Here is a 115,343-nt window from a genome sequence, read left to right on the forward strand (position 1 = left end):
CCGACGATCGCCGTCGTGCTGCCCGGCTCCAGGGTGAAGCTCATCCCGTCGAGCACCGGCGCGCCGGCGCCGTCATAGCCGAAAGCGACGTCGTCGAACTCGATGCGGGGCGCCGCCGCAGAGCCGGGCAGCGTGGCGGTCCCGGCGTTCATCGGCGGCGCGGTGAGGACCACGCGGATGCGGTCGAGCGTGGCGCGGGTGCTCTCCAGCGCCGGTGCCAGTTCGCTGATCGAGCTGAACGGCTCCAGGTAGCGCACGATCACGACGATCAAGGCGATGGCCTCGGGGACGGTGACGGTTTTGTTCACCGTCATCGCCGCGGTCGCCCCCGCCAGCAGGATCAGGGACAGCTGGGTGACCAGGCTGAACAGCAGCTGACCGGGAACCTGCATGGACAGCAACCGCATGGTCGCGCCGTGCTGCGCGGTCAGCGCATCGCCGACCAGACTGCGCGCCGGCTCGACCCGCCGCGCGGCCCGCAACGCCGGCTGGGTGCGGGCGAATTCGATGATCCGCTCGGTCAGCGCGCTGTTGGCTTCTTCGGCCGCGGCGTCGGCACGCCGCGTCAGTCGCGCCGACGCCCACAGCGCGCCCAGCAGCAACGGGACACCTGCGAGCGCGGCCAGGCCGAGCTGCCACGCGATCGGGAGCAAGGCCAGCCCGATGGCCGCGGGCAGCAGGACGGCGGAGATCAGCGGCGTCAGCAGGTTCACCACGAGACCGACCAGTTCCGGCCCGGTGGCGGCGATCGCCTGCCGCGCCGTCGCGGTGCGTTCGGCGGTGAACCAGTCCAGCCGGACCGCGGGTAAGCGGTCCGCGACGTCGTGCTGGCTGTGGTCCAGCACGGCAAAACCGAGATCGAAGCCGATGCGCGCCGTCGTGGCATCGATCACCCAGCCGATCACCGTGGCGGCGGTGAGCCAGCCCAGCCACACCATCGCGCGATGCGGGGCGCCGCTGAACAACGCGCCCACCAGGGGCACCAGCAGCACGGTGGCCACCGCCCGGATCATCACGGAGACCAATGCGAGCACGGCGTAGGCGGTCACCCGGGCGCGGCGATCCGCCGGGACCAGGCCCAACCAGGTGCGGATCATCGCGCTCCCTCCCGAGCCGTGATGGCGGCCACCGGGTCCCGACGGCCGCCCTCCCACAGCCGTCGGTAGCGGCCGTCGGCGGCCAGCAACTCGTCGTGCGTGCCACGTTCGGCGATCCGGCCGTGGTCGAGCACGACGATCTGGTCGGCTCCGGTGACGGTGTGCAGTCGGTGGGCGATCACCAAAACGGTGCGGTCCCGTGTCAATCGGTTGAGCGCCTGCTGCACAAGGTATTCCGATTCGGGGTCGGCGAACGCGGTGGCCTCGTCGAGGATCAGCACCGGGGTGTCCGCGAGGATCGCGCGGGCGATGGTCAGCCGCTGCCGCTCCCCGCCCGACAGGCCCGTTCCCGCGCCGAGCACCGTGTCGTAGCCGTTCGGCAACCGCATGATCCGGTCGTGGATGTGTGCCTGGCGCGCCGCCTCCTCGATTTGCGCAGCGGTGGCGTCCGGGACGGCCAGGGCGATGTTGTCGGCGACGGTGCCGTGCACCAGCTGCGTCTCCTGCAGGACGAACCCGACCTTCGCATAGAGCTCGTCGGCGGACATCGACCGGATGTCCTGTCCCCCAATGCGTATCGTCCCGTGGTCGACGTCGTGGAAGCGGGCCAGCAGGGCGGCCAGCGTCGACTTGCCGGACCCGGACGGGCCGACGAGGGCGGTGACCGTGCCGGGACGCAGCGTCAGCGACACGCCGCGGATCACCGGGACGCCCGGCCGATAGCCGAAGCTGACGCCGTCGAACACCACCGTCGCCGACGAATCCGCGGACCGGTCCGGCTCCCGCACCTCGAGCTCGGGCTCGTCGAGGGTGTTCTGCAGGCGCCGCGCGGCGAGCATGCCGGCGCCGATACCGCCGACCCCGTACGCGATACCGAGTAGTCGCGCGCCGAACGTGGTGCCCAGCAACAAGAATGGCAAAAGATTCACTGGATCCATCCGCCCAGTGGTGGTGAGCAGCGTGCCCGTCAGCACGATGAGCCACAGGAAAGTCGAGGGCCGGGTGACCAGGTCCATGAGCGTCTTCTTGCCGGCCAATGGGCGCTGCCAGGAGACCAGAAAATCGATGTACTCGTCCAAGTTCCGCCGGAAGCTGGATGCCGCCGCGCCGCCGAACACGCGGATCACCGGCTGACCCTCGAGGTAGGCGCCCGCCTCCCCACTCATCTTTTCGGCCCAGCGCTGCGATTGCGGGATGCGCGGGCCGGACTGGATGGTGAGCGACGAGGTCAACACCAGGTACACCAGGACGGGCACGAACAGCACGAGCGCCACCCGCCAGTCCACCGCAAACAGATAAACCAGTACCGCCACCGGCGCGATGATCGCCGCGACCGCGTCGGGGATGGCGTGGGTGACCAGATAGTGCAGCGACAGCGCGTCGTCCTGCAGCAGTTGCTTGATCGAGCCCGATCCCCGCGCGGTGAACCAGCCCAGCGGCAAGCGAGATAGCTTGCGCAACAGGCGCGATCGCAGGCCGGCGGCAAACCGCGCGTCGACGACATGCAACCACAGTGTGAGGGCCGCTCCGAGGACGGTGCCCAGTCCCAGCAGCGCGACGGCCGCGAGCCCGACGTCCCAGAGTCGTACCGCGGGCGCCCCGGCTACCAGCAACCGGGCCAGCTCGACCAGCAGCACGAAGGGTGCCAGCTGCACCACCGTGATGACGGCCTGCAGCACACCGGACAGGATCAGCGCCGTGCGCAGCGGCGCGAGCAACCGGCCGGCGGCCTGAACGCGCCAACTGCCGCGCGCCGCCGGGGTGGACGTCTTGTCGGCGGGTTCTCGCGACGAGACCTGCTCTGCTGCAACGTTCTTGGTCGTCCCCCGGTCTTCACCACGGTGCGTGCCCATCGCACGCCCGGCACTCCAGTAGGCCTTGGCGTGTATTTCGGACTTGGGGAAGCCGAACTCGTCACGCAGCCGCGTCCGCACGTGCTTGAGCACGGTCGCCTCGGGCGTCGCCCACGCGTACCAGTTGGACCAATCTCGGCTCTCGATCGCCGCCGCAAGCGATCTCTCGTCACGCCGGGGCACCCAGTGCACTTGCAGCCGCGGATGCCGCGCGATCGGGATCAGGACGTCGTTGTCGTCGTGCTGCTCGAGATACGTCTCGATCGGCACGTCGTCGGGGACGACCCCGATGATCCCGTTCATGCCCGGGATCGACGCCGAATCCCCGATCAGCAGGTAGCCGGCCGGCTTCTCGTCGGGCACGTCAAAGCGCGACGAACCCATCAGGGCCATGACGGCGATCGTGGCGCCGGGCTGGGCGGTGCGCGCCCACTTCGATGCCGGGCCGGCGGGATCGTGCAGAACGATGTCGACGGCGAAGCGGCCGCTGGGAACGTCCGCCTCGGAAATCGTGTAAGCCCGCTGGAATTCGGTGGTCGATCCGTCCGGGTCCGGGAACCAGAACCGCAGCCAGGCGGCGGGTTCGGCATCCACGTCTTCGAACAACGTCGGTGACGTCATGCGTACGCGCACGAAATGCGGTGCGATCTGGACGGTTTCGACCACCGTCGCGGTGTGATCGCGGGCGCCGAAGCTGCGCAACATCACACCGGAGAATCCGCGTGCCATCAGCGGTCCCTTCCCGCGGCGCTCAACTCCGCGACGACTTCACCCGACGGCCCGGCGGACCCCTACTCGACAAGTTACCGCACAAACTAAGGGTTGCCTTACCAAAGGTCAAACCCGGGTCGTGAGCGCCGGCAAGTAGCCTGGTGGCGTGAGCGGTGAATCGGCGCCGCCCGTGTTGCTCTACGACGGGGTCTGCGGCGTCTGCAACTCGGTGGTGCAAACCATCCTTCGGTTCGACCCGGACGGATCCCTACGTTTCGCGGCGCTGGACAGCGACTTCTCCCGAGGGGTCGTCGATCGGCATCCCGCGATCGCGGGCGTCGATTCGATGGTCTTCGTCGACGAACCCGGCCAGCCCACCGAACGCGTCGCCGTGCGATCCGCCGCCGCGTTGCGGGTGGTGAATTACCTCGGCGGCCCCTGGAAGCTGCTGCGGGTGGCTCGCGTCATTCCCACTCCGCTGCGCGATTGGCTCTACGACCGGGTCGCCGACGTCCGCTATCGCATCTTCGGCAAGCACGACACGTGCCCGCTGCCGCCGCCGGAGGTTCGCGCGCGATTCTTGGACGCTTAGTCCACGGCGAGGTCGGCCTCGGACTCCTTGCGCTTGAGCTCGGCCAGCTTGCGGTCCTCGACCGCCGCATCGCGATTCGCGGTGTATGTCCACATCGGGCATGCCCTGTTCGAGGGTCCGGTCTTGCATCCGGGCGAATTCTGCGTGTTTGAGGGCCGATGCCTCCAAGCTGCGAGCGGCTGACAGCCCCGCGTGCGCGGCGCGTGCGCGGCGCGTGCGCGCGCCTCCGCGGCTGTGCGTTCGGCGAGCTCCGCATCTTTCGCAGTAACAACTTCTTCGCGTGACCGATTTCCGGTGGCCATGGCGTCTCCCTCGCGTCCCGTGCAGTTGAAGTACCCAGCAGGGCGGGGTGGACGCTTCCAGCAGCAAAATGACGGTGCGGGCGGAGGGACTCGAAGCCAAGTCATGTCAGGGGGTCCACGGGAGCTATTTGTAACCCGGCGGAAAGTGTCCCTTTCGGTGCTCCTGGTTGCTCCAGGTCGATGAACGCAGTCCGAACCTCGGACCGCGACGACCTCAAGGAATCACCATGAAGAACACCCGCAAGCCGACTCGCTTCCAGTACGCCGCCACGCTGTTTGGCGCGCTGGCGATCGTCACGTTGGCCCCTGCCACCGCCTACGCCGAGCCCAGCGGGCCCACCGGCTCGAGCGGCGGATGCCACTACACCGACCCTGACGGCTACGACATCCCGATCGACGAGGGCCAGGGCGTCATTGTCGGCGGCAAGCTTGTCACGTGCACCGGCGGGAAAACGGTCGTCACCGATGCCCCGGCACGCACGAACCCCCACCGGCCCATCGCACCGCCCAATCACGCGCCGGTACTGACCAGGAAAATGTAAGCCTCCCAGGCGCACTGAAAGCCGGTCATCTAGCCGTTGGGCCCGCCGCCGCGGAAACAGGGTGGTGGGCCCGACCCTCCTGCTTTATCGGCCGGCACTGGCCCCCACGCTTCACGCGCGTGAGCGTGGTTGACGTGAGCGGTGGCGTCGTCAGGATGTACCACTCGCCGCGGACTATCAAGGGCCGCAAGAGTTTTCGCGATGCACCGATACACGTAGCTCGACGCCTGACACCTACGCGGACCTGTTCGACGACGACTTGGACGCAGTAGAGGTGACACTGCACGCCCGATACTCACCGAAGGATGCGGGCACGCCGCCTCGTAGCAACCTCAGAAACTGGTTTACCAGCACTAACGGCCTTGGACCAGCAGTGCGGGCGGAGGGACTCGAACCCTCACGCTCTTTCGAGCACCGGCACCTAAAGCCGGCATGTCTGCCATTCCATCACGCCCGCAGCGTGCTGATCGTACAGCTCAGCTCGCCGCAGGACCTGTCGGCAGTCCCGCCTACTTTGGGTTCCGCACAGGGGGAAAGGTGCACAGCATGCGGTCGGCGGACGAGTTCGAAGTCGTGCGGCGCCTCGTCGCAGCCGGAGTAAACGACTGCGCAATTTCGCGACAAATCGGTGTGCCACGAACGACGGTTCGGGACTGGCGGCGACGGCCACAAATCCGGACGAGGCTGGTGAGCGGAGGGCCATGCGGCGTCGGTCATGATTTTCTGCTGTCCCGCCAGCGGCATACTGCTACCTGCTTGGCCTTTACTTGGGCGACGGCTGTGTTTCACGCTCCCAGCGGGTCTGGCACCTGAGAATCACGCTCGACAAGAAATACCCGGGAATTGTCGAGCGTTGTTGCGCCGCAATGGAAAGCGTGATGCCTGGGCAGCACGCAGCGGTCCATCCGCGAACGACTGGATTTGTCGTGGTCTCGCTGTACTCAAAGCACTGGCCGTGCCTGTCGCCCAACACGGCCCCGGCAAGAAGCACCTGAGGCCGATTCGGCTGGAGCCCTGGCAAGAGGCGCTGGTCAATCAAGCCACCGAGGAGTTCATCCGCGGCCTGATCGACAGCGACGGATGCCGCGTGGTGGCGAACGACCCGCGGTGTCAAAAGCGTGCGCTATCACTTCTCGAACCGGTCCGACGACATCCGCGGCCTGTTCACCGCGGCACTCGACCACATGGGTATCCCGTGGACGCGGCCGAGCACGTACGTCATCGCCGTGTACCGCAAGGCGGCGGTGGCGCGCCTCGAGGAATTCGTCGTACCCAAATCGTGAGCGGTACCGTCAAGGGGTGTCCACTACGCGTCGTCGCAGGCCGGCGTTGATCGCCTTGGTGATCGTCGCGGCCTGCGGCTGCCTGGCGCTGGGCTGGTGGCAGTGGACCAGGTTCCAGTCCGTATCGGGCACGTTCCAGAACCTCGGCTACGCGCTGCAGTGGCCGCTGTTCGCCTGGTTCTGCGTGTACGCGTACCGCAAATACGTGCGCTACGAAGAGATGCCGCCGGAGCCCCGGCACGACGCCGCCCTCACCGAGATACCCGCCGGCCTGCTGCCCGAGCGTCCCAAGCCGGTGCAGCAGCCGTCCGACGATCCCGCGCTGGCCGAGTACAACGCGTACCTGGCCGAGCTTGCCAAACAAGACACCGAAAAACAGAACAGGACCACCGCATGACCACACCGGAGACACCAGGGGCACCGACGTCCGCGTTCCCCGTCGAGAAGATCCGCACCGCGTTGCTCGGCTATCGGATCATGGCGTGGACGACGGGTCTCTGGCTGATCGCGCTGTGCTACGAGATCGTGTCGCACCTCGTCTTGCACCACGAGATCCGCTGGATCGAGGTGGTCCACGGCTGGGTGTACTTCATCTATGTCCTGACCGCGTTCAACCTGGCGGTCAAGGTGCGCTGGCCGATTCCCAAAACGATCGGTGTGCTGCTCGCCGGGACCATCCCGCTGCTGGGCATCATCGTCGAACACTTCCAGACCAGGGACGTCAAGACCCGCTTCGGCCTGTAGGACTCGACTCTGCCGGCCGGTTTCACACCCTGCGGGCCCTAATCCAGCTCCCGCAGCGCCGGCACCAGCAGCCTGAGGGCACGCCCGCGATGGGAAACCGCGTCCTTCTCCTCGGGGCTGAGTTCCGCCGCGGTGCGCTCCGAACCGTCCGGCACGAAGACCGGGTCATAGCCGAAGCCGCCGTCGCCCCGCGGTTCTCGGGCGATGCGGCCGGGCCACGCGCCGCGGACGACGACCTCGCCGGATGGCCCGGCCAGGGCGCAGGCGGACACGAACGCCGCGCCGCGCCGTTCGTCGGGCACGTCGCGCATCTGCGCCAACAGCAGCGCGGTGTTGGCGGCGTCGTCGCCGTGGTCGCCCGACCAGCGGGCCGACAGCACGCCGGGCATGCCGTTCAGAGCGGCCACCTCCAGGCCGGAGTCGTCGGCCACGGCGGCCAGGCCCGTCGCGGCGAACGAATCCCGCGCCTTGGCCAGCGCGTTGTCCTCGAAGGTCGCGCCCGTTTCGGGCGCCTCGTCGAACGGCGGGACGTCGCGCAAAGAGAGCAACGTCACCCCCGTCAACCCGGCCGCGTCGAGCACGCGGCGCAATTCGGCCAGCTTTTTGGGGTTGCGGCTGGCGACCAGCAACTCGGTCACCGGCTAATCCGATCCATGCCGCCACCTCCGCAAGAGCCACCCATGCACACGACAACAAGTTAGCCGGAATGCCGCGCCGCCTTGTCAACAAGAACGGGGCCGCGCCATTTGCGTCCCGCGCCTATGCGCGACTTTCCAAGTTGATTGCTGGACGTTCCTGGCTTATCGCGGGCCGGGGTGCTATTTCCCTGACGTAAGGGACCTCGCAGTCCTGACAACCCCAAATCAATTTGTGCATGTAGCAGCCCACGCAAAATCCCAGCGTGGCCTCCGACCATGTGAGAACAAAACAGACCGCCACAACGGCCGCCATCGCTACGGGCGACGCCCCTAACAGGCGCATGGCAAGGCACGTCGCTGCTAAACCGGCACCGAGCAACCACGCAAACCGTTTCGGCCGCGTTGGCTTCCATACCGGACGAATGCCCATTGTTAACGCCGTGCCGAGAATTCCAGTGGGGCTGAAGGGAGTTAGTCCGCTAACCGCCGCGGCCAACATGTCAAAAAGCACGAGCGGACCGACGATGATCACCGGATCGGTTTCCGGACGCAAAAGCAACAATGCGATCGTGATCGCCGAGATGATATTCAGCAAACCCGCCCTTGCGCGGGTCGCGACTTCGTTGATGCGCGGTTCCGCATGCGCGTGCGTGATCTGCCCCATTGCCCACCAGGGCGTATTGAGAAAAGCATGTTCAAGTGGGACTGGCCGACTGCCCATCAATTGATCCTAAAAACGTCACTAAACATTGGCTTGCCTAAATTCAATTGGATATCTATTAGTTTAGCATGACGGTATTGTGGGCGGCTCCGGCCAGCCACTCTGATTCGACTAAAGGCAACGCTGGGACCGACCTATGCCCCCCCTGACCTACACGACTGGCCCGCGCAGGCGAGCTGTCTGACCGGATCCGCTCTCGCCGAAGCACGACGCCCACGCTTGACGCCGGGATAGCTGCCAACCAGCTATCCGTCTGGCCAGGTTTTGTTCGGCCGCGGACTTGATGGGCATCGCTCGGCTCTGCATCGCCGCCCGCGCGGTCAGCTGCCGAACGCCTTCGGCGCCGGGCCCGCCTCGGGCAGCTCACCCGGGTACGGCAGGGCCAGCGCCTCGCGCTGGGCGGCGAACAACGTGTCGCAGGCGGCCAGCGCCACATCGAGCAGTTTGTCCAGCGTCGAGCGCGGGAACGTCGCCCCCTCGCCGGTCCCCTGCACCTCCACCAGCGTCCCGGTGTCGGTGGCGACGACGTTCATGTCGACCTCGGCCCGCGCGTCCTCCTCGTAGGGCAGGTCCACTCGGATCCTGCCGTCGACCACCCCGACGCTGACCGCCGCGATCGCGCACGACAACGGCCGGGGATCGGACAGCTTGCCCGCTGCCGCAAGGTAGGTCACGGCGTCGGCCAGCGCGACGAAGGCGCCCGTGATGGCGGCGGTCCGAGTGCCGCCGTCGGCCTGCAGCACGTCGCAGTCGACGGCAATGGTGTTCTCCCCCAGGGCCGCCAGATCGATGCAGGCCCGCAGCGACCGACCGATCAGCCGGCTGATCTCCTGGGTGCGCCCGGAGAGGCGCCCCTTCACGGATTCCCGGTCGGAACGCGAGTGGGTGGCCGACGGCAGCATCGCGTACTCCGCGGTCAACCACCCCAGACCCGACCCCTTGCGCCAGCGCGGCACCCCCTCGGTCACGCTGGCCGTGCACATGACCTTGGTGTGACCGAATTCGATCAGCACCGACCCCGCCGGATGATCGGTGAACCCGCGGGTGATGACCACGGGGCGAAGCTCGTCATCCAGGCGGCCGTCTTCTCGTCTCGTCACGACGCCAACCCTAACGTGGGGTGCTCAGACCCGTTCGGAGCGGCGGATATCGAAAGACTCGCCGCACACCACAGCATGCACGGGCCCGTCGAACTCGGCCTTGGCCTCGCTGATCACGTCCTCGCGCGAGGTCCACGGCGGGATGTGGGTCAGCAACAGCTCGCGCACGCCCGCCTGCGCGGCGGTCCTGCCGGCCTCGGTGCCCGACAGATGCAGGGCGGGCGGGCGGTCCGGTGAATGGGTCCAGGACGCTTCGCATAGGAAGACGTCGGCGTCGCGCGCCAGCTCGACGAGCTGGTCGCAGACGCCGGTGTCACCGCTATAGACGAGCGAGGCGCCGGTGGAATCGGTGATCCGCATGCCGTAAGACTCCGTCGGGTGAGCCACCACCCGCGGCGTCACCGTGAGCGACCCGAAGGTGACCGGTTCGCCGTCGACCCAGTGCCGGACGTCGAAAATGTCTGAGCAGTCGTCGATTTCACCGCCGTACGGTGACGACGCGGCGCCCAGCCGCGACCAGGTGTCGCCGGGACCGTACAACAGCGCCTTACCGTCCGGGCGCGACGGGTGATAACGCCGCCACACGAACAGGCCGGGCAGATCCAGGCAGTGGTCCGCGTGCAAATGAGATAACAGCACATGCACGGAGGCGGGGTCTGCGTAGCGCTGCAGCGCGCCCAGCACGCCGCCGCCGAAGTCGATGACCAACGGCGGAGTGTCCGGTGCCCGGAGCAGATAACCCGACGCGGGCGAATCCGGCCCCACCACGCTGCCCGAGCAGCCGAGCACGGTTATTCGCACGGACACTACTGTGCCATGCCCGATACGACCGTGACGAAAACATCGCCGCATTCGTGTGATGAGAATCTCGCCGCGTTCGCCACCATCAGCACTAGTCGATCCGCACGTGGTGAACGGGTTGCACGCCGCTGACCGCGGGACCCAGGAATCGCGATGCCAACTTGGTGAAAGCCTCGGGGTCGCCGGTCGCTTCGAAGACCCGCGTCGCGGGCGCCGCGTCGTGCGGACGCAGCAGGTCGCGCTCGGTGAGCACCCGAAGCACTTCCTTGGCGGTCTCCTCCGCGCTCGACACCAGCGTCACGTGCTCGCCCATGGCCAGCTGGATCAGCCCCGACAGCAGGGGGTAGTGCGTGCAGCCGAGCACCAGCGTGTCGACCTGGGCGCGCTGCAGCGGCTCGAGGTAGCCCTCGGCCAGTCCGAGCACCTGGCGCCCACTGGTCACCCCCCGCTCCACGAAGTCGACGAAGCGCGGACAGGCCACGGCGGTGATCTCGGTGTCGCGGGCGGCAGCGAACGCGTCCTGGTACGCGTGCGAGTTGATGGTGGCCCGGGTGCCGATGACGCCGATGCGACCGTTGCGGGTCGTGGCGACCGCGCGACGCACCGCCGGCAGGATCACCTCGACGACCGGTACGTCGTAACGCTCGCGAGCGTCCCGCAGGCACGCCGCCGACGCCGTGTTGCAGGCGATCACCAACGCCTTGACCCCGCGACCGACGAGGTCGTCGCCGATGGCCAGCGCGTGCGCGCGGACCTCGGGGATGGTGAGGGGACCGTACGGTCCGTTGCCGGTGTCACCGACGTAGACGATGTCCTCGTCGGGCAGCTGGTCGATGATCGCCCGCGCGACGGTCAGTCCCCCGACGCCGGAGTCGAAGATCCCGACGGGTGCCAAGGGCGAGTTCATGTCTTGGGACGCGGCACCGCGGCGCCGGCTTTTCTCTTCGCGCGGGCCTTACGTTCCGGCGCGGACAACCAGTACGCGGCAACGACGCCGGCGATCGCACCGCACAGGTGACCCTGCCAGGACACCCCGCCGCACCTGCCGAGCACCGGCATGGCGCCCAGCAGCACGCCGCCGTAGGCGAACAACACGACCAGCCCGATCGCGATGTCGGCGAACCTGCGCACGAAGATGCCGAACACGAGCAGGAAGGCCAGCCAGCCGAAGATCAGGCCGGAGGCCCCGATGTGATCCGTCGGCCCGCAGGAGCTGCCCACATTCCCGATAAGCCAGGTGCCGAAGCCGCCCAGGATCCACACGATCGCGGTGGCCCAGACGAACCGGCTCAGACCGGCCAGCGTCATCAGGAAACCCAACACCAAGAGCGGGATCGTGTTGGCCATCAGATGCTGCCAGTTGGCGTGCAGGGCCGGCGCGAAGACGATCCCCCACAGCCCGTCGGCTTCGAGCGGCCTGATGCCGTTCTCGTCCAGGGAATGCCCCGTCAGCTGGTCGACGAGCTCGACCAGGTAGAGCAGCGCGACGAAGGTGAGGATCGTCGCCCCGCCCACCATCCACCCGGGCCGCTTCGCGCGGTTCGCCGGCACGCCCGGGCCTCCCTTCGGGGTGGTCTTAGCCATGGCTGCAGGTTACCGGCGCGGACGGCGGTGAACTTCTCATCGGGCAAACGCCCCGGGCAACAGGTCGCGGTAGGTCGGTATCCCCGCCACCGAATCGGCGGCGAACACGCCGGCCAGCACCGCCCGCGCCACGCAGTCGGCCGCCGCGGCGCCCACCTCCGCGGCCAGCCGCATCTCCGGTGCAAACGAGGCGGGTGCGTCCGGCGCGGGCGGCACCTCCACCGCCCCGGTCGCCAGCGCGAACACCGTGTCCCCGTCGTACGGGGTGTGCGCGGGGCGAATCGTCCGGGCCAGGCCATCCTGGGCCGCGACGGCGACGCGCCGGCATGCGGCCGGGCTCAGCGCCGCGTCGGTGGCCACCACCCCGATGACGGTGTTCAGTGGGTTGTCCAGCGGGCCGGACGCGGTCGGCAGCTGCGCGAAAGCGTCGACCTGCGTCGCCGGCGGTGGCCGCAGCGCGAACTCCCGGATCACGTCCGCCGACCACGGCAGGCCGGTGACCCGGTCGGCGACGTCGCCGGCGGAGTTCACCACGACCATCGCGCCGACGGTCACCCCGCACGGCAGCGTCGTCGAGGCCGTCCCGACACCGCCCTTGAGCACCCCGGCCCGCGCCCCCACGCCGGCGCCGACGCTCCCGACGGCCGGCGCGCCCTCGCTGCCCTCGGCCGCTTCGCAGGCCAGGTAGCCGAACTCGGCCGTCGGGCGACAGTCCCAGCCACCGACCGGCAGATCGAAGATCACCGCGCCGGGCACGATGGGGACCACCCCGCCGTCCATCGCCACACCGCGGTCTCGTTCTTCCAGCCAGCGCATGACCCCGTCGGCGGCGGCCAGACCGTAGGCGCTGCCACCGGCGAGCAATACCGCGTCGACGTACCGGACGGTGTTGGCCGGGTCCAGCAGGTCGGTCTCCCGGGTGCCGGGAGCGCCGCCCCGGCAATCGACGGCACCCACGGTCCCGGGCGGGGTCAGCACGACGGTGACGCCGCAGGCCCATCCGGCGCCCAGCGTCGCGTCGGGGTCGAGTCGCTGATGGTGACCGACGCGGATGCCCCCCACGTCGGTGATGGCGTTCATCCGGCGGCCATCGGGCTCATCGGGGCCTCATGAGCACCAGGACCAGATATTCCTGCAGGACGGTCAACCACTGGTACACGTCGAAGTGCACGGCCAGCGGGTGGTCGGCGGGCAGGCGCTCCGGCCCCTCCGGGCCGACCTCGAGCATCACCCCCAGCGTCAGCCGAAGGTCGTTGACCGCCGCGACCCAGGCGTTTGCGTCCTCCTCCGTGAGGTCGAACCGGCCGCCGTCGTTCGGAACGGTGTCCAATAACCGCTGTGCGGCAAGGCGTTTGGCGTCGATGATCTCGGGCTCGTGCAGGCTCCGCAACGCGGCGTTGAGGCTGTCGGCGGTGTCGGGGGCCAGCGGGTCATCGGCGTCGTGACGGAAGAAATCCGGCAGCAGCCGGCGCAGGGTCGGATCCTTCGGCGGATCGCTGTTTCCAATCTTTATGCCAGTGATCTCCTCGAGTTCATCTGCGGGCGAGGATGATTCACGTTCGTCGAGTAACCCGACCATGGCCGTCGCGAGGTTTTTCAGCAGGGCGGCCTCGTGGGACGCCAAGGCGGACCGAAAACGGGGACCGTCCGCGGTCTCGACGCGCTTCCACTTGCGCACAGGTAATCGCCGAAGCCCTCGAAGATCACCGGTCCTGCTGCAGGGTCGCCCACAACCCGGCGGCATGCAGCTTGGACACGTCGACTTCCATGGACTCCCGGCTGCCGGCCGACACCACCGCCTTGCCTTCGTTGTGCACCTGCAACATCAGTTTGGTGGCGTGCGGCTCGCTGTAGCCGAACAACTTCTGGAACACATACGTCACGTAGGTCATCAAGTTGACCGGGTCATCCCACACGATCGTGACCCACGGACTCGCCGTGGCGTCTACCGGAGCGGACTCGCGTTGTCCTGTAGTACCCGGCTTAGCGGGCGCTGACATTACAACCATGGTTTACACGATACCGAGCGCCGGGTGAGGTTTCCGAGCCCCTGACGGCAGCCGATACCGTTATGGAATGAATCACCCGGTCGTAACTGGGCTGCTTACCGACAAATACGAGTTGACGATGCTGGCCGCGGCGCTGCGAGACGGCACCGCGAACCGCCCGACGACCTTCGAATTGTTCGCGCGCCGACTCCCGGAGGGCCGCCGCTACGGCGTGGTCTGCGGGACGGGCCGGCTGCTCGAAGCGTTGCCGCAGTTCGGCTTCGACGACGAGGCGTGCGGGTTGCTGGCGGAATTCCTCGATCCGGATACGTTGCGTTACTTGCGCGATTTCCGGTTCACCGGCGACATGGACGGCTACGCCGAAGGTGAGCTGTACTTCCCCGGCTCCCCCGTGCTGTCGGTGACCGGCACGTTCGCCGAATGTGTGGTGCTCGAGACGCTGGCGTTGTCGATCTTCAACCACGACACGGCGATCGCGTCCGCGGCCGCGCGCATGGTGAGTGCGGCCCGAGACCGGCCGCTGATCGAGATGGGCTCCCGGAGAACCCACGAACGCGCCGCGGTCGCCGCGGCGCGCGCCGCTTACATCGCCGGTTTCGCCGCGTCCTCCAACCTCGAGGCCCAGCGCCGATACGGGATCCCCGCGCAGGGCACCTCGGCGCACGCGTTCACGATGCTGCACGCGAGCGGGGAACCGGCCGAAGTGACCGAACTGGCCGCATTCCGCGCGCAGGTCGACGCGCTGGGCGTCGACACCACGCTGCTGGTGGACACCTACGACGTGACGACCGGTGTGGCCAATGCCGTGGCCGCCGCCGGGGAGTCGCTCGGCGCGGTCCGCATCGACTCGGGCGAGCTGGGCGTGCTCGCGCGCCAAGTCCGCGAGCAGCTCGACCGGTTGGGAGCCACCGGGACCCGCATCGTCGTCTCGGGTGACCTCGACGAGTTCTCCATCGCCGCCCTGGGTGCCGAACCGGTGGACAGTTACGGCGTCGGCACCTCGCTGGTGACCGGCTCGGGCGCACCGACGGCGAACATGGTCTACAAGCTGGTCGAGGTCGACGGGATTCCGGTGCAAAAGCGCAGCAGCCATAAGGAATCCCGCGGTGGCCGCAAAGAGGCGCTGCGCCTGACGCGCCCGTCCGGCACCATCACCGAGGAGATGGTGTATCCGGCGGGCCACCGCCCCGCGGTCACCGAACCGTCCCGGGTCCTGACCGTCCCGTTGGTCCGCGGCGGCGACACGGTGTCCAAACCGGATGTGGGCGCGGCGCGCGAGCTGGTAGCTTCCGGGCTGCGCAGTCTGCCGTGGGAGGGCTTGAACCTGTCGCAGGGCGAGCCCGCGATCCCGACGACGCAGATTCCCGCAGGCCGCCGATGACACCGCAGAGCAGGAGAGGCTGACCACGTCCGAAGTGTCCGTGCCCGAGTTGCTGGCCGTCGCCGTGGCAGCGCTGGGCGGCAGTGAGCGTAGCGGCCAGCTCGAGATGGCCAACGCCGTCGCGCGGGCATTCGAAACCGGCGAGCACCTCGTCGTGCAGGCCGGCACCGGGACCGGAAAATCGCTGGCGTACCTGGTGCCCGCGATCGTCCGCGCCATCGAGGACGACTCGCCCGTCGTCGTGTCCACGGCCACGATCGCACTGCAGCGGCAGCTCGTCGACCGCGACCTGCCCAGCCTGATCGACGCGATCGGCGATGAGCTTGCCCGCCGCCCGCAGTTCGCGCTGCTCAAAGGCCGTCGAAATTATCTGTGCCTGAACAAGATTCACAACGGTAGCGCCGAGGCGGAGGAAGATGGCGACGGGCCGCAGGAGGAGCTCTTCGATCCCATGGCGGCCACCGCCCTGGGGCGCGACGTCCAACGGCTCACGACCTGGGCGTCGACCACCGAATCCGGGGACCGCGACGACTTGAAACCCGGTGTGCCAGAACGATCCTGGTCGCAGGTCAGCGTTTCGGCGCGGGAATGCCTGGGCGTGGCCCGCTGCCCGTTCGGCTCGGAGTGCTTCTCGGAACGGGCGCGCGGCCGGGCCGGCGGTGCCGACATCGTGGTCACCAACCACGCGCTGCTGGCCATCGACGCCGTCGCGGACTCGGCGGTGTTGCCCGAACACGAGCTGCTGGTGGTGGACGAGGCCCACGAGTTGGTCGACCGGGTGACATCGGTGGCCACCGCGGAGCTGACGCCGGCCGCCCTGGGCGTCGCGGCGCGGCGGATCTCGCGATTGGTGGATCCCGAACTGACGCAGCGGCTGGAAGCGGCGACGGCCAACTTCGCCGCGGCGATCCACGACGCCACACCCGGTCGCATCGACCGCCTCGACGAGGAGCTGGCGACCTACCTGACCGTCCTGCGCGACGCGGCGGGTGCGGCCCGCTCGGCGATCGACACCACCAGCGACGCGAAAGCGGCCGCCGCGCGGGCCGAAGCGGTAGCGGCGCTGAGCGAAATATCCGATACCGCGTCGCGGGTTCTCACGTCGTTCGCCCCGGCGATTCCCGATCGCAGCGAGGTGGTGTGGCTCGATCACGAGGACAACAGGGGCTCGACGCGCCCGGTGTTGCGGGTGGCGCCACTGTCTGTTGCGGGTCTGCTGCGCGACCGGGTGTTCTCCCGGTCCACCACCGTGCTGACGTCGGCCACCCTGACCATCGGCGGATCCTTCGACGCGATGGCCGCGGCGTGGGGCCTCACCGCGGCGGAAACCGTGCAGGAGCCGAAGGATGCCCGCTGGCGCGGCGTCGACGTGGGGTCGCCGTTCCACCACGCCAAGGCCGGAATCCTTTACGTCGCCGCCCACCTCCCGCCACCCGGCCGGGACGGCACCGGTTCGGCTGAACAGCTGACCGAGATCGCCGAGCTCATCACCGCGGCGGGCGGGCGGACGCTGGGACTGTTCTCGTCGATGCGAGCCGCGCGGGCCGCCGCGGAGGCCATGCGCCAGCGGCTGTCGACGCCGGTCCTGTGCCAGGGCGACGACAGCACCTCCGCGCTGGTCGAACAGTTCAGCGCCGACACGCAGACGTCGTTGTTCGGCACGTTGTCGCTGTGGCAGGGCGTCGACGTGCCGGGGCCGTCGCTGTCCCTGGTGCTCATCGACCGCATCCCGTTCCCGCGACCCGACGACCCACTGCTGGGCGCGCGGCAACGCGCGGTGGCGGCGCACGGCGGCAATGGCTTCATGGCGGTCGCCGCCAGCCATGCCGCACTGCTGTTGGCCCAGGGCTCGGGTCGGCTGTTGCGTCGCGTCACCGACCGCGGGGTGGTTGCGGTGCTGGACTCGCGGATGGTCACCGCCGGTTACGGCGGCTACCTGTGTGCGTCGCTGCCGCCGTTCTGGCAGACCACCGACCCGGCCCAGGTCCGTGCGGCGCTGGAGCGGCTGCGCACCGCGTCGGAGGGACTGCCCGCTTGAGGTCAGCGGGCCAGGGTGACCAGGCCCAGTTCGGCGCTGCCGGCAAGCATCGGGTGATGGGGCAGCACGCGCACCGTGTACCCGACCGCCCCCGCCAGCGGTAACGACAGCGTCGTGGAGAACACCTGGTTGCCGCCCTCGGCGGTCCCGGTATACGACATCTCGACGGTGACCGGGTCCAGCAGCGCGTCGCTGGCGTCCACCCTGCCGACCACCCCTTGGACCGTGACCTCGTCGGGCGCGAGCCCGTCCAGCGCCACGGTGGCGGTCAGGGTCATCTTGGAGCCGAGCACCGGCGTGTCCGGCAGTCCGGTGCTGTCCACGTCCGTGATGGTGATCTTGGGCCACGCCTCCTCGGCGCGCCGCCGGTAGGCGGCCACCTCGCGCGCCGCGCCGAACTCGCGGCCGTCCTCACCGTCCTCGGCGGGCCCGACGGTCCGGCGCAGCGACTGCGCGGCGTGCGTGTAGTACCGCTCCACGTAGTCGCGCACCATCCGCGAGGCCAGCACCTTCGGGCCGAGCGTCTGCAGTGTGTGCCGCACCATCTCGATCCACCGCGGCGGGACCCCGTGTTCGTCGCGTTCGTAGAACTTGGGCGCCACGGCCTGCTCCAGCAGGTCATAGAGCGCGCTGGCCTCCAGGTCGTCGCGGCGGGACTCGTCGATCACGCCGTCGGCAGACGGTATCTCCCAACCGTTTTCGCCGTCGTACCACTCGTCCCACCAGCCGTCGCGGATGGACAGGTTCAGCCCACCGTTGAGCGCGCTCTTCATTCCGGAGGTGCCGCAGGCCTCCAGCGGCCGCAGCGGATTGTTCAGCCAGACGTCGCAACCCCAGTACAGCAGCCGCGCCATGGACATGTCGTAGTCGGGCAGGAACGCGATGCGGTGCCGCACCTCGGGCCGGTCGGCGAAGCGCACCACCTGCTGGATCAGCGCCTTGCCTCCGTCGTCGGCCGGGTGCGACTTCCCGGCCACGATCAGCTGAATCGGCCTGTCCTCGTCCAGCAGCAGGCGTTCGAGCCGCTCCGGGTCGCGCAGCATCAGCGTCAGCCGCTTGTACGTGGGCACCCGCCGGGCGAACCCGATGGTGAGTACATTTGGATCGAATGCCGTTGTAATCCAACCCAATTCGGCGTCGGATGCGCCACGCTCCAGCCATGACTTGCGCAGCCGCCGCCTGACGTCCTCGACCAGCAGCGAGCGCAGTTGCGAGCGGATCCACCAGAGGTGGCCCGCATCGACCTGGTTCAGCCGCAGCCAGACGCCGGGATCACCGAACGAATCGGATCCGGCCAGCTCACGCCCCAACTGCAACCACTGCGGCGCCGCCCAGGTGCGCGCGTGGACACCGTTGGTGATCGACCCGATCGGCACCTCATCGGTGTCGAACCCGGGCCACAGCTCGTTGAACATGGCCCGGCTCACCTCGCCGTGCAGCAGCGAGACGCCGTTGGCGCGCTGCGCCAGCCGCAGGCCCATGTGCGCCATGTTGAACTTGGTCGGGTCGTCCTCGGCGCCGAGCGCGAGGATTCGGGCGGTCGGAACGCCCGGCAACAGCACGGGTGCGCCCTTGCCGCCGCCTTTCTCGGCCTTCTTACCGGGCTCGCCCCCGGCATGCCCGTCGAAGTAGAGCCGCACCATGTCGATCGGGAATCGGTCGATGCCTGCCGGCACCGGGGTGTGCGTGGTGAACACGGTGCTGGAGCGCACGACGGCCAGCGCGGTGTCGAAGTCCAACCCCGCATCGGTCATCAACTCGCGAATGCGTTCCGCTCCCAGGAACCCGGCGTGGCCCTCGTTCATGTGGAAAACCTCGGGCGCGGGCAGGCCCTCGATGGCGGTGAACGCGCGAATCGCCCGCACCCCACCGATGCCGGCCAGCAGCTCCTGCCTCATGCGGTGTTCCTGGTCACCGCCGTAGAGCCGGTCGGTGATGTTGCGCAGCTCGTGCTCGTTCTCGGGGACGTCGGAATCGAGCAGCAGCAGCGGGACCCGGCCCACCTGCGCGACCCAGATCCGCGCGTGCAGCCGGGCGGAGTCCGGAAGCGTCAGCTCGACCAGGACGGGATCGCCGGTGGCATCGGTGAGCAGTCGCAGCGGCAGCCCTTGCGGGTCCAACGACGGATAGGTCTCGTTTTGCCAGCCGTCCGCCGTCAGCGACTGGCGGAAATACCCGGACCGGTAGTACAGGCCCACCGCCACCAGCGGCACGCCCAGGTCGGAGGCCGACTTCAGATGGTCCCCGGCGAGGATGCCCAACCCGCCCGAGTAGTTGGGCAGCACCTCGGCGACGCCGAACTCCATCGAGAAGTAGGCGACGGCCGCCGGCATCGCCACACCGTCGGCTTGCTGCTGCTGATACCACAGCGGACGGCTCAGATAATCGTCCAGGTCGGCGGCCAGTTGATCGAGCCGGCCCAGGAACGTCTCGTCGAGCGCCAGCTCGTCGAGCCGCGCCGGATTCACCGCGCCCAGCAGCGCCACCGGATCAGAGCCGCAGCGCTCCCACAGGTCCACGTCGACGGTCGCGAACAAGTCGTGGGTCGGTTTGTCCCATGACCATCGCAAGTTGGTCGACAGCTGGTCGAGCGCGGCCAGCCGCTCGGGAAGGTGAGCACGGACGGTAAAGCGGCGGAGGGCTTTCACGCGTCCTTACCTTACTGAGGATTTCGGCCCGCGCACGGCGGCAGACGCCGCTTTTCCCGCCGGGGGTGTGACCGGACACTAGGGTGGGTATCGGTTAGTTATTGGGGCCGCAACGGTGCTTCCCCGCAGAGGAAGTTCCCCACGACAGGAAGTTTCGCCAGACGAGAGGCATCCGCGACGAGCACACCGCGGTTGGCCGCACAATTCGGAACGGAGCTGTGGTGCCTGGTCGTGTCGAGATCGATAACGTCCAACCCGTCGTTTCCTGCGGCGCATATCCCGCCAAGGCCGTGGTCGGTGAGACCATTCCGGTCAGCGCGGCGGTATGGCGGGAAGGCCACGAGGCGGTCGCGGCGACCCTGGTGGTGCGCTACCTCGGCCCGCGCTATCCGCAGGTGACGGAGACCCGCCGGATCAAAGCGGTTCAGGCTCCCGTCAGGCCCGCGGCCGAAGTCGACGGAGGGGTGGACCAGCAACGGATCAAGCCGCTGCTGCTGCCGATGACGATGGGCCTCGAGCCCTACGTCTTCCACGGGCAGTTCACGCCCGACCGGGTGGGCCTGTGGACCTTCAGGGTCGACGGTTGGGGTGACCCCTTCGAATCCTGGCGGCACGGCCTGGTGGCCAAGCTGGACGCCGGGCAGGGAGAGACCGAACTGTCCAACGACCTCCTGGTCGGGGCCGCGCTGCTCGAGCGCGCCGCGACGGGGGTGCCGCGTGCGCGGCGTGACCCACTCCTGGCCGCCGCCGCGGCGCTGCGGAAACCGGGGGACCCGGTCACCCGCACCGCGCTGGCGCTGGCGCCGGAAATCGACGAACTCCTGGACGAATATCCGTTGCGCGATCTGGTCACCCGCGGTGATCAGTACGGCGTCTGGGTGGATCGGCCGCTGGCCCGCTTCGGCTCCTGGTATGAGATGTTCCCCCGCTCGACCGGGGGGTGGGACGCCGACGGCAAACCCGTGCACGGCACGTTCGCCACAGCGGCCGCCCAGCTTCCGCGTATCGCGGCAATGGGATTCGACGTGGTGTACCTGCCACCGATCCACCCGATCGGCAAGGTCCACCGCAAGGGCCGCAACAACTCTCCCACCGCCGCCCCTGGAGATGTGGGCTCCCCGTGGGCAATTGGCAGTGACGAGGGCGGCCATGACGCCGTCCACCCGGACCTGGGCACCATCGAGGACTTCGACGCCTTCGTCGCCGCGGCCCGCGAAATGGGCATGGAGGTCGCACTGGACCTGGCGTTGCAGTGCGCGCCGGATCACCCGTGGGCGCGCGATCATCGCGAGTGGTTCACCGAACTGCCCGACGGGACCATCGCCTACGCGGAGAATCCGCCCAAGAAGTACCAGGACATCTATCCGCTCAACTTCGACAACGACCCGGCGGGCCTGTATGACGAAGTCCTGCGCGTCGTCCGGTATTGGATGGACCACGGCGTCAAGTTCTTTCGGGTGGACAACCCGCACACCAAGCCGCCGAACTTCTGGGCGTGGCTGATCGCCCAGGCGAAGAGCATCGACCCCGACGTGCTCTTCCTCTCGGAAGCCTTCACGCCGCCGGCGCGGCAATACGGCCTGGCCAAGCTCGGGTTCACGCAGTCCTACAGCTACTTCACCTGGCGCACGGCGAAATGGGAACTCACCGAGTTCGGCAACGACATCGCCGCGCTCGCCGACTTTCGCCGGCCGAACCTGTTCGTGAACACGCCCGACATCCTGCACGCCATCCTGCAGCACAACGGGCCGGGGATGTTCGCCATCCGCGCGGTGCTGGCGGCGACCATGGGCCCGGCCTGGGGCGTGTACTCGGGCTACGAGCTCTTCGAACACCGCGCGGTGCGCGAGGGCAGCGAGGAATATCTGGACTCCGAAAAATACGAACTGCGGCCGCGCGATTTCGCGGGCGCCCTGGCCGAAGGACGGTCACTCGAACCCCTCATCACGCAGCTCAACTCGATCCGCCGGCTGCACCCGGCGCTGCAGCAGTTGCGCACCATCCACTTCCACGGCGTGGACAACGACGCCCTGCTCGCCTACAGCAAGTTCGATCCGGCGACCGGTGACTGCGTGTTGGTGGTGGTGACGCTCAACGCGTTCGGCGCCGAGGAAGGCACGCTGTTTTTAGATATGGCGGCTCTGGGTATGGAGCCCTACGAGCGTTTCTGGGTGCGCGACGAAATCACCGGCCAGGAATTTCAATGGGGGCAAGCAAACTACGTTCGCATCGATCCTGCGCGAGCGGTAGCGCATGTCATCAACATGCCGCTCATACCGCATGAGTCACGAATGACGTTGCTGCGCAGACGATGAAACGGACCGGAGGTGAAAAGGACATGAGTCAAGCCGACCAACTCGCCAGGACGCACCTGGCGCCCGACCCGGCCGACCTATCACGCCTGCTGAATGGCACGCATCACAACCCGCACGGCATATTGGGGGCCCACGAGTACGCCGATCACACCGTCATCCGGGCGTTCCGCCCGCATGCGGCCGAGGTCGTCGCGCTGGTCGGCGAGGACCGTTTCCCGCTGCAACACCTCGAATCCGGCCTGTTCGCCACGGCGTTGCCGTTCGCCAATCTCATCGACTACCGGCTGGAAGTGAGGTACGAGGGGTCCGACCCCTACGCGGTCGCCGACGCCTACCGCTTCCTGCCCACCCTGGGCGAGGTCGACCTCTTCCTGTTCGGCGAGGGGCGCCACGAGCGGCTCTGGGAGGTGCTCGGCGCGCACCCCCGCTCGTTCACCACTGCCGACGGCGTCGTGAACGGGGTGTCGTTCGCGGTGTGGGCGCCAAACGCCAAGGGTGTCAACCTCATTGGCGAGTTCAACGGCTGGACGGGCAGCGATGCCCCGATGCGGTCGCTGGGCTCCTCGGGGGTGTGGGAACTGTTCTGGCCCGATTTCCCCGCCGACGGCCTCTACAAGTTCCGCGTGCACGGCGCCGATGGCGTCGTCACGGAGCGGGCCGACCCCATGGCCTTCGCCACCGAAGTGCCGCCGCACACCGCCTCCCGCGTGACGCGCAGCACCTACACCTGGCGGGACGCCGATTGGATGCAGCAGCGCGCCCAACGCAATCCGGTGTTCGAGCCGATGAGCACCTACGAGGTTCACCTGGGTTCGTGGCGCCCCGGACTCAGCTACCGCGACCTGGCCCACCAGCTCACGGCGTACGTTCTCGAGCACGGGTTCACCCACGTGGAGCTGCTGCCCGTCGCCGAGCACCCGTTCGCCGGCTCGTGGGGCTACCAGGTGACGTCGTACTACGCGCCGACGTCGCGATTCGGCACGCCCGACGAGTTCCGGTTGCTGGTCGACGCCCTGCACCAGGCCGGCATCGGCGTCATCGTGGACTGGGTGCCGGCGCACTTCCCGAAGGACGCCTGGGCGCTGGGGCGGTTCGACGGCACCCCGCTCTACGAGCACTCCGACCCCAACCGTGGTGAGCAACTCGACTGGGGCACTTACGTATTCGACTTCGGCCGTAATGAGGTGCGCAACTTCCTGGTGGCCAACGCGTTGTATTGGCTCGAGCAGTACCACGTCGACGGATTACGGGTGGACGCGGTCGCTTCCATGCTGTACCTCGACTACTCGCGCCCGGAGGGTGGCTGGACGCCGAACATCTACGGCGGCCGGGAGAACCTGGAGGCCGTGCAGTTCCTGCAGGAGATGAACGCCACGGTGCACAAGTCGGCGCCGGGCATCGTCACCATCGCCGAGGAGTCGACGTCGTGGCCCGGCGTCACACGCCCGACCAACCTTGGCGGCCTGGGCTTTTCGATGAAGTGGAACATGGGCTGGATGCACGACACCCTCGACTACATCAGCCGCGACCCGATCTACCGCAACTACCACCATCACGAGATGACGTTCTCGATGCTGTACGCGTTCAGCGAGAACTATGTGCTGCCGATCAGCCATGACGAGGTGGTGCACGGCAAGGGCACCCTGTGGGGCCGGATGCCGGGCAACAACCACGTCAAGGCCGCCGGGCTGCGCAGCCTGCTCGCCTACCAGTGGGCGCACCCGGGGAAGCAATTGCTGTTCATGGGGCAGGAATTCGGCCAGCGGGCCGAGTGGTCCGAGGAACGCGGCCTGGATTGGTGGCAACTCGACGAGCAAGGGTTTTCCAACGGCGTGCTGCGGATGGTGCGCGACATCAACGACATCTACCGCACCCGCCCGGCACTGTGGAGCCAGGACACCATCCCCGACGGTTACTCCTGGATCGACGCCAACGACTCGGCGAACAACGTGCTCAGTTTCCTGCGGTATGGCAGCGACGGTTCGGTAATGGCCTGCGTGTTCAACTTCGCGGGCAGCGAGCACAGCGGCTACCGGCTCGGTCTGCCGTCCGCCGGCCGCTGGCGCGAAGTGCTCAACACCGATGCCACCGACTACAACGGCTCCGGCATCGGCAACATGGGTGGCGTCGACGCCACCGAGGACCCGTGGCATGGCCGACCGGCCTCGGCGGTGCTGGTGCTGCCGCCGAACTCGGCCCTGTGGCTCGAGCCCGAGTAGGCGGCTGAACGCGAGCCGGCCGAGGGGTTCAGTACAGGGCGTTCGCGAGGTTGCGCCGCCCGGCGACGACCTCGGGGTCGGCGGGGTCGAAGAGTTCGAAGAGTTCGATCAACCGGGTGCGCACCCGGGTCCGCTCGTCCCCGGATGTGTTGCGTACCAATGCAGTTAGGCGCTCGAACGCGGCGCTCACGTCCTGGTTGAGGATTTCGACGTCGGCGGCCGCGAAGGCGGCATCGATGTCGCCCGGTGCCGCGTCGGCCGCAAGGTGCGCGTCCGGCGGGTGGGCGGTCGCGCGCATGAGAAAGTCGATCTGGCGGATCGCGCCCTTGGCTTCGGCACTGCCCGGGTCGGCGTCCAGTATCGCCTGATACGACGCCCTGGCGGCCTCGAAATCGCCCGCCTCGAGCTGTTCGCGGGCCGCGGCAAGCTCGGGATCAACCTCCTCGGAACCCGCGGGATTGCTTGGGCCCCTGAGTTTTCCGGCCGTCGCCGACAGAAGTTGGTCCAGCCAGCCCCGCAGCTGGTCGGGCGGCTGCATACCTTGAAAACTGGACAGCGGCTGCCCGGCGGCCAGGGCGACGACCGTCGGCACCGCGTCGACGCCGAAAATCTGTGCCACCCTGGGCGCCACGTCGACGTTGACGGTCGCCAGGGACCACTTGCCGTTGTCCTCGTCGGCCAACCCGGACAGGATGTCGACGAGCTGGACACACGCGTCGCTGCGCGGTGACCACAGCACCACCACAACGGGCACTTCCTCGGAGCGCAGCAGGACCTCGGATTCGAAATTGGCCTCGGTGATCGCGGATACTCCCGGGCCACCCTCGGCGGCCGAGGTTTGTCCGCCGGTCCCGCCGGCCGGCTGCTGCTGGGCCCGCTGCTTGAGGCCGGACAGGTCGACCGCACCAGCCAGCGCGGGGCCAATCGAAGGTCGCGGACGCGTCACGAGGTCAAGTTTGTCATGCTCGTCGATGACCTATCCACCCGGTGGCGCCGACGTCGCGCCGCTTGCCGAGGCGGCAAACCACGCCAAAACCGGCGCCGAGCGGGACATATGACGAAGATCACAAAAGATCCCGCGCGCGCCGAGCCAGCAACATCGGCGAGGGTCGGCGCGCGTCGATCGCCCCGCTACTTTGCCCGCAGGATCAAGGCGTCGCCCTGGCCGCCCGCGCCACACAGGGCCGCGACGGCGTAACCGGAGCCACGGCGGGCCAGTTCCAAGGCCGCATGCAGCGTGATCCGTGCGCCCGACATGCCGATGGGATGCCCGACGGCGATCGCCCCGCCGTTGATGTTGACGATCTCGGGATCCAGGCCGAGTTCGCGGGTCGACGCCAACGCGACCGCGGCGAACGCCTCGTTGATCTCGACGACGTCCAGCTGATCGACGGAGATGCCCTCGCGGCTGAGCGCTTTCTTGATCGCGTTGGCCGGCTGTGACTGCAGGGTGGAGTCCGGGCCGGCCACCACACCGTGGGCGCCGATCTCGACCAGCCAGGTCAGCCCCATCTCCTGCGCCTTGGCCTTGCTCATCACCACCACGGCCGCGGCCCCGTCGGAAATCTGCGACGCCGAGCCGGCGGTGATGGTGCCATCGCGGCGAAAGGCCGGCTTCAGGCCGGCCAGGGACGCCGCGGTGGTACTGGCGCGAATCCCCTCGTCCTCGGTGAACTGCAGCGGATCACCCTTGCGCTGCGGGATGTTGACGGGCACAACCTCGTCGGCGAAGACGCCGTCCTTCCACGCCGCGGCCGCCTTCTGATGCGACTGCGCAGCGAACTCGTCCTGCTCCTCGCGGGTGAACTTGTCCACGTCGTTGCGCTGCTCCGTGAGGGCACCCATCGGCTGGTCGGTGAACACGTCGTGCAGGCCGTCGTAGGCCATGTGGTCCAGGACCGTGACATCGCCGTACTTGTAGCCCGCCCGGCTGTCCATCAGCAAATGGGGCGCCTTGGTCATGGACTCCTGCCCACCGGCGACCACCACGTCGAACTCCCTGGCACGAATCAGCTGGTCGGCGAGCGCGATGGAGTCGATGCCGGACAAGCACATCTTGTTGATGGTCAGCGCCGGGACGTCCCAGCCGATGCCGCCCGCTACCGCCGCCTGACGCGCGGGCATCTGTCCTGCCCCGGCCGTCAAAACCTGGCCCATGATGACGTACTCGACCGCCGAGGCGGGCACGTTGGCCTTCTCCAGCGCACCGGCGATCGCGATCGCACCCAGGTCGCTCGCCGAGAAATCCTTCAGCGAACCCATCAACTTGCCGATCGGGGTGCGCGCTCCAGCAACGATCACCGACGTCGTCATGACAACCTCCTAAGGGTCCGGGGACGGCCGATCTGGCCTCCCGGAGAAGCGCAATCTTTGCCGCCAGGTTACCTTTATGTGATGACGACCGATCAAGTTGACGCCCGTCAGGTCCTGGCCACCGCGCTGGTGACGGCGATCGATCACGTCGGCATCGCGGTCGCCGACCTGGATACGGCAATCGCCTGGTATCACGACCACCTCGGCATGGTACTGGTGCACGAGGAAGTCAACGAGGAGCAGGGAATCCGCGAGGCCATGCTGGGCGTGCGGGGTGCCGAGGGCGGCGCCGCACAGATCCAGCTGATGGCCCCGATCGACGACTCCTCGACCATCGCCAAGTTCATCGACAAGCGCGGGCCCGGCATCCAGCAGATGGCGGTCCGGGTGAGCGACCTCGACAGCGTGGTCGAGCACCTGCGTTCTCAGGGCATCCGCCTCCTCTACGAGGCGCCCCGCCGCGGCACGGCAAACTCACGGATCAACTTCATCCACCCCAAGGACGCCGGCGGCGTGCTCATCGAGCTGGTCGAGCCGGCCGCCTGAGGGCCTGGCTGGTCACGACCACTTCCTGGTGGGCCCGCGCGTGGCGCGGTGGGTCCAGCACGGAGCATGCCAATGCCGACGGTCGTCGGCGCCGCCGAGGGTCGCATCGGCCGGCCACACCACCAGATGAGCTGTGCCCGCGCGTATTTCGTGATCACAACCGGGACAGCGGTAGGTCTTGACGGCCCGGGCCGCCGCGACGGGGCGCACCTCGTACTCGTGACCGTCGGGCCCGATCTCCACCCGCTGCGGCGCCGCCGGTAGCGGCGACGACTGCCGCTGCCGACGTGGCGGTGTGCGGCGCCGGGCCATATCGCCAGCCTAGCCGCGACGCTCAGAACAGCCGGTATTCGTCGTTGTCCATCCCCCGCATCTTGTCGTAATCCAGTGTGATGCAGCGGATCCCACGGTCGGTGGCGAGCGTGCGCGCTTGCGGCTTGATCTGCTGGGCCGCGAAGACCCCCTTCACCGGCGCCAGCACGCTGTCGCGATTGAGCAACTCGAGGTAGCGGGTGAGCTGCTCGACGCCGTCGATCTCGCCCCGCCGCTTGATCTCCACCGCGACGGAACCGCCCCGTTCGTCACGGCAGAGCAGGTCGACCGGCCCGATCGCGGTCATGTATTCGCGACGAACCAGCGTGTAGCCCTCACCCAGCAGGTGCACGTGCTCGGCGAGCAACGCCTGCAGGTGGGCTTCGACGCCGTCCTTCACCAATCCGGGGTCAACGCCGAGGTCGTGGCTGGAGTCGTGCTCGACCGCCTCGACGGTGATGCGCAGCTGTTCGCCGGCCTTGTTCTGGACGACCCACACGGGCGCCTGATCGCCGGGCTCCTCGGTGAGCCAGCACGGCGGACTCATCCAATTCAGCGGCTTGTAGGCGCGGTCGTCGGCGTGCACGCTGACCGAGCCGTCGGCCTTGAACAGCAGCAACCTGCGCGCCGACGGGAGATGCGCGGTGAGCCGGCCGACGTAGTCCACGGTGCATTGGGCGATCACTAGACGCACCCGACTCACCTTAGAGCGTGGCCGACAAATTAGGCTGACGCCACCATGTCGGCCACCCAGAGCTTGGCAAAACGCATCGGCCGGGTGCTCGAGACGGTCACCCGTCAGAGCGGCCGGCTACCGGAGACCCCGGCGTACGGCTCCCTGCTGCTAGGGCGGGTCTCCGAGAGCCAGGGCCGCCGCCGCATCCGCATCCAGCTCATCCTGACCGTGCTCGTCTTGGGCGTCAACTTGATCGGCATCGCCGTCGCGCTGCTTCTGGTGACGGTCGCCATCCCGCAGCCGAGCGTGTTCGACGCACCGTTATGGATCACCTTCGCCGCATCACCGGCCTATATCGCGCTGGCACTGGCGGTGGGCACCTACTGGATCACCCGCAGGACGGTCATATCGCTTCGCTGGGCGATCGAGGAGCGGGCGCCGACCGAAGAAGACGAGCGCAACACTTTCCTGGCCCCCTGGCGGATCGCGCGCTTCGACCTCATCCTGTGGGGTGTCGGGGCGGTGGTGTTGACGACGCTCTACGGCCTGATCAACACGCTGTTCATCCCGCGCTTCCTCATCGCGGTGGGCATCTGCGGCATCTTGGTGGCGACCGCCAGTTATCTGCTCGCCGAGTTCGCGCTGCGCCCGGCGGCGGCCCAGGCACTCGAAGCGGGGCCACCGCCGCGGCGATTCGCCTCGGGCATGATGGGCCGGACCATGGTGGTCTGGTTCCTCGGCTCGGGCCTGCCCGTTCTCGGTATCGGCTTTCTGGCGGGGTTTCAGGCGCTGATGCGAAACCTGACCGAAACCCAGTTCGCGGTCGGGGTGCTGATCGTCTCGATCGCCACGGTGATTTTCGGTTGCCTCTTGATGTGGATCCTGGCCTGGCTCACCGCAACTCCGGTGCGCGTGGTCCGAGCGGCGCTCAGACGCGTCGAGCGCGGCGACCTGCGTGGCGACCTCGTCGTGTTCGACGGCACCGAACTCGGTGAGCTGCAACGCGGTTTCAATGCGATGGTCGACGGGCTGCGCGAGCGCGAACGCGTTCGCGACCTGTTCGGCCGGCACGTGGGACGCGAGGTCGCCCTGGCCGCCGAACGCGAGCGACCGAAGCTGGGCGGCGAAGAACGCCATGTGGCAGTCGTATTCATCGATATCGTCGGTTCGACCCAACTGGTGACCAGCCGGCCCCCGGCCGAGGTCGTTTCGGTGCTCAATCAATTTTTCGGCATAGTCGTCGAGGAAGTGGACCGACACTGCGGTCTGGTCAACAAGTTCGAGGGCGACGCGACGCTGGCCATCTTCGGAGCCCCCAATCGTCTGGACCACCCGGAAGACCAGGCGCTGGCCACCGCGCGCGCCATCGCCGAGCGGCTCGACGACGAAATGCCGGAGTGCCAGGCCGGCATTGGCGTGGCGGCGGGCCAAGTGGTCGCCGGCAACGTCGGCGCCAGGGAGCGCTTCGAATACACCGTGATCGGCGGGCCGGTCAACGAGGCAGCCCGGCTGTGCGAGCTCGCCAAGTCGTACCCTGGCCGACTGCTCGCAGCGGCCGACGCGCTGGAGGATGCGAGCGAGAACGAACGTGCCCGTTGGTCTTTGGGTGAGACCGTGACACTTCGCGGACACGAACGCCCCACTCGGCTCGCATCGCCTGCCGACCCGCAGGCCTGACGCGATTGAATTCGCGCCCGAGTGGGTAAGGGCACTAAGGACATCGCCCCTCCAAGAGATTGGTGTTGACATGACCGCTAGTGCAACTGCCCGCCGTGTTTCCGTGGCCGCGGGCATCGCTGCGGCGATCGCCTTGAGTTCGCTGACCGCGGGTTGTGGATCAAACAACAACAACAAGAACCCGACGACGTCGACCGTCACCACCACCGTGACGACACCGGCCAGCGTCACCACCACCGCCCCGGCGGCAACGACTCCGGCCGGACCGGGCGGTGGCGGCCCCGAAACCGGACCCGGTGGTGCCACGACCGCCGGACCGGGCGGTTCCGGCGCCGGCGCCGGGCCCGGCGGGGCGAGTGCGGGTGTGCCGGGCGCCGGGGCTTCCGCCGGACCCGGGGGTGCGGGGGCCTGCGCCGGCGGCGTTTGCGTCGGAACCCCTCCCGGCCCGTAGCGAAGAGGCCGGGACGCCGGTCCCACCGGCGTCCCAGTGCCGACGGCGGATGCGCCTCGCACCAACGACGCCACCCGCGAGGCGCCGGTAATCGGCAGCGCGCCGATCCCGAGTCCCGCCACTACGATGTCGTTTTTCCGCCAGTTTTGTCAGTGCGCGGGTGTAAAGCTTGAAGCGTGCACGACGACTTCGAACGCTGTTACCGCGCCGTCCAGTCCAAGGACGCCCGGTTCGACGGCTGGTTCGTCACCGCGGTGCTGACCACCCGCATCTATTGCCGGCCCAGCTGCCCGGTACGTCCGCCGTTCGCCCGCAACGTGCGGTTCTATCCGACCGCCGCCGCCGCTCAGCGGGCGGGATTCCGGGCCTGCAAGCGTTGCCGTCCCGACGCGTCCCCCGGTTCGCCGGAATGGAACGTTCGCGATGACGTCGTTGCGCGGACGATGCGATTGATCGCCGACGGCACGGTGGACCGCGAAGGCGTCGGCGGGCTGGCGGGCCACCTCGGTTACACCACCCGCCAGTTGGAACGGCTGCTGCAAGCCGAGGTCGGGGCCGGCCCGCTGGCGCTGGCCCGCGCCCAGCGGGCGCAGACCGCCCGGCTGCTCATCGAGACCACGGACCTGCCGTTCGGGGACGTCGCGTTCGCGTCGGGGTTCTCCAGCATCCGCCAGTTCAACGACACCGTACGCCTGGTCTTCGAGAACTCACCGACGGAGCTGCGTCGGCGCGCGGCCAGCCGCGCCGGGTCGAACTCCGCTTCGGCGGGAGCGGTGTGCCTTCGGTTGCCGGTGCGGACCCCGTTCGCCTACGACGGTGTCTTCGGACACCTCGCGGCGGGCACCGTGCCCGGCTGCGAGGAGGTCCGTGCTGGTGCGTATCGACGCACCCTCCGCCTTCCCTTCGGCACCGCCGTCGTCACGCTGACACCGGCCGTCGATCACGTCCGATGCCTGCTCGTCCTCGACGACTTTCGCGACCTGACGACGGCGATCGCCCGCTGCCGGCGGCTGCTCGATCTCGATGCCGATCCCGAGGCGGTGGACGACGCGCTCGCGGACGACCCCCGGCTCAGCCCCCTGGTGGCGAAGGCGCCCGGACAACGCGTTCCGCGTACGGTCGACGAGGCCGAGCTCGCCGTTCGTGCGGTCCTGGGCCAACAGGTGTCGACCAAGGCGGCGCGCACCCACGCCGGAAGGCTGGCGGCGGCCTACGGCCAGCCGGTCAGCGACCCTGACGGCGGGTTGACGCATACGTTCCCGTCGGTGGAGCAGCTCGCCGAGATCGACCCCATCCACTTGGCGGTCCCGAAGGCCCGGCAACGCACCCTGAGCGCTTTGGTGGGCGGGCTCGCCGACGGCAGCATCGTCCTGGACGGCGGCAGCGACTGGGAAGCCGCCCGCAGGCAATTGCTGGACGTGCCCGGGGTCGGTTCGTGGACCGCGGAGGTGATCGCGATGCGCGGGCTCGGCGACCCGGATGCCTTCCCCGCCAACGACCTTGGCCTTCGCCTGGCCGCCAGGCGGCTGGGATTGCCGACTGCCGAACGGGCGCTGGTCGCGCATGGCGCCCGCTGGCGCCCCTGGCGTTCGTATGCCACCCAATACCTATGGACCACCCTCGAGCATCCAGTAAACCAATGGCCACCACAGGAGGTCGCATGATCGAGTACCGCACCATCGACAGCCCTATCGGGCCGCTGACCCTCGCCGGCCAGGACTCGGTTCTGACCATGCTTCGGATGGTCGATCAAACCTACGAACCGAGCCGCACCGGCTGGGCATCGAGTCCCGCGGCATTCCAGGACGCCACAGAGCAACTCGATGCCTATTTCGCCGGTGAACTGACCGAGTTCGATTTCGAATTCGAATTGCGCGGCTCCGAATTTCAGCGGCGGGTTTGGAAGGCGCTACAGACAATTCCGTACGGCGAAACCAGATCGTACGGAACAATCGCCGCCCAGATCGGCGCTCCCGGTTCTGCGCGGGCCGTGGGATTGGCGAACGGCCACAACCCCATCGCGATTGTCGTGCCCTGCCACCGCGTCATCGGCGCCAACGGCAGCCTCACCGGCTACGGAGGCGGCCTGGACCGAAAGCAAACCCTGCTCGCGCTGGAGAGGAAACACGCATCGACGAATGTGGCTTTGACATTATTCGACTAGAAATCGCTCGCATCGTGAATGCAAAAACACCCCCGTTGCCGGGGGTGTTTTTGTGTATGTTCGGCGGTGTCCTACTTTTCCACCCGGATGGGCAGTATCATCGGCGCTGACAGGCTTAGCTTCCGGGTTCGGAATGGGACCGGGCGTTTCCCTGTCGCTGTGGCCGCCGTAACTCTATTTAAATTTGGTTTCGGTGGGGGGGTGTGATGTCCAAGTTTCCTACGACGAATTGTCGCGGAAATGGAAAGTGGTTGCGATTGTGTGTTGGTAAGTTTTCGGCCGGTTAGTGCCAGTTCCCTGCACTCATTGCTGAGCTTCCAGGTCTGGCCTATCGATCCCGTGGTCTGCGGGGGGCCTTATCCCTCTAAAAGGGTGAGAAACCTGATCTTGGAGAAGGTTTCCCGCTTAGATGCTTTCAGCGGTTATCCTGTCCGAACGTGGCTATCCAGCGGTGCCCCTGGTGGGACAACTGGTATACCAGAGGTTCGTCCGTCCCGGTCCTCTCGTACTAGGGACAGGTTTCCTCAAGTTTCTGACGCGCGCGGCGGATAGAGACCGAACTGTCTCACGACGTTCTAAACCCAGCTCGCGTGCCGCTTTAATGGGCGAACAGCCCAACCCTTGGGACCTGCTCCAGCCCCAGGATGCGACGAGCCGACATCGAGGTGCCAAACCATCCCGTCGATATGGACTCTTGGGGAAGATCAGCCTGTTATCCCCGGGGTACCTTTTATCCGTTGAGCGACACCCCTTCCACTCGGGGGTGCCGGATCACTAGTCCCGACTTTCGTCCCTGCTTGACTTGTAAGTCTCGCAGTCAAGCTCCCTTGTGCACTTACACTCAACACCTGATTGCCGTCCAGGTTGAGGGAACCTTTGGGCGCCTCCGTTACATTTTAGGAGGCAACCGCCCCAGTTAAACTACCCGCCAGGCACTGTCCGTGAACCCGATAAGGGTTCGACGTTAGGTGTCCAATACGATCAGAGTGGTATTTCAACAACGACTCCGCCCCAACTGGCGTTGGGGTTTCACAGTCTCCCACCTATCCTACACAAACCGTACCGAACACCAATACCAAGTTGTAGTGAAGGTCCCGGGGTCTTTTCGTCCTGCCGCGCGTAACGAGCATCTTTACTCGTAGTGCAATTTCGCCGAGTCTATGGTTGAGACAGTTGGGAAGTCGTTACGCCATTCGTGCAGGTCGGAACTTACCCGACAAGGAATTTCGCTACCTTAGGATGGTTATAGTTACCACCGCCGTTTACTGGGGCTTAAATTCTCCGCTTCACCTTACGGTTAACGGGTCCTCTTAACCTTCCAGCACCGGGCAGGCGTCAGTCCGTATACATCGTCTTGCGACTTCGCACGGACCTGTGTTTTTAGTAAACAGTCGCTACCCACTGGTTTCTGCGGCCGAATCCCGCTCCCACCGCAAGGGTGTTCACGGTATTCCGGCCCCCCTTCTCCCGAAGTTACGGGGGCATTTTGCCGAGTTCCTTAACCATAGTTATCTCGTACGCCTTGGTATGCTCTACCTGACCACCTGTGTCGGTTTGGGGTACGGGCCGTGTGTGTGCTCGCTAGAGGCTTTTCTTGGCAGCAGAGGATCACCGAATTCACCTCAATCGGCTATGCATCACCTCTCAGGATTAATGAGCGACGGATTTGCCTATCGCTCTCCCTACGGGCTTGCCCCAGTATTACCACTGACTGGTACGGCTACCTTCCTGCGTCACCCCATTGCTTGACTACTACCAGCGAAGGTCCCACGCAGCCCCGAAACTCCATGCCCCCGAAGGGGAATGGTCGATCCGGTTTTGGGTGGTTAGTACCGCTGATTCGTCAGGGACGCCCACACACGGGTACGGGAATATCAACCCGTTGTCCATCGACTACGCCTGTCGGCCTCGCCTTAGGTCCCGACTCACCCTGGGCGGACTGGCCTGGCCCAGGAACCCTTGGTCTTACGGCGGGCAAGGTTCTCACTTGCCTTATCGCTACTCATGCCTGCATTCTCACTCCCCCAAACTCCACCACACGGTTACCCGGTAGCTTCGCTGCATGGGGGACGCTCCCCTACCCAACCTTACGGTTGCCGCGGCTTCGGCGGTGTGCTTGAGCCCCGCTACATTATCGGCGCACAATCACTTGACCAGTGAGCTATTACGCACTCTTTCAAGGGTGGCTGCTTCTAAGCCAACCTCCTGGTTGTCTTTGCGACTGCACATCCTTTTCCACTTAGCACACGCTTAGGGGCCTTAGCCGGCGATCTGGGCTGTTTCCCTCTCGACGTACGGAGCTTATCCCCCGCCGTCTCACTGCCACGCTATACACCACGGCATTCGGAGTTTGGCTGACGTCAGTAACCTAGTAGGGCCCATCGGCCATCCAGTAGCTCTACCTCCGTGGTGAAACACGTAACGCTGCACCTAAATGCATTTCGGGGAGAACCAGCTATCACGGAGTTTGATTGGCCTTTCACCCCTACCCACAGCTCATCCCCTCAGTCTTCAACCTAAGTGGGTTCGGGCCTCCACGCGGTCTTACCCGCGCTTCACCCTGGCCATGGGTAGATCACTCCGCTTCGGGTCCAGAACACGCCACTACACCCCAAAGGGGATGCGCCCTATTCAGACTCGCTTTCGCTGCGGCTACCCCGCACGGGTTAACCTCGCGACGTGTCCCTGACTCGCAGGCTCATTCTTCAAAAGGCACGCCATCACCCCACAAGGAGGCTCTGACGGATTGTAGGCACACGGTTTCAGGTACTCTTTCACTCCCCTCCCGGGGTACTTTTCACCATTCCCTCACGGTACTAATCCGCTATCGGTCATCGAGAAGTATTTAGGCTTACCGGGTGGTCCCGGCAGATTCACAGCAGATTCCACGGGCCCGCTGCTACTCGGGTGTTGATACAAGGTAGGTGCCGGGTTTTCGCGTACCGGGCTTTCACCGTCTACGGCGGGCCGTCCCAGGCCACTTCCGCTAACCACGACACTTTCTGACTACCCCTCAGCCAGGTAGAGCTGAGACATATCAATCCCACAACCCCGCACACACAACCCCTACCCGGTTATCCATGCATGCGGTTTAGCCTGTTCCGCGTTCGCTCGCCACTACTAACGGAATCACAATTGTTTTCTTCTCCTACGGGTACTGAGATGTTTCACTTCCCCGCGTTACCTCCCGCACCCTATATATTCAGATGCGGGTAACACGACATCACTCGTGCTGGGTTTCCCCATTCGGAAATCCTCGGATCAATGCTCGGTTGACAGCTCCCCGAGGCATATCGCAGCCTCCCACGTCCTTCATCGGCTCTCGATGCCAAGGCATCCACCATGCGCCCTTAAACACTTACTTACACACAAAAACCAAAGAAGAAATTACACATTTCAACGAACACGCCACCGTTGCCGGCAACGCATCCGTTTAGATGCTCGCAACCACTATCCAATTCTCAAACACCACACCCCACCACCAAGATGGAGGGACACCACGCGGACTGGCCGAGTGTTGTCTCAGGGCCCAATAGTGTGTCTGGCAATCATTTGCTGTTGCGCACCCGGCTCTCGCCCACTACAGGCGAGAACCCCTCACGGCTCGCACCCCACCAATTGGAGTGCTTTTCGTGGTGCTCCTTAGAAAGGAGGTGATCCAGCCGCACCTTCCGGTACGGCTACCTTGTTACGACTTCGTCCCAATCGCCGATCCCACCTTCGACAGCTCCCTCCCAAGGGTTAGGCCACTGGCTTCGGGTGTTACCGACTTTCATGACGTGACGGGCGGTGTGTACAAGGCCCGGGAACGTATTCACCGCAGCGTTGCTGATCTGCGATTACTAGCGACTCCGACTTCACGGGGTCGAGTTGCAGACCCCGATCCGAACTGAGACCGGCTTTAAAAGGATTCGCTTAACCTTGCGGCATCGCAGCCCTTTGTACCGGCCATTGTAGCATGTGTGAAGCCCTGGACATAAGGGGCATGATGACTTGACGTCATCCCCACCTTCCTCCGAGTTGACCCCGGCAGTCTCTCACGAGTCCCCGGCATTACCCGCTGGCAACATGAGACAAGGGTTGCGCTCGTTGCGGGACTTAACCCAACATCTCACGACACGAGCTGACGACAGCCATGCACCACCTGCACACAGGCCACAAGGGAACGCCTATCTCTAGACGCGTCCTGTGCATGTCAAACCCAGGTAAGGTTCTTCGCGTTGCATCGAATTAATCCACATGCTCCGCCGCTTGTGCGGGCCCCCGTCAATTCCTTTGAGTTTTAGCCTTGCGGCCGTACTCCCCAGGCGGGGTACTTAATGCGTTAGCTACGGCACGGATCCCAAGGAAGGAAACCCACACCTAGTACCCACCGTTTACGGCGTGGACTACCAGGGTATCTAATCCTGTTCGCTCCCCACGCTTTCGCTCCTCAGCGTCAGTTACTGCCCAGAGACCCGCCTTCGCCACCGGTGTTCCTCCTGATATCTGCGCATTCCACCGCTACACCAGGAATTCCAGTCTCCCCTGCAGTACTCTAGTCTGCCCGTATCGCCCGCACGCTCACAGTTAAGCCGTGAGATTTCACGAACAACGCGACAAACCACCTACGAGCTCTTTACGCCCAGTAATTCCGGACAACGCTCGCACCCTACGTATTACCGCGGCTGCTGGCACGTAGTTGGCCGGTGCTTCTTCTCCACCTACCGTCAATCCGAGAAACCCGGACCTTCGTCGATGGTGAAAGAGGTTTACAACCCGAAGGCCGTCATCCCCCACGCGGCGTCGCTGCATCAGGCTTGCGCCCATTGTGCAATATTCCCCACTGCTGCCTCCCGTAGGAGTCTGGGCCGTATCTCAGTCCCAGTGTGGCCGGACACCCTCTCAGGCCGGCTACCCGTCGTCGCCTTGGTAGGCCATCACCCCACCAACAAGCTGATAGGCCGCGGGCCCATCCCACACCGCAAAAGCTTTCCACCACAAGGCATGCGCCAAGTGGTCCTATTCGGTATTAGACCCAGTTTCCCAGGCTTATCCCGAAGTGCAGGGCAGATTGCCCACGTGTTACTCACCCGTTCGCCACTCGAGTACCCCCGAAGGGGCCTTTCCGTTCGACTTGCATGTGTTAAGCACGCCGCCAGCGTTCGTCCTGAGCCAGGATCAAACTCTCCAAACAAAATCTCCTCGCAAAACGAGGTGAATTTCAAATCAGAGAAAATCTGACCTAACAAAAAGACACCAAATAACTGGCATCAAAAATTGCCATACCCACACACGGGGAGTGCTAGGTATGGCCAAAAAAACAACAACAAAATAAAAAGACCAAACACACTATTGAGTTCTCAAACAACACTTGTTTCGCCCGTTTTGGGGCAACCCTGCCAGCTTAATACAAGTCAGGCAGTGGAGTCAACTCCCAGTTTTGGTCTTCCAGAGACCGTTTCGGGAGCAGCCGTGCCAGGCTAGTACCAATCCAGCGAGGGAGTCAAGCGCCCGGGGTGTCGACCGCCTGGTGTGGCGACCGGCCCTGCGGGGCACTGACTTTGGTTACTCTACCCGCTCGATCTCCGCTCCCAAAATCGCCAGGTTCTCGACGAACAACGGGTAGCCGCGATCGATGTGGAAGACGTCGTGAACCTCGGTGTCACCGTCGGCGACGAGGCCCGCCAGCACCAGGCCGGCACCGGCCCGGATGTCCGAACACCACACCGGGGCGCTCGACAATTGCGGCAGACCCCGCACGACGGCATGGTGGCCGTCGGTGCGGGCGTCGGCGCCCAGCCGGATCATCTCTTCGACGAAACGGAAGCGCGCCTCGAAAACGTTTTCCGTGATCATCGAGGTGCCGTCGGCGATCGAGGCGAGGGCGATGGCCATCGGCTGCAAATCCGTGGGAAACCCGGGGAACGGCAGGGTCGCCACGTTCACGGCCTTGGGGCGCTCGTACTGGGTGATCCGAAAGCTGTTGTCCGTCTGGGTGACCGTCGCGCCGGCGTCGTGCAGTTTGTGCAGCACCACCTGGAGGTGGGCCGGGTCGACGCCCGTCACCGAAATGTCGCCTCGGGTCATCGCTGCGGCTATGCCCCAGGTGGCGGCGACGATGCGGTCCCCGATGACCCGGTGTTCGGTCGGGTACAGCCGCGGTACGCCGGTGATGGTCATGGTCGGCGAACCGGCACCTTCGACCCGCGCGCCCATCTGGTTCAGCATGGTGCACAGGTCCACGACGTCGGGTTCGCGCGCCGCGTTGTGGATCGTGGTGACACCTTCGGCCACCACGGCGGCCATCAGGATGTTTTCGGTGGCTCCGACCGACGGAAATTCCAGCTGGATCTCCGCGCCGCGCAACGTGTCGGCCTGGGCGACCACGCAGCCGTGCTCGATGTTGCACTGGGCGCCCAGCTGGCGCAGGCCCGCCTGATGCATGTCCAGCGGGCGAGATCCGATCGCGTCGCCGCCCGGCAGCGCGACCCTCGCCCGCTTGCACCGGCCGACCAGCGGCCCGAGCACGCAGACCGACGCCCGGAACTGTCGCACCGCCGCGAAGTCGGCGTCGTATTTCGGCTCGTCGGGCGAGGTGATGCGCGCGACGTCGCCGTCGAGCTCGACGGTGGCGCCCAGGCCGCGCAAGACCTCCGCCATCAGCGGCACATCCAGGATGTCGGGGCAGTTGGTGATGGTGCTGGTGCCTTCGGCCAGCAGCGTGGCGGCCATCAGCTTGAGCACGCTGTTCTTGGCGCCCCCCACTGCGACTTCGCCGGACAACCGGTTTCCGCCGGTTACCACGAATCGCTCAGCCACCCGCGTCAGTCTAGTGAAGCGGTATCGGCTTGTCAGTCAGCCCGCTTGACGACGATCCGCTCCGCGGAGCGGAGCGGGGTGGGGGCACCCCCAGCCGCGATGCGGCTAGGGGGCGAGTCAAGCAGTCAGCCGAGGCACGGCCCTTTCCCGAGCCGCAGTACCGTCTTGCTCATGGCGATACACCTGACCCGCATCTACACGCGAACCGGTGACGACGGCACGACGGGATTGAGTGACTTCTCGCGAGTCTCCAAAACCGACCCCCGCCTGGTCGCCTACGCGGACTGCGACGAGGCCAACTCGGCGATCGGCGTCGCGATCGCCCTCGGTCAACCCGACGAGGAGATCGCCGGAGTGCTGCGGCAGATCCAGAACGACCTGTTCGACGCCGGCGCGGACCTGTCGACCCCGGTGGTGGAAAACCCCGAGTATCCGCCGCTGCGGGTCACCCAGCCCTACATCGACCGGCTCGAGGGCTGGTGTGACACATATAACGAGAACCTGCCGGCGCTGAATTCTTTTGTGCTGCCCGGTGGTTCACCGCTGTCGGCGCTGTTGCATGTCGCCCGCACCATCGTCCGTCGCGCGGAGCGCTCGGCGTGGGCGGCGGTGGAGGCTGCGCCGCAGCAGATCAACATCCTTCCGGCGAAGTACTTGAACCGCCTCTCGGATCTGCTCTTCATCCTGGCGCGCGCGGCCAATCCCGACGGCGACGTGCTCTGGAAGCCCGGCGGCGGCGCGCCGAGTGCGGGTTGACCCGCGGGCATGGACTAGACGCTGCGACGACGAGCGCGGGGTGACGGGCGGGACTCCAGCCAGGACAGGAAGGCGGTCAAAGCACCCTTGTCCAGCGCGATCTCGTAACCGGTCCGGCGATCCTGCGTCGTATCACGCAACTCCAGCACGACGATCTCGTCGGTCATGATGTCGAACTCGTCGCCGCGCGGCGCTCGGCGGGCGACGATCTCGACCCCCCTGCGGCTGAGTCGGCGGTCCGGCCACAAACGCAAGCTGGACAGCCGATAGAAGGCGGCCTCACCGCCGCGGTAACGGATCACGCCGTGGCGCCAGCCGTGACCTCCGACCGCGGGAATGTCGCGCATGATTCCCGCGGTGCCGCCCTGCCGCAGCTTCCACAACCGATAACTCAGCGCGACCACCGCGCCCGCCAGGACGACGACGAGCACGACCATGCCGATCATGGGCGCGCTCATCGGCCGTTAGTCGATCGCGCCGACGGCGCGCAATCTGCCGCGCCCCCGCGCCGCGATGCGTGGGTCGTCGGACTCCGAGTCCTCCCTGGCGGCGCTTTCGTCGATCTCGGACTCGAACGCGGCGGACTCGGCCAGGACGGTCACCGTCTGCTCGGTGACCGACAGGAAGCCACCTTCGATGGCTACCCGCAGATCGTCTTCGCCTTCGCGCTCGACGCGCACCATGGCGTCGTCGACCAACTGCGCGACGACCGGAATGTGCCGGGGCAGGATGCCGATTTCGCCCACGGTGGTGCGGGTGAACAAAAACGTTGCCTCACCCGACCAGATCTTCCGGTCGACGGCGACTATCTCGACGTTCAATTCGGCCATGCCACAGAGCCTTTCAGAGCCTTTTCGCTCACGCCTCAGGAATCCAGTTTGGCGCCGAAGCTTTCGGCTTTCTTGGCCAAGTCGTCGAGGCCACCGATCAAGAAGAACGCCTGCTCCGGTATGTGGTCGAAGTCGCCCTTGGTCAGCCGGTCGAACGCCTCGATGGTCTCCTTCAACGGCACCGTCGAACCCGGCTGGCCGGTGAACTGTTCGGCCGCCATCATGTTCTGCGAGAGGAACCGCTCGATGCGTCGCGCTCGTTGGACCAGCTGCTTGTCCTCTTCGGACAACTCGTCGATACCGAGGATCGCGATGATGTCTTGGAGGTCCTTGTAGCGCTGCAGGATTCGGATGACTTCCTGCGCCACCCGGTAGTGCTCGTCACCGACCACGCTCGGGTCGAGGATGGTCGAGCTCGAGGCCAGCGGGTCCACCGCGGGGAAGATGCCCTTGGAGAACACCGATCGCGACAGCTCGGTGGTGGCGTCCAGGTGCGCGAACGTGGTCGCCGGCGCCGGGTCGGTGTAGTCGTCGGCGGGCACGTAGACCGCCTGCATCGAGGTGATCGAGCGGCCTCGCGTCGAGGTGATGCGCTCCTGAAGCTCACCCATCTCGTCGGCCAGCGTGGGCTGGTATCCCACCGCGGAAGGCATACGGCCGAGCAGCGTGGACACCTCGGACCCGGCCTGGGTGAACCGGAAGATGTTGTCGATGAACAGCAGCACGTCTTGGCCGGCTTCGTCGCGGAACCACTCGGCCATCGTCAGCGCCGACAGGGCCACCCGCATACGGGTGCCGGGCGGCTCGTCCATCTGACCGAACACCAGCGCGGTGTCCTTGAGCACGTCAGCCTCTTTGAGCTCTACCCAGAGGTCGTTGCCCTCACGGGTGCGCTCCCCCACTCCAGCGAAAACCGAGGTACCGCCGAAGTTTCGGGCGATACGGTTGATCATCTCCTGGATCAGCACCGTCTTGCCCACGCCGGCGCCGCCGAACAGCGCGATCTTGCCGCCACGCACATATGGGGTGAGCAGGTCCACGACCTTGAGCCCGGTTTCGAGCATCTCGGTGCGGGGCTCGAGTTCCTCGAAGGGCGGCGGCTTGCGGTGGATCGACCAGTGCTCGAAGTCCTCGCCGTATCCCGGCTTGTCCAGGCAGTCGCCCAGCGCGTTGAAGACGTGCCCCTTGACCTCTTGGCCAACCGGAACCGAGATCGGCTTGCCGCTGTCCGTCACCTCGACGCCACGGACCAGGCCGTCGGTGGGCTGCAACGAAATGGTGCGAACCAGGTTGTCCCCGAGGTGCTGTGCGACCTCCAGGGTGAGGGTCTTCTTGAGCTCCTCGAACGTGATCTCGGCGTTGAGAGCGTTGAACAGTTCGGGCACGGATCCACGCGGGAACTCGACGTCGACCACGGGGCCGGTGATCCGTACGACACGGCCGCTGGTCTCGGAGTTGGCGGACTTTTCGGTCTTTTCGTCAGTAGCAGTCATTTTCTTCTTCCTCGTGCGCTACTTAGCGTCGGCGAGTGCGTTTGCACCACCGACGATTTCGCTGATCTCTTGGGTGATCTGAGCCTGCCGCTCGCGGTTCGCCATCAGCGTCAGCTCCTTGATCAGGTCGTCCGCGTTGTCGGTTGCCGACTTCATCGCTCGTTGGCGCGACGCGAGCTCCGATGCCGCCGATTCGAGTAGCGCGGCGTAGACGCGGGTGGTTACGTACCGCGGCAGTAGCGACTCGAAAAGCGTTGTCGCGTCCGGCTCGAACGAATACAGGGTGCGCACTTCCGGTTGGTCCTCGATGTACTCGACCACCAGGGGCGCGATCCGGTGCGCCGCGGCCGCCTGCGACATCATCGACTTGAACTCCGAGTAGACGATGTGCAGTTCGTCGACGCCCTGGTCGTCCTGCGACTCGTCGCCCGCACCCTTCATGAAGGCATCGACCAGGGTCGAAGCGATCTCCGCGGCGTTCTCGTACTGAGGTTGCTCGGAGAAGCCCGTCCATGAGTCGGTGATGTCCCAGTTGCGGAACTTGAAGTAGTTCAGCGCCTTCCGGCCCACCGTGTACACGACCGGCGTCTTACCTTCCTCCCGCAGCAGGGAGAACAGCTCCTCGGAGCGACGGAAGATGCTGGAGTTGTAGGCGCCGCACAGACCACGGTCGGACGACACCACCAGGACGCCGGCGCGCTTGGGTTCCTCCCGCTCGACCAACAGGGGGTGATCCAGGGCGGCTTCGGAAGACAGTGTCGTCAGCATCGCCGTGATCTGAAACGCGTAGGGCCTGGCGGCTTCCAGCCGGGCCTGCGCCTTTCCGATGCGCGATGTCGCAATCATCTCCTGGGCCTTGGTGATCTTCTTGATCGACCCCGCCGAACGGATCCGGCCGCGTAATTCGCGAAGTGTGGCAGCCATTGGTTGCTACTTCTTCTCTTTCTTTGCCTTCTTCTCCGGCGCCGGCTTCTTCACCTTCACCGACTCCTTCTCGAGGTCTTCTTCGTCCAGAGCCTCGACGTGCTCGTCGGGCACCACCGATCCACCGCCCGTGGCTGCGAAGCCCTTCTTGAACTTATTGATGATCTCGGTCAGCTGGTTCTCGGCCTCTTCGGGAAGCTTGCCGCTGTCACGGATACCGGCCAGGAACTTCTCCTCCGACGCCCGCATGTGGTCCAGCAACTCGGTTTCGAAACGCCTGACGTCCTCGACGGGCACGGAGTCCAGGTGACCTCCGGTGCCCAAGAAGATCGAAACCACCTGCTCCTCGACCGGCATGGGCTGATACTGCGGTTGCTTGAGCAGTTCGACGAGCCGCTCACCACGCTCCAGCTGCGCCTTGGACGTCGCGTCCAGGTCGGATGCGAAGGCCGCGAACGATTCCAGTTCGCGGTATTGCGACAGGTCCAGACGCAGCGAGCCGGCCACCTCTTTCATGGCCTTGATCTGCGCCGCACCGCCCACGCGGGACACCGACACACCGACGTTGATGGCCGGCCGCACACCCTGGTTGAACAGGTCGGACTCCAGGAAGCACTGACCGTCGGTGATCGAGATGACGTTGGTCGGGATGTAGGCCGAGATGTCGTTGGCCTTGGTCTCGATGATCGGCAGGCCGGTCAGCGAGCCACCACCGAGCTCGTCGGAGAGCTTCGCGCAGCGCTCCAACAGGCGCGAGTGCAGGTAGAACACGTCACCGGGGTAGGCCTCGCGGCCCGGCGGGCGACGCAGCAGCAGCGAGATCGCCCGGTATGCCTCGGCCTGCTTGCTCAGGTCGTCGAAGACGATCAGCACGTGCTTACCGTCGTACATCCAGTGCTGGGCGATCGCCGAACCCGTATACGGCGCAAGCCATTTGAATCCGGCCGAGTCGGACGCCGGGGCTGCCACGATGGTGGTGTAGTCCATCGCGCCACCCTCTTCGAGGGCTCGCCGGACCGACGCGATCGTGGTGCCTTTCTGACCGATGGCCACGTACACGCAGCGGACCTGCTTGCGCTCGTCGCCGCTCTCCCAGTTCCCCCGCTGGTTGAGGATGGTGTCGACGCACACCGCGGTCTTGCCGGTCTTGCGGTCGCCGATGATCAGCTGCCGCTGGCCTCGGCCGATCGGCGTCATCGCGTCGATGGCCTTGATGCCGGTCTGCAGCGGTTCGCTGACGCTTTGCCGCTGCACCACCGACGGCGCCTGGATCTCCAGCGCGCGGCGGATATCGGTCTCGATGTCGCCCCGACCGTCGATGGGCTGGCCGAGCGGATTGACAACCCGGCCCAGGAATGCGTCGCCGACGGGGACGGACAAGACCTCCCCGGTGCGCTTGACCTGTTGCCCCTGTTCGATTTTCTCGAAGTCACCCAGGATCACCGCGCCGATGCTGTGCTCGTCGAGGTTCAGGGCGACGCCGAGAACTCCGCCCGGAAACTCGAGCAGCTCCTGCGTCATGACGGAGGGCAAGCCTTCGACGTGCGCGATGCCGTCACCGGCGTCGACGACGGTACCGACCTCTTCGCGTGAGGTGTCGGAGGTGAAAGAGCCTACATACTCCTCGATGGCGCTTTGGATGTCATCAGCGGAGATTGTCAACTCGGCCATGGCGTTTCGTCTTCCTACTTGATCGCGGTTCGCGTGTGCTTTGTGATGATGGTTGGTGTCAGTCGGGCAAGTGCGCCTGGGCCGCGGCAAGGCGAGAAGCGAGTGTCCCGTCAATCACTTCGTCGGCCACGGAGATGAGCAGCCCGCCCAGCTGTTCGTCGGAGACCTGCAGCTGCACCGTCACCGGGTGGCCGTAGATACGGCCGAGCACGTCGGTGAGGCGAGACCGCTGGGCATCGCTGAGTTCGGCCGCAGCACTGACTTGTGCGACGATCTCGCCGCGACGTGCCACGGCGACCTCCGCCAAGAACTGGACGGCCTCCTCGGCCGACTCACCTCTGAGCAGTTGGACGGTCTGGGTCAGCAGCGCGACCACGATCGGATCGACTCTGTCGCTCGCGCTGTCAAGCACCTTGCGCAGCAGGCTGATTCGGCCTTCTATCGGTACGCCATAGTCGCCCAACAAGATGGCGAGCCGTGGCTGTGCGTCCAAGATGCGGGAGAACCGGAACAACTGGTCTTCCACGTCGTCGATCTTGTTCTCACGTTCGGCGACTTCGAGCAGCGCCTGGCGCGAGATGTGCTCGATGGCGGCCGCCAGATCGGAGTTGGCCGACCAACGCTCCGAGACGGCCAGCCGCAAGACCTCGAGCGTGGCGTCGGCGACCTTGCCGGAGACCAGCCGCTCGATCAACTGGATCCGGGGCGCCGCATCCTCGGCGGCCAAGGTCAGATACCGGGTGACGACGATCTCGCGGTCCAGCATCTCGGCCACCGAAACGAGCTCGGCCGACAGATTGGAAAGAGCTTTGCTGTCAAGGTCTTTCGCTATCTCAGTGAACCCCTCCGACAGCCCGGCCACCGCCGCGCGACTGGCGGAGCGCATCTTCGCCAGAAGCGGATATTGGACCTCCGCGGGCGCGGGGGCCATCGCTTCGAGGTCGTCCAGGAACCGGTCGACGGTAGCCGACTGCTGCGCCGGATCGGCGACGAAGTTGCGCACCAATTCGCCCGCCTGCCGCACCGCTTCGTGGCCGAGCTCCAGGCGGAGCTGGCGGCTCAGCTGCGTGCGCAGCAGGTCGACCTGCCGGCCGCCCTGTGCGGTGATGCGTTCGGCCTCGGACTCGGACTGGGTTCGGAACTGTTCGGCGATCCGGCCCGCGTCCGTCTGGGCCTCTTCGACGAGCCGTTCCGCCTCGGTCTTGGCGGATTCCACGGCTTGGCTGTGGGCCGTGGTGGACTCGCTCAGCCGATCGGCCGCCGCCGCAGCGTCTTTCAGCTGCTGGCGCACGGCGTCTTGACGAGCGGCCATCAGACGACGCACCGGCGGCACGACGTACCGCACGACCAGGAAAACAATGGCCGCGAAACCGATCAACTGCCCGATGAAAGTCGACATACGCGATTACCGTCCAGACTTCCCGGTGGCGGAGGTGGCCGGGGCCACGTCGACACCGAGGATCCGGCTGGCCAGCGTCGCCGACATGGCCGCCACGTTGGCGCGCAGATCCAGTTCCACGGCGTCTCTCTCCCGCTTCAATTGCTCGGAGGCCATTTGCAACGTCGACATCACCTGTTGCTCGGCACGGGCGCGCGCGTCTTCGATCAGCTTACGGCCCTCGGCGCGGGCATTGTCGCGCAACGACGACGCCTGAACCCGCGCTTCCGTCAGGGCTTCTTCGTAGTCGGCCTTGGCGGCGTCGAACTGTTCGCCCGCCTTCTTGTTGTCGGCGACTGTCTTGGCGACCATGGCGTCACGCTCACGCAGCACCCGCATGACGGGCGGCACGACGAACGTGCCGATGACGGCCAGCACGATCAGGAAGATCGCCAGCACGAAGAAGAAAGTGCCGTTCGGAACGAGGAAGTTGTTGCCTCCCTCGGCTACCACCTGGCTGGATGCCAGAACGCTCAGGCTCGCGTCACCCATCACGGCGCGTTAGGTGCCGACGGGTGTGGCGAAGACGAACAGCGCCATGAACGCCAGGTTGATGAAGTAGGCCGCCTCGACCAGACCGACGGTGATGAAGAACGGCGTGAACAGCCGGCCTTGCGCCTCGGGCTGGCGGGCGATGCCGGAGACCAGCGCGTTACCGGCGATACCGTCACCGATACCGGCGCCGATCGCGCCGCCGCCCATGATGAGTCCACCGCCGATGAGTGCAGCGGCAGCGACTTGGGGGTCCAGAGCCATTCTTATCCTCCTTGATAGCTGGTAGCGGTCTACCAGGCCTCTGTAATGGTGCGTGGGACAAAACAATTCATCGCGGTCTCAGTCATGATGTTCCTCGATCTCCATGGCTTGGCTGAAGTAGAGGATGGTCAAGATTGAGAAGATGAACGCCTGGATCGCCCCGACGAACAGGTCGAAAGCCTTCCAGATGGCGTTGGGTGCCCACATGATGTACGGCGGGAAGAGCGCGATCAACGCGACCAGGATGCCGCCGGCGAAGATGTTGCCGAAAAGTCGGAGCGACAACGAGATCGGCTTGGCGAGTTCTTCGACGAGGTTGATCGGCGCCAGGAACGCCACGTGACCTTTGAGCACGGCGAGCGGGTGGCCGACGATGCCTCGGCGCCAGATGCCGGCCACGTGGTAGCAGACGAACACGAAGAGGGCCAGCGCCAGGACGTAGTTGATGTCGGCGGCCGCCGACTTCAGCAGCTCGGTGGTGTGCCCGGACTTGTCGGTGTATTGCAGCGGAAGCACCGACAGCCAGTTGGAGATCAGGATGAACACGAAAATGGTGACGGCCAACGGCAACACGAACGGCGCGATCCGCATGCCGACCGCGGCCTCGATCTGATCGCGCATCTGGACGGTGATGGCCTCCCAGAACAACTGGACGCCACTGGGAACGCCGGTCGACGTGATTTTCGCGCGCAGGAAGAACGCCAGTGCGAGCACGATCACCGCGGCGATCCCGGTCGACAGGATGGTGTCGGTGTTCACGGTCAGCCCCAGCCATTTGGCCTGGTGGTGTTCTCCAACCTCGATCGCGGCGGCCAGGAACGTCGTCTCAGTCATCGCTGCTGCTTCTTCCTTCCGTTCCGTCCGATCCCGCTATCACGCCGCCGCCGGCGCGCAACTTCTTCCACACCGGAAGCGCCGTCGACGCCACCAACACGATCTGGAAGAGCGCCAATCCGAACACGACGCCCAGGCCGGCGGGCCGGAAGATGTAGGCGATGATCAGCCCGACGACGGTGATGATGGCCAGGCGGGTGGCCGAGTTCAGCGCCATCGTGCTTTTCAGTGGATGCTCTTTCGCGGTGATCGACGCGACCGAACGACGCACCAAAAGGGCGTTGAGCAAACCAAGCAGCAACCCGACGCCGAAGAACACCCCGACCATCGGATGACCGGTCAAGCCGGCGGTGACGATTGCGACGGCGGTAATCGCGATGCTGAGGACGAACAGGCGGACCGGGCGGAACGCAACAGAGGGAAACACCAACGGCGCGTCCTGCGCTGGTGTCGTCACTGCAGCACCTCAATCCCAAGTTGGTGGAGCGGGAGTCCCCCGACCGACTGATCGGTGGCCCGCCGAGCGTATCGCACGTCACAGTGGAATCGCCCAAGGGGTATCTCCCGACGCGAGTCCTCCGCCGACCCACTCGGATCTGCGTCCGATGGACCGGCAATTTGTGCGGCTTTTTGGGGCTCTACCTGCACCGTACCACATGGCGAAGCACCACTACTACTAGCTGTCGTAGTCCTCGTCCTCGTAGTCGTCGCGCCGGCGCATGAGCGGGATCGCCGTCGCGATCCCGGCGACCACTATGGCCCCCAGCATCACCGCCGCGGTGTGACGAGGGTTGAAGAAGATCGTGCTGGCCGCACCGAACGCGACGATGCCCACCCAGAGATAGATCAGCAACACCACCCGGCGGTGGGAATGACCGATCTGCAGCAACCGGTGGTGCAGATGCATCTTGTCGGGGCTGAAGGCGCTGCGGCCCGCGCGGGTGCGGCGCACGATCGCCAGCAGCAAATCGAGCATCGGCACGAACATGACCGCCACCACCAGAAGGAACGGCGACAGCAGGGCGAACACGTCCCGCGCACCGTAGGCGTTTTGCGAGACGGGCCCCGCGGCGGTGGTCGAGGCGGCGGCGAGCATGAGGCCGATCAGCATCGAGCCGGAATCACCCATGAAGATCTTGGCGCGATGGAAGTTGTGCGGCAGGAAGCCCAGACACGCCCCCGCGAGCACCACGGAGATCACGGCAGGCGGATAGAAGAGAACATCGCCGCCGTGATCGCGCAGCAGCCCGACCGAGAACATGCAGATCGCCAGCGCGGTGATCAGCCCAAGCCCGGCCGCCAGTCCGTCGAGCCCGTCGACGAAGTTCATCGCGTTGACAATGGACACCGTCAGCGCCAGCGTGAGCAGGATCGACGAGGCCTGGTCCAGCACGATGGTGCCGACACCGCCGATCGGGATGTAGAGGACGCTCCACGCGACGCCCATGGTGACCAGCACGCTGGCCGCGGTGATCTGCCCCGCAAACTTCGTCAGGGCGTCGAGCCCCCACCGGTCGTCGATGAGGCCGATGCCCATGATGACTGCGCCGGCCACCAGCACCGCAGGCATGCCCGTCGAGTAGACGAATCCCCGGGTGAGCGCGGGCAGTTGGGAGGCCAGGAATACCGCCGAGACGACGCCGAGAAACATCGCCAATCCGCCCATGCGCGGCGTCGGGTTCACGTGTACGTCGCGTTCCCGTGGATAGGCGACCGCGCCCAGCCGGGTGGCGAGCACCCGCACGGGACCGGTCGCGAAGTAGGTGATGATCGCCGCGGTCAATCCCACGAGCGCAAGCTCGCGCAGCGGGACACCGGCACCACGGTCAGCCAGCGCGAGCAAACCGCTGGCAAGGTTGGCTAGACCGCCGGCCGGGTCGCTGGACACGTCGAGACCGTACTGCACCAACCTGGCAACGGGGGAACCGCTCTGGTTAGGCCTGGGCGGTCAGGCTTTCGGGATCCACGCCGAGGACCTCCGCGATCCGGTCGGCGCTGACCGGGCCGGGCCGCAGGATGCGCGGGGCCGGGCCGGTCAGGTCGACGATCGTGGAGGCGGCCTGCTGCTCGGCCGTCCCCGCGTCGAGGTAGACATCGACGAGATCACCGAGCTGATTTCGGGCCTCGCCGGCATCCACCGCGGGCGGGCGGCCGGAGACGTTCGCGCTGGACACCGCCATGGGCCCCACTTCACGCAACAGCTCGATCGCGACCGGGTGCAGCGGCATCCGCAGCATCACGGTGCCGCGGGCGTCGCCGAGGTCCCATTGCAGCGACGGCGCCTGCGTCACCACCAGGCTCAGCGCGCCCGGCCAGAACGCGCGGATCAGGTCGCGGGCCCCGCCCGGCATCGTGTAGACCAGGCCCTCGATGGTGTGCCAGGAGCCGACCAGCACACCGACCGGCATGTCCCGGCCTCGCCCCTTCGCCGACAGCAGCGCGGCCACCGCGGCGCTGTTGAAGGCGTCGGCGCCGATGCCGTAGACGGTGTCCGTCGGCATGACGACCAGTCGGCCGCCCTTGAGGGCCCCGGCCGCCGAGGCGATTCCACGCGAACGCTGGCCGGGATCGGCGCAGTCGAAGACTTCAGCCATCCGCGCCGCTCCTGCGGGCGGTGACGAATCTCGGCCGGCCGGCCAGGTCGTGGCGGGCCTGGACGTCTTCGAAAAGCCCGGTCTTGCAGACCAATTCGGCGGTTTCCGACGGCGTGGTGTCGTCATGCTCGACGGCGAAGATGCCGCCCGGACGAAGCCAGCGTCCGGCCAGCCGGACGATGGGCGCGATCACCGCCAGCCCGTCCGGCCCGCCGAACACGGCGTGGTGTGGATCGTGTTGAGCGACTTCAGGTTCCACAACGGCGACATCGGGCACATAGGGCGGGTTGGCCACCACCGCGTCGACAGCGCCGTCGAGCTCGGGCAGCAGCGTGGCCTCGGTGACGTCGGCGTGGACGAATTCGACGCCGGTGCCCGCACCGTTGCGGCGCGCATACCCCAGGGCCACATCGGAGTCATCGATGCCGATGATTCGCGCGGCGGGGTGCTCGTGGGCCAGCGCCACCGCCAACGCGCCCGAACCGGTGCACAGGTCGACGATGACGGGCCGGGCAGGGAGGCGCTGTTCGGTGACCCACGCGAACAGGGCTTCGGTCTCCGGGCGCGGTATGAAGACGCCGGGGCCGACGTGCAGCGCCAGCGGTCCGAAGGCCGCCGTGCCGGTGAGGTGCTGCAGCGGCACCCGTCGGGAACGCGCGGCCACGACGTCGCGGTAACGACCCGGGAAGTCGGCGCCGATCGACCCCAGCAGGCCCAGCCGACCCCGCTCGGTGCCGGCCACATGCGCGGCCAACTCCTCGGCATCCCAACGCGCGGAGTCGATCCCCGCTTCGGCGAGCGTCGCCGCAGCGGAGTCGATCGCGCGCCGCAAGGCACTCATGCCTGTTGCAGCCGTGCCTGTTTGTCGGCGGCGCCCAACGCGTCGAACATCGCGTCGAGGTCGCCGTCGAGTACCTGATCGAGGTTGTGTGCCTTGAAACCGATCCGGTGATCGGTGATCCGGTTCTCCGGGAAGTTGTAGGTGCGGATCCGCTCGCTGCGGTCCACGGTCCGGATCTGGCTGGCGCGGTCGGCCGACGCGTCGGCCAGCGCCTGTTCTTCGGCCAGCGCTTGCAAGCGCGCGGCCAGCACCTGTAGCGCGCGCGCCTTGTTCTGCAGCTGCGAGCGTTCGTTCTGGCAGGTGACCACGATGCCGGTGGGCAGGTGCGTGATCCGCACCGCGGAGTCGGTGGTGTTCACCCCCTGGCCGCCCTTGCCGGACGAGCGGTACACGTCGATGCGCAGATCGGACTCGTCGATCTGCACCTCGCCCACTTCTTCGGGTTCGGGGTAGACCAGGACGCCGGCCGCCGAAGTGTGCACGCGGCCTTGGGATTCCGTCACCGGGACGCGCTGCACCCGGTGCACGCCGCCCTCGAACTTCATCCGGGACCACACCCCGTCGGGCGAGTCGCCCTTGCTGGCGATGGACAGCGTCGCGTCCTTGTAACCGCCGAGGTCCGACGTGGTTTCGTCGAGGACGGTCACCGTCCAGCCGTGCCGCTCGGCATAGCGGATGTACATCCTGGCCAGATCCGCGGCGAACAACGCCGATTCCTCGCCGCCCTCACCCGATTTGACTTCGAGAACGATGTCGTCGGGGTCATGCGGGTCGCGCGGCGCGAGCATGTCGGTCAGTTGGGTGTCCAATTCGGCGACCCGTGCCTGAAGTTCGGTGACCTCGTCGGCGAACGACTCGTCGTCGGCGGCCAGCTCACGCGCGGTCTCCAAGTCGCCCCGCGCGGACTCCAGCTTGCGGTAGGTGGCCACGATCGGGGCCAGCCGGGCGAACCGGCGGCCGGCCTTGCGCGCCTCGGCGGGATTGGTGTGCAAGTCGGGATCCGCCAGCCGTCGCTCGAGCTCGGCGTGTTCGGCCAGCAGCACATCAATCGTCTGCACCGGCTGCGTCACGTGTCACCTCCTGTCCCGTTCAGCCCCCGCGCTCTCGTTGCCGCAAACGCAAACCGACGCCCGGCCTGTGCTTTCTCGCACAGTTCGGGCGTCGGCAACGCAGCTATTTGTCGGTGTTGTCCGTCGCGGCGCCTTTGCGCTTGCCGTAACGCTTCTCGAAGCGGGCCACCCGGCCGCCGCTGTCGAGAATCTTCTGCTTGCCGGTGTAGAACGGGTGGCACTGCGAGCACACCTCGACGACGATGTTGCCGCCCGGCTTGGTGCTGCGGGTGGTGAAGGTGTTCCCACACCCGCAGTGCACGGTGGTCTCCCCGTAGGCGGGGTGAATGTCAGTTTTCATGCTGTCCTCTTCGATCTAGTCGAGCACCGATTATGCCAGGTCAACCATTGCTCTCCCAAAACAATGGGGTGCCCCTCGGCATTCCCGGCGTACGTGGTTCAAGTGTCGCGATGACGCCCCGCGCCGAGGAACTGGGTTCGGTCAGTCGTTGTCCATGGATCCCGGTGTGGTCTTGGAGACCTGCACCAGGAACTCGTAGTTGGTCTTCGTCTTGCGCAACTGCGACATCAGCAGGTCGATGGCCTGGTGGGAATCCAGACCCGACAGCACCCGGCGCAGCTTGTGCACGATGCCGAACTCGTCCGGCGACAGCAACAGCTCGTCCTTACGGGTGCCGGAGGGGTTCACGTCGACCGCCGGGAAGACCCGCCGCTCGGAGATCTTGCGATCCAGTTTCAGCTCGGCGTTACCGGTGCCCTTGAACTCCTCGAAGATGACGGTGTCACCGGTGGACCCGGTCTCGACCATCGCGGTGGCGATGATCGTCAGCGACCCGCCTTCCTCGATGTTTCGGGCGGCACCCAGGAACCGCTTCGGCGGGTACAGGGCGGTGGAGTCGACACCACCGGACAGGATCCGGCCCGACGCGGGCGACGCGTTGTTGTAGGCGCGGCCCAGGCGGGTGATCGAGTCGAGCAGCACCACGACGTCCTTGCCCTGCTCGACCAGGCGCTTGGCCCGTTCGATGGCCAGCTCGGCGACCGAGGTGTGGTCCGATGGCGGCCGGTCGAAGGTCGAGGCGATGACCTCACCCTTGACCGAGCGCGTCATGTCGGTGACCTCCTCGGGCCGCTCATCGACGAGCACGACCATGAGGTGGCATTCCGGGTTGTTCCGGGTGATCGCGTTGGCGATGTCCTGCAGGATCGTCGTCTTACCCGCCTTGGGCGGCGACACGATCAGGGCGCGCTGGCCCTTACCGATCGGCATGATCAGGTCGATGACCCGGGTGGTCAACCGGTCGGGTGTGGTTTCCAGGCGAAGCCGCTGATTGGGGTAGAGCGGCGTCAGCTTGCTGAAGTCCGGGCGCTTCTTCGCGTCCTCGACCGGACCGCCGTTGACGCTGTCCAGGCGGACCAGCGGATTGAACTTCTGGCGCTGGTTGGGCTGTTCGCCGTCCTTCGGCACGCGAACCGCACCGGTCACGGCGTCACCGCGGCGCAGGCCGTTCTTGCGCACCATGTTCATCGACACGTAGACGTCGTGCGGGCCGGCCAGGTAGCCGGAGGTGCGGACGAACGCGTAATTGTCGAGGACGTCAAGGATTCCGGCGACCGGCTGCACGACGTCGTCTTCCCGCAGCTCGGTGTCGCCGCCCTCGCCGGAGCGCTCACCGCGCCGCCTGCGGTCGCGGAAGCGGCGGCCGCGCCGGCCCTGACGGCCCTCGCCGTCGTCGTCCTGCTGGTTCGAGCCGCCACGGGATTGCTGGCCGCCCGAGCCCTGCTGGTCGCCGCTCTGGTCGCTCCCGCCGTCCTGGCCGCGCTCGTCGCCCCGGTTCTCGCGTTTGCCGCCCTGGCGGGTGTCGTCCTCGCGGGTGGCCGCGCCCTCACGGTTGCGTGGCCGCTCGCCATCCGCATCGTCGCCGGTGCGGGCCGACCCCGGCTCGCGGGAGGCGCTGCGCCGTTCGCGGCGGGGGGCCTCGGTCGTCGAACCGTTCTGGTGGTCCTGGGCGGGCGGTGCGTCAGCGCCGGCGGCGTCGGACTTGCCACTGTCCTCGGGGGCGGCAGGGGCCGATGTCCCGTTGGATTGTCCCCTGATTTCCTTTATGGCGGCGATGAGTTCGTTCTTGCGCATGCCCGACGTCCCCTTGACGCCGACCTGGTTAGCCAGCGCGCGCAGTTCGGGAAGCACCATGGTTGACAGAGAGCCAACCGGGGCATCGGTTTTGACGTCGGATGTGTCTGGGGTCACGGCGTTCGGCACGTCATTGCTGTCGGCGCTCGCGTCAGCCGTGAACAGGTCCGTATCGGTCACGGAGTTCCTTTCTTCCCCCGCTGATCAGGTCATTCGGGGGGTTCGTTGCATTCAGCCAAATTTGCCGAGTGCACCCAATCATCGACTCTGCAACGGTGATCGCCTCAGTCGGCGGAGTAGGCGGCGAACCTCGTTCACGAGAAGAATTGGTGTTGTCCTAGCGGCAAGGCAGTATTTATGCAGATGCAGATGCTGCGATTGCTGGACGGGTCCGAGGATAGCCCGCATCCTTGTCGGAAGCAAGCAAACCCTCCGGCCACGCTGTGGATCAACCGGGGACTTTGACTCCCGGGCTCCAGCGAACTCGTTCGCCGGCGGTCATCTCAGTGAGGGCAAATCCGTTCGTGGCCCCGTACTCCACCACTTCCGCAGGCAACTCCGGCTCCGTGCTCAGCGCGATCAGTGCCGGACCGGCCCCCGAAAGTGTCGCTGCCACGTTATTACGCCGAAGCAGCCGCAAATATTCCGCGGAGGCCGGCATCGCCGGCGCGCGCTGCGGTTGGTGAAGCACATCCTCGGTGGCCGGCATGAGCAGGTCCGGGCGGTCGGTCAGCGCTACCACCAGCAAGGCCGCGCGGCTGACGTTGAACCGGGCGTCGTCGTGGCTGACGTGGGCGGGCAGCAGCACCCGGGTTTCCGCGGTCAGGGAGCGCTCCTGGGGTATCGCGCAGTACAGGTGGATGTCGGGGTGGAGCCGCACCGACACCGCCGAATACCGGGGCCGGTCGCCGGAGTTGTCGATCCAGGACACGATCGCACCGCCGAGCACCGCGGCCGCGGCGTTGTCGGGATGACCCTCGAACTCCGAGGACAGCTGGATCAGCTGCGCGTCGCTCAACGGTTCCGACGAATCCACCTGTGCCACAAGGCCATTCGCGGCAGCCAGGCCACCGACCACGGCGGCGGCGGACGAACCCAGCCCGCGGGAGTGCGGGATGGCGTTGCGGCAGCGAACCACCAGGCCCGCGGCGCGGACGCCCATGGCCCGCAGGCCGCATTCGACGGCGCGCACCACCAGGTGTTCGGGGCCCAGCGGTACCTGCTCGGCGCTCTCCCCCTCGACGAGCACGACCAGGCCGGAATCCGTTGTCTCCACGACGATCTCGTCGCTCAGGCTCAACGCCAGACCGATGCTGTCGAAACCGGGACCGAGGTTGGCGCTGGACGCCGACACCACGGCGCTGGCCACCAGCCCGGCGGGCAGCAGCTCGCTCACCGACAGACCGCCACTACGCAAGCCCCAGCTTCTCGACGACGAGCACCGGATCGACCGGCAGCGCGGACACGGTTGGCATGTCCCTCAGCGCGGTGTCGGGATCCTTGAGGCCGTTGCCGGTGACCGTGCACACCACCGTCGACCCGCGCGCCACCCAACCGTCGTCGACCGCCTTGAGCAGGCCCGCGATGCTGGCCGCCGACGCCGGCTCGACGAAGACGCCTTCGCTCTCGGCCACCAGGTGGTAGGCGGCCAGGATCTCTTCGTCGGTGGCGGCCAGGAAACGCCCGTTGGACTGCTGCTGCGCGTTGACGGCGGCCGCCCACGACGCGGGGGCACCGATGCGGATGGCGGTCGCGATCGTTTCGGGATGCTTGACCGGGGCGCCGTGCACCAGTGGCGCCGCACCGGCCGCCTGAGTGCCCAGCATGCGGGGCAACTTGTCGATCACGCCGTCGTGGTGGTACTCGGTGTAGCCCTTCCAGTACGCGGTGATGTTGCCCGCGTTGCCCACCGGGAGGGCGTGCACGTCCGGCGCGGTGCCCAGCGCGTCGACGATCTCGAACGCGGCCGTTTTCTGGCCCTCGATACGCACCGGGTTGACGGAGTTGACCAGTGCGATCGTCGGGAAGTCGGCGGCCATCTTGCGAGCCAGTTCCAGGCAGTCGTCGAAGTTGCCGTCGATCTGGATGATCTTGGCGCCGTGCATGACGGCCTGCGCCAACTTGCCCATCGCGATCTTGCCCTGCGGGATGAGCACCGCACAGGTGATCCCGGCGCGAGCTGCGTACGCGGCCGCCGACGCCGAGGTGTTGCCCGTCGAGGCGCACAGCACGGCCTGCTGGCCGCGCGCCAGTGCGTCAGTGACCGCCATGGTCATGCCCCGGTCCTTGAACGAGCCCGTCGGGTTGAGGCCCTCGACCTTGAGATGAACCGTGCAGCCGGTCTTTTCCGAGAGGCGGGTGGCTGCGATCAGCGGGGTACCGCCCTCGAGCAGGGTGACCGGGGTCCAGTCGTCGCCCACCGGCAGCCGGTCGCGGTAGGCCGCGATCAATCCCGGCCACGGCTGGTGCACGGCGGTGCGCGGAACGCTCATGAGCCCGTCTCTTCCAGTCGCAGCACACTGGTGACGCCCTGCACGACATCCAAATCCGCCAGGGCATCGACGGTTTCGGACAGCGCGGCGTCGGTGGCGCTGTGGGTGACCACCACGACGCGGGCCCCCACCCGCCGCCCGCCTTCGTCAACCACGCCCTCCTGGCGGACCTCGGCGATGCTCACCTCGCGCTTGGCGAACTCGGCCGCCACCGTCGACAACACGCCGGGCTTGTCGGCGACGTTCATGCTGACGTAGTAGCGGGTGGAGATCAGACCCATGGGGGCGATGGGAAGCTGGGCATACTTGGATTCCTTCGGCCCGCGGCTGCCCAACACCCGGTTGCGGGCGGCCATCACCAGGTCGCCGGTGACCGCGGAGGCGGTGGGCGCGCCCCCGGCGCCCTGGCCGTAGAACATCAGCCGGCCGGCGGCCTTGGCCTCGACCACGACCGCGTTGAACGCCCCGCTGACCGTGGCCAACGGGTGCGACAGCGGCACCAGGGCCGGGTAGACGCGCGCCGAGACCCGTTCCTGCCCATCGTCGCCCGTGATGCGCTCGCAGATGGACAGCAGCTTGATGGTGCAACCCAGCGCCCGCGCGGAGGCGAAGTCGGCGGGCGTGATCTTGGTGATGCCCTCGCGATAGACGTCGTCGGCGGTCACTCGGGTGTGGAAGGCGATCGATGCCAGGATCGCGGCCTTGGCCGCGGCGTCGTAGCCCTCGACGTCGGCGGTGGGATCGGCCTCGGCGTAGCCCAGCGCGCTCGCCTCGGCCAGGGCGGTCTGGTAGTCGGCGCCGGTGCTGTCCATCGCGGACAGGATGTAGTTGGTGGTGCCGTTGACGATGCCGGCGACCCGCAGCACCGTGTCGCCCGCCAGGGACTGCGTGAGCGGGCGGATGACCGGGATGGCACCGGCGACCGCCGCCTCGAAATACAGGTCGACGTGGGCGTTTTCGGCTGCCTGCGCCAGTTCACCGGTGGAGGTCGCCAGGAGCGCCTTGTTCGCCGTGACGACGGATTTGCCGTGCTCGAGCGCGCGCAGGATGGCCTTGCGGGCCGGTTCCACCGGCCCCATCAACTCCAAGACGATGTCGACGTCTTCGCGGGAGACGAGTTCCTCGATGTTGTCGGTGAGCAGCTCGATCGGAACGCCGCGGTCGGCGGCGACCCGCCGCACTCCCACGCCGCGCAACACCAAGGGCGCGCCGATACGGGCCGCGAGGTCCTCAGCGCTGTCCTCGATGATTCGGACGACTTCGCTTCCGACGTTGCCGAACCCGAGTACCGCTACGCCCACCGGCTTTTCGTCACGGGGCACCGTTCACCTCACTTCCAGACTCAATAGATCGTCAACCGTCTCGCGGCGCAGGATCAGGCGGGACCGGCCCGCCCGCACCGCCACCACGGCCGGCCGGCAGATCATGTTGTACCGGCTCGACAGCGAATAGCAGTACGCCCCGGTCGCCGCGATCCCGAGCAGGTCACCGGGCCCCAGGTCGTCGGGCACCCAGGCGTCGCGCACCACGATGTCACCGCTCTCGCAGTGCTTTCCGACGATCCGGGCCAGGGTCGCCGGTGCGTCGCTCGCCCGCGAGACCAGCCGGGCGTCGTACTGCGCGTCGTAGAGCGCGGTGCGGATGTTGTCGCTCATGCCGCCGTCGACGCTGACGTAGCGGCGCTGCGCCGTGCTGCTCACGTCGACATCCTTGACGGTGCCCACCTCATACAGCGTGATGGTCCCCGGCCCGGCGATCGCGCGCCCGGGCTCGACCACCAGCCTCGGGGTGGGCAGCCCCACCGCCGCCGACTCGTTGCCGACGATCGCCGTCAGCTTGGCCGCCAGCTCGGACACCGGCGGCGGGTCGTCGGTGCCCACGTACGAAATCCCGAGTCCGCCACCGAGATCCACGGTCGAGATCTGACGCGTCTTGTCCACCCCGAATTCGTCGACGATCTGGTGCAGCAGCCCGATGACGCGATGCGCGGCGACCTCGAAGCCGTCGACGTCGAAGATCTGGGAGCCGATGTGGCTGTGCAGCCCCACCAGGCGCAGATGATCGGTGGCGAACACCCGGCGCACCGCGGCCATCGCCGCTCCGCTGGACACCGAAAGCCCGAACTTCTGGTCCTCGTGTGCGGTCGAGATGAACTCGTGCGTGTGCGCCTCGACCCCGACCGTGAGGCGGACGTAGACGTCCTGAACGATGCCGGCGTCGGCCGCGATCGTGTCGAGGCGCTCGATTTCGATCATCGAGTCCAAGACGATGCGGCCCACACCGGCTTTGACCGCCGCGGTCAGTTCCGCGGCCGACTTGTTGTTGCCGTGGAAGGTGATTCGCTCCGGGGGGAAGTCGGCGTGCAGCGCGACGGCGAGCTCGCCGCCGGTGGACACGTCCAGCGACAGTCCCTCCTCGTCGACCCACCGGGCGACCTCGCTGCACAGGAAGGCCTTCGCCGCGTAGCACACGTTGGCTCCGCCGCCGAAGGCCTTCGCGAGTTCGCGGCAGCGGGAGCGGAAGTCGTCCTCGTCGACGACGAACAACGGTGTGCCGTACTCCTGGGCGAGCTGCGTCACCGGGATACCGGCGAGGCTGACCACCCCGGTATCGCCGCGAACGATGTTGCGGGGCCAGACATTCGACGCCAGCCGCAGCAGCTCGTCGGGAGATTGCGGTCGCGGCGCGCTATCGGGGTGCCGGGTTTCTTCGGCGTGCCGGGGACCCGCGGGGTGCACGTTCACATTCGCTCCGGAGCGGTGACACCGAGGATCGTCAGCCCGTTGGCGATGACCTGGCGGGTGGCCTGGCACAGCGCCAGGCGCGCGGTGTGCAGGTCGGTGGGCCGTTCATCGCCCTGGGGCAGCACCCGGCAGGAGTCGTAGAACCGGTGGTAGTCACCGGCCAGGTCTTCCAGGTAGCGGCATACCCGGTGCGGTTCACGCAGGGCGGCAGCCGTTTTCAGCACGCGGGGGAATTCACCGATGCTGCGCAGCAGCGTCCCCTCCTTGTCGTGGGTGAGCAGCTCGAGATGCCCGGTGTCGGGGATCAGGCCCAGTTCGGCGGCGTTGCGGGCCAGTGCCGACAGCCGGGCGTGCGCGTATTGCACGTAGTAGACCGGGTTTTCATTCGACGCCGAGGACCACAGGGCCAGATCGATGTCGATCGGGGTGTCGACCGAGGAACGGATCAGGCTGTAGCGCGCCGCGTCCACCCCGATCGCCTCCACCAGGTCGTCGAGCGTGATCACGGTTCCGGCCCGCTTGCTCATCCGGACCGGCGCGCCGTCGCGGACCAGGTTGACCATTTGTCCGATGAGCACCTCGACCCTCGCCGGGTCGTCGCCGAAGGCGGCGGCCACGGCCTTGAGCCGCGCGATATACCCGTGGTGATCGGCGCCGAGCATGTAGATGCACAGGTCGAAGCCGCGCTGCCGCTTGTCCAGGTAGTAGGCGATGTCACCGGCGATGTAGGCCGGCTTGCCGTCGCTCTTGATCACGACGCGGTCCTTGTCGTCACCGAAGGCGCTGGTGCGCAACCAGGTTGCGCCATCCTTCTCGTAGATGTTGCCGGTGTCGCGCAGCCGGGCGATGGCCTGGTCGACGCGGCCGCTGGTGTGCATCGAGTCTTCGTGGGTGTAGACGTCGAAGTCGGTGCCGAACTCGTGCAACGACTCCTTGATGTGGGTGAACATCAGGTCGACACCGATTTCGCGGAACGTCTCGTGCATCTCGGCGTCGGGCAGGCTCAGTGCGTCGGGCGCCTTCTGCAGCACCTGCGCGGCGATGTCGTTGATGTAGGCGCCGGCGTAGCCGTCCTCGGGCGTCGGTTCACCGTTGGCGGCGGCGATCAGCGAGCCGGCGAAGCGGTCGATCTGGGTGCCGTGGTCGTTGAAGTAGTACTCGCGCAGGACGTCGGCGCCCTGGGTGGTCAGCAGCCGGCCGAGCGCATCGCCGACGGCGGCCCACCGGGTGCCGCCGATGTGGATCGGTCCGGTGGGGTTGGCCGAGACGAACTCGAGGTTGATCTTGTGGCCGGCCAGCGCGTCGGAGTGACCGAAGGTGTCGCCGGCGTCGATCACGGCGTCGATGATCTTGGCCTGCGCCGACGCCTCGAGGCGCAGGTTGATGAAGCCGGGGCCGGCCACCTCCGCCGACGCGACGCCGTCGGCCCGTGACAGCGCCTCGGCCAACCAGCCGGCCAACTCCCGAGGGTTGGCGCCGACCTTCTTGCCCAGCTGCAGCGCCAGGTTGCTGGCGTAGTCGCCGTGCTCGGGGTTGCGGGGCCGCTCCACGGTGACCGTCGCCGGTAGGGCGGCAGCATCCAGCGAGTGCTCGGCCAGCACCGCGGACGCGGTGGTTCTGAGCAGCTCAGCGAGGTCAGCGGGGGTCACGAGCGTCCATCCTATTGGCTGAGGTGCCCGCGCTTCGAATCCATTGCGGTGGCAACGCGGCTGTCGACATGCGCTAGTCTGTCCCTGCTTGTTCAAAGCCCCAATGGCGCAACAACAACGTCGTAGCGCCCCCGTAGCTCAGGGGATAGAGCGTCTGCCTCCGGAGCAGAAGGCCGCAGGTTCGAATCCTGCCGGGGGCACCGAGGGTTTCAGCAGTTAGATGGCCGTTTTGCGCCACCTACTTCGGTGTCGAATGCCCCCGGCGTGCCCCTCAGATCCGCAGACCTGGCGTCAGCAAACCAAGGCGTGAAAATTTGACCGCCAGCGACTCCAACCCTGCGGGCGCGAAGCAGTCTGTTGTCGCTCGGGCGGCGATCATCTTCCGAGCTGACCGGCAGCACGCCCAGGCGCTCGCCGGCGACCAGCGCGCGGCGTCTACGGCAATTACCCGTCCGCGGGCTGACTTAATGCCAGCGCAGCGGCAAACTCGACAGCCGGACCGCCTCCTCGAGGATAACCGGCGGCACGGACTCAGCATCTAATCCGAAGGCGGGGATAGAGCGTAACCATTCGCTGACCAACACGGTCAACGCTGTTTTCGCCAGACTGACGGCCACACAGCGGTGCGGGCCCCCGCCGAACGCCCAGTAGTCCGCCCGCGACCCGTGGCCGGCCGCCATGTCTTCTTGGATGGCCGCCCCTACGCACAGCCCGACCCAGGCACCTGCCGGTATCTCGACACCCGCCACGGTGACGTTCTGCGCGGCCCTGCGGATAATCACCGGGGCCGGCGGCTCGCGGCGCAGCACGTCTTCGACGAATCCCTCAATTCCTGCGGGGTTTTCGCGCAGCGAAGCGCATAGCCGCGGGTCCCGGGCAAGGTCACGAAACACGAAACCCACCGCGCTCCTAAACGGCGTAATGCCCGCAGCGATCAGCATCTCAACTACCGCGCACGCGTCAGCATCGTCGAACCCATCGTCACCGGCAACCAACCCGGACATCACGCCCGCAATATCAGGGTTGGCGCGGCGCTGCGCGAAACCCTCCGCCAAATAGGCGAGCATCTCAACTTTTTGCACCAAATCCGCGAAAGGGACACCTGTGACCGCGGTCAGAGACGCCCGCTGGATCGCCCACAGCGCTTTCTCCCAGCGCAGCAACCTATGCCCGTCTTGCGGCGGCAACCCCAACACTGTGAGAAGAACTTGAGCCGCGAACGGCTCCGCAACATCGGCGATCACCTCACAACTGCCCTGCGCGGCCACGGCTTCGACGATCGCCGCGGCCTGAGCTTGCAACGCGGGTTGCATCTGTTTCACCGCGGCGGAACTCAATAGCGGCTGCAGGATTGCGCGCCAACGCGCATGGTCCGGCCGATCCACAGCGTTATGCGAAAACACTTCCGGGTTACGCAGCGCCGCGAGCACGTCATCGGCGCGGGTGAGGCAATAGCCATTCACAAACACGCTGTCCTCGATAAACACGACCGGCCCGCGCTTGCGCAGCGCGTCCCAAAGCTCGCTGCGATCCTCTGCGAAGAAATCAGGCAGCAAACTTCTCACCGATCGGTCAGAGGTGATGTGTCGCAGGCCGCGCGCGACGCCAGCATGGTGTCGATCAGCCGTTACCCCACACCGCTCGTAGTCGACAGCCGGCGCGGCATCAGGCGCCCCTCCCGCGCCAGCGCATATTCGCGTGCGTACAGCACAGCCCGTTCCGCCACCCGAACCCCTTTGGCAAAGTCATAACTCCACGTTGGATGGTAGTAGGTGCCTGGCTTCTACTTGGAGCGAACTAGACCCCGCAACAGAAGGGGCGGCCGGGTCCGGCCCGCGAACTGGGTCGTTCGACATGGGAGACCCAGCGTAGGAACACGAGGGCGCCCGGGCCTCCGGCTCCCCTTAAAAGGTGCGGCGCGTCCCGCACGACTGACGGGCATCGTGCAGCGGATCGGTCGCACACTCACCGCCTTGGCTGGGATCGCCATCAGGCACGCTGGAACGTCCACCGCACATAAACCGGACTCAGATGGTGCGTTTCAGCCCGACGTGGGCGGCGTGGTAGCCGAGCCGGCGATAGAACGCCCGAGCCCTTTCGCGAGCCTCGTCCGTGGTCACCTGCGCCAGCTGTGCCCCGTGTGCTCGGCCGTAGTTGTGTGCCCACTCGACGAGTGCAGTACCAAGACCCTGTGCGCGTTCGGCTTTGGCGACCCGTAATCCCTCGATCTGCAGCCGGGTGGCGCCGCCGCGGGAAAGGCCGGGAATGATCGTCAATTGCACAGTCGCGACGACCATATCGGAACCGTTCAGGACGACTCCGAGATAGTTGGATCGGTTGCGAACGACGATGTCGTAGGCCGCCTCGTAGCGTTCGAGTTCGGCGTCTTCGCGATCCTGACCGAATTCGTCGTCGGAGAGCAGCTGGGCGATCACCCCCACGTGTTCGCGCGTCGCGCGCTGCACACGATATGTGCGGCCCGCTACCCGCAGCAGTCCTCGAACCGAGGACTGCGCCAGTGCCTGTAGGCGCGCCACCAACAGGTCCAGCCACGCCCCCACGTTGGTTCGTGCCTCCGCGGTATCCGGGTAGCGGCATCGCAGATGTAGCCCGGACTCGTCGTGGATGAACCAGAGCATGACGCCGTCGGTGTCAACGCTCGCGCTCACATACTGGGCGTCAAGCCCGACCGAGTCGATGCGCACCGGAAGTCTGCTTTGGTCCAGCCAGGAAATCGCGAACATGCCCGGCGCGGTGGGCATTCCACCCCACGGAGCCAGTACGTCGGCCAGTGGCCAGGAACCAAGCTGCACGGCTTCTTTGACGGCGGCGGCCGCGGCGTGCGGCTCGGCAACCGCCGACTCCAGGACCGAATTGGTGATGAACCAGCCCACGGAGTCGTGCCATTTGTCTTCAAATCGGCTGTGCACGGGGAATACCGCGCGCAGCGGCGCCCCGGCCAACTCGCGGGTCACCGCAGTCATGGCGACCACAGCGAGTGCCAGCGTCGAGACACCGTCGTCGCGTGCCTGCGCGGCGAACGCGGCGCCGTCATCGACATCGAACACGTCACGCACTTCAACGCGTTCCGGATGCGGCCCGGACTCACCCAACGGCAGCGGAAACCGTGGCATCACCCCACCGCTGTCGCTGATGATTTGTGCCCATCGCGCGCGCACGCGGTCCGGTGCCACGGGACGGTCCAACAGTGCTTGCGTGTGCACGACAAATGCCGGCGGCGGCTGCAGCGACGACGTACGTCCGATCCGCGCGTCGGCGAGCATCGACAACAGGTCCCGGGCAATCACCAGCATCGACCACATGTCCACGTGGGCGTGGTCGGCAGCGATCACCACCGTCAATCCGGCGGCAGTCTCCAAGACACACAACCGATGTGAGGGCCGCTGATAGGGCGAGCATGTCGCATTGAGGACTACTCGCAGTGCGTCGTTGACCGCCTGGCCCGGAGTGATCTCATGCTCTACCCACTTGCCTGGGTAAATATCGATCTCATGCAGCTGCGGATCGCCGTCCGCCCCGGGTGTGAATGCCGTTCGTAGGGTGCCGTGGCGGGCGATCACAGCCAGCCACGCATCGGCCAACGATTGGCGGCTGACTCCCGCCGGCAACCGAATGGACAGCGCCATCCAGGAGCCGGGTCGTGCGCCCGCCCCAACGTGTATGCGCTGGTCGAAAGACACCGGGAGTTGCCGGCCGAGGTCAGACACCGACACGTCGTAGCCCCAGAGTCGTCCAAAGGGTAGCCGCAGGTGCGCCACGTTGGTCAGCCGCATGGCGGTACCCTAACGCCCCAGTTAGCCTGAATGCTCGGTCTGCGCGGTCGGCTCCGGAGCGAGTCGTCCGGTCGTGAGAAGAGTTGCGTGATGTCCACTTTCGTGGTTCCTGGAGCAGAGCTCGCGGTTGAACTGAGCGACGAAGGTGGTCATCCGGTAGTTCAACTGCACGGACTTACCTCCAGCCGCGCGCGTGACCGGGTGCTCAATCTCGACCTTGGCAGGGGCCTCAGCGGGACCCGATTGCTGCGGTACGACGCACGCGGCCATGGCAAGTCGACTGGGCGCAAGGTTCCGGAGGATTACCGATGGGAAAGCCTTGCCGAGGATCTTCTGCAGCTCCTCGACAAATGGTTTCCCGGCGAACGGGTGCACGGAGTCGGCCCGTCCATGGGTACCGGCACGCTGCTGCACGCGGCTGCCCGCGAGCCGGACCGCTTCGCCGGCCTCACGCTCATGGTGCCGGCCACCGCGTGGGAAACCCGGCCCGCGCAGGCGGCGATCTACCGGGTTGCGGCCGAAATTATCGAAACCGAGGGAGTCGGGGCATTCATCGCGTCGGCGCGTGGGGCGACTCCGCCGCCAGCCACGGTCGGCGCGCCCGAAACAGTTCCCGATGTGGCCGACGCGCTGCTGCCGTCACTGTTTCGAGGCGCGGCTCTCAGCGACCTGCCCGCTCGCGAAGCGGTCGCACGAATCGATGTGCCGACGACGATTCTGGCCTGGGTCGGCGACCCGGCGCATCCGATGTCGACGGCGGAATCGCTTGCCGCACTGATGCCGCGGTCAACGCTCACCGTGGCGCACATCCCGGCCGATGTCGAGACCTGGCCCCAGATCCTGAGCCAAGACGTCGCCCGCAGAGGCTGACTTGTACGCGGACGCCACGTCGGCTCGTGCCTGGGCCGCGTCGGCGTCTTGCATGGTGTAGGCCATCAGCGGTTTACGTCTCTGTGGAGTCCGTACACCGTACGCCGGCCGAATCAATCGAGAGACCCCAGATGAATCCCGCTGCGATTGAGCGTATTGCGCAGCCACCACGTTGGCCCGACGCGGCGGCGACCCCTTCGGGGTGATCAGATTGGAACCAGTTGTCGCACAACGGATTTCGTTTCGGCCGAGCTGAGGCATCCGACAACGATCCGACACGCGCACCCGCATTATGCCTCTGAACTGCGAATATGTGGCTCAATTCCGCAGTTATTGTTCCTGCCGGGGGCACAAACATTCTCGCAGGTAGGTCGGCTTACGACCCGTCGGCCCGGGCGGGTTAGATCGTCAGCATGGGCGAACGTGTGACGTTCCAAGGTTCCACGGGCGCGACTCTGGCAGGCGTCATCGAGATGCCGGACGGGGCGGTGCGGGGCTGGGGCGTGTTCGCGCACGGCTTCACGCTCGGTAAGGACTCGCCCGCCGCCGCGCGGATCTGCAAGCAACTGGCCGCCGACGGCATCGGCATGCTGCGCTTCGATGCGTTGGGCCTGGGCGGGTCCGAGGGCGACTGGGGCGACGGGTCGTTCACCGTCAAAGTCGACGACATCGCCAAGGCGTGCGAATTCATGACCAACCGCGGAACCCCGGCCGACATCCTGATCGGGCACTCCTGGGGCGGCGCGGCGGTGCTCGCCGCGGCTCGGCAATCGCCGGGAGTGCGGTCGGTGGTGACGGTCGCGGCGCCGGTCGACCCGAGCCACGTCGAAAAGCATTACGACGCAGTCGTCGATCGCTGCCTAACCGAGGGCAGCGCCGAATGGATGGTCGGCGGGCGCACGCTGACGCTCAAGCGGGCATTCGTCGAGGATGTGCGTCGGGCCCACCTACGCGACAAGATCAAGGGTTTGCGCCTGCCGCTGCTCATCCTGCACTCGCCCACCGACAACACGGTCGGCATCGAGAACGCGAGCGAGATCTTCCGCTTGGCCCGTCATCCCCGCAGCTTCGTCTCGCTGGAGGGGTCGGATCACTTTCTCGCCGCCCGCGGGCAGGCGCACCGGGCGGGGCGCATCATCGGCGCCTGGGCCGACGCGTACCTGGGCGACAACAGCCAGGTCAAGTAGGCACACCAGCCGATGCGATGCTCACCCGCCGACGCCGGGGGCACGTTCGTCAAGCTCGCCGCGATCGCTGATGTCCAGGACTTCGACCTCGTACCTGTCCGACAACTCCTGGCCGAACGCCATGGCCTCCGGGCCTCCGTCGGTGTCGAGGAGGCCCAGCTCGACGATGCCACCCATCCGCGCCCGGTACTCGGCACGCGGGCTGATCTTCATCGTCGGCGGTGGCCGGAACGGCAGCACGTCATGCAGCACAACCTTGCCGACAACCAGATACGACCACGGCGCATCCGTGACCTTCAGTTGCGGCGCCACTCGCGAGGCCAACTGCGACACCTTCGGGAACCCGCGCGCCCGCGCGATCACGTCCGCGACCTCGATATCGGCGTACCATCCGCACTCGCACTCCGGCGCCGGCGGCACATGCTGGGGGTTGTAGCGGCATTCGGCGGCGGACCATTTCGTCGGCCAGGCCATTTCCCCGTAATACGGGGATCGCAGCACATCCCCGGCCATTCCCGTCCAAAAGCGAAAACCGACGGCGGTTTCCAGGCGGCCGAAACCGGGTGCGATGAGCCGGTCGTCCAGCCAGTCGTGCAGCCCGGGCATCGCGGCCTCGATCGCTGCAAAGGCGTGCTCGAAGTCAGCGCCAAAGACCGGGTTCCGGACGTCGACGCACCTGAGCCGGGCGTCGTCGACGCCACGCGCCCGCAACACCTCCACATGTTCGCGGCCCAACGCCACCACCAGATCGGCGGCGAGGTGCTCAGGACCGACCAGCGCAGCCCGATGGCCCGCCGGCGCGGGATAGCCATTCGCGGACAGCACCGAGCACGCTTGCTCATCGGCCGTATCGCCCACCCACGCGAGGGTGCCCGCACTGGAGACCCGCACCACGTCTTCCAGGCCACGCTCCCGCAGCTGCTCGGCGAACAGCGCCGCGGCCATCACCGATCGAGCGCGGTTGAAACTGCAGACGAACGCGACGTGCAGCCGAGGGCTACTCACCGTCCGCACCGCATCCCACGCAGCGCAGCGAGCTCATGGAAGTCCTTCAATCGAGGGTGACCGTTGTATGCGACTCGCCTCGAACAGATTTGAGTCGGTCGCCAGCTTATCGGTGGGGTTTCGGGTCAGCCGCCTCAACTCCGCGGCAGGACGAACGCCTCGATGTGGCGCTTACCGGCCCGCACTTCGTACTTTCGCCAGCCGGGGTACAGCTTGAGGCCCGTCGCCCAGATCTCGTCCCGCTCGCCCGGGGTGGCGAGTCGCGCGGTGGTATGCCAGGTGTCGCGGCCAATGGTTACGGTCGCCTCCGGGTGGGCCTTCAGGTTGTGATACCAGGCGGGATGCTTGGCGCCGCCGAAGTTGGACGCGATGAGAGCCAAGCCATCGGGATGCGGGATTCCGTACACGGCGACGGTGCGGGGTTCCCCGGACTTGGCGCCGGTCGTGGTGAGCATGACCACGGGGATGCCGGTTGCGAGCCCGGCGAAGCTACTTCTGCCCCCGCTGACCCTGGTGACGAGGCGGTCGAGGTGGTGTGCCGTGGGGCGCAGCAGTGCCGAACCCGCCTTCGTGGATGCGAATCGACGCATCATCCGGTGGAACGCATTGGCGTCGTCGAAGGACTGTCCGGCCATGGTGTCATTGTGGCCCGACCGCCGGCTGCTTCGGGCGGATTCGCCCGAGCCCGGGAAACCACATGAAAACCCGCCACACGCGTCGCTTACAGCACTAAGCTGCAGCTCGTGGGCAAGAACGTGTTTGCCAACGGCCGGGGGCGCTGGCTGACCATCGGCGCCTCGTTCGCGCTTGCGGCCGGCATGGTCTACGCCCAAGACACCAAGCCCCGCTGCTGCGCGCCGAACGCGCTGGCGGCGACCCCCAGCGCCGCGGCCGCCGCAGCCCCCGCCGCGACGGCGGCCGCGCCGTCAAGCGGGCCGCATACTGCCACTCCCGCGGAAGTCGAGATGTTGGCCGCAAACGCGCCCGCCGCGGCCCAGCAGTTCCAGGTCGCCTTGCCCCATGGCATCGCGTCAGAGGACCGGCTGCAGGTCAAGACGATCTGGGCGGAGCGTGCCATCAGCGTGCTGTTTCCGCAGATCAAGACCATCTACGGGTACCGGGAGGATCCCCTGCCGTGGCATCCCAACGGCTTGGCGATCGACGTGATGATCCCCAACCACAACAGCCCCGAGGGCATCGAACTCGGCAACCAGATCGCCGGCTACGCCCTGGCCAATGCGAAGCGGTGGGGAATCAATCACGTGATCTGGCGGCAGAAGATCTACCCCGGCGTCGGCGGCGGCAGCTGGACCGCCGACCTCGGCTCGGAAACCCTCAACCACTACGACCACGTGCATATCGCCACCAATGGCGGCGGGTACCCGAGCGGGCACGAGATCTACTACATCGCCTCGATGACCCCCGCACCGAAGCAGTGACCGAAGTCGTCTGACAACGGATCCACGCGCCCTCGCCGGCGGCGCTGTCGGCGATAGCGCACCAAGAATTCGTTGAGAAGCCGTTAAGGCCTCGTGCTGATTCTGTGATCAACGCACCAAGCGTCCACCAGAACACCCAGCACACAAGGAGACCCCGATGTTTTCTCGCCGTTTCACCGCCACCGTCGTCGGCACCGCCGCCCTGGGCCTGGCCGCGCTCGGGCTCGCGGGCACCGCGGGCGCGAGCTCGGTCGATGACGCTTTCCTCGCCCAGCTGGCCTCCGACGGCATCACCCCGCCGAGCGCCTCGGTCGCCATCAAGGACGCCCACGCCGTCTGCAACGCCCTCGACCAGGGCCACTCGAGCAAGGATGTCATCAGCGCCGTGGCCCAGGCGACCGGCCTGAGCACCAAGGGCTCCAAGACGTTCGCCGTGGACGCGGCTTCGGCCTACTGCCCGCAGTACGTCACCTCGGCCTGACACGACCCACCACGGTGCGGGGACCCGGGCGGGTCCCCGCATTCGTTCATGGTCGCCGGAGCAGGAACAGGCTGTAGGCGGCGACGGACTGCGCGTCGGCGATCACCCCGGAACGGATCATCTGCTCGACGTCCTCGCGGTCGAACCAGGCGCTGCGCAGGTCCTGTTCCTCGTGCTCGAGATCCGGTTCCCCCTCGGCGATTCCGGTGGCCAGGAACACCCACCCGCGCTGGCTGGTCATGCCCGGAGCGACGTCGAGCTTGCCGAGCACCTCGAACGACGTCGCGCTCAATCCCGTCTCCTCGCGCAGCTCGCGCTCGGCCAACGCCGAGGGGTCGGTATCCGCCAAGCCGGGGGCGGTGCCTTGCGGGAATTCCCACCGCCGCGCTCCGAGCGGGTACCGGAACTGCTCGACCAGCCGGAAGCGGTGCCCGTCGAACGGCATCACCAGCGCGTAGTCCGGCTTGTCCACCACGCCGTAAATGCCGGGGCTGCCGTCCGGGCGGCGGATGTCGTCTTCGCGGAGCACCATCCATTGGCTCCGGTAGACCTCGCGGGAGGCGACGCATTCGATGAAGGGCACCCGACCAGTATCGCTGCCGGCCCGCGGCGCGCACCGTTACCGGGGGGCCGTGAAGCGGTCGTAGGTCCGGCGCAGTGCGCCGCGATCGACGGAATGCAGCACCCTGGTGAGCGCCGCGAACACGTCGACGTGTCCGACGGTCGGGTCGGCCGTTTCGCCACGGGTGTATTCCCACGGCAAGGGCCGTCCGCGGCGCAGCACTTCGCCGAGATACCACACGGCACCGTCGACGAACGGCGCATTGCTCTCCTCGTCCAGGAGCTGCTCGGGTGACGAGGCCTTCCGAATGACGAGCTCCTCCAACGCGTCAAGGGACTCCGGGGAGAAATCCCACACGGCGTCACCGCCGTAATGACTTGCCCAGACCGGGAATTGGGCCCCGCGCTCGGCGAGCCAGCACCTCAGATATTCGCCATTCGAGAATTGTTGTGTCGCTTGACGTTTGGCCCGCAGGCGACGCTTGCTGGATTCCTCGACCCGGTCGCGCATCTCGGCCACCCACCGGTAACCCTCGACCCGATCCCGCCATTTCGCCAGTTCCTCCTGGGCGGCGACGGTGACGGGATTGTCGTCACCGAAGACCCGGGCTTCGTCGTCGGCCAGGGCTTGCCAGGTGGCGACCTTGGCCCCATAGTCCTCGGGTTCGGACTCCCACAGCGCGATGGTGTGCCGCGCGATCAGCGTGTGACGGTGGTCGTGGCCCAGCTTCTCGCGCATCACCTCGACCAGCGACTCGAGCTGAGCCACGGCGCCCGCGCCGTCCACCGATTCGCCGTGCCACTGCGCCAGCGACAACCGCATACCCAAGGTGTCCTCGTGGTGCTCGCCGAGCACCACGCGCCGGGCCGCGAGGACGCGCTCGCCCTCGGCGATGGCGCCCGGGTAGTCACCGAGCTCCTTGAGCTGGTGCGCCACCCGATCCCTGGACGTCAGCGCGGTGGGATGGTCGGCACCCAGCACACGTTCTTCGTCGGCCAGCAGCTGCGACCACTCGGCTAGCGCCGCCCGCCCCTCCGGCTGCGGCCGGTCGGCGAACATGTGGCGCGCCGTCAACGTGGTGATGTGGTTGCCGCCGAGCACCTCGTGGAGTTCGGGTACCAGCTGCTCGAGCGCGGCATAGGCCCCGGCCTGGTCTCCCATCTGGAGCTGCAGGTGCACCAGCGCCAGCTCCATGTCCAAGACATTCGGATGCCGCTCCCCCAATATCGGCCTGCAGACCGCGACCAGCTCGCCCATCAGCGGCAACGCCCCGGCGAAATCGGCCGCGGCGATGCGCTCCGAGATGAGCCGGGTCAAGGCGGCGAGCGGCCCGGGCAGTTCCGGCTGCGTCATACCGCTATCGAATCTCGCATACGGCCGCGTCGCAATTCACTCCGTCCTCCCGGCGTCCGGTGTCGCGCTGGCATGAATCGGCAGGGTGTCCGATAGTCATAGGGACAAAATTGTCAACGTCAGCTGAGGTGGGGGCTATGCCGGACGCTCGGAAGCGTGCGTGACCATGCGCGGCCACATCATCGTGAGCGGCGACGACGCGCTGGCGACCACGATCGTCGAGGAGCTCAACAACGCCGGCGTGCACATCGTCAAGGTCCGCACCGCCGGCGAGCTCGACACCGTCGGGGTCACCCGCGCCCACGCCGTGATCTGCGTTGGAGATGACGACGCGACCAATCTTGAAATCGCGCTGCTGGCAAGGAAAGCCAATCCGCGGGTGCGGGTGGTGGCGCGGCTGGCCAACGACGTGCTGCGGACGGCGATGGCCGCCGACAAGCGCCCGGGGGCGATCTTGGACGTCGCCGACCTCGCGGCGCCCTCCGTCGTCGAGGCATGTCTGGCGCACACCGTGCACCCGTTCGAGGCGGCGGGCATCGAGTTCGTCGTCTCCGGCGCCGAGGCACCGTACAGCGCGACGCTGCGCGAGATCTACGGCGATCTGGCACCGGTGGCGGTGATTCACGGCGAGAACTGCGCCACTCCGGGAGAGGTGGTGTCCTGTCCGGGCCGCGATCTGCCGATCCACGCCGGGGACTGGACCGCGATGATCGGCACCGCCGGCGAATTGGCCGCCCGCGGCATCAAGGTTCCGCTGCCGACGGTGACGCGCTATCGCCTGACCCGGCTGCGGCGGGCACTCGACGCCGCCCGCGCCCTGCGCGACGACGCCAACCCGATGTTCGCGCGTGCGGTGCTGGCCGCGGCGTGCCTGCTGATCGTCTCGACGGTCGTGCTGCGCTTCAGCTACCAACCGCGTCAGAAGATGACGTGGCTCGACGCGCTGTATTTCAGCACCGAGACGATCGCGACGGTGGGTTACGGAGATTTCAGCTTCCTGCAGCAACCCACGTGGCTGCGGCTGTTCAGCATCATGTTGATGTTCGCCGGCGTGACCACCACCGCGCTGCTCGTCGCTTTCATCGCCGACCTGCTGTTATCGCGACGTTTCGCCCACTCGGTGGGTCGCCGGCGGGCGCGCCATCTGCGCAATCACGTGATCGTCGTCGGGCTGGGCTCGTTCGGCAGCCGCGTGGTTGCCGACCTGAGGTCAGCCGGATACGACGTGGCGGTGATCGAGCTGGACGAGAACAATCGCTACCTGTCGACGGCGGCCGACCTTGACGTGCCGGTGATCTTCGGCGACGCGACGTTGCGCCAGACGCTGGAGGCCGCGCGCGTCGACCACGCCCGCGCGGTGGCGGTGCTGACCCAGGACGACATGGTGAACATCGAGACCGGGATCGTGCTGCGCGAGATGCTGGGCCCGCGGGTGAAGCCCGAGGTCGTCCGGCACGACGTCCCCCTGGTGCTGCGCGTCTACGACCGGGCGCTGGGGGCCGCGGTGGCGCAGCGGTTCGGATTCGAAAACGTCCGGTCCACCGTCGAACTGGCCGCACCCTGGTTCATCGGCGCGGCGATGGGCCTGCAGGTGCTGGGCACGTTCTCCGTCGGGCAGCGCTCGTTCATGATCGGCGGGATGCACGTGGCGCCCGGCAGCGAACTCGACGGACTGAAGATGTTCGAACTGTCCACCCAGACCCGGGTCATCGCGATCACCCGTAAAGACGCGCCGGTCGAGCTTCATCCGCGACGTGACGCCTGGCTGCGCGGCGGCGACACGGTTTACCTGGTCGGCCCGTACCGCGAGTTGTTGGCGACGCTGCGTAAGGGTCAGCCTCCCCAGGAGCCGGCGGCCGGGGACGAGCGCGCGTCGGCCTAGTGGCGATCGCAAGCGCGGCGGTGCCGGGCGCGGCGGGTCGCCGCCATCGGCCTAGTGGCGATCGCAAGCGCGGCGGTGCCGGGCGCGGCGGGTCGCCGCCATCGGCCTAGTGGCGATCGCAAGCGCGGCGGTGCCGGGCGCGGCGGGTCGCCACCATCGGCCTACCGCGCGCCTAGAGCCGGTCCGCCACGTCGGCCGCGCGGCTGAGCTGGTCGACGTCCGAGCTCGTCGGGATGAGCTGCACCTCGTCGGTGCCGATGTCCTCGAACCTGCGCAGCACCGCCAGCAGCTCGTCCTCGGTGCCGGCCCACCCGGTCGTCGGCGCCATGGCGTCGACGTACTCCCCCGGTATCCAGTTCATGTAGCGCCGCAGATGACGATGCACCTGCGCCCGGGCCTGTTCGGGCGGGCCGAACGCGAACCAGAACGACGTCACCAGGTGGGGTTTGCCCTTGCCGGCCCGCGCCCACGCGTCGCGCGCGACGTCGAACAGCTCGTTCTGCTTGGCGACGTCCAGATCCAGGGTGGTCCCGGCCAGTCCTGCGGCCCAGGCAGCGGCGCTGCGGATGGTCTTGGGGCCGATGCTGCCGATGAACAGCGGCGGGCCGCCGGGCTGCACCGGCGCCGGCCCGACCGGCAAGACCGATTCGGTGAGCTTCTCTTGAGCCCACACCCGCTTCATCACGGCCACGCGCTCGGCCATGTCGCGCATGGTCTGTGTCGCCGGGTCGGCGCCGACGGCGTGGTAGTCCTCCTGTCTGCCGCCCACGCCGATGCCCACGCTCAGCCGCCCGCCGCAGAGCATGTCGCCGGTCGCGAGCGCCTTGGCCAGCATGACGGGGTCGTGCAGCTGCGGCACGATCACGGTCGTCAGCAGCCGCACCCGGCTCGTCCAGGCCGCCAGCGCCCCCAGCAGGGTGAGGTTGTCCGGGTTGTCGAAGGCGATGCGCTCACCCCAGCACAGCGACGAGAACGGGCCGTCGTCAATCGCGCACGCCCAGTTCTCCAAGATTCCCGCATCCAAGTCCGGTTCCATCACCGGCAGAGTCATCGCAATCCGCACGACGGCGATTCTGGCACGGGGGTCAACTTCCGGGCGCGCAAGTGGCAGCATGGAGCAGATGGGTTTCACCAGCAGTTCCATCGCGCACGTCCGCCTCACGGTCACCGATATCGAGCGATCGCGGCAGTTCTACGAGAGCGTGTTCGGTTGGCCCGTCCTGCTGGAAGTGCCCGACAATGCCGACGGGGCCACCCGCAAACAGTTGAGCTTCCTGTTCGGCGGCGTCATCTACGACCTCGGTGGCACGCTGCTCGGACTGCGGCCCGTTGCCACCGACCGTTTCCACGAAGACCGTGCGGGCCTCGACCACATCGCGTTCCGGGTGGGCACCAAGGACGAATTGGATTCCGCGGCAGCGCACCTCGACGAACTGGGCGTCGCCCATGAGCCGGTGAAAGACATCGGACCGTCCTACATCCTGCAGTTCCGCGATCCCGACAACATCGCCCTGGAGCTCACCGCACCGAAATAGGAGGAGACCATGGCCATCAGCTTCAATCACACGATCGTCGCCTCCCGCGACAAACGCGAGTCCGCGGAATTCCTCACCGAATTGTTCGGCCTGCCCAGCCCAAAGCCGTTCGGCCACTTCATGGTTGTTCAACTGGAGCACGGCGCCAACCTCGATTATGCGGACGCTCCCGAGGGCTCGGAGATCCCGCGGCAGCACTACGCCTTCCTGGTTTCCGAGGCGGACTTCGACGCCATCTACGGCAAGATCTCCTCCCGCGGCCTGCCGCACTGGGCCGACCCGGGCGCCAAGCGACCCGGCGAGATCAACAACAATGACGGCGGACGCGGGGTGTACTTCCGCGACCCCTCCGGACATGCGATGGAGATCCTCACCCGCCCGTACGGGTCGGGAAGCTGAACCCGGTGGGGCGGTAGCGCCTATTCGCCGGCGCGCGGTGTGCCGTGCCGCACGCTCTCCTGCGTCCGATAGTCCTCGGCGAATTGCGCGACATGTCTGGGCAGCGCGTTGGCGGCGACGTCGGCCAGGGTGGTTTCTTCCAGCACCGACCGCATGCTGGCACGCAGCGCCCGCCAGACGTCGGTGAGCGCCGCGGTCGGACCCGAGTAGGGCAGGTCCCCGAGGCCGATGTCGCGCACGCTGGCCAATGGCCCGTCGATGCAGCGCAACACGTCGGCGATGCTGATCTCGTCGCCGGGACGCGCCAGTTCGTAGCCGCCCTCCCGGCCGCGATGGCTTCTCACCAGGCGGTCGGTGCGCAGGTTGGTCAGGATGTCGACGAGGAACTGCGGCGGTATGCCCTGCGCTTGGGCCAAGTCGTCGGTTTTGACCAACGTCCCATGGGGGACCGTGGCGAGCTGAACCATGGCCCGCACCGCGTACTCCGCCTTCGCCGACATGCGCACTCTCAGGATTGTGCCACTCGGTGCAGGATTTTCGGTGCAGCCAGGCTGGCCTGGCGTGCTAACCGCGCGATTCGAGCAGATCGACGATGCTCTGCGCCTGCTCCTCGACGGTGCGGTCCGGCGTCAGCCGCAGGTCGGGGTTGGCCGGCGGTTGATACGGGCTGTTGATGCCGGTGAAGTGTGCGATCTCGCCCGCGCGGGCCTTCGCGTACAGCCCCTTCGGATCACGCTGCTCGCATTCCTCGATGGGCGTGTCACAGAACACCTCGACGAAGTCGAACCCCGCGGCCGCGTGCACATTACGAGCCATCTCGCGTTGCTCGGTCAGCGGGCTGATGGCCGGCACCAGCACGACATTGCCGCAGTCGGCGAGCAGTGCCGCCACATGCGCCAGCCGGCGCAGGTTCTCGGCCCGGTCGGCCATGCTGAAGCCCAAGTCGGCGTTCAGACCGTGGCGCAGGTTGTCACCGTCGAGAACATAAGCGGGAGTTCCCTTTTCGAGTAACATCTGCTCGACCAGCATGGCCACCGAGGACTTGCCCGAACCGGACAGGCCGGTGAACCATACGGTCCTGCCCCGCGGCCGGGCCTCGGCCACGGCCGACGACTTGTGCCGCACGGTGTTCGGGCTTGCGGCCTGCACCGACACGTCGCGCAGCACCATGCCCGCCGCAACGGTGCCGTTGGTGTGCGGGTCAATCAGGATGAACGAGCCGGTGCTGGCGTTGCGGGTGTACTCGTCGAGCAGCAGCGGAACCTGAGTGCGCAGCGAGATGCGGCCAAGTTCGTTGAGCTGCAACGCCGTTGCAGCCTTGTCCCGATGCAGGGTGTTGACGTCCAACCGGTAGTCCAGCCCGGTCACCCGCACGCGGGTGGTGCGGGTGGTGTGCTTGATGACGTACTCGCGGCCGGGCTCCAGCGTCGCGTCGTCGGCCATCCAGCACACGGTCGCATCGAATTCCTGCGCCACCCGGGGCTGGTTGTTGGAGCGTGCGATGAGATCACCGCGCGAGATATCGATGTGGTCGGCAAGGCTGATCGAGACGGCCATCGGCGGAAAGGCTTCTTGGACTGGGCCGTTCGGGCCGTCGATCGCGGTGATCTTGGTGGTTTTGCCGATCGGCAGGACGACGACCTCGTCGCCCGGGCGCATCACACCGCTGGCCACGGTGCCGGCATAGCTGCGATGGTCTTGGTGCTCGCGGGTGTGCGGCCGGATGACGTACTGCACCGGGAACCGCACGTCGACCAGGTTGCGGTCACCGGCGATGTAGACCTCCTCCAGGTGCGACAACAGCGCGGGGCCCTCGTACCAGGGCGTCTGGTCGGACTTGGTGACCACGTTGTCGCCGTGCAAGGCGGAAATCGGGATGGTGGCCACGTCGTGCACATCCAACCGCGCGGCGAAGGCGTGGAATTCGTCGCGGATTGCCTCGAATTTCTCTCTGTCCCAGCCGATCAGGTCCATCTTGTTGACGGCGAGCACGATGTGCTGGATCCCCAGCAACGAGGCCAGGAAGGCGTGCCGGCGCGACTGCTCCAGCAGGCCGTGCCGAGCATCGACGAGCACGATCACCAGTTGGGCGGTCGACGCGCCGGTCACCATGTTGCGGGTGTACTGGATGTGACCCGGCGTGTCGGCGATGATGAATTTCCGCTTGGGAGTGGCGAAATAGCGGTAGGCGACGTCGATCGTGATGCCCTGTTCGCGTTCGGCGCGCAAGCCGTCGGTCACCAGCGCCAGGTCGGTGTAGTCGTGGCCGCGCTCTTTGGACGTCTGCTCCACCGCGGCCCACTGGTCCTCCATGACGGCCTTGGAGTCATAGAGCAGACGCCCGATCAGCGTGGACTTGCCGTCGTCGACCGAGCCCGCGGTCGCGAGGCGAAGCAGCGTCGTGGGTGTGGCCATCAGAAATACCCCTGCCGTTTGCGGTCTTCCATGCCGGCTTCCGAGATTCGGTCGTCGGCCCTGGTGGCGCCCCGTTCGGTCAACCGCGAAACCGCGGTCTCGGCGATCACCTCCTCGACCGTGGTGGCCTCCGATTCCACGCATCCGGTGCAGGTGACGTCCCCGACCGTGCGGAAACGCACCGTCGCCTCGAACACCGGCTCGTCGTCGCGCGGTTGCATGTGCCGGTCGACCGCCAGCAGCATGCCGTCGCGGCGAAACACCTTGCGCCGGTGGGCGTAATAGATCGAGGGCAGCGCGATGTTCTCCGCGCCGATGTAGGACCAGATGTCGAACTCGGTCCAGTTCGACAGCGGGAAGGCCCGGATGTGCTCGCCCTTGTGGTGCCGGCCGTTGTACAGGTTCCACAGCTCGGGCCGTTGCGCCTTCGGGTCCCACTGGCCGAACTCGTCGCGGAAGCTGAACACCCGCTCCTTGGCGCGGGCCTTCTCCTCATCGCGGCGCGCTCCGCCGAACGCCGCGTCGAACTTGTTCTCCCGGATGGCGCGGAGCAGCGTCACGGTCTGGATCGAGTTGCGTCCCTGCGGCGGCTCGACGACGCGGCCTGCGTCGATGTCCTCCTGAACGGAGGCGACCACCAGGCGCACCCCATGCTCGGCGACCAGCTCATCGCGGGTGGCGATCACCTCGTCGAAGTTGTGGCCGGTGTCGACGTGCATGACCGGGAACGGCAACCGACCGGGCCGGAACGCCCGCAGGGCCAGGTGCAGCATGACGATGGAGTCCTTGCCGCCGGAGAACAGCAGAACGGGCCGCTCGAATTCGGCGGCCACCTCCCGGATGATGTGGATCGCTTCGGCCTCCAGCGAGCGCAGGTGGCTCAACTCGTACTGGCCGGCGGCGGGAGCCGCCTTCAGATCGCTGGTCATGGGTTCCTTGCTGATCTTGGTTGAACTGACCATATTTGGCATATTTGCCATCTATCGAATCAGCTAACCTCACGGGTGTCAAATTCGGGTTCAATATGGTCCGGGCACCAGCGATGGGATGCATAACGTCCGGGGCGACGGCAACCCCTTTTCCCGCTCGGGAACAGTACGAAAGCATGGGCGGATGACTACACCTTCCAAAGCTCCCAGCGGCCGCGACGTCATCTCGCAGTTCCTCCCCCAATCGCCGTTCGTTGCGAAGCTGGGCATTGTTGCCGACCAGCTCGACGGCCACGAGGTCAGGCTGCGGCTGCCCTGGGATCCCTCCAACGTGACGATCGGTGACATGGTCCACGGGGGCGCGATCGCCACACTCGCCGACGTCACCGTCATGGCGGCGGCATGGTGCGGCGCGCAGGCGCCCCCGGAGCTGCGGGGCGTAACCGTCTCGATGGCGTTGGAGTTCATGGCGCCGGCCCGGGCCACCGACGTGATCGGCGTAGGCCGGGTGCTGCGGCGCGGCCGGTCGCTGGTGAACTGCGAGGCGGAGGTCGTCGACGCGCACGGCAGGCTCGTCGCGAAGGCCCTCGCCACCTACAAGGTCGGCTGAACGCTAGACCTTGACTTCCTCGAGCTTGCCCGTCGCGACGTCGAAGACGAATCCGCGCGCGGATCCGTGCTTGGTCACGAACGGGCTGGCCTCGATTCGGCGCAACGACTGCCGGACGTCCTCGGCAACGTCGGGGAACGATTCGGGGGCCCACGGCGGCTTGACGCCGGTCTCCGCTTGAATGGCGCGCTTGAAGTCATCGTCGGTGAAGGTGAGCATGCCGCAGTCGGTGTGGTGGATCAGGATGATCTCCCTGGTCCCCAGCAACCGCTGGCTGATCGCCAGCGAGCGGATGACGTCGTCGGTGACCACCCCGCCGGCGTTTCGGATGACGTGCGCTTCGCCCTCGTTGAGGCCCAGGGCGCGATAGACGTCGAGCCGGGCATCCATGCACGCCACGACCGCGACGTGTTTGCCCGGCGGCATCGGCAGCGGCCCGTGGAAGGTGCTCGCATACCGGGCGTTGTTGGCCAGGAAGTCATCGGTAACCGTCACGCAAGCCTCCTCGGAGTGTCGCAGCACGGAATTTGCTGCCTGCATCGGTGCCGCGGTGGATGTTAACAACGGGCCGTCATTTATTGACGCATGAAAATCAGCCGGATCACAAGGATCGTGCCGCCGAACCGGGCCGGTCCGGGCCCGGCTCGTTAACCTGTCCCAATGCGAGGCGGGCGGTGCGGTCGGGGATGATTCGCTTCTTGGCGCGCCGCCTGCTCAACTACGTGGTACTGCTGGCGCTGGCATCGTTTCTGACGTTCTGCCTCACATCGGTGGCCTTCCGGCCACTGGACAGCCTGTTGCAACGCAGTCCGCGCCCGCCTCAGTCGGTCATCGACGCCAAGGCGCACGCGCTCAACCTGGACAAACCGATACCGATCCGCTACGCGCAGTGGGCCGCCCACGCCGTTCGCGGCGACTTCGGCAAGACCATCACCGGGCAGCCCGTCGGCGCCACGCTGTGGCGGCGCGTCGGAGTCACACTGCGGCTCCTGGTCATCGGGTCGCTGGCTGGCACCGTCCTGGGCATCGCGGCCGGGGCATGGGGAGCCATCCGCCAATACCGACTCAGTGACCGCCTCGTCACGATGGTGGCGCTGCTGGTCCTGAGCACGCCGACGTTCGTCATCGCCAGCCTGTTGATCCTCGGCGCGTTGCGGGTGAACTGGGCTTTGGGCGTGCATCTTTTCGACTACACCGGGGAAACGTCGCCGGGCGTGAGTGGTGGGGCCTGGCACCACCTGGTGGACCGGTTGCGGCATCTGATCCTGCCCACGCTCACCCTGACCCTGGCGGCCGCCGCCGGATACAGCCGTTATCAGCGCAACGCGATGCTCGACGTCCTGGGGCAGGATTTCATTCGCACGGCCCGCGCCAAGGGCCTCACCCGCCGCCGCGCGCTGGTGAAGCACGGGCTGCGCACGGCGCTGATACCCCTGGCCACCCTGTTCGCCTACGGGGTCGCCGGGCTGGTCACCGGCGCGGTGTTCGTGGAGAAGATCTTCGGCTGGCACGGCATGGGTGAATGGCTGGTGCAGGGCATCGCGACGCAGGACACCTACATCATCGCCGCGATCACGCTGTTCTCCGGCACCGTCGTGTTGCTGGCCGGCCTGCTCTCCGACGTCTTCTACGCCGCCCTCGATCCGAGAGTGCGGGTCTCATGACGGCTGAGCCCAAAGTACAAGCGGCTCAAGGGATTTCCGCCCCAACGACATCGGCGTTCACCTCGCGCCGTACCCTGGTGCTGCGCAGGTTCGTCCGCAACCGGTTGGCGGTCGCGGCGCTGGTCCTGCTGGTGCTGCTGTTCGTCGGTTGCTACACGCTGCCGGCAGTGCTGCCGTATTCCTACGATGACCTCGATTTCGACGCGCTGCTGCAACCGCCGAACAGCCGGCACTGGTTGGGCACCAACGCGCTGGGGCAGGACCTGCTGGCGCAGATCCTGCGGGGCATGCAGAAGTCGATGCTCATCGGTGTTTGCGTGGCGGTCATCTCGACCGGCATCGCCGCCACCGTCGGCTCGATCGCCGGCTATTTCGGTGGCTGGCGGGACCGCGCGCTGATGTGGTTGGTCGACCTGCTGTTGGTGGTGCCCAGCTTCATCCTCATCGCCATCGTCACGCCGCGAACCAAGAGCTCGGCCAACATCCTGATGCTCGTCCTGCTGCTCGCCGGCTTCGGCTGGATGATCAGCTCCCGCATGGTGCGCGGCATGACCATGAGTCTGCGTGAACGCGAGTTCATCAGGGCCGCAAGGTACATGGGCGTGTCCAGCCGCCGGATCATCCTCGGCCACGTGGTGCCCAACGTGGCCTCCATCCTGATCATCGACGCCGCCCTCAACGTCGCCTCGGCAATCCTGGCCGAGACGGGGCTGAGCTTTCTGGGTTTCGGCATTCAGCCGCCGGACGTGTCGCTGGGCACGTTGATCGCCAACGGCACCCAGTCCGCGACCACCTTCCCCTGGGTGTTCTTGTTTCCGGCGGGTGTGCTGGTGCTGATCCTGGTGTGCGCCAACGTGACCGGTGACGGCCTGCGCGACGCGCTGGACCCCGGTAGCGGCATGCTGCGGGGTGTCGCCCGGTGACCGCGCTGCTCGAGGTGACCGGCCTGGCCGTCAGCTTCCCGACGGACGGCAAACCGGTGAGCGCGGTACGCGGCATCAGCTACAACATCGCCCCGGGCGAAGTCGTGGCCATGGTCGGCGAATCAGGCTCGGGCAAATCGGTTTCCGCGATGGCGGTGGTGGGCCTGTTGCCGGAGTACGCGCGGGTGCGCGGCTCGGTACGGTTGCACGGCACGGAGTTGTTGGGCCTCGGCGACGACGCGATGTCGAGGTTTCGCGGCAAGACGGTCGGCATGGTCTTCCAGGATCCGATGTCGGCGCTGACACCCGTCTACACCGTCGGGGACCAGATCGCCGAGGCGATCGAGATCCACCAGCCGCACGTGGGCAAGAAAGCCGCCCGCCGACGCGCGGTGGAACTGCTCGATCTGGTCGGTATCGCTCAGCCCGAACGGCGTGCGCGCGCGTTCCCGCACGAACTGTCCGGCGGCGAACGCCAGCGGGTAGTCATCGCGATCGCGATCGCCAACGACCCGGACCTGCTGATCTGCGACGAGCCCACCACCGCCCTGGACGTCACCGTGCAGGCGCAGATCCTCGAGGTGCTCAAGACGGCGCGCGACATCACCGGCGCCGGGGTGCTGATCATCACCCACGACCTCGGCGTGGTCGCCGAGTTCGCCGACAGGGCGCTGGTGATGTACGCCGGCCGCGTCGTCGAATCCGCAGGGGTGTACGACCTTTACCGCGATCGCCAGATGCCCTACACCGTCGGCCTGCTGGGCTCGGTACCGCGCCTCAATGCCGCCCAGGGCACCCGGCTGGTACCCATCCCCGGCGCACCCCCGTCGTTGATCGGGCTGGACCCGGGCTGCCCCTTCGCGCCGCGCTGCCCCCTCGTCATCGACGAATGCCGCGCGGACGAACCGGAGTTGCTCGCCGTCGGCGCCGATCACCGAGCGGCCTGCATCCGCACCGACCAGGTCAACGGACGCACCGCCGCCGAGATCTACGGGGTCAACACCGAGGCGCATACGACCGTATCCGGCGACTCGGCGGTCGTGGTGCGGGTGCGCGATCTGGTCAAGACCTTTTCCCTGACCAAAGGCGTGGTATTGCGCCGCACCGTCGGGGAGGTCCGCGCGGTCGACGGTGTGAGTTTCGAGTTGCGGGCGGGCCGCACCCTGGGCATCGTCGGCGAGTCCGGCTCGGGTAAGTCGACCACCCTCCACGAGATCCTGGAATTGGTTGCGCCGCAATCGGGCTCGATCGAAGTGCTGGGCACCGACGTGGCAACGCTGAGCGCGTCCCAGCGGCGCTCGCTGCGACGCGACATCCAGGTGGTGTTCCAAGACCCGGTGGCGGCGCTGGATCCCCGGCTGCCGGTATCCGACCTGATCGCCGAGCCGTTGCTGGCCAACGACTTCGGCAAGAGCGAGACCAACGCGCGCGTCGCCGAGCTGCTCGACATCGTGGGATTGCGCCGAGCCGACGCCGCGCGATACCCCGCCGAGTTCTCCGGCGGGCAGAAGCAGCGCATCGGCATCGCGCGGGCGCTGGCGTTGCAGCCGAAGATCCTGGCGCTCGACGAGCCGGTCTCCGCCCTCGACGTCTCCATCCAGGCCGGCATCATCAACCTGCTGCTCGACCTGCAGGAGCGGTTCGGCCTGTCGTACCTCTTCGTCTCCCATGACCTTTCGGTGGTCAGGCACCTCGCGCATCACGTGGTGGTCATGTATGCCGGCACGATCGTCGAGCAAGGCGAGAGCGGGCAGGTGTTCGACGACCCGCAGCACGAGTACACCCGTCGGCTGCTGGGCGCCGTGCCACAACCGGATCCGGGCAGACGTGTCTAGGCGGATAGCGACGGCGATCGTCGTGATGGCGCTGGCGGTGTCCGGATGCTCACCGGCCATCAACCTGGCGCCGGCCGGCGGCCGCAACGCCGAGATCGGCACCACCAGCGACATCAATCCACAGGACCCCGCCACGCTGCAGGACGGCGGCAGCCTGCGGCTGGCGCTCAGCGACTTCCCGCCCAACTTCAACATCCTGCACATCGACGGCAATTCGGCCGAGGTCGCCGCGATGATGAAGGCCACCCTGCCGCGGGCCTTCATCATCGGCGCGGACGGCTCGACGACGGTCGACACCGACTACTTCACCAGCGTCGAACTCACCGGGACCGCACCGCAAGTGGTGACCTACACGATCAACCCCCGGGCGATGTGGTCCGACGGAACGCCGATTACGTGGGAAGACATCGCCAGCCAGATCCATGCGTTGAGCGGCGCCGACAAGACGTTCGAGATCGCCGGGCCCAGCGGCGCCGATCGCGTCGCGTCGGTCACCCGAGGTGTCGATGACCGGCAAGCCGTCGTGACCTTCGCCAAGCCGTACGCCGAGTGGCGCGGCATGTTCGCCGGCAACGGCATGCTGCTGCCCAGGAGCATGACGGCCACGCCGGAGGCGTTCAACAAGGGCCAACTCGACGGGCCCGGCCCCTCGGCGGGCCCCTTCATCGTCACGTCCCTGGACCGGACCACTCAGCGAATCGTGCTGTCTCGCAACCCGAAATGGTGGGGAGCCCGGCCCCGTCTGGACAACATCACCTACCTGGTGCTCGATGACGCCGCACGGCTGCCGGCGCTGCAGAACAACACCATCGACGCGTCCGGCGTCGGCACCGTCGACCAGCTGACCATCGCGCAACGCACGAAGGGAATCTCGATCCGGCGCGCCCCCGCCCCCGCCTGGTCTCACTTCACGTTCAACGGCGCGCCCGGGTCGATCCTGTCCGATAGGGCGCTGCGCCTCGCGGTGGCCAAGGGCATCGACCGCCGCACCATCGCCAAGGTCGTCCAATACGGGCTCACCAGCGACCCCGTGGCGTTGGGCAACCACATCTATGTCGCCGGGCAGAAGGGTTACCAGGACAACAGCGCGGTCGTCCCGTACGACCCGGAGGAGGCCAGGCGCGAGCTCGACGCGCTGGGCTGGAAGTTGAACGGCCAGTTCCGCGAGAAGGACGGCCGCCCGCTGGTCGTCCGCGATCTGTTCTATGACGCCCAGGGCAGCCGGCAGTTCGCCCAGATCGCCCAGCACAGCCTCGCGCAGATCGGCGTCAAGCTCGAACTGGTGTCCAGGTCCGGCAGCGGGTTCTTCACCAACTACATCAACGTCGGGGATTTCGACATCGCCCAATTCGGTTGGCTCGGTGATGCTTTCCCGCTCTCAGCGCTTACGCAGATCTACCTGTCGGGCGGGGAGAGCAACTTCGGCAAGATCGGCAGCCCGCAGATCGACGCGGCGATCGAGCGGACCCTGCAAGAACTCGATCCCGGCAGGGCGCAGGCGTTGGCCAACGATCTCGACAAACTCATCTGGGCCGAAGGGTTCAGCCTGCCGCTGACGCAGTCGCCCGGCGACGTCGCGGTCCGCAGCACGCTGGCCAATTTCGGTGCGGCGGGCCTGGGCGACCTGCGCTACACCGCCATCGGGTTCATGCGCGGCTGATCCGGCGCAGCCGCGCGGGGATCGGCAGCGCACCCTCGATGGTGGCGGCCACCCCGATCGCCTTCCACAGCAGGCGCAGCTCGGGACGCGCCGGAAGCGCATCGAGCGCAGGTGCTTTCGCGGCGAGCCCGTCGAGCTCACCCCGCCACACCGCCTGGGCGATGGCGATCGCGGCGGGCTCGCGGAAGTCCAGCGCGCTGTGCGCCATGCTGGGCAGCATCAACAGCACCGCGTTGGGGAGCAGCGCGGCTACCCGCTCGGCGACGGCCGGTGGGGTGATGAGGTCGCGGCCGCCGGAGACCACCGCGGTGGGCCAGGTGAAATGCGGCATCTCGGCCACCAGGTCGTACGGCTCGTCCTCGAAAGTCGCGGTCTGGGTGCGCGCTTCGCGTTCCGCCACGGCGGGGTCGAGCGGTAGTCCGTCGGGCTCGGCGGCGTAATTCAGTTCGCGAAACGCGATGCGGCTCACCAGGTCTTCCTCGTAGCGATAGGGCAGGTTGCTAAGCGTGGCGAACCGGGACAGCGCCCACCACAACAACTTGCGGCCATCCAGCAGCAGGTCGAGCTGTCGCTCGAGCAACTCGGCGCCGCCGTAGCCATAGATCGTCGCCACGACCTGGGTGGCCGCCGCGGTCATCACCCCCGCGTCGACGAGCTTGCGCATTTTGGGCGCCAGCGCGGCGGTTTCGGGGCTGTCGCCGCGAAGCAGCAGCCGACGGATCGCGCGGCGAACGATCACGATGTCATGCCGCGACAACAGCGGCGAGTCGAGGATCATCGCCCGCACCCGGCCCGGATGGCGCACGCCGAAACCGGACGCGATGTAGGTGCCGTACGACGCGCCGTAGATGACGGCCGAGTCGACATGGGCGTCGTCGAGCACGGCGGCGATGTCGTCGACGACCTGGTTCACCGTGATCGCCTCGGGGGGCAGATCGTCGCCGGAGTCGTCGTGGCGCGACATGCCCACTCCGCGGTGCTCGATCATGATGACGTCCAGGCCGGCCGCGGCCGCGCGGCGCCGCAGTCCCCTGTACATCTGCACCGACGCCACTCCGGGACCGCCCGGGATGACGACCAGCGGGTGTGCCGACTTCCGGCCGGTGCGCACGTAGTACAGATCGAACTCTTCTGTGTTATCCGGCGAGACCGGCCGGCGCACGGGTCGCACACCGGGCAGTGCCGCGAGCTTCTCCTGCACCCGGCGCCGTTTCGCATTCATCGTCATCTGTGTCGGCCCACCATGATCCCATTCTGCCGGGACCGTCGGCTTGCACCATCGCAGCGGCCCACCCGCGGCGTTCGACGCAGCTCAGCGCGTTGGCGCTAGGCACTCAGGTCGATGCGGTGCGCGCCCTTGACGCCGTCGTACCGGTCGGGGCTGCAGGTGAGCACGATCACCTGCCCGTGCGCGCCCACCGTGTCGAAGACCTCGCCCATCTTGGCCAACCGGTCTGGATCGGTGAAGCCGAGCGCATCGTCGACCACCACCGGAACGGCGTCCTCCTTGGCGACCAGGGCGGCGCCCGCCAGCCGCGCCAGGATGGCGAGTTGCTCCTTCGCCCCGCCCGACAGGGATTCGTAGGGCACCGTCACGCCGTTGAGGGTGCGGCTGCGAATGCAGAGGTCGCTGTCGATGTCGACCTCGAACGTGGGCCCGAACACCGGGCGGCCGAGCCGTTGCAGCTCGGCGCGGTAGGGCTCGACGTAGCGCTGCCGGGTGGTGTCGCGGTGGCGTGTCATCACCGAGCGCAGCAGCCGCGCGGCCCGGGCCCGGCTGCCGACCCGGATGTGCTCGCTGACGGCGTGCTCACGTTCGGTTTCCGCGGCGTCGAGCTTCCCCTGGCGGCCCTCGCTGCCGAACACCGAGAGTTCGATGGTGATCTCGCGCAACGCGCGGGCAGCCTCCTCGTAGCGTTCGCGCAATTCTTCGGTTTCCTTTGTGGCGGCGGTTAATTCGTCGTGCACCGCATCAGGACTGGCCGCCGCCAGCCTGTCGGCCAGTTCGGCGTGACGACGTTGCGCGGCCCGGGCCGCCTGCAGCGCGGTGTCCGCCGACGACGCGAGATCGTCATCGCCGGCCGACGCCCGTTCTTCGGCCAGCCGGTCGTTGGCCGCGGTGAGTTCGCTGCGTTGAGTCTCCAGGGTGTTCTGCAGAACTGTTGCGCGGGTGGCTAACTCGGTGAGCCGGGTGGTGGCCGCGGTGGCGTCCCGGCGGCGGTCGTCGCAATGGGCCACCGCGGCCAGGCGGGTCGTCTCGATCGAATCGAGTTCGGCGCGTGCGGCGTCGATGTCGACAGCGTGGAGCTCCGCCCCGGCCGGCTGCCCAGCACGCAGCTGTGTGAGCCGCAAGCGCAGCTGGTCGATCCCTTCGTCACCACACAGGCCGGCGAGGGTGGCGCTCAGCTGGTCGCGGCTGCCCTGCAGTTCGCGGCGACGCTGATCGGCGGACCGGGCGGTGGCCAGGTCAGCCACCCCGCCGGCAGCCAACGCCGCGGCAAGCTCTTCTTGTGCCGCAGCGTGTTTGGCTTGGACATCGAGCGTCGTCGCGCCAGGAGTGATCCGCGCAGTCAGGACGCCGGGGACCTGGACCGCGGTGGGTCCCGTGGTGGTAGTCGACCAGGTTTCGCCCTCGGACAACGACACCCGCTGGTCGCCGATGGAGAGCTCCACGTCCGCGGCGGCGGTGAACTCGACCGCCGTGGACGTCGACGCCAACTGGTCGCCGATGCGATCGACCGCGACGGCGGCGTCCTCGATTCGTCGCAACAGCTGCTCGGTGACGGCGATCTCGCCGAGTGCTGCGCACACCTGGTCGCGGTCCCGCTGGATGGCCTCGATCTTGGCCAATCGGGCGCCCAACCGGTCCGCCTCGTCGCGCTCGGCCAGCTGTGCGACGGCGCGCCGGGCGGATTCCGCCCGGCGGTGCAGCTCCGCAAGGGCCTCGGTGGCTTCCCGGGCCGCCAGGTCGGCGGCCTCGGCTTCGATGTGCGCGGCTGCCCGCGCCTCGGCGGCTTCTTGCGCCTGCGCCTCGGCGGCCGCGACACCGGCTGCGCGGACGTCGATTTCGGCGAGGAGTTGCAGGCGTGAGTGGTGGGCGGTTGCCGCCGCGGCGCTCTTCGCCTCCGCGGCGGCGGCGATCAACTCGGCCTCGCGCGCCTGGCCCGTCAGTTCGTCGATCCTTTCCGCGGCCTCCCGCGCGGCGGCGAGCCGGGGGCGGGCGGCAATGCGCCGCTGCGACAGCTCGGCCACCCGTTCCGTCAGGACGCCGTGCCGACACACCCGCTCGTCGACCTCGGCAACCGCCGCCGCGCACTCCGCGACCGCGGCCTCCGCATCGGCCAACCGGGCGATCGCCGCGGCCCATTCACCCGTCGGACGGCCGGTCGCGGTGAAGTAGCGTCCATATTCGGCGTCGATTCGTTCGATGAGGAGCGGCTCGGCGCCGGACAGCGCCCCGGCGTCGCCGGCCGCCACGTCGAGCGCGCGCGACAGTGCGTCACAGCCCGACAGATCCACCGCGGTGGTGGACGCGGCTTGCAGCACCCGCTGGGCATGCCACAGATCGCTGTCCACCGTCTCGGCCAGCATCGCGCGCACACGTTCGTGCGCCTCGTCGCCGGTGAGCTGCTCGCGGTGGGGCGCCTGAATCGTCAGCTCGGTTTCGCACTTCTTGTGGAACCGCTTGCGGTAGACGAATCGATAAGGGCCGCAGCTTAATTCGGCGCTCACCTCGGAGCCGACGTCGCTGTTGGTCGGTTTGACCTGCTTGACTTCCTTCTTCGTCGAGCGGTCCCTGGATTCCAGCAATAGGTCCAGCGCTTCGATCATGGACGACTTGCCGATCTCGTTGGCGCCGCACACCACCACGACACCGTGGTCGGGAAACTCGATCTCGCGGTGCGCGATGCCGCGATAATTCGTCAGGATCAGGCGGTGCAGCTTCATGCGGCGCCCCGATCGGTGAGGCGCAGCAACAAGGCCAGTGCCGCCTGCGCGTCGACGGCGGTCTCGGAGTCCCCCTCGCGCGCGGTCGCCACCAACTCGTCGACCGCCGCCGCGGCGAACCCCCCGATGCCGAGATCGCTGAATTCGCCGTCGGCGGGGATGACCGCCAGGTCGGTGTGGCGTTCCCACAGGCCGAGCCACGCGTACAGCCGCGCGTATTTGTCCAGGCAGGCATCCAACGCGGCGCGGTCGGTGACGGTCAGCGATCCGGTGAGCGCCAACCGCACCACGGTACGGTCCTTGTCGGTCATCAGGTCCAGGTTCAGGTCGAGGTCGGCGATGTCGCGCCGGGTGTCGACTTGTCGGTGCATGGCGACGAACCGCCAACGGCCCACGCGCCGCGATTCCACCGTCGCGAGGCGGGCCGGGTCGGTTTCGTCGATGTCGACGATGAGGACGTGACCCGGGTCCGATTCCACGTCGTCGAAGTTGGTGACTTCCGGCGCCCCCGAATACCAGACGCGGCCGCTGTCGCCCACGTGGGTGCGAGAATGCTTGTCCCCCAGTGCCACATAGTGCACCGTGCCGTTCGCCAGTGCGTCATCGAGCGCGGCAAGCCGAATCAGGGAAGGCTTGTCGCGGTCGGGGTCCAGGGCGTCGACCCCGCCGTGCGCGACCAGGATCCGGGTGACCGGCTCCGGAGTCAGCTTCTCGAGGACGTCGGCGACCAGGTCGGTGGTCGGGGCTTTGGATCGCCATGGCGCGGCGACGATCTCCAGCCCGGGCCTTACCTGATGGACGCCGGCCTGGTCGAGCACCACCACGTTGTCGGGGCGTTCGGCGGTGAACAGCGCGCTGGTGTAGACGGAGGACGCGTCCAGCGGGTCGTGGTTGCCCGGCAGCAGGTAGACCGGAATTCCGATGGCGCGCATGGCTTCCAGGGATTGCCCGACGACCCGCGGGGGAAGTTGGTTGTGTTCGAACACGTCACCACACACGACGACGAACTCGGCGCCCACCTCCGCCGCCAGCGCTCCCAGGCCGGCCACCGCGTCGCGCCGGGCCGCGGAGTAGCGCGGCTGGGCGTCCCCGGCGAGGAAGTGCCGGGTCATGCCGAGCTGCCAGTCCGCGGTGTGCAGGAATCGCATGTCGGCGGCCCCCTTCCGAAGTGTGTGGTTACCAGGGCATCCCGAGCTTAAGTCCGCACACCGACAAGACGCGGGACCTCGATCGGCAGGTCTCCGAGCGGCTATTTTGCGGCTTTTTCTCGAGTGTGTATCCATGGCGTTTTCTGGCGGTTTCTTGTCGGTGGGGGTGGTTAGTTTCGGGGTGTGAGTCCAAGTGGTCATCCTGATGTCGACGCGGCGTTCGACGGCCTTGATGCGGCCTTGGCCCGCGCCCGCGCGTTGCCGGTTGAGGTGATGACTGTCCAACAACAGCTGGCGATGCTGGAACGCTGCGAAAAGGTGCGCCGGCAGCTACCCGCCATCGAGCATCCGCTGATCAACTCCCTGGGTCGCCAAGCCACGCCTGAGGAGTTGGGCGGCAAGTTGTCGCATGCGATCGCCGAGGCCACGTTGATCAGCCGCGCCGAGGCGTCACGGCGGGTCAAAGAGGCCACCGACCTCGGACCGCGCCGCGGGCTCACCGGTGAACCGATGGCGCCGATCCTGCCGGCCACCGCGGCCGCCCAACGCGAGGGCAAGCTGGGCGCCGGGCAGGTCGCGGTGATCCGCAGGTTCTTCCACCACCTGCCCGGCTGGGTCGACGCCGCCACACGTGAGGCCGTGGAGGCCGACCTGGCCGCGGGCGGCGCGCACTTTCGCCCCGAACAACTCGCCGAGCTCGCCGACCACGTGGCCGATTGCCTCAACCCCGATGGCAGCTACACCGACGAGGACCGCGCCCGCCGGCGTGGACTCACGCTGGGCAAACAGGGTCCCGACGGCATGTCCGAGCTGCGCGCCACCATCACCCCCGAGCTGCGCGCCACCGTGGAGGCCGTGCTGGCCAAGCTGGCCGCCCCCGGCATGTGCAACCCGCTCGACGACACCGCGTGCGTGGACGGCGCACCCAGCCAGGACGCCGTCGACCGCGACGCCCGGTCCACGGCCCAACGCAACCACGACGGCCTGCTGGCCGGGCTGCGAGCGCTGCTGGCCTCGGGGAAACTGGGCCAGCACAACGGGTTACCCGCCTCCATCATCATCACCACGACGCTGGCCGAGCTGGAGACCGCCTGCGGCAAAGGGCTCACCGGCGGGGGCACCACCTTGCCGATCAACGAGGTCATCCGCCTGGCCCGCCACGCCCACCACTATTTGGCCGTCTTCGACAACGCCACACCCCTGGCGCTGTATCACACCAAGCGCCTGGCCTCCCCCGGCCAGCGCATCGTCCTGTACGCCAAGGACCATGGCTGCACCGCCCCGGGCTGCACCGTGCCCGGCTACCTCTCCGAGGTCCACCACGTCACCGACTGGGATAAATGCCGGCGCACCGACATCGACAACCTCACCTTCACCTGCGGACCACACCACCGCATGCTCAAGCCCGGCGGCTGGACCACCCGCAAAAACCCCAAAGGTCACACCGAATGGATCCCACCCCCACATCTCGACCGCGGCCAACCCCGCACCAACACCTTCCACCACCCCGAAAAACTCCTCCACCACAACGACGACGATGACGATGACGACGACGCGGCATAGGGGTTAACGTGGCTGCCGTGAAAGATCAGCGCACGTTGCTGTTGATGCGCCACGCCAAATCCGACTACCCGCCCGGGGTCGCCGACCACGACCGACCGCTGGCGCCCCGCGGCATCAAGCAAGCCGGACTCGCCGGTGATTGGCTGCGCGCCAACGCTCCGGTCATCGACGCCGTGCTGTGCTCCACCGCGACCCGTGCGCGGCAGACGTTGGCCAACACCGGTATCGACGCTCCGGTGCGGTACAGCGAGCGGCTCTACGGCGCCACGCCCGGCACCATGATCGAGGAAATCAACACGGTCGGTGAGGAAGTCGAAACGCTGCTGGTCGTCGGCCACGAGCCGACGATGTCTGCCCTGGCCCTCGGGCTTGCCGGCAGTGGCACCGACGCGGCTGCGGCCGAACGGATTTCGGCCAAATTCCCGACGTCTGCGATCGCCGTGCTGACCGTCCCGTCCGGATGGAAGGGTCTCGAACTCGGCCGCGCCGCCCTCATAGAGTTCGAGGTGCCGCGTTGATTGATTGCGCGGCTTCTCCTCGCCCCGCGACGCGGGCCGCATCGTCGCCGCGTTGAACTACGAGTTCGTGGCCAGCGTCAGCTCCATCAGCTTGAGGGCCTGACCGCAGGCATCGATGCCCGGCGCCTGAGGGTTGACCCACCACCCGACCACTCCGGCCGCGTCGCTGGCCACTCCGCATGCGCCGTTCGGGTCGTCCGGACGCATCACGATCGAATCGATCCCGGCGATGTTCCGCGTCTCGACCTTGTACTTCAGGAACTCGGCGACCTTGCGTTCGTTGCCGAGGCTGCCCTGCTCGAACCAGAACCGGGTGATGTCGATCAGGCCGGCGGGGTTGGCCGCCTGCCACCGGCAGATGGCGCCGACGAATGTGCTCTGAATGTCGAGCGGGTCGGCGCCCACCGTCTTGGCGAGGATGTCGCTGGTCAGCACCTCGCACTCCTTGAGCAGGTTCGGATACTGCTGCTGCGAATTGTTGTTGCGGGTAGGACCGCCCGCTTTGACGGCGGTGCCCCCGATCGACTTCGAGCACCCCGTCAACACCATGAGCGCAGCGATCAAGACGGTTGCAATGGCGCGCACTCTTCTGCCGGTCATTTCGAGTTCGCAATCGACTGACGCGCCAATTCTTTGGCTATGTCGCATGGCGGCGGGAACGGCTTTTGGCTGAAGCTGATCGACCATTCGATGAAGTCGTCCTGGAATTGGATGCCCACCTCGCACAGCGAGTCACCCAGGTTCGGCTCGTTTCCTATCGCGATGAATCCGCTGTGTCCGTTGATATTGATGTCATCGACGCTAGCGCGCGACAGCTCCTCGGTCTTGCGTTCGCGACCGATCGGACTGCCGCGATACCAGGAGAAGGAAAAGTGGGGGCCCAGGATGCCGCCGCCCGCCAGCCATTGGCAGCCGACGGAGTTGCGCGCGGTGTTGATCAGGCCGGTCACCTTGGTCAGCTCGGCCACCGTCTGATCGCTGATGCCGCCGCATTGGGGGAACATCGGCCCGTGGTGGCCCTCCGAGTTCCCCGGCGCGGACGAGGACGTCGCTCCCGGTTTGTTGCCGCCGGAATCGGAGCACGCCGCAACCGCGGGGATCAGGATCATCAAGGCCGACGCCGCGACGGCCAGCGCCCTTGAATTACGCCGCACCGTTACCCTGCTCTTGCTCAGCCTGCTCCCGGTCCACACGATGCACTGTAGCGGCAGCTCAGCGGGTCAACCACCGACGCGCCTGAGCAGGCGTTTCAGTTGCGCTGGTCGATGCGCGGTGTGCGAGAGTAACCAGATGCTCCTGGCACTGCTGCGCCAGTACATCCGGCCGTACCGGCGGCTGGTCGCGGTGCTGATGGTGCTTCAGGGCATCAGCAGCCTCGCCTCGCTGTACCTGCCGACGGTCAACGCCGCGATCATCGACGAGGGCGTCGCCAAGGGCGACACGGCCACCATCGTCAGGCTCGGCATGGTGATGCTCTCGGTCACGGCGTTGCAGGTGTTGTGCGCGGTCGGGGCGGTGTACTTCGGGTCGCGGACCGGGATGGGCTTCGGTCGCGACCTGCGCGCGGCGATGTTCGAACACATCACCACCTTCTCCGAGCATGAGACCGCCCACTTCGGCGCGCCCACGCTGTTGACGCGCACCACCAACGACGTCCGCCAGATCCAGTACCTGGTTCAGATATCGAGCACCGTGCTGGTCACCGCGCCCATCATGTGCATCGGCGGAATCTTGATGGCCATCCATCAGGAGGCCGCGCTGACATGGCTGCTGCTGGTCAGCGTTCCCATCATGGCGGTGACCAACTACTGGGTGATGTCGCACATGCTGCCCCTGTTCCGCAGGATGCAGGGCCTGATCGACGCCATCAACCGGGTGATGCGCGACCAGCTGTCCGGCGTGCGCGTCGTCCGGGCGTTCGCCCGCGAAGCCTATGAGCGCGACCGATTCGCCCGCGCCAACGCCGCGCTGTCGCACACCGCGCTGACCGCAGGCAACTGGCAAGCGGTGATGCTGCCGGTGACCACGCTGACCGTGAACGTGTCCAGCGTCGCGCTGATCTGGTTCGGCGGGTTGCGCATCGATCGCGGCCAGATGCAGGTCGGCTCGCTGACCGCGTTCCTGGCCTACTTCACCCAGATCCTCATGGCGGTGCTGACGGCGACGATGACGCTGGTGGTGTTGCCGCGAGCGTCCGTGTGCGCCGAACGGATCTCCGAGGTGCTGTCCACCCGGGCCGCGGTGACCGATCCGCAGCGACCGGCCTTCCCGCACGGAGGGATCGCCGGGGTGGTGCGTCTGGAGGGCGTGACATTCACCTATCCGGGCGCCGATCGCCCGGTGCTGCAGGACATCTCGTTCACCGCACGGCCCGGCACCACCACGGCCATCGTCGGCAGCACCGGGTCGGGCAAGTCGACGCTGGTGTCGTTGATCTGCCGGCTCTACGACGTGACCGGCGGCGCCGTCCTGGTCGACGACGTCGACGTCCGCGATTACCACACGGAGCGACTGTGGTCCGCGATCGGGCTGGTGCCCCAGCGCGGCTATCTGTTCTCCGGCACCGTGGCCGAAAACCTGCGCTATGGCAAGGCGGACGCGACAGACGACGAGATGTGGGAAGCGTTGCGGGTGGCCGACGCCGACGGATTCGTCCGCGCGCACGACGACGGGCTGCGGATGCGGGTGGCCCAGGGCGGCATCAACTTCTCCGGCGGTCAGCGGCAACGACTGGCGATCGCCCGGGCGGTCATCCGCCGCCCCGCCATCTACCTCTTCGACGACTCGTTTGGCGCGCTCGACGTGCACACCGATGCGCGGGTCCGCGAGTCGCTGACACAGATATCCGGCGCGGCCACGGTCATCCTTGTCACCCAACGAGTTTCGACCGCCGCCCGGGCCGACCAGGTGATCGTCGTCGACAACGGCAGACTGGTGGGCACCGGCACGCACGAATCGCTGCTCACCGACTGCCCCACTTATACGGAGTTCGCCGACTCGCAGTCGGTGAGCGCCGTGCGATCGGGTCAATTCGGGGGTGCGCCATGACCGTGGCGGCCACTCGAGGCGTGACCCCGGCCTCGGCCGGACGGTCCCGCGACTTCTGGGGTTCGGCCACCCGGCTGGTGAAACGGCTTGCACCGCAACGGCGGCTGAGCATCGCGGTGATCAGCCTCGGTGTCGTCGGGACGGTTATCGGCGTCATCGTCCCGCGCATCCTCGGCCACGCCACGGATCTGTTGTTCAACGGTGTCATCGGGCGACAGCTCCCCGCGGGTATCACCAAGGCGCAGGCCGTGGCCGCGGCCCGGGCCCGGGGGGACAACACCTTCGCCGACCTCCTGTCGGGAATGGGTGTGGTGCCAGGCAAGGGCGTCGACTTCGGTGCCGTGGCACGAACGCTGGCGCTGGCGTTGGGCCTGTATCTGGTTTCTGCGCTGCTGATTTGGGCGCAAGCACGGCTGCTCAACGTCACCGTGCAACGCACGATGGTCGCGCTGCGTTCCGACGTCGAGGACAAGGTCCACCGGCTGCCGCTGTCCTACTTCGATGGGCGCCAACGCGGTGAGCTGCTGAGCCGGGTGACCAACGACATCGACAACGTGCAGTCGTCGCTGTCGATGACCATCACACAGCTGGTGACGTCCATCCTGACCGTGGTCGCCGTGCTGGCGATGATGGTGTCCATCTCGCCGCTGCTGGCCCTGGTCACCGTGGCGACGGTGCCGCTGACCCTGCTGGCCACGCGTGCGATCGCGCGGCGCGCGCAGCGCCTGTTCGTAGCGCAATGGACCAGCATCGGTCGGCTGAACGCCCATATCGAGGAGACCTACAGCGGCTTCACGGTGGTCAAGACGTTCGGCCACCAGGCCGCGGCGCGCACAAAGTTTCGCGACTGCAACCACGACGTGTACGGGGCGAGTTTCGGCGCGCAGTTCTTCTCCGGCCTCGTGGCCCCGGCGACGGCGTTCATCGGCAACCTCGGCTACGTGGCCGTTGCCGTGCTGGGCGGCCTGCAGGTGGCCGGCGGCCACATCACCCTCGGTGGCATCCAGGCCTTCATCCAATACGTCCGGCAGTTCAATGCCCCCCTCAGCCAGGTGGCCGGGATGTACAACACCCTGCAGTCCGGGGTGGCCAGCGCGGAGCGGGTGTTCGAACTGCTCGACGAGCCCGAGGAATCGCCGGATCCCCAGCCCGCCCTCCCGCTGCCCGACGGAGGCCCGGGCGGGCGGGTGGAGTTCCAGCACGTGACCTTCGGTTACAGCCCGCACACGCCGGTGATCCACGACCTGTCGATGGTGGCCGAGCCGGGGACCACGGTGGCGATCGTCGGCCCCACGGGGGCCGGCAAGACCACTCTGGTGAACCTGCTGATGCGGTTCTACGACGTCGATTCCGGCCGGATCCTGGTCGACGGGGCCGACGTCACCACCGTGAGCAGGCAGTCGCTGCGGTCGCGGATCGGCATGGTCCTGCAGGACACCTGGCTCTTCGACGGGACGATCGCGGAGAACATCGCCTACGGGCGGCCCGAGGCGAGCGCGGACGAGGTGGTGCAAGCCGCCAAGGCGGCATACGTCGACCGTTTTGTGCACACTCTGCCGGCCGGCTACGAGACGCGGGTCAGCGGTGGCGGCGGCAACATCAGCGCGGGCGAAAAGCAACTCATCACCATCGCGCGCGCGTTCCTCGCCAGGCCGCGGCTGTTGATCCTCGACGAGGCGACCAGCTCGGTCGACACCCGCACCGAGGCGCTCATCGCCCGCGCCACGTCGGAGCTGCGCCGGGATCGCACGAGTTTCATTATCGCGCATCGGCTTTCGACGATCAGGGACGCAGACCGCATCGTCGTGGTCGAAGCCGGCCGGATCGTCGAACAAGGCAGCCACACCGAGCTGCTGGCCCGGCGGGGCGCCTACTACGCCATGACCAGGGCCTAGCCCGAAACCTCAGGTCTGCGGGCCGCTGCCAAGTCACGTTGAGAATTCTTTGAGGTAACGAAAAGGCCAAGATCGGAACCTTCTCTCAGATAGGAAAGCCCGCCGACGGGGCGGGCCGGGAGAAGGACAATCCATGAAGACAATCCTCGGCAGCATCGCCAAAGCCGCAACGTTGGCAGTCGCCGCCGGCGCGATCGCGCTGGGACTGGCGGGCCCGGCTCAAGCAGCCTCGGGCACCACCTACGGCGACCCCACCGCCGCCGCCAAGTGGTGGCGACACCAAAAGTACGACGACTGCGTCCTGATGGCCGCCGCTGACCTGATCGGCCAGATGACCGGCAAGGAACCCTCGGAGGAGGCCATCATCAAGAAGGCCGAGTCCACCCCCAGCGCCATCCATCCCGGCTCGATTTACATCAAGCCGTCCGACACCAAGGATCCGAATTCGGGCCAGGGCACGATGTTCGGCGACGTCCCGACGCTGCTGAAGCTATACAACGTGTACGGGGTGGTCAGTGACGAGGCCCATGCGGCAAAGACAGGCGTCCCCGCAGGCATCGAAGGTATCGAGCAGCTGCTGGGCACCGGTCACAAGGTGATGGTCAGCGTCAACGGCGAACTGATCTGGCACGTGCCCGTCGAGACCAAGGACGAGAACGGCAGCCCGATCGGTGACCACGCCGTCGTGGTCACCGGTGTCGACGCCGCCTACAACATCGTCCACCTGAACGACAGCGGTGACCCGAACGGCCGCGACTCGCAAGTCCCGATGGCGCTCTTCATGCGAGCCTGGGAAGCCAGCCACGAGCTGATTGTCGCCACCATGTGAGGCGCAGCTGATTCCATCGCGCGGCGGGCAGCCTATGACTGTCCGCCGCGTTGCGTGTTCGCCTGAGCGCCAGACCCGTTCGCGAAAGGCTTCACACGTCCTTGTGGCGGGGAAGGCTTTTCGTTCACCGACCAGAGAGTCAGCGCCCCGGCATCAACCACGCACAATTCGCGCGTCACTACCGAAATCGCCGAGATTGAGATCACAATGGCAAGCTAGGACATCTCCCAGGTGCGCTGCGGAGGACCGAAAGGACCGATAAGCGTGGTGGACAAACGTCTCGAACTCGCTCTGCTCGGGCCGTTGGAGATGAGCGTTGACGGTGCCCTGGTGGCCCTGGGCACCCCCAAACAGCGAGCGGTACTGGCCGTGCTGCTGATGAACCGCAACAGTCCGGTCGCCGTCGACCGGCTCATCACCGCGCTGTGGGACGACGAGCCCCCGTCGGGCGCTCGGGCCAGCATTCATTCCTACGTGTCCAACCTGCGTAAGCTGCTCGGCACCGCCGGCATCGACCCACGAGTGGTGCTGGCCGCGGCGCCGCCGGGATACCGGCTCAGCATCGCCGAAAGTGACTGCGATATCGGGCGATTCATTGCCGAAAAGACCGCTGGCGTGCATGCCGCCGCCGCGGGAAAATTCGACGAGGCCAGCCAGCACCTGACGGCCGCGCTGGCGGAATGGCGCGGGCCGGTGCTCGAGGACCTCCGCGAATTCCAGTTCGTCGACACGTTCGCCACCTCGCTCGTCGAGGAAAAGGTTCTGGTCCACGGCGCGAAGGCGGAGGCCGAAATCGCCTGCGGGCGTGCGTCCACCGTGATCACCGAACTCGAGACGCTGACCGCCGAACACCCCTACCGGGAGCCGTTATGGGCCCAGTTGATCACCGCGTACTACCTCACCGACCGGCAGTCCGACGCGTTGGCCGCCTACCGTCGCGTCAAGACCACGCTGGCCGAAGACCTGGGCATCGATCCGGGCCCGACGCTGCGGTCGCTCAACGAGCAGATCCTGCGCCAGGAACCGCTCGACGTGAAGCGAAGCGCCAAGACCGCCGCCGTCGACACGGTCACAGTGCTCGAACAGCACACCATGGTGTCCGGGCAGCAGGCCATCGCTTATCTGCACGAGGCTTCGGGACGCAGCTACCCGCTGCGGGCGGCGGCGACCCGGATCGGACGGCTCGGTGACAACGACATCGTCCTGGACAGCCCCAAAGTCAGCCGCCACCATGCCGTCATCGTCGACACGGGCACCAGCTTCATCATCAACGACCTCCGGTCGTCCAACGGGGTCCACGTGCAACACGAACGAATCCGGTCCGCCGCCACGCTCCGCGACGGCGATCACGTCCGCATCTGTGACCACGAGTTCACGTTCCAGATCGCCGCGGACAACGAAGGCTAGCCACACCGTCCCCCGGGTAAATCGCGTGATTGCCATGCGTCGGGCCGGGTGGGGGCTTACGGTCATGGTTGCTGGGTCAGGGGGTTGCGGCCGACCGGTGGGCCCGGCGATTGTTGGGTGTCGGTGGCGCGGTGGCTGGGTGTGAAGGATCGGCGATGAGTGATGAGCAGGTCTCGCGGGCGGGGTCGGATTTTGGGCCCTATCACCTAAAACGGCTGCTGGGCCGCGGTGGGATGGGCGAGGTCTACGAGGCCGAGCACACCGTCAAGGAGTGGACGGTGGCGGTCAAGCTGCTGTCGGAGACCTTCAGCAAGGACCCGGTGTTTCGGGAGCGGATGAAGCGCGAAGCCCGCACCGCCGGTCGTTTGCAGGAGCCCCATGTGGTGCCCATCCACGACTACGGCGAAATCGATGGGCAGATGTTCTTGGAGATGCGCCTGATCGAGGGCACCGACTTGGACGGCGTGCTCAAACGCTTTGGCCCGCTGGCCCCGCCGCGCGCGGTGGCCATCATCACCCAGATCGCCGCGGCGCTCGATGCCGCCCATGCCGCCGGGGTGATGCACCGCGACGTCAAACCGCAAAACATTCTGCTCACCCGCGACGACTTCGCCTATCTGGTCGACTTCGGCATCGCCAGCGCCACCACCGACGAGAAGCTGACCCAGTTGGGCACCGCGGTGGGCACCTGGAAATACATGGCCCCGGAACGGTTTTCCAACGCCGAAGTCACCTACCGCGCCGACATCTACGCCCTGGCCTGCGTGCTCTATGAATGCCTCACCGGATCCCCGCCGTACACATCCAGTAGCGCGGGCGCGCTGGTTACCGCCCATACGATGAACCCCATTCCTCAGCCCAGCGCGCTGCGTCCGGGGATTCCCAAGGGCTTCGACGCGGTGATCGCCCGCGGGATGGCCAAGAAACCCGAGGACCGCTACGCCAGCGCCGGCGACCTGGCCCTGGCCGCCCACGACGCACTCAGCGACCCCGACCAGGACCACGCCGCCACCATCTTGCGCCGCAGCCAAGAAGCCACCCTGCCGGGCACCGTCATGGCGCCTCCCCCCACACCGCCGCCGCCGGCACAGGATTCGACACCCAACCCCGCGCTCGGCTCGACGCCGGTACCCGCACACAGCGCTCCCACGTGGCGGCCCGACAGCGGACCCATCCCCGCGGCCGGCCCACCCCCCACCACACCGCCCTATTACCAAGCCGCCAACCCCAATTGGGGCGGCCCGCCACCCCAATTCGGCGGCCCGGCGTGGAGCAAGCCGCCCCCCAAAAGACGCAACCCCTGGCCCATCGTCGCCGGCGTCGCCGCGTTGGTGGTGGTCGTCGCGCTCGCCGCCGTCGGCATCGCGATCGTCATGGGAGGCGACGACAACAATCCGCAGGCCAACCGCACCTCCACCACGTCGAGCACCACCAGGCCCAGCACCACCACCACAACCACCCGGGCGGCCAACCCGCAGAGCAAGCTGCTCGCCTTGCTGCCCGCCGGATATCCCAGCGGCGCCTGCACGCCCGCGACGCCGAAGTCGAACAGCATCTGGGTGAACGCCGTGGCCATGGTCGACTGCGATCAGAACATCAATCAGGGCGGCCCGTCTCGGGCCGTCTATGGACTGTTCGCCGATCAGGACACGCTGAAGAGGGCGTTCGATGACGACGTGGGCGCCGTGCAACTGCTGAACTGCCCGGGAGCCGGGGCGTCACCGGACGGCTGGCACCACGACAGCACCCCGACGGTGACCGCCGGAATGATCGCGTGCGGGACCTACAAGAACCACCCGAACGTGATCTGGACCAACGAGTCCAAGCTCATGCTGTGCGACGTCTACGGGGATCCCCCCGCCCTCGAGGACTTGCACACGTGGTGGACGAACTACGGCGGCTGAGAGCCCGCCGAACCCCCACGCGGGCAACGCGTCCGATCGGCGCGACGAAGGCGTTGGCCTACGACTGCAGGTCCGGACCCTCCGAGCGTAAGTCGTCGACCGCCGACATCGCACTGCGCAACTTGGCCAGCCAGTCCTCGGCATGTTCACCGACCAGCTTGACCGACCACGCGAGCGCGTCGGCGCGGGACCGGGCGACACCGGCGTCGACCAGCGTGTCGAGTACCTGGCGTTCCGGTTGCTTCAAGCGCGTCATCACCGGTACCGCGATGTGAGTGAACAGGATTCGCTCGACGCCGGACTTCGAGCCGACCTCCACGCCCCAGGAAACCTTGCGCCCGTAGCGATCCTGCGCCTCGTCGGCGATATGCATTCGCTCCGAACGGGTTTCCTCCCGGAACCGGGAAGCGCGCCCTTCCGCTCGGGCGTCGGTCTCCTGCTCCGAGCCCTGGGGTTCGGGCAGCCGTCCTATGACGGTGATTTCTTCGCGGTCGACGACGACCGTCGGGTCGCCGTCGAACCAGTTTTCGGGCAGGCGCCCCGCGAACCATTCCGCGGCGTCACTGGCGTCGGGTTGCTGGGCCTGCTGCCAGCCGCCGGGGCGGCCGTAGCGCCGGCCGTGCGTGTGATGCGATTTCATAATTACATGATTACATCATTACACCCATTATGGAATGGCGTTCACCGGCGGCGAACGCCGGCCGGGCTGCGGCGGGAGCGTCGTGGGCCCGGCGCCGCGCGCGGCCGCCCGCCAAAAGGTGCGTTTAAGTGCGGAGAACCCGTTGATATGGGCTGTTCGACGTTGTATTTTTGGTAGCGAAGCAGGCCCGGAACGACCAATTCCAAGCGCCGGAAGTCAGGGTAGAAGACCGGCCGCGTAGGACCCGCGCATGACGGAGCCCAACGCCCCCAGAGTCGTCCGGGCCTGCCCATGTTCGCCGGATTTCAACTCACTCGCCGCCGTTGCCCCGCCGGATGCGGAAGAGTTTGACCTCGTTCTTGATGCCCTTGAGGCGGCGCGCACCGGCGAACGACGCGCTGAACTCCCCGGCGTCGGCGATGTTCTCCCAGACGGAATCGGCCGCCAGCACGGTGCCCGGCCGCGCCACACCGGTGACCCGGCTCGCGACGTTGACCGGGCTGCCGAACCAGTCGCCCGCCCGGCTCACCGCCATGCCGGACGCCAGGCCCGCCCGCAGGCGCGGAAAGTCGTTGTCGGTGTCGACGGCGTCCACCAGCTTCACCACCACGTCGAGCATGGGCAGCGGCTCGGGGCAGACGAACATCACCGCGTCGCCGATCGTCTTGATGAACCGCACGGGCGGGACGGTGATGTCGCGAGCCAGGTGCGCCAGGCGGTTGGCCAGATGCCCCAGCTCCTCCGCCGACACCGCCTCGCCGATCCGCGTGAAGCCGACGAGGTCGGCGAAGGCGACCGTGATGTGGCGGGCGCCCGGCAGCGGTTTGCCTGCGGCGCGCTCCGCGGCGTTGACCGCCTCGGTCTCCATCATGTGGCGCAGCTGCATGAACAGCATGTGCTCGATCATCGGGCCGAGCTCGGGCGCGATCTTGCCGACCAAAGCCTTTGACGCCTTGGCTATTTCGAGCTCGGTGGCCCCGGGCCGCATGATCGCCGAGAGCGCCGAATAGCGCATGACCTCGGCCGCGCGTGACAGCCCCTCGGCGAGCACCCGGACCACCAGTACCACTTGCTCGGGGTCCAGCCCCAGGTCGATGAAGCGCTGGGCGTAGGCGGCGGTTTCGCCGTCGGCGCGCATGTGCACGACGGCGTCGGGATCCTCCACCCGGGCCAGACCGATCGCGCGCTGCAGGCGTTGCAGCAGCGCCAGGTCGATGCCGTGGGTCTCGCTGATCTCGCGGGCCGACACGTAGGTACCGTCGTCACCGATGAGGTGGCGGGTGGCCAGCAAGAGTGGCGGATTGGTGGTCCTGATCTCTTCGGGGGTGATGCCCTGCTCGAGCAGCCACTCGACCAATTCCGCCCGCTCGTTGCGTGCGCTGCCCTCGAGTCCGTCGAGCAGGTCCTCGTCCACTTCGCCAACGTACAACGCGCGCCGATCGCGAGCGCGGCGTAGCCGGGCGACGCGGGTCGGCGCCGACAGACCACGCCGATCGCGAGCGCGGCGTAGCCGGGCGACGCGGGTCGGCGCCGACAGACCACGCCGATCGCGAGCGCGGCGTAGCCGGGCGACGCGGGTCGGGGCCGACAGACCACGCCGATCGCGAGCGCGGCGTAGCCGGGCGACGCGGGTCGGCGCCGACAGACCACGCCGATCGCGAGCGCGGCGTGAGGTCATGATCTGAAGTGATGAGCGCACCGTTGCTGCGGGGTTTCCCGCCGGTCGTCGGCGAGAACGCCAGGGTGTTGATCCTGGGTTCGTTTCCGAGCGCGCAGTCGCTGGCGGTCGGTCAGTACTACGGCAATCCGCGAAATGCGTTCTGGACGATCACCGGCGAACTGTTCGGGTTCGACGCGGCGGCGCCCTACGAAAACCGGCTGGCCGCGCTGCGATCGGTGGGTGTGGCCCTCTGGGACGTGTTGCGCGCATGCCGCCGCCCCGGCAGCGCGGACTCGGCAATCGAACCAAAAAGCTTGGTGGTCAACGATTTTGGCGAACTGTTCGCGCGATACCCGACGATCACGCGGGTGTACTTCAACGGCGCCAAGGCCGCCGAGCTGTACCGCAGGCTCGCCGAGGCCGACGAGCGGGTGGAATACCGGCGGCTGCCGTCGACGAGCCCGGCCCACGCCGTCGGGCGGGGCGCCAAGCTGGCCGCCTGGCGCGTCATCAGCTCGTCATGACACCGGCGGTCGCCGGTGCGCCCACGGCCTGGCGGATTCGATCTGCGCGGCCAACGACAACAGCGTCGCTTCCGCGAACGGCCGACCCACCAGCTGCACGGCGATCGGCAGGCCGTCGCCGTCGAAGTCCCACGGCACGGCCGCGGCGGGCTGCCCGGTCAGGTTCCACACCTGTTGGTAGGGCACCCGCTGGGCGACCGCCAGCAGCGTCCACACCGCGCCGTGGCGCTGGTAGGCGCCGATGCGGGAGGGCCCGGTCGCATTGCCCGGCGTGACGACGACGTCGACGTCGTCGAAGATCGACTGAATCCGGGCGTTGACCGCGGCCTCGGCCTCGCGCAGGGCAACCATCCGGCGGTCGGAGAACAGTGAACCGGCGCGCGCCAGGTTGCGGGTGCGCGCTTCGAGACGGTCGGGATGGGCCAGTGCGTCGGCGTCGTCGCTGATACCCCGCAGGTAGCGGGGCAGGTAGTTGGTCATGATCGCCGATGGCGGATAGTCGGGGTCGGCGGTGATCACCTCATGGCCCAGATCGCGCAGCAACGCGCCGGCTTGCTCGACCGCGGTGAGCTGCTCCTTGCCGATCCTGACGGGCAGCGGGGTTGGGACCTTGGTGCTCAAGGCGATTCGCAGGCGCCCGGGCGCACGCGTCGCCGCCGCCGCGAACTCGCCCTCGGGCCCCGGCACGGTGGAGGTCGCATCGAGGAACAGCGCGGCGTCCAGCACGGACCGGGCCAGCGGTCCGTTGACACTCAGCCCGTGCCACGCGTCGTCGTGGGGCTCCAGCGACACCCGATCCCGCTGGGGTTTGACACCGAACAGCCCGCACCAGATCGCCGGGATGCGAATCGAGCCGCCGCCGTCGGATCCCAGCGCCAGCGGAGCCAGGCCGGCGGCCACCGCGGCGGCGCTGCCGCCACTGCTTCCGCCCGGGGTGCGCGTGAGGTTCCAGGGGTTGCGGGTGGCACCGAACGCCAGCGACTCGGTGTAGGGAAACATCATCAGTTCGGGCACGTTGGTCTTGCCGAGGATGACGGCGCCCGCGGCGCGCAACCGGCGGACCACCTCCGCGTCGGATGTCGCCGCGGGCCGGTGTCCGCCGCTGCCGAACGTCGTCACCTCGCCTGCGACGTCGACGTCGTCTTTGATCGCGATCGGCACCCCGAGGAGCGGGAGCCGCTCGCCCGCTTCGAGGCGGTCCTGCGCGACCGCCGCCTCGTAGCGCGCGCTGTCGGAGAGCACCACGCGGTAGCACCGCAGCTGGCTGTCCAGTCGCGCGATCCGCTCCAGGTAGATCTCGAGCAACTCCGGCGCGGTCAGTTCGCCGTCGGCCAGCATCCGCGCCTGAGCGGCCGCGCCGGCATAAGCCACATCGCGGGCCACGTCGCGAGCGTCCACTGCGGCAGCGTATCCCCCGGCCAGTACCGTGGGCGACATGTCCTGCGTGTTCTGTGCGATCGTCGCCGGAGAGGCCCCGGCCATCCGGATCTGTGAAGACGACGACTTTGTGGCCATCCTCGACATCCGCCCGTTCACCCGCGGCCACACCCTGGTCGTCCCCAAACGCCACAGCGTGGATCTCACCGATACCCCACCGGAAACGCTGGCCGGGATGGTCACCATCGGTCAACGGATCGCCCGTGCCGCCCGCTCGACGGAGTTGGCCGACGCGACCAACATCGCCATCAACGACGGCCGCGCCGCCTTCCAGACGGTGTTCCATATCCACCTGCACGTGCTGCCGCGGCGCAACGGCGACAAGCTTTCCGTCGCCAAGGGGATGCTGCTGCGGCGCGACCCCGACCGGGAGGCCACCGCGCAAATCCTGCGCTCGGCACTGGCCCGCATCGATGCCAGCCAGTAATACTGGGCCGATGGCATTTCCGTCCTGGGTCGAGCAGCGGCTGCTGCCCCCGATGCTGCGCGTGCACGACACCGTTTACCGCAAGACGAATGGCTGGATCGGTCATCGCTTGCTGGTGATGCCCAGCCTGCTGCTGCACACCGTGGGCGCCAAAACCGGGCAGCCCCGCACCGCGGCGCTCACCTATGCGCGCGACGGAGATGACTACCTGATCGTCGCCTCCAAAGGAGGCGACCCCCGCGCACCCGGCTGGTACCACAACCTGCGGAAGAACCCGGACGTTGAAATCAACGTCGGCCCAAGGCGTTTCGCGGTGACCGCCCGCCCCGTGCTGCCCGATGATGCCGATTACTCGCGGCTGTGGCAGATCGTCAACAAGAACAACGGCGATCGATACACGGGTTACCAGAAGAAGACGTCGCGGCCGATTCCCGTCGTGGTACTCAGGCGGCGTTGACCCTGAACCCGGCGTGGAGGTTTATTCTCCACTAGCGCGGTGAACTTCTCGACAGCTCACCGCGCGGCGCTACATCGGCTGGAGTGGGCATGAGACCCTGGGCGGGCAACCCGTGGCGGCGATTAAGGCTGCCCCCGCGTCTCGGTTGGCTGGTCCTCGGCACGTATGGTTTGGCGGCCGCGATGGTGGTCGCATCCTCGATCGCCGGCTGGGAGGGCGCGTACGCGACCCGGCCGGTCGATGAAATCGCGTTGGCGGGCTGCCTGCTGGTCGGGGCGGGATGTGCGGGCTACGCGGCGCGCTCCGCGACGGGTCGGCACCGGGGCGGATGGGTTGCAATGGTGACGGCCCAGCTGGGCTGGGCCGTGGGCGAGGTCATCTGGGCCGTGTATGACGTGCGTCCGGGACTGGCCCACGCCACCCATCCCGCGGCCGCCGAGATCGTGCTGTTGCTCTGGCCGTTCGGCGCCTTCGCGTCGCTGGTGCTGTTGTCACGGTTCTCCCGCCACAGCCCACGCCGACTGGTGCTCGACGGCCTTATCGTGGCGACGTCGCTGTTCGTCGTGTCGTGGGTCTTCGTCCTCGACAAACAGCTGCGCGAGGACAGCGGCTCGCGGGCGACCACCGTCGCTGAAGTCTTCAACGACGTCCTCCTGCTGACGACCGCGATCCTCATGCTGTCCCGGGTGCGTCGCGGCGACCCGCCGAGCCGCAACCTGCTGTCCGGCGGCGTGGTGACGATCAGCGTGGCCGACATCGCGATGGTGTTCAAGAGCGGGATCGGCAGCTATCAGGTGAGCGGTCTCGTGGACCTGGGCAGAGTGGCCGGGCTGGGCATGATCGCGCTGGCAGCGCTGTCCAGCGTCGACGAGGTCGCGGCGCCGGCCTCGCGCAACGACGAAATGCTGTCGCGGACCCGCCTGTGGCTGCCCTACCTTCCGCTGGTGGTGGCCGCCGCGGTCGGGTTGGGCCGCGCGCTGGGCTTGATGGCACACGGTCCGCTACTCATCGCGCTGGGGATCCTCGTGGCCGCGGTGCTCGCGCGTCAGTTCGTCATGCTGATGGAGAACCAGAGCCTGCTGTCCGAGGTCGCCCGCGAAGCGTTCCGCGACAGTCTGACGGGCCTGGCCAACCGGGCGTACTTCCTCGATCGCCTGGAACAGGCCGTCGCCCGGCAGAACTGCGACGTCGCCCCCATAGCGGTGTTGTGCCTCGACCTTGACAACTTCAAATCGGTCAACGACGCCCTCGGTCACCCCGCGGGTGACGAACTACTGGTCCGGGTGGCAGGGCGGCTCACCGCCGCCCTGGGCGACAAGTGCGTCACCGCCCGCCTGGGCGGCGACGAATTCGCCGTGCTCCTCGAGGGTCCCGTCGAGGAGTCGCACGCGGCGGCACATCGGGTCCTCGAGGCGTTCGACGGCCCGATCGTGGTCGACGGCGTTCCCGTACCGGTCCGGCCGAGTGTCGGCTTCACGGTGGCCACCGTCGCGTCGGACTGCACCGTCGAGCAGCTCCTCCGGCACGCCGACCTGGCCATGTACACGGCCAAACGCGAAGGCGGCCAATGCGTTCGCAGCTTCGTGCCCGATCTGCCGCTCTCCTACTCGTTGTCGGCCGCTCCGGCGCCCGGGCCGGCTCCCGCGGCGGTGGCGGCCGCAGAGACGAGCGTCGAGCCAATGCGCAGGCGGCTCGCCGACGTCGGCACGTCACGACCGGCGCCTCCGCAGGACGGTATCGACGGCGTCCGGTGGCCCCCGGCGCCGATCCGGATCGCTTTGGCTGTCTTGATTTTCGGCGTGGTCGCCTTCGCGGCGACCAGCGTCCTCTTCCCGCATGCCAGCCACAGCGTGTTCTTCGCCAAATCCCTGTATTCGGCGTTGAACCTGCTGGCGGCCGCGCTGATCGCCGTTCGCGCGCACCGCCTCAGGGCCGACCGGATCGCGTGGTCTCTGATCGCGGCAGGCATGGCGTTCTCGGCGCTCGGTGACGTCGTTTACGCGTTGTGGGTGCCGAACGCTCACTCGCCATCGGTCGCCGATCCCGAATACCTGGCGTTCTATCCGTTCGTCTATGCCGGGATGTTGCTGCTGATGCGATCGCACCTCAAGCGGGTGCCGGTGCCGATCCGCCTCGATTCCCTGGTGTGCGCGTTGGCCGTCGCCGCGCTGGCCGCCGCGCTGCGGGCCGGACCCATGCACGCCGCCGCGCAACGGACGCCCGCGACCGTGCTGGTGGGTCTGGTCTACCCGTGGGGCGACCTGGTGCTGCTGGCCATGGCCGTCGGCATGCTGCCGATCGTCGGATGGCGCAGGGAGTTTCGCTGGGGCTTCCTGGTCGCCGGGTTGGTCGGCTTCGCGGTCGCGGACACGGCGTACCTCTTCCAGACGTCGGCCGGTGCATACCGGGTGGGCACCACGCTGGACGCACTCTGGCCGGCCTCGTCGCTGCTGGTGGCGATGGCCAGCTGGGCGCGAGGGTCGTCGGCGGCGCCGGCGACGCGGCGCGGACTCGACTCCTACGCGGTGCCGGTGACGTGCACCGTGGTGGCGCTCGGCGTCGCCATCCTGGGCCACGATTCACGGCTCGCCTCGACGCTCGCCGCGCTGAGCCTCGTCGCGGTCGCCGCGCGATTCTCGGTGACCTTCCGGGATGTCAGTCTGCTGGCTGAAAGCCACAAGCAGGCCATGACCGACAAATTGACCACGCTGCCCAATCGGCGGTCCTTGGCGACCGCGCTGACCGCGCTCTCGGCTTCCGACCAACCGGTCAGAACGTCGTCGCGTCGCGCTCTGCTGCTGCTGAGTCTCCCCAGGCTGCGGGAGATCAACGACTCGGTCGGTCGCCACTTTGCCGATGAGCTGTTGTGGCGCGTCGCAAACCGGCTCGCGCGCAACGTGCGTCGCGACGATCTGCTCGCGCGGGTGAGCGACGAGGAGTTCGCGATCCTGCTCGGTGAGGGCTCCGATCTCGTCGCCGCGCGCGCCCAAGCGGGGCGGTTGCTCGAAGGGATCAGCATCCCGTTCGAGCTGGACGCGATCAGCGTGCAGGTCGAGGCCTGCGTCGCCATTGCGCTCTATCCCGACCATTGCGACCATCCGCAGGAGCTGCTGAATCGCGCCGAGGCGACGATCCCGTACGCCAAGTCGGCCCTCAGCAAGATCGCGGTGTACGAGGCCGGCTTCGAGGTGGATCGCGACCACGACCCCAACCTCGTCCGCGAGCTGCGCGCGGCGCTGATCGACGGCGACGAGTTGACGGTGCATTACCAGCCGAAGGTCAACGCGGCCGACGGCAGCGTCCACAGCGTCGAGGCGCTGCTGCGCTGGCAACATCCCGCCCGCGGGTTGCTGCTGCCGGAGGAGTTCCTGGCGGCCGCCGAACGTTCCGGGTTGATGCGCACCTTGGCCCATCGCACCATCAACCTGACACTCGAACAGATTCGGTCCTGGCGCGACGAGGGCATTGCGATGAGCGTCGCGGTGAACCTGTCGACGACGAACCTGCTCGACCTCGACCTCGCGGTCACCATCGAGCGGTTGCTGCGCAACCACGGGTTGCCCCCCGACGCGCTGATCATCGAGATCACCGAGGGCGCACTGGTCGACTCGGAGCGCTCCCGCAACACCGTGGCGGCCCTGCAGCTCCTCGGCGTGCGCATCTCGCTGGACGACTACGGCACCGGATGGTCGTCGCTGGCCCGCCTGCAGGACGTCTCGGTCGACGAGCTCAAACTGGACCGGCGATTCGTCGCGCGGCTGGCCCAGGACCCCCGATCGGTCGCCATCGTGCAATCGACCGTGGATTTGGCGCAGAACCTCGGCGCCGACCTCGTCGCCGAGGGGGTCGAGGACGAGGCCACCCTCAGCGCGCTGCGGCGTTACGGCTGCACCATCACCCAGGGGTTCGTGCACAGCCCGCCGTTGCCGCCGGACGAACTGCGCCGCTGGATCACCGACCGGCGCGCGATCGCCGGCCCCGTCGATTCCCAGCGCTCGGCCGTGACGGACTGACCGGTCAGAACAACTCCTTGGCGAGCAATTCCAGGGTCGCCACCCGCGCCGGCCCGGTGGCCGGGAGCGTGCCGCGGCGGGCCGAGGCCACCGGGTTGACCATCACCTCGTCGACCTCGAACCGTCGCGCAAGTTCGCGCAACTGTTCGGCCGCCTCGACGGGGGTGCCGAGGACGGCTCGTCGCAGCCCGCTCTCCACGATGCGCTGCTGCTGCGGCGTCAACTGCGCGCCTTCGGCCTCCTCGACGAGCGGCACCGGCCCCAAGGGCTCTCCGGTGCGCAGCTTCGCCATCATCTGCAGATTGGGCAGCATCAATGCCATTGCCTCGTCGCGCGTTTCGGCCACGGCGGCGTTCACCGTCAGGAATGTCACGGGCTCGGCGGCCACGGCGCTCGGCTTGAACCGGGAGCGATAGAGCTCGAGCGCCTCTTCGGTTCCGTTGCCGGAAAAGTGATGTGCGAACACGTACGGTAGCCCCTTGGCGGCGGCCAGGTGCGCCGAGTACATCGACGAGCCCAACAGCCACAGACGGGGTTCGCCGGCGGCCGCCGGGGTGGCCTTGAGCCGGTAGTCCCCCGACCGCAACGGCACCACCACGCCGCGGGGGCTCATCAGCGCGGCCACGTCGTCGAGGTATTCGGGGAAATTCTCGATGTCGCGTTCGTCGCGGCCGCCACGCAGCGCGTAGGAGGTCACCGGGTCGGAACCGGGCGCCCGGCCAATGCCGAGGTCGATGCGCCCCGGCGCGGCGGCTTCCAGCAGCGCGAACTGCTCGGCCACCGCCAGCGGCGCGTGGTTGGGCAGCATCACCCCGCCCGACCCGAGCCGCAGCTGCGACGTCTGCGCGGCCAGGTAGGCGATCAGCACCGGAGGGCTGGTGGCGCCGACGGACGGCATGTTGTGATGCTCGGCGACCCAGTAGCGCGTGAAACCCAGCCGATCAGCGGCCTGCGCCAGCTGCACGGTCGCCGCGAGCGCATCGCCTGTCGTCTGATCTGTGCGCACCGGGACGAGATCAAGGACGGAAAGACGCACGTTGGCGTCAACGCCTCCCGGCGCGCGAACGTTCCCGGGCGAGATGGCCTCAGTAGTCCTTCAGCGTGATCGAGCTGACGATGCGGTCGAAGACCTCCTGCGGGATCGGCGCCCCGCCCGGAATGTTGTCGACGACCAGCCATTGATTGCGCTTGACGTAGTCGTTGAACTCTTTGTGGTAGTTCGCGAAACCGAGTTCGTAGTCGACCGTCCCGTCCCCGGAAGCCGCCGCGAGCTCGCCGGCCAGGATGTAGGCACCCAGCAGGGCCACGCTCGTCCCCTGGCCCGACAACGGCGAGCAGCAATATCCGGCGTCGCCGACCAGCGCCACCCTGCCCTTCGACCAGCGATCCATCTTGATCTGCGACATCTCGTCGAAGTAGAAATCCGGGGCGTCGCGCATGTATCCCAACAGCTGCGGACGGACCCACCCGTCCTCGGCCATCCGCCGTTCCAGCTCGGCGAACTGCGCCTCGGTGTCGCGGTAATCGATCCGCAGATCGGCGTCCATGAAACCGAGCATGGCCCGGGCCTCGGTGTTGTTGCGGGCGCTGTAGACGCCCGCCATGGAGGAATCGCCGTAGTGCCAGGTCTGCCAGTAGTCCAAGTCCAGGAAATTGGGGACCGTGAAGATCGCCGCGTGCGTGCCCAGCCTCTCGATGAATTGCTCCTCGGGGCCGAACACCAACCGGCGCACGTTGGAGTGCAATCCGTCGGCGCCGATGACCAAGTCGAAGCTGCGTGCGGGGGCACGTTCGAAGGTCACGTTGACGGCCGCGCCGTCGTCGTCCAAACCGGTGATGGTGTCATCGAAGATGTATTCGGCCGTCCATTGGCTTGCGCCGTACAGCAATTCGACCAGGTCGTCACGCAAGAGCTCGATGTCGGGGCTGTCGATGGGCCCGGCGGTGGGCGTCGACTCGGTGTCGCGGGACAGCTCGTTGCCGTCCCGGTCGACGACGGAGGCGCCGCGGATTTGCGTCTTGCGTTTCTGGGCGGCGGCCAGCAGCCCCATGCGTTCGAGCACTCCGAGCGCCGGCCCGCGCACGTCGATGGCCTGGCCGCCAGGCCGCGGCCCGGGGTACCGTTCCACCACGGTGACCGAATAGCCGTGCCGTCCAAGCCAATAAGCCGCCGTCGTACCGGCCACGCTGGCGCCGGAAATCAGAACGTCAGTCACTTAATCCCTGCCAGCCTTTTTGCGTCACGGAAAACGTCGTCGAGCATTGCTGGTGTCAACCTACCGGTAAACATGTTTTGCTGGCTCGGGTGGTAGCAGCCGAGTAACCGCACGCCAGGTGCGAATTGCGCGACGACCCCGTGGCCGAACCGCGGCTTGCGCATCGCGGACGCGCCCGGCAGCCGCAGCGCGATTTGCCAGGCGAACCCGCCCAAAGCCACGATCGTGCGCACATGCTCTGACACCAACCGCCATTCGGCCTGAAGCCAGGGCCAGCAGGTGTCGCGCTCCGCCGGTGTCGGGGCGTTGGCCGGGGGCGCGCACCGCACCGGCGCCACGATGCGAACCTCGTTGGCCCGCAGGCCATCCGCGGCATCCACGCTGGTGGGTTGGTTCACCAGCCCGGCCCGGTGCAGCGCGGCATAGAGCTGATCGCCGGACCGGTCGCCGGTGAACATGCGTCCGGTGCGGTTGCCGCCGTGCGCGGCCGGCGCCAACCCGACGATCAGCAGCCGGGGTCGCTCCGACCCCCAGCCCGGCACCGGCCGGCCCCAATACGGCTGGTCGGCGAAGGCGCGGCGTTTGAGGACGGCGACGTCCTCGCGCCAGTCGACCAGCCGCGGGCAGGCCCGGCAGACGCTGACCAGGGCGTCGAGTTCCGGGAGCGACGCGGCGTGGGCCGCCAGCTCGGCGACGCGTGCGGCGTCGGCGGCCACCTCGGTCTGGGCGGTCGCCGGGTCGCCCGGCCATCCGGTGCCGGGAACCACCGGTGAATCGAAGGGCTGACCGGTACGAGGGTGGACGAGCACATGAACATCCTGCAGTCAGCCGCGAGGCGACGACTGAACGCCCCGAATATTCAGTGGTCGGGCCGTGGATCAGCGGCTAAATTCTCCCCGGGATACCCATGAGCCATACGAGCCGAGGCCCGGCGCTGCTGATCCTGTCCGCCACACTGATGGCGACGACGGGTACCGGCGTCTCGATCATCGCGTTCCCCTGGCTGGCGTTGCAGCACCACGACCGCGCCCGCGACGCGTCGGTCGTGGCCGCCGCGATGACGCTGCCCCTCGTGCTCTCCACGCTGGTCGCCGGCACCGCGGTCGACTTCGTCGGGCGGCGGCGGGTGTCGCTGGTCTCCGATTCGCTGTCGTGCGCGGCGGTGGCCGCCGTGCCGCTGGCCGCCCGCCTGTTCGGCGTGGATGCCATCAGCGTCGTCATGCTGGCCGTGCTGGCCTTCTGTGCGGCCGCTTTCGATCCGGCGGGGATGACGGCGCGTCAGTCGATGCTGCCGGAGGCCGCCGCGCGCGCGGGCTGGTCGTTGGACCGCACCAACAGCCTCTACGAGGTCGTGCTCAACCTCGGGTTCATGGTCGGCCCGGGCATCGGCGGCTTGATGATCGCCACGGTTGGCGGCGTCAA

At 67.3% G+C, this 115,343-nt stretch carries 100 protein-coding genes, 2 tRNA genes and 3 rRNA genes (2 of these 105 only partly in view); 41 read left to right on the forward strand and 64 right to left on the reverse strand.

Annotated elements, in window-relative coordinates:
• Positions 1 to 1,097 carry the 5' portion of an ABC transporter ATP-binding protein gene (locus G6N37_RS12015; protein WP_163680425.1) on the reverse strand. The gene continues 643 nt to the left of window position 1, outside the view, so 1,097 of the gene's 1,740 nt are visible here — the first part of the coding sequence; it begins with the start codon at positions 1,095 to 1,097; its stop codon lies off the left edge, out of view.
• On the reverse strand, positions 1,094 to 3,679 hold the full coding sequence (locus tag G6N37_RS12020) for an ABC transporter ATP-binding protein/permease (protein WP_163680428.1): 2,586 nt from the start codon (positions 3,677 to 3,679) through the stop codon (positions 1,094 to 1,096). Before G6N37_RS12020 ends, G6N37_RS12015 begins: the two co-directional genes overlap by 4 nt.
• Before the next feature lie 148 nt (positions 3,680 to 3,827).
• On the opposite strand from G6N37_RS12020, the gene G6N37_RS12025 reads away from it, so the two are divergent.
• Entirely contained in the window at positions 3,828 to 4,253 is a 426-nt protein-coding gene (locus G6N37_RS12025) for a thiol-disulfide oxidoreductase DCC family protein (protein WP_163680430.1), read from the forward strand.
• A gap of 529 nt (positions 4,254 to 4,782) precedes the next feature.
• Positions 4,783 to 5,097, forward strand: a complete 315-nt coding sequence (locus G6N37_RS12035) for a hypothetical protein (protein ID WP_163680432.1) — start codon at positions 4,783 to 4,785, stop codon at positions 5,095 to 5,097.
• A 374-nt stretch (positions 5,098 to 5,471) separates the two neighbouring features.
• Here the strand turns inward: G6N37_RS12035 and G6N37_RS12040 are convergent.
• Positions 5,472 to 5,554: transfer RNA gene (locus G6N37_RS12040), tRNA-Leu, on the reverse strand.
• An 89-nt stretch (positions 5,555 to 5,643) separates the two neighbouring features.
• Here G6N37_RS12040 and G6N37_RS26215 point away from each other — a divergent pair.
• The 4 genes from G6N37_RS26215 (at position 5,644) to G6N37_RS12055 (ending at position 7,124) form a co-directional block, all read left to right on the forward strand.
• Complete coding sequence (locus tag G6N37_RS26215) at positions 5,644 to 5,910, forward strand: helix-turn-helix domain-containing protein (RefSeq protein WP_232075439.1); 267 nt, start codon at positions 5,644 to 5,646, stop codon at positions 5,908 to 5,910.
• A 305-nt stretch (positions 5,911 to 6,215) separates the two neighbouring features.
• A complete protein-coding gene (locus G6N37_RS26220; RefSeq protein WP_232075441.1) occupies positions 6,216 to 6,380 on the forward strand; it encodes a hypothetical protein in 165 nt (54 codons plus the stop codon).
• A gap of 16 nt (positions 6,381 to 6,396) precedes the next feature.
• On the forward strand, positions 6,397 to 6,777 hold the full coding sequence (locus G6N37_RS12050) for a hypothetical protein (RefSeq protein WP_163680435.1): 381 nt from the start codon (positions 6,397 to 6,399) through the stop codon (positions 6,775 to 6,777).
• Positions 6,774 to 7,124 carry a DUF3817 domain-containing protein gene (locus G6N37_RS12055; RefSeq protein ID WP_163680438.1) on the forward strand — a complete coding sequence of 117 codons (351 nt, stop codon included), beginning with the start codon at positions 6,774 to 6,776 and terminating at the stop codon, positions 7,122 to 7,124. The genes G6N37_RS12050 and G6N37_RS12055 overlap by 4 nt, the downstream gene beginning before the upstream one ends.
• Before the next feature lie 38 nt (positions 7,125 to 7,162).
• Here G6N37_RS12055 and rdgB read toward each other — a convergent pair whose 3' ends face one another.
• From rdgB to clpS, 9 genes are all read right to left on the reverse strand, one after another.
• Positions 7,163 to 7,762: an RdgB/HAM1 family non-canonical purine NTP pyrophosphatase gene (rdgB, locus tag G6N37_RS12060; RefSeq protein ID WP_163680441.1), complete on the reverse strand. Its 600-nt coding sequence runs from the start codon at positions 7,760 to 7,762 to the stop codon at positions 7,163 to 7,165.
• Positions 7,763 to 7,883: 121 nt separating this feature from the next.
• Positions 7,884 to 8,483: a DUF4395 domain-containing protein gene (locus G6N37_RS12065; protein ID WP_232075442.1), complete on the reverse strand. Its 600-nt coding sequence runs from the start codon at positions 8,481 to 8,483 to the stop codon at positions 7,884 to 7,886.
• A 320-nt stretch (positions 8,484 to 8,803) separates the two neighbouring features.
• Positions 8,804 to 9,583 carry a ribonuclease PH gene (gene rph, locus G6N37_RS12070; RefSeq protein WP_163680444.1) on the reverse strand — a complete coding sequence of 260 codons (780 nt, stop codon included), beginning with the start codon at positions 9,581 to 9,583 and terminating at the stop codon, positions 8,804 to 8,806.
• 24 nt (positions 9,584 to 9,607) lie between these two features.
• The gene (locus tag G6N37_RS12075) at positions 9,608 to 10,390 is read right to left on the reverse strand and encodes a cyclic nucleotide-degrading phosphodiesterase (protein ID WP_174813820.1); all 783 of its coding nucleotides are present in this window, start codon (positions 10,388 to 10,390) and stop codon (positions 9,608 to 9,610) included.
• An 85-nt stretch (positions 10,391 to 10,475) separates the two neighbouring features.
• Positions 10,476 to 11,291 (reverse strand): glutamate racemase, encoded by an 816-nt coding sequence (gene murI / locus G6N37_RS12080; RefSeq protein WP_163680451.1) that lies wholly within the window; start codon positions 11,289 to 11,291, stop codon positions 10,476 to 10,478.
• A complete protein-coding gene (locus G6N37_RS12085; protein WP_174813821.1) occupies positions 11,288 to 11,968 on the reverse strand; it encodes a rhomboid family intramembrane serine protease in 681 nt (226 codons plus the stop codon). The genes murI and G6N37_RS12085 overlap by 4 nt, the downstream gene beginning before the upstream one ends.
• A 36-nt stretch (positions 11,969 to 12,004) precedes the next feature.
• Positions 12,005 to 13,048, reverse strand: coding sequence for a P1 family peptidase (locus G6N37_RS12090; protein WP_163680454.1), 1,044 nt, complete (start codon positions 13,046 to 13,048; stop codon positions 12,005 to 12,007).
• A gap of 16 nt (positions 13,049 to 13,064) precedes the next feature.
• A complete protein-coding gene (gene aosR / locus G6N37_RS12095; protein WP_174813822.1) occupies positions 13,065 to 13,646 on the reverse strand; it encodes an oxidative stress transcriptional regulator AosR in 582 nt (193 codons plus the stop codon).
• A gap of 25 nt (positions 13,647 to 13,671) precedes the next feature.
• On the reverse strand, positions 13,672 to 13,977 hold the full coding sequence (gene clpS, locus G6N37_RS12100) for an ATP-dependent Clp protease adapter ClpS (protein WP_163680460.1): 306 nt from the start codon (positions 13,975 to 13,977) through the stop codon (positions 13,672 to 13,674).
• A 67-nt stretch (positions 13,978 to 14,044) separates the two neighbouring features.
• Here clpS and G6N37_RS12105 point away from each other — a divergent pair, with 67 nt between their 5' ends.
• Both G6N37_RS12105 and G6N37_RS12110 read left to right on the forward strand, forming a co-directional pair.
• Positions 14,045 to 15,358, forward strand: coding sequence for a nicotinate phosphoribosyltransferase (locus G6N37_RS12105; protein WP_163680462.1), 1,314 nt, complete (start codon positions 14,045 to 14,047; stop codon positions 15,356 to 15,358).
• Between the two features lie 19 nt (positions 15,359 to 15,377).
• The gene (locus tag G6N37_RS12110) at positions 15,378 to 17,396 is read left to right on the forward strand and encodes an ATP-dependent DNA helicase (RefSeq protein WP_163684951.1); all 2,019 of its coding nucleotides are present in this window, start codon (positions 15,378 to 15,380) and stop codon (positions 17,394 to 17,396) included.
• 2 nt (positions 17,397 to 17,398) lie between these two features.
• Here G6N37_RS12110 and glgP read toward each other — a convergent pair whose 3' ends face one another.
• Entirely contained in the window at positions 17,399 to 20,044 is a 2,646-nt protein-coding gene (glgP, locus tag G6N37_RS12115) for an alpha-glucan family phosphorylase (RefSeq protein ID WP_163680465.1), read from the reverse strand.
• A gap of 221 nt (positions 20,045 to 20,265) precedes the next feature.
• On the opposite strand from glgP, the gene G6N37_RS12120 reads away from it, so the two are divergent.
• On the forward strand, positions 20,266 to 22,359 hold the full coding sequence (locus G6N37_RS12120; protein ID WP_163680468.1) for an alpha-1,4-glucan--maltose-1-phosphate maltosyltransferase: 2,094 nt from the start codon (positions 20,266 to 20,268) through the stop codon (positions 22,357 to 22,359).
• A gap of 23 nt (positions 22,360 to 22,382) precedes the next feature.
• Positions 22,383 to 24,578 (forward strand): 1,4-alpha-glucan branching protein GlgB, encoded by a 2,196-nt coding sequence (glgB, locus tag G6N37_RS12125; RefSeq protein WP_163680471.1) that lies wholly within the window; start codon positions 22,383 to 22,385, stop codon positions 24,576 to 24,578.
• 28 nt (positions 24,579 to 24,606) lie between these two features.
• Here the strand turns inward: glgB and G6N37_RS12130 are convergent, their stop codons facing one another.
• Complete coding sequence (locus G6N37_RS12130) at positions 24,607 to 25,524, reverse strand: tetratricopeptide repeat protein (RefSeq protein WP_163680474.1); 918 nt, start codon at positions 25,522 to 25,524, stop codon at positions 24,607 to 24,609.
• Between the two features lie 185 nt (positions 25,525 to 25,709).
• A complete protein-coding gene (locus G6N37_RS12135) occupies positions 25,710 to 26,891 on the reverse strand; it encodes an acetyl-CoA C-acetyltransferase (protein WP_163680477.1) in 1,182 nt (393 codons plus the stop codon).
• 78 nt (positions 26,892 to 26,969) lie between these two features.
• On the opposite strand from G6N37_RS12135, the gene mce reads away from it, so the two are divergent.
• Positions 26,970 to 27,437 carry a methylmalonyl-CoA epimerase gene (gene mce / locus G6N37_RS12140; protein WP_163680481.1) on the forward strand — a complete coding sequence of 156 codons (468 nt, stop codon included), beginning with the start codon at positions 26,970 to 26,972 and terminating at the stop codon, positions 27,435 to 27,437.
• 12 nt (positions 27,438 to 27,449) lie between these two features.
• Here mce and G6N37_RS12145 read toward each other — a convergent pair whose 3' ends face one another.
• A complete protein-coding gene (locus G6N37_RS12145) occupies positions 27,450 to 27,749 on the reverse strand; it encodes a hypothetical protein (protein WP_163680483.1) in 300 nt (99 codons plus the stop codon).
• A 22-nt stretch (positions 27,750 to 27,771) separates the two neighbouring features.
• Positions 27,772 to 28,443: an endonuclease NucS gene (gene nucS, locus G6N37_RS12150; RefSeq protein WP_163680486.1), complete on the reverse strand. Its 672-nt coding sequence runs from the start codon at positions 28,441 to 28,443 to the stop codon at positions 27,772 to 27,774.
• 45 nt (positions 28,444 to 28,488) lie between these two features.
• Here nucS and G6N37_RS12155 point away from each other — a divergent pair, with 45 nt between their 5' ends.
• From G6N37_RS12155 to G6N37_RS12170, 4 genes are all read left to right on the forward strand, one after another.
• Positions 28,489 to 30,102, forward strand: a complete 1,614-nt coding sequence (locus G6N37_RS12155) for an adenylate/guanylate cyclase domain-containing protein (RefSeq protein ID WP_163680489.1) — start codon at positions 28,489 to 28,491, stop codon at positions 30,100 to 30,102.
• A 70-nt stretch (positions 30,103 to 30,172) separates the two neighbouring features.
• Positions 30,173 to 30,553: a hypothetical protein gene (locus G6N37_RS12160; protein WP_163680492.1), complete on the forward strand. Its 381-nt coding sequence runs from the start codon at positions 30,173 to 30,175 to the stop codon at positions 30,551 to 30,553.
• 176 nt (positions 30,554 to 30,729) lie between these two features.
• Positions 30,730 to 32,217, forward strand: a complete 1,488-nt coding sequence (locus tag G6N37_RS12165) for a DNA-3-methyladenine glycosylase 2 family protein (RefSeq protein WP_163680495.1) — start codon at positions 30,730 to 30,732, stop codon at positions 32,215 to 32,217.
• Complete coding sequence (locus tag G6N37_RS12170) at positions 32,214 to 32,717, forward strand: methylated-DNA--[protein]-cysteine S-methyltransferase (RefSeq protein WP_163680497.1); 504 nt, start codon at positions 32,214 to 32,216, stop codon at positions 32,715 to 32,717. The genes G6N37_RS12165 and G6N37_RS12170 overlap by 4 nt, the downstream gene beginning before the upstream one ends.
• Positions 32,718 to 32,775: 58 nt before the next feature.
• Here the strand turns inward: G6N37_RS12170 and rrf are convergent.
• The 4 genes from rrf to murA form a co-directional block, all read right to left on the reverse strand.
• Positions 32,776 to 32,888, reverse strand: a 5S ribosomal RNA gene (gene rrf, locus G6N37_RS12175).
• Between the two features lie 92 nt (positions 32,889 to 32,980).
• A 23S ribosomal RNA gene (locus tag G6N37_RS12180) occupies positions 32,981 to 36,081 on the reverse strand.
• Between the two features lie 282 nt (positions 36,082 to 36,363).
• Positions 36,364 to 37,893, reverse strand: a 16S ribosomal RNA gene (locus tag G6N37_RS12185).
• The 16S, 23S and 5S rRNA genes sit together here, the layout of an rRNA operon.
• Positions 37,894 to 38,264: 371 nt before the next feature.
• Positions 38,265 to 39,518, reverse strand: coding sequence for a UDP-N-acetylglucosamine 1-carboxyvinyltransferase (murA, locus tag G6N37_RS12190; protein ID WP_163680499.1), 1,254 nt, complete (start codon positions 39,516 to 39,518; stop codon positions 38,265 to 38,267).
• Between the two features lie 171 nt (positions 39,519 to 39,689).
• Here murA and G6N37_RS12195 point away from each other — a divergent pair, with 171 nt between their 5' ends.
• A complete protein-coding gene (locus G6N37_RS12195) occupies positions 39,690 to 40,274 on the forward strand; it encodes a cob(I)yrinic acid a,c-diamide adenosyltransferase (protein ID WP_163680502.1) in 585 nt (194 codons plus the stop codon).
• A 14-nt stretch (positions 40,275 to 40,288) separates the two neighbouring features.
• On the opposite strand, the gene G6N37_RS12200 is transcribed toward G6N37_RS12195, so the two are convergent.
• The 21 genes from G6N37_RS12200 to argS form a co-directional block, all read right to left on the reverse strand.
• Positions 40,289 to 40,732 (reverse strand): DUF2550 domain-containing protein, encoded by a 444-nt coding sequence (locus G6N37_RS12200; RefSeq protein WP_083170194.1) that lies wholly within the window; start codon positions 40,730 to 40,732, stop codon positions 40,289 to 40,291.
• Positions 40,733 to 40,738: 6 nt separating this feature from the next.
• On the reverse strand, positions 40,739 to 41,104 hold the full coding sequence (locus G6N37_RS12205) for a F0F1 ATP synthase subunit epsilon (protein WP_163680505.1): 366 nt from the start codon (positions 41,102 to 41,104) through the stop codon (positions 40,739 to 40,741).
• A gap of 35 nt (positions 41,105 to 41,139) precedes the next feature.
• Positions 41,140 to 42,597, reverse strand: a complete 1,458-nt coding sequence (atpD, locus tag G6N37_RS12210) for a F0F1 ATP synthase subunit beta (RefSeq protein ID WP_163680508.1) — start codon at positions 42,595 to 42,597, stop codon at positions 41,140 to 41,142.
• Between the two features lie 18 nt (positions 42,598 to 42,615).
• Positions 42,616 to 43,521, reverse strand: coding sequence for a F0F1 ATP synthase subunit gamma (locus tag G6N37_RS12215; protein WP_163680511.1), 906 nt, complete (start codon positions 43,519 to 43,521; stop codon positions 42,616 to 42,618).
• A gap of 6 nt (positions 43,522 to 43,527) precedes the next feature.
• Positions 43,528 to 45,192 carry a F0F1 ATP synthase subunit alpha gene (atpA, locus tag G6N37_RS12220; RefSeq protein WP_163680515.1) on the reverse strand — a complete coding sequence of 555 codons (1,665 nt, stop codon included), beginning with the start codon at positions 45,190 to 45,192 and terminating at the stop codon, positions 43,528 to 43,530.
• A 58-nt stretch (positions 45,193 to 45,250) separates the two neighbouring features.
• Positions 45,251 to 46,591 carry a F0F1 ATP synthase subunit B/delta gene (locus G6N37_RS12225; RefSeq protein ID WP_163680518.1) on the reverse strand — a complete coding sequence of 447 codons (1,341 nt, stop codon included), beginning with the start codon at positions 46,589 to 46,591 and terminating at the stop codon, positions 45,251 to 45,253.
• A gap of 6 nt (positions 46,592 to 46,597) precedes the next feature.
• Positions 46,598 to 47,122, reverse strand: a complete 525-nt coding sequence (locus G6N37_RS12230) for a F0F1 ATP synthase subunit B (protein ID WP_163680521.1) — start codon at positions 47,120 to 47,122, stop codon at positions 46,598 to 46,600.
• Positions 47,123 to 47,131: 9 nt separating this feature from the next.
• Positions 47,132 to 47,380, reverse strand: a complete 249-nt coding sequence (locus tag G6N37_RS12235) for a F0F1 ATP synthase subunit C (protein WP_024636915.1) — start codon at positions 47,378 to 47,380, stop codon at positions 47,132 to 47,134.
• An 84-nt stretch (positions 47,381 to 47,464) separates the two neighbouring features.
• On the reverse strand, positions 47,465 to 48,220 hold the full coding sequence (gene atpB / locus G6N37_RS12240) for a F0F1 ATP synthase subunit A (RefSeq protein WP_163680523.1): 756 nt from the start codon (positions 48,218 to 48,220) through the stop codon (positions 47,465 to 47,467).
• The gene (locus G6N37_RS12245) at positions 48,213 to 48,677 is read right to left on the reverse strand and encodes an ATP synthase subunit I (RefSeq protein WP_163680526.1); all 465 of its coding nucleotides are present in this window, start codon (positions 48,675 to 48,677) and stop codon (positions 48,213 to 48,215) included. The genes atpB and G6N37_RS12245 overlap by 8 nt, the downstream gene beginning before the upstream one ends.
• Before the next feature lie 219 nt (positions 48,678 to 48,896).
• Complete coding sequence (locus G6N37_RS12250; protein WP_163684953.1) at positions 48,897 to 50,126, reverse strand: glycosyltransferase family 4 protein; 1,230 nt, start codon at positions 50,124 to 50,126, stop codon at positions 48,897 to 48,899.
• A gap of 28 nt (positions 50,127 to 50,154) precedes the next feature.
• Entirely contained in the window at positions 50,155 to 50,814 is a 660-nt protein-coding gene (locus tag G6N37_RS12255; RefSeq protein ID WP_163680529.1) for an L-threonylcarbamoyladenylate synthase, read from the reverse strand.
• Positions 50,807 to 51,655, reverse strand: coding sequence for a peptide chain release factor N(5)-glutamine methyltransferase (gene prmC / locus G6N37_RS12260; protein ID WP_163680532.1), 849 nt, complete (start codon positions 51,653 to 51,655; stop codon positions 50,807 to 50,809). Before prmC ends, G6N37_RS12255 begins: the two co-directional genes overlap by 8 nt.
• The gene (gene prfA, locus G6N37_RS12265; protein WP_163680534.1) at positions 51,652 to 52,725 is read right to left on the reverse strand and encodes a peptide chain release factor 1; all 1,074 of its coding nucleotides are present in this window, start codon (positions 52,723 to 52,725) and stop codon (positions 51,652 to 51,654) included. Before prfA ends, prmC begins: the two co-directional genes overlap by 4 nt.
• Positions 52,726 to 52,828: 103 nt before the next feature.
• Complete coding sequence (rpmE, locus tag G6N37_RS12270) at positions 52,829 to 53,065, reverse strand: 50S ribosomal protein L31 (RefSeq protein WP_163680539.1); 237 nt, start codon at positions 53,063 to 53,065, stop codon at positions 52,829 to 52,831.
• A gap of 141 nt (positions 53,066 to 53,206) precedes the next feature.
• Positions 53,207 to 55,039: a transcription termination factor Rho gene (gene rho, locus G6N37_RS12275; RefSeq protein WP_163680542.1), complete on the reverse strand. Its 1,833-nt coding sequence runs from the start codon at positions 55,037 to 55,039 to the stop codon at positions 53,207 to 53,209.
• A 268-nt stretch (positions 55,040 to 55,307) separates the two neighbouring features.
• Positions 55,308 to 56,246, reverse strand: a complete 939-nt coding sequence (thrB, locus tag G6N37_RS12280) for a homoserine kinase (RefSeq protein ID WP_163684954.1) — start codon at positions 56,244 to 56,246, stop codon at positions 55,308 to 55,310.
• Positions 56,247 to 56,268: 22 nt separating this feature from the next.
• Positions 56,269 to 57,351: a threonine synthase gene (thrC, locus tag G6N37_RS12285; protein ID WP_163680545.1), complete on the reverse strand. Its 1,083-nt coding sequence runs from the start codon at positions 57,349 to 57,351 to the stop codon at positions 56,269 to 56,271.
• Positions 57,348 to 58,673 (reverse strand): homoserine dehydrogenase, encoded by a 1,326-nt coding sequence (locus tag G6N37_RS12290; RefSeq protein ID WP_163680548.1) that lies wholly within the window; start codon positions 58,671 to 58,673, stop codon positions 57,348 to 57,350. The genes thrC and G6N37_RS12290 overlap by 4 nt, the downstream gene beginning before the upstream one ends.
• A gap of 3 nt (positions 58,674 to 58,676) precedes the next feature.
• Positions 58,677 to 60,095, reverse strand: coding sequence for a diaminopimelate decarboxylase (gene lysA / locus G6N37_RS12295; protein WP_163680550.1), 1,419 nt, complete (start codon positions 60,093 to 60,095; stop codon positions 58,677 to 58,679).
• On the reverse strand, positions 60,092 to 61,744 hold the full coding sequence (gene argS, locus G6N37_RS12300) for an arginine--tRNA ligase (RefSeq protein ID WP_163680553.1): 1,653 nt from the start codon (positions 61,742 to 61,744) through the stop codon (positions 60,092 to 60,094). The genes lysA and argS overlap by 4 nt, the downstream gene beginning before the upstream one ends.
• 127 nt (positions 61,745 to 61,871) lie before the next feature.
• Here argS and G6N37_RS12305 point away from each other — a divergent pair.
• A tRNA-Arg gene (locus G6N37_RS12305) sits at positions 61,872 to 61,944 on the forward strand.
• Positions 61,945 to 62,208: 264 nt separating this feature from the next.
• Here the strand turns inward: G6N37_RS12305 and G6N37_RS12310 are convergent.
• Positions 62,209 to 63,300, reverse strand: a complete 1,092-nt coding sequence (locus G6N37_RS12310) for a cytochrome P450 (RefSeq protein ID WP_163680556.1) — start codon at positions 63,298 to 63,300, stop codon at positions 62,209 to 62,211.
• 471 nt (positions 63,301 to 63,771) lie between these two features.
• Positions 63,772 to 65,538 (reverse strand): GNAT family N-acetyltransferase, encoded by a 1,767-nt coding sequence (locus G6N37_RS12315; protein ID WP_163680560.1) that lies wholly within the window; start codon positions 65,536 to 65,538, stop codon positions 63,772 to 63,774.
• 90 nt (positions 65,539 to 65,628) lie between these two features.
• On the opposite strand from G6N37_RS12315, the gene G6N37_RS12320 reads away from it, so the two are divergent.
• A complete protein-coding gene (locus tag G6N37_RS12320) occupies positions 65,629 to 66,408 on the forward strand; it encodes an alpha/beta fold hydrolase (protein ID WP_163680563.1) in 780 nt (259 codons plus the stop codon).
• Positions 66,409 to 66,821: 413 nt separating this feature from the next.
• Positions 66,822 to 67,595 (forward strand): alpha/beta hydrolase family protein, encoded by a 774-nt coding sequence (locus G6N37_RS12325; RefSeq protein ID WP_083170144.1) that lies wholly within the window; start codon positions 66,822 to 66,824, stop codon positions 67,593 to 67,595.
• A gap of 21 nt (positions 67,596 to 67,616) precedes the next feature.
• Here the strand turns inward: G6N37_RS12325 and G6N37_RS26620 are convergent, their stop codons facing one another.
• Together G6N37_RS26620 and G6N37_RS12335 are read right to left on the reverse strand one after the other, a co-directional pair.
• Positions 67,617 to 68,600, reverse strand: a complete 984-nt coding sequence (locus G6N37_RS26620; protein WP_163680566.1) for an arsenate reductase/protein-tyrosine-phosphatase family protein — start codon at positions 68,598 to 68,600, stop codon at positions 67,617 to 67,619.
• Between the two features lie 134 nt (positions 68,601 to 68,734).
• Positions 68,735 to 69,235 (reverse strand): nitroreductase family deazaflavin-dependent oxidoreductase, encoded by a 501-nt coding sequence (locus tag G6N37_RS12335; RefSeq protein ID WP_163680568.1) that lies wholly within the window; start codon positions 69,233 to 69,235, stop codon positions 68,735 to 68,737.
• Positions 69,236 to 69,343: 108 nt separating this feature from the next.
• Here G6N37_RS12335 and G6N37_RS12340 point away from each other — a divergent pair, with 108 nt between their 5' ends.
• Both G6N37_RS12340 and G6N37_RS12345 read left to right on the forward strand, forming a co-directional pair.
• Positions 69,344 to 70,039, forward strand: a complete 696-nt coding sequence (locus G6N37_RS12340) for a glycoside hydrolase (RefSeq protein ID WP_232075444.1) — start codon at positions 69,344 to 69,346, stop codon at positions 70,037 to 70,039.
• Between the two features lie 157 nt (positions 70,040 to 70,196).
• A complete protein-coding gene (locus G6N37_RS12345; protein ID WP_163680572.1) occupies positions 70,197 to 70,520 on the forward strand; it encodes a DUF732 domain-containing protein in 324 nt (107 codons plus the stop codon).
• 46 nt (positions 70,521 to 70,566) lie between these two features.
• On the opposite strand, the gene G6N37_RS12350 is transcribed toward G6N37_RS12345, so the two are convergent.
• Together G6N37_RS12350 and G6N37_RS26230 are read right to left on the reverse strand one after the other, a co-directional pair.
• Positions 70,567 to 71,052 (reverse strand): NUDIX domain-containing protein, encoded by a 486-nt coding sequence (locus G6N37_RS12350; RefSeq protein WP_232075529.1) that lies wholly within the window; start codon positions 71,050 to 71,052, stop codon positions 70,567 to 70,569.
• An 87-nt stretch (positions 71,053 to 71,139) separates the two neighbouring features.
• Positions 71,140 to 72,435 (reverse strand): tetratricopeptide repeat protein, encoded by a 1,296-nt coding sequence (locus G6N37_RS26230; protein WP_232075447.1) that lies wholly within the window; start codon positions 72,433 to 72,435, stop codon positions 71,140 to 71,142.
• A gap of 166 nt (positions 72,436 to 72,601) precedes the next feature.
• On the opposite strand from G6N37_RS26230, the gene G6N37_RS12360 reads away from it, so the two are divergent.
• Complete coding sequence (locus G6N37_RS12360; protein WP_163684961.1) at positions 72,602 to 74,317, forward strand: NAD-binding protein; 1,716 nt, start codon at positions 72,602 to 72,604, stop codon at positions 74,315 to 74,317.
• A 172-nt stretch (positions 74,318 to 74,489) separates the two neighbouring features.
• Here the strand turns inward: G6N37_RS12360 and G6N37_RS12370 are convergent, their stop codons facing one another.
• Positions 74,490 to 75,368, reverse strand: a complete 879-nt coding sequence (locus G6N37_RS12370) for an LLM class flavin-dependent oxidoreductase (protein WP_163684959.1) — start codon at positions 75,366 to 75,368, stop codon at positions 74,490 to 74,492.
• A 70-nt stretch (positions 75,369 to 75,438) separates the two neighbouring features.
• Here G6N37_RS12370 and G6N37_RS12375 point away from each other — a divergent pair, with 70 nt between their 5' ends.
• Both G6N37_RS12375 and G6N37_RS12380 read left to right on the forward strand, forming a co-directional pair.
• A complete protein-coding gene (locus G6N37_RS12375; RefSeq protein WP_163680574.1) occupies positions 75,439 to 75,852 on the forward strand; it encodes a VOC family protein in 414 nt (137 codons plus the stop codon).
• A 9-nt stretch (positions 75,853 to 75,861) separates the two neighbouring features.
• On the forward strand, positions 75,862 to 76,251 hold the full coding sequence (locus G6N37_RS12380) for a VOC family protein (protein WP_163680577.1): 390 nt from the start codon (positions 75,862 to 75,864) through the stop codon (positions 76,249 to 76,251).
• 20 nt (positions 76,252 to 76,271) lie between these two features.
• Here the strand turns inward: G6N37_RS12380 and G6N37_RS12385 are convergent, their stop codons facing one another.
• From G6N37_RS12385 to cysD, 3 genes are read right to left on the reverse strand one after another with little or no spacing between them, the layout of a single operon-like run.
• Positions 76,272 to 76,757, reverse strand: coding sequence for an Rrf2 family transcriptional regulator (locus G6N37_RS12385; protein WP_163680581.1), 486 nt, complete (start codon positions 76,755 to 76,757; stop codon positions 76,272 to 76,274).
• 58 nt (positions 76,758 to 76,815) lie between these two features.
• Positions 76,816 to 78,666, reverse strand: coding sequence for an adenylyl-sulfate kinase (cysC, locus tag G6N37_RS12390; protein ID WP_163680585.1), 1,851 nt, complete (start codon positions 78,664 to 78,666; stop codon positions 76,816 to 76,818).
• A complete protein-coding gene (cysD, locus tag G6N37_RS12395) occupies positions 78,666 to 79,646 on the reverse strand; it encodes a sulfate adenylyltransferase subunit CysD (RefSeq protein ID WP_163680588.1) in 981 nt (326 codons plus the stop codon). The genes cysC and cysD overlap by 1 nt, the downstream gene beginning before the upstream one ends.
• Before the next feature lie 133 nt (positions 79,647 to 79,779).
• Between cysD and G6N37_RS12400 the strand changes: the two genes are divergently transcribed.
• Positions 79,780 to 80,205 (forward strand): PaaI family thioesterase, encoded by a 426-nt coding sequence (locus tag G6N37_RS12400; protein ID WP_163680591.1) that lies wholly within the window; start codon positions 79,780 to 79,782, stop codon positions 80,203 to 80,205.
• Positions 80,206 to 80,208: 3 nt separating this feature from the next.
• On the opposite strand, the gene G6N37_RS12405 is transcribed toward G6N37_RS12400, so the two are convergent.
• A complete protein-coding gene (locus G6N37_RS12405; RefSeq protein ID WP_163680594.1) occupies positions 80,209 to 80,700 on the reverse strand; it encodes a beta-class carbonic anhydrase in 492 nt (163 codons plus the stop codon).
• 191 nt (positions 80,701 to 80,891) lie between these two features.
• On the opposite strand from G6N37_RS12405, the gene G6N37_RS12410 reads away from it, so the two are divergent.
• Genes G6N37_RS12410 through G6N37_RS12425 form a run of 4 tightly spaced genes read left to right on the forward strand, consistent with a single transcriptional unit; the run spans position 80,892 to position 86,287 of the window.
• Complete coding sequence (locus tag G6N37_RS12410) at positions 80,892 to 81,869, forward strand: ABC transporter permease (protein WP_163680597.1); 978 nt, start codon at positions 80,892 to 80,894, stop codon at positions 81,867 to 81,869.
• Positions 81,866 to 82,792 (forward strand): ABC transporter permease, encoded by a 927-nt coding sequence (locus tag G6N37_RS12415; RefSeq protein WP_163680601.1) that lies wholly within the window; start codon positions 81,866 to 81,868, stop codon positions 82,790 to 82,792. Before G6N37_RS12410 ends, G6N37_RS12415 begins: the two co-directional genes overlap by 4 nt.
• Positions 82,789 to 84,627: an ABC transporter ATP-binding protein gene (locus G6N37_RS12420; protein WP_163680603.1), complete on the forward strand. Its 1,839-nt coding sequence runs from the start codon at positions 82,789 to 82,791 to the stop codon at positions 84,625 to 84,627. The genes G6N37_RS12415 and G6N37_RS12420 overlap by 4 nt, the downstream gene beginning before the upstream one ends.
• A 25-nt stretch (positions 84,628 to 84,652) precedes the next feature.
• A complete protein-coding gene (locus G6N37_RS12425) occupies positions 84,653 to 86,287 on the forward strand; it encodes an ABC transporter family substrate-binding protein (protein ID WP_163684963.1) in 1,635 nt (544 codons plus the stop codon).
• Here G6N37_RS12425 and G6N37_RS12430 read toward each other — a convergent pair.
• The 3 genes from G6N37_RS12430 to G6N37_RS12440 form a co-directional block, all read right to left on the reverse strand.
• The gene (locus tag G6N37_RS12430) at positions 86,274 to 87,515 is read right to left on the reverse strand and encodes an alpha/beta hydrolase (protein ID WP_163680606.1); all 1,242 of its coding nucleotides are present in this window, start codon (positions 87,513 to 87,515) and stop codon (positions 86,274 to 86,276) included. The two genes, G6N37_RS12425 and G6N37_RS12430, sit on opposite strands and share 14 nt — an antisense overlap.
• Positions 87,516 to 87,613: 98 nt before the next feature.
• A complete protein-coding gene (locus G6N37_RS12435) occupies positions 87,614 to 90,235 on the reverse strand; it encodes an AAA family ATPase (protein ID WP_163680609.1) in 2,622 nt (873 codons plus the stop codon).
• Positions 90,232 to 91,383, reverse strand: coding sequence for a metallophosphoesterase family protein (locus tag G6N37_RS12440; RefSeq protein WP_163680612.1), 1,152 nt, complete (start codon positions 91,381 to 91,383; stop codon positions 90,232 to 90,234). Before G6N37_RS12440 ends, G6N37_RS12435 begins: the two co-directional genes overlap by 4 nt.
• Positions 91,384 to 91,566: 183 nt before the next feature.
• Here G6N37_RS12440 and G6N37_RS12445 point away from each other — a divergent pair, with 183 nt between their 5' ends.
• Both G6N37_RS12445 and G6N37_RS12450 read left to right on the forward strand, forming a co-directional pair.
• Entirely contained in the window at positions 91,567 to 92,946 is a 1,380-nt protein-coding gene (locus tag G6N37_RS12445) for an HNH endonuclease signature motif containing protein (RefSeq protein ID WP_163680615.1), read from the forward strand.
• Positions 92,947 to 92,963: 17 nt separating this feature from the next.
• On the forward strand, positions 92,964 to 93,464 hold the full coding sequence (locus tag G6N37_RS12450; protein ID WP_174813823.1) for a SixA phosphatase family protein: 501 nt from the start codon (positions 92,964 to 92,966) through the stop codon (positions 93,462 to 93,464).
• A 57-nt stretch (positions 93,465 to 93,521) separates the two neighbouring features.
• Here the strand turns inward: G6N37_RS12450 and G6N37_RS12455 are convergent, their stop codons facing one another.
• Together G6N37_RS12455 and G6N37_RS12460 are read right to left on the reverse strand one after the other, a co-directional pair.
• Entirely contained in the window at positions 93,522 to 94,064 is a 543-nt protein-coding gene (locus G6N37_RS12455) for a DUF3558 domain-containing protein (protein WP_163680618.1), read from the reverse strand.
• Positions 94,061 to 94,573, reverse strand: a complete 513-nt coding sequence (locus G6N37_RS12460; RefSeq protein ID WP_276066337.1) for a DUF3558 domain-containing protein — start codon at positions 94,571 to 94,573, stop codon at positions 94,061 to 94,063. Before G6N37_RS12460 ends, G6N37_RS12455 begins: the two co-directional genes overlap by 4 nt.
• 181 nt (positions 94,574 to 94,754) lie before the next feature.
• On the opposite strand from G6N37_RS12460, the gene G6N37_RS12465 reads away from it, so the two are divergent.
• The 5 genes from G6N37_RS12465 (at position 94,755) to G6N37_RS12485 (ending at position 102,547) form a co-directional block, all read left to right on the forward strand.
• Positions 94,755 to 96,512, forward strand: coding sequence for an ABC transporter ATP-binding protein (locus G6N37_RS12465; protein ID WP_163680623.1), 1,758 nt, complete (start codon positions 94,755 to 94,757; stop codon positions 96,510 to 96,512).
• A complete protein-coding gene (locus G6N37_RS12470; RefSeq protein WP_163680625.1) occupies positions 96,509 to 98,407 on the forward strand; it encodes an ABC transporter ATP-binding protein in 1,899 nt (632 codons plus the stop codon). Before G6N37_RS12465 ends, G6N37_RS12470 begins: the two co-directional genes overlap by 4 nt.
• A 133-nt stretch (positions 98,408 to 98,540) precedes the next feature.
• Complete coding sequence (locus tag G6N37_RS12475) at positions 98,541 to 99,236, forward strand: cysteine peptidase family C39 domain-containing protein (RefSeq protein WP_163680627.1); 696 nt, start codon at positions 98,541 to 98,543, stop codon at positions 99,234 to 99,236.
• Positions 99,237 to 99,545: 309 nt separating this feature from the next.
• On the forward strand, positions 99,546 to 100,643 hold the full coding sequence (embR, locus tag G6N37_RS12480; protein WP_163684967.1) for an ATPase/transcriptional regulator EmbR: 1,098 nt from the start codon (positions 99,546 to 99,548) through the stop codon (positions 100,641 to 100,643).
• Between the two features lie 155 nt (positions 100,644 to 100,798).
• Positions 100,799 to 102,547: a serine/threonine-protein kinase gene (locus G6N37_RS12485; RefSeq protein WP_163680629.1), complete on the forward strand. Its 1,749-nt coding sequence runs from the start codon at positions 100,799 to 100,801 to the stop codon at positions 102,545 to 102,547.
• A 58-nt stretch (positions 102,548 to 102,605) separates the two neighbouring features.
• Here the strand turns inward: G6N37_RS12485 and G6N37_RS12490 are convergent, their stop codons facing one another.
• Both G6N37_RS12490 and G6N37_RS12495 read right to left on the reverse strand, forming a co-directional pair.
• Positions 102,606 to 103,187: a hypothetical protein gene (locus G6N37_RS12490; RefSeq protein ID WP_163680631.1), complete on the reverse strand. Its 582-nt coding sequence runs from the start codon at positions 103,185 to 103,187 to the stop codon at positions 102,606 to 102,608.
• 310 nt (positions 103,188 to 103,497) lie between these two features.
• Positions 103,498 to 104,616 (reverse strand): adenylate/guanylate cyclase domain-containing protein, encoded by a 1,119-nt coding sequence (locus G6N37_RS12495; RefSeq protein WP_163680633.1) that lies wholly within the window; start codon positions 104,614 to 104,616, stop codon positions 103,498 to 103,500.
• Between the two features lie 260 nt (positions 104,617 to 104,876).
• Here G6N37_RS12495 and G6N37_RS12500 point away from each other — a divergent pair, with 260 nt between their 5' ends.
• A complete protein-coding gene (locus G6N37_RS12500; protein WP_163680635.1) occupies positions 104,877 to 105,371 on the forward strand; it encodes a DNA-deoxyinosine glycosylase in 495 nt (164 codons plus the stop codon).
• Here G6N37_RS12500 and G6N37_RS12505 read toward each other — a convergent pair.
• On the reverse strand, positions 105,366 to 106,754 hold the full coding sequence (locus tag G6N37_RS12505; protein WP_163684969.1) for an amidase: 1,389 nt from the start codon (positions 106,752 to 106,754) through the stop codon (positions 105,366 to 105,368). The two genes, G6N37_RS12500 and G6N37_RS12505, sit on opposite strands and share 6 nt — an antisense overlap.
• 52 nt (positions 106,755 to 106,806) lie before the next feature.
• On the opposite strand from G6N37_RS12505, the gene G6N37_RS12510 reads away from it, so the two are divergent.
• The 3 genes from G6N37_RS12510 to G6N37_RS12520 all read left to right on the forward strand — a co-directional run bounded on the left by G6N37_RS12510 (position 106,807) and on the right by G6N37_RS12520 (position 111,705).
• Positions 106,807 to 107,235 carry an HIT family protein gene (locus G6N37_RS12510; protein WP_163680637.1) on the forward strand — a complete coding sequence of 143 codons (429 nt, stop codon included), beginning with the start codon at positions 106,807 to 106,809 and terminating at the stop codon, positions 107,233 to 107,235.
• 10 nt (positions 107,236 to 107,245) lie between these two features.
• Entirely contained in the window at positions 107,246 to 107,692 is a 447-nt protein-coding gene (locus G6N37_RS12515) for a nitroreductase family deazaflavin-dependent oxidoreductase (RefSeq protein WP_167527378.1), read from the forward strand.
• An 89-nt stretch (positions 107,693 to 107,781) separates the two neighbouring features.
• Complete coding sequence (locus G6N37_RS12520; protein WP_163680654.1) at positions 107,782 to 111,705, forward strand: bifunctional diguanylate cyclase/phosphodiesterase; 3,924 nt, start codon at positions 107,782 to 107,784, stop codon at positions 111,703 to 111,705.
• Positions 111,706 to 111,709: 4 nt separating this feature from the next.
• Here the strand turns inward: G6N37_RS12520 and G6N37_RS12525 are convergent, their stop codons facing one another.
• Genes G6N37_RS12525 through G6N37_RS12535 form a run of 3 tightly spaced genes read right to left on the reverse strand, consistent with a single transcriptional unit; the run spans position 111,710 to position 114,745 of the window.
• Positions 111,710 to 112,741, reverse strand: coding sequence for an LLM class flavin-dependent oxidoreductase (locus G6N37_RS12525; RefSeq protein ID WP_163680658.1), 1,032 nt, complete (start codon positions 112,739 to 112,741; stop codon positions 111,710 to 111,712).
• 49 nt (positions 112,742 to 112,790) lie between these two features.
• Positions 112,791 to 113,921, reverse strand: a complete 1,131-nt coding sequence (locus tag G6N37_RS12530) for an FAD-binding protein (protein ID WP_163680661.1) — start codon at positions 113,919 to 113,921, stop codon at positions 112,791 to 112,793.
• Positions 113,918 to 114,745 carry a uracil-DNA glycosylase gene (locus G6N37_RS12535; protein WP_163684973.1) on the reverse strand — a complete coding sequence of 276 codons (828 nt, stop codon included), beginning with the start codon at positions 114,743 to 114,745 and terminating at the stop codon, positions 113,918 to 113,920. Before G6N37_RS12535 ends, G6N37_RS12530 begins: the two co-directional genes overlap by 4 nt.
• Before the next feature lie 83 nt (positions 114,746 to 114,828).
• Between G6N37_RS12535 and G6N37_RS12540 the strand changes: the two genes are divergently transcribed.
• Positions 114,829 to 115,343 carry the start of an MFS transporter gene (locus G6N37_RS12540; protein WP_163680664.1) on the forward strand. It continues 739 nt past the right edge of the window, so 515 of the gene's 1,254 nt are visible here — the first part of the coding sequence; it begins with the start codon at positions 114,829 to 114,831; the stop codon falls past the right edge of the window.

It is taken from the genome of Mycobacterium seoulense (genome assembly GCF_010731595.1).
Classification (GTDB): domain Bacteria; phylum Actinomycetota; class Actinomycetes; order Mycobacteriales; family Mycobacteriaceae; genus Mycobacterium; species Mycobacterium seoulense.

What these genes read in the sequence shown, in the direction of transcription:
- G6N37_RS12020 (WP_163680428.1), bottom strand. Translation starts at nt 3,679, where the DNA reads ATGGCACGCGGATTCTCCGGTGTGATGTTGCGCAGCTTCGGCGCCCGC.
- G6N37_RS12035 (WP_163680432.1), top strand. Translation starts at nt 4,783, where the DNA reads ATGAAGAACACCCGCAAGCCGACTCGCTTCCAGTACGCCGCCACGCTG.
- G6N37_RS26215 (WP_232075439.1), top strand. Translation starts at nt 5,644, where the DNA reads ATGCGGTCGGCGGACGAGTTCGAAGTCGTGCGGCGCCTCGTCGCAGCC.
- G6N37_RS12055 (WP_163680438.1), top strand. Translation starts at nt 6,774, where the DNA reads ATGACCACACCGGAGACACCAGGGGCACCGACGTCCGCGTTCCCCGTC.
- G6N37_RS12065 (WP_232075442.1), bottom strand. Translation starts at nt 8,483, where the DNA reads ATGGGCAGTCGGCCAGTCCCACTTGAACATGCTTTTCTCAATACGCCC.
- murI (WP_163680451.1), bottom strand. Translation starts at nt 11,291, where the DNA reads ATGAACTCGCCCTTGGCACCCGTCGGGATCTTCGACTCCGGCGTCGGG.
- G6N37_RS12085 (WP_174813821.1), bottom strand. Translation starts at nt 11,968, where the DNA reads ATGGCTAAGACCACCCCGAAGGGAGGCCCGGGCGTGCCGGCGAACCGC.
- G6N37_RS12090 (WP_163680454.1), bottom strand. Translation starts at nt 13,048, where the DNA reads ATGAACGCCATCACCGACGTGGGGGGCATCCGCGTCGGTCACCATCAG.
- clpS (WP_163680460.1), bottom strand. Translation starts at nt 13,977, where the DNA reads ATGGTTGTAATGTCAGCGCCCGCTAAGCCGGGTACTACAGGACAACGC.
- G6N37_RS12105 (WP_163680462.1), top strand. Translation starts at nt 14,045, where the DNA reads ATGAATCACCCGGTCGTAACTGGGCTGCTTACCGACAAATACGAGTTG.
- glgB (WP_163680471.1), top strand. Translation starts at nt 22,383, where the DNA reads ATGAGTCAAGCCGACCAACTCGCCAGGACGCACCTGGCGCCCGACCCG.
- G6N37_RS12135 (WP_163680477.1), bottom strand. Translation starts at nt 26,891, where the DNA reads ATGACGACGTCGGTGATCGTTGCTGGAGCGCGCACCCCGATCGGCAAG.
- G6N37_RS12145 (WP_163680483.1), bottom strand. Translation starts at nt 27,749, where the DNA reads ATGGCCCGGCGCCGCACACCGCCACGTCGGCAGCGGCAGTCGTCGCCG.
- G6N37_RS12155 (WP_163680489.1), top strand. Translation starts at nt 28,489, where the DNA reads ATGTCGGCCACCCAGAGCTTGGCAAAACGCATCGGCCGGGTGCTCGAG.
- G6N37_RS12160 (WP_163680492.1), top strand. Translation starts at nt 30,173, where the DNA reads ATGACCGCTAGTGCAACTGCCCGCCGTGTTTCCGTGGCCGCGGGCATC.
- G6N37_RS12170 (WP_163680497.1), top strand. Translation starts at nt 32,214, where the DNA reads ATGATCGAGTACCGCACCATCGACAGCCCTATCGGGCCGCTGACCCTC.
- G6N37_RS12195 (WP_163680502.1), top strand. Translation starts at nt 39,690, where the DNA reads ATGGCGATACACCTGACCCGCATCTACACGCGAACCGGTGACGACGGC.
- G6N37_RS12200 (WP_083170194.1), bottom strand. Translation starts at nt 40,732, where the DNA reads ATGAGCGCGCCCATGATCGGCATGGTCGTGCTCGTCGTCGTCCTGGCG.
- G6N37_RS12205 (WP_163680505.1), bottom strand. Translation starts at nt 41,104, where the DNA reads ATGGCCGAATTGAACGTCGAGATAGTCGCCGTCGACCGGAAGATCTGG.
- atpD (WP_163680508.1), bottom strand. Translation starts at nt 42,597, where the DNA reads ATGACTGCTACTGACGAAAAGACCGAAAAGTCCGCCAACTCCGAGACC.
- G6N37_RS12215 (WP_163680511.1), bottom strand. Translation starts at nt 43,521, where the DNA reads ATGGCTGCCACACTTCGCGAATTACGCGGCCGGATCCGTTCGGCGGGG.
- atpA (WP_163680515.1), bottom strand. Translation starts at nt 45,192, where the DNA reads ATGGCCGAGTTGACAATCTCCGCTGATGACATCCAAAGCGCCATCGAG.
- G6N37_RS12225 (WP_163680518.1), bottom strand. Translation starts at nt 46,591, where the DNA reads ATGTCGACTTTCATCGGGCAGTTGATCGGTTTCGCGGCCATTGTTTTC.
- G6N37_RS12230 (WP_163680521.1), bottom strand. Translation starts at nt 47,122, where the DNA reads ATGGGTGACGCGAGCCTGAGCGTTCTGGCATCCAGCCAGGTGGTAGCC.
- atpB (WP_163680523.1), bottom strand. Translation starts at nt 48,220, where the DNA reads ATGACTGAGACGACGTTCCTGGCCGCCGCGATCGAGGTTGGAGAACAC.
- G6N37_RS12255 (WP_163680529.1), bottom strand. Translation starts at nt 50,814, where the DNA reads ATGGCTGAAGTCTTCGACTGCGCCGATCCCGGCCAGCGTTCGCGTGGA.
- prmC (WP_163680532.1), bottom strand. Translation starts at nt 51,655, where the DNA reads ATGAGTGCCTTGCGGCGCGCGATCGACTCCGCTGCGGCGACGCTCGCC.
- rpmE (WP_163680539.1), bottom strand. Translation starts at nt 53,065, where the DNA reads ATGAAAACTGACATTCACCCCGCCTACGGGGAGACCACCGTGCACTGC.
- thrC (WP_163680545.1), bottom strand. Translation starts at nt 57,351, where the DNA reads ATGAGCGTTCCGCGCACCGCCGTGCACCAGCCGTGGCCGGGATTGATC.
- G6N37_RS12315 (WP_163680560.1), bottom strand. Translation starts at nt 65,538, where the DNA reads ATGCGGCTGACCAACGTGGCGCACCTGCGGCTACCCTTTGGACGACTC.
- G6N37_RS12320 (WP_163680563.1), top strand. Translation starts at nt 65,629, where the DNA reads ATGTCCACTTTCGTGGTTCCTGGAGCAGAGCTCGCGGTTGAACTGAGC.
- G6N37_RS12325 (WP_083170144.1), top strand. Translation starts at nt 66,822, where the DNA reads ATGGGCGAACGTGTGACGTTCCAAGGTTCCACGGGCGCGACTCTGGCA.
- G6N37_RS12335 (WP_163680568.1), bottom strand. Translation starts at nt 69,235, where the DNA reads ATGGCCGGACAGTCCTTCGACGACGCCAATGCGTTCCACCGGATGATG.
- G6N37_RS12345 (WP_163680572.1), top strand. Translation starts at nt 70,197, where the DNA reads ATGTTTTCTCGCCGTTTCACCGCCACCGTCGTCGGCACCGCCGCCCTG.
- G6N37_RS12350 (WP_232075529.1), bottom strand. Translation starts at nt 71,052, where the DNA reads ATGGTGCTCCGCGAAGACGACATCCGCCGCCCGGACGGCAGCCCCGGC.
- G6N37_RS26230 (WP_232075447.1), bottom strand. Translation starts at nt 72,435, where the DNA reads ATGACGCAGCCGGAACTGCCCGGGCCGCTCGCCGCCTTGACCCGGCTC.
- G6N37_RS12360 (WP_163684961.1), top strand. Translation starts at nt 72,602, where the DNA reads ATGCGCGGCCACATCATCGTGAGCGGCGACGACGCGCTGGCGACCACG.
- G6N37_RS12370 (WP_163684959.1), bottom strand. Translation starts at nt 75,368, where the DNA reads ATGACTCTGCCGGTGATGGAACCGGACTTGGATGCGGGAATCTTGGAG.
- G6N37_RS12375 (WP_163680574.1), top strand. Translation starts at nt 75,439, where the DNA reads ATGGGTTTCACCAGCAGTTCCATCGCGCACGTCCGCCTCACGGTCACC.
- G6N37_RS12380 (WP_163680577.1), top strand. Translation starts at nt 75,862, where the DNA reads ATGGCCATCAGCTTCAATCACACGATCGTCGCCTCCCGCGACAAACGC.
- cysC (WP_163680585.1), bottom strand. Translation starts at nt 78,666, where the DNA reads ATGGCCACACCCACGACGCTGCTTCGCCTCGCGACCGCGGGCTCGGTC.
- cysD (WP_163680588.1), bottom strand. Translation starts at nt 79,646, where the DNA reads ATGGCAAATATGCCAAATATGGTCAGTTCAACCAAGATCAGCAAGGAA.
- G6N37_RS12400 (WP_163680591.1), top strand. Translation starts at nt 79,780, where the DNA reads ATGACTACACCTTCCAAAGCTCCCAGCGGCCGCGACGTCATCTCGCAG.
- G6N37_RS12410 (WP_163680597.1), top strand. Translation starts at nt 80,892, where the DNA reads ATGATTCGCTTCTTGGCGCGCCGCCTGCTCAACTACGTGGTACTGCTG.
- G6N37_RS12415 (WP_163680601.1), top strand. Translation starts at nt 81,866, where the DNA reads ATGACGGCTGAGCCCAAAGTACAAGCGGCTCAAGGGATTTCCGCCCCA.
- G6N37_RS12425 (WP_163684963.1), top strand. Translation starts at nt 84,653, where the DNA reads ATGGCGCTGGCGGTGTCCGGATGCTCACCGGCCATCAACCTGGCGCCG.
- G6N37_RS12430 (WP_163680606.1), bottom strand. Translation starts at nt 87,515, where the DNA reads ATGACGATGAATGCGAAACGGCGCCGGGTGCAGGAGAAGCTCGCGGCA.
- G6N37_RS12435 (WP_163680609.1), bottom strand. Translation starts at nt 90,235, where the DNA reads ATGAAGCTGCACCGCCTGATCCTGACGAATTATCGCGGCATCGCGCAC.
- G6N37_RS12440 (WP_163680612.1), bottom strand. Translation starts at nt 91,383, where the DNA reads ATGCGATTCCTGCACACCGCGGACTGGCAGCTCGGCATGACCCGGCAC.
- G6N37_RS12455 (WP_163680618.1), bottom strand. Translation starts at nt 94,064, where the DNA reads ATGACCGGCAGAAGAGTGCGCGCCATTGCAACCGTCTTGATCGCTGCG.
- G6N37_RS12460 (WP_276066337.1), bottom strand. Translation starts at nt 94,573, where the DNA reads ATGATCCTGATCCCCGCGGTTGCGGCGTGCTCCGATTCCGGCGGCAAC.
- G6N37_RS12465 (WP_163680623.1), top strand. Translation starts at nt 94,755, where the DNA reads ATGCTCCTGGCACTGCTGCGCCAGTACATCCGGCCGTACCGGCGGCTG.
- G6N37_RS12470 (WP_163680625.1), top strand. Translation starts at nt 96,509, where the DNA reads ATGACCGTGGCGGCCACTCGAGGCGTGACCCCGGCCTCGGCCGGACGG.
- G6N37_RS12475 (WP_163680627.1), top strand. Translation starts at nt 98,541, where the DNA reads ATGAAGACAATCCTCGGCAGCATCGCCAAAGCCGCAACGTTGGCAGTC.
- embR (WP_163684967.1), top strand. Translation starts at nt 99,546, where the DNA reads ATGAGCGTTGACGGTGCCCTGGTGGCCCTGGGCACCCCCAAACAGCGA.
- G6N37_RS12485 (WP_163680629.1), top strand. Translation starts at nt 100,799, where the DNA reads ATGAGTGATGAGCAGGTCTCGCGGGCGGGGTCGGATTTTGGGCCCTAT.
- G6N37_RS12490 (WP_163680631.1), bottom strand. Translation starts at nt 103,187, where the DNA reads ATGAAATCGCATCACACGCACGGCCGGCGCTACGGCCGCCCCGGCGGC.
- G6N37_RS12500 (WP_163680635.1), top strand. Translation starts at nt 104,877, where the DNA reads ATGAGCGCACCGTTGCTGCGGGGTTTCCCGCCGGTCGTCGGCGAGAAC.
- G6N37_RS12510 (WP_163680637.1), top strand. Translation starts at nt 106,807, where the DNA reads ATGTCCTGCGTGTTCTGTGCGATCGTCGCCGGAGAGGCCCCGGCCATC.
- G6N37_RS12515 (WP_167527378.1), top strand. Translation starts at nt 107,246, where the DNA reads ATGGCATTTCCGTCCTGGGTCGAGCAGCGGCTGCTGCCCCCGATGCTG.
- G6N37_RS12520 (WP_163680654.1), top strand. Translation starts at nt 107,782, where the DNA reads ATGAGACCCTGGGCGGGCAACCCGTGGCGGCGATTAAGGCTGCCCCCG.